This is a genomic window from Streptomyces sp. CNT372, assembly GCF_000377145.1.
The window spans coordinates 284712-398681 of the sequence record NZ_KB897783.1; the positions used below are offsets into that span (position 1 = coordinate 284712).

Here is a 113970-nt window from a genome sequence, read left to right on the forward strand (position 1 = left end):
ACCGGTGTCTCGGTCTTCGACCAGCAGCAGCGCGAGTTCGAGTTCAAACCCGGCGCGATCTTCGCCCAGATCGTGATCGGCGACGAGATCAACCGGGCCTCCCCCAAGACCCAGTCCGCGCTGCTGGAGTCCATGGAGGAGCGCCAGGTCACCATCGACGGGCACAGCTACGAGCTGCCCGACCCCTTCATGGTGGTGGCCACCCAGAACCCGGTCGAGATGGAGGGCACCTACCCGCTGCCCGAGGCCCAGCGGGACCGCTTCATGGCCCGGGTCTCCATCGGGTACCCGAGCGCGGGCGCCGAGCTCCGGATGCTCGACGTCCACGGCGGGGTGAACCCGCTGGACGACCTCCAGCCGGTGGCACACGCCCACGACGTCGTCAAACTGATCGAGGCCGTGCGCGAGGTCCACGTCGCCGAGTCCGTCCGCAAGTACGCGGTGGACCTGGTCTCCGCGACCCGCACGCACCCCGACCTCAGACTGGGCGCCTCCCCCCGCGCCACCCTGCACCTGGTGCGCGCCGCCAAGGCGTCCGCCGCCCTCAGCGGCCGCGAGTACGCCCTCCCCGACGACGTGCAGGCCCTGGCCGTGCCCGTCCTCGCCCACCGGCTGCTGCCCACCGCGCAGGCCCAGCTCGGCCGGCGCACCGCGGAGCAGGTCGTCCTCGACATCGTGCAGCGCACCCCCGTGCCCACCACCGGCAGCCCGGACGGCGCGTACGCACCCGGCGGCCGGCCGCAGGACCCGCTGTACGGCCGGCAGCCCGGCGCGCGGCGGCTGTGATGTCCGCCGCCCGGCCCGCCCCGGACGCGGGCCCGGAGGGCACGGACCGCGGCGGTGTGCGCGCCGCCCTCGCCGGTCTCACCACCCGGGGCCGCTCCTTCCTGGCGGCCGGGGTGGCCGCCGGGGCCTGCGCGTACGCCCTCGGCCAGACCGACCTGCTGCGGGTCGGGCTGCTCCTCGCCGTCCTGCCGCTGCTCTGCGTCGGCGTGCTGTACCGCACCCGCTACCGGGTCGCGGCCAGCCGGCGGCTGCACCCCGGGCGGGTGCCCGCGGGCTCCGAGGCCCGGGTCCATCTGCGGATCGACAACGTCTCCCGGATGCCCACCGGCCTGCTGATGCTCCAGGACCACGTCCCCTACGTGCTGGGCCCCCGGCCGCGCTTCGTGCTGGACCGGGTGGAGGCCGGCGGGCGGCGCGAGGTGTCCTACCGGGTCCGCTCCGACCTGCGCGGACGCTATCCCCTCGGCCCGCTCCAGCTCCGGCTGAGCGACCCCTTCGGCATGTGCGAGCTGAGCCGCTCCTTCAGCGCCTTCGACCTGCTCACGGTCGTGCCGCGCACCGAGCCCCTGCCCGCCCTGGGGCTGGCGGGCGAGGCGTCCGGGTACGGGGAGGGCCGCCGGCGCACCCTGGCGCTCGCCGGGGACGACGACATCATTCCGCGCGCCTACCGCCACGGCGACGATCTGCGCCGGGTCCACTGGCGTTCGACCGCCAAGTACGGCGAGCTGATGGTGCGCCGCGAGGAGCAGCCCCAGCGCGCCCGCTGCACGGTCCTGCTCGACACCCGCCGGATCGCCTACGAGGGCGGCGGCCCGGACTCGGCCTTCGAGTGGGCGGTCTCCGGCGCGGCCTCCGCGCTGGTGCACCTGCTGGAGCACGGCTACGCGACCCGGCTGTTGACGGACACCGGCACCTCGGTCCCCGGTGAGGGGGCGGACGGCTACGCGGGCTCCGGCCACTCGGGCCAGGAGTCCGCGGACTCCGCCGGACTGATGCTGGACACCCTGGCCGTCGTCGACCACTCGGACGGGGCGGGCATGTCCCGCGCCTCCGAGGCGCTGCGCGGCGGCAACGAGGGCCTGCTGATCGCGTTCCTGGGCGACCTGGACGCGGAGCAGGCCCGGCTGGCCGCCGGGATGCGCCGCCGGGCCGGTTCCGCGGTCGCCTTCGTGCTGGACAGCGGCACCTGGGTCACCGGCGGGGACGTGCCCGGTCCGCTGGAGGAACGGCTGCGCGGGCTGCGGGAGGCGGGCTGGACGGCGCTGCCCGTCCGGCCGGGCGACTCCCTCGCCGACCTGTGGCGGCAGGCGGGCCAGGAACAGAGCCGGTCGGCCGCGTCCGGCGAGACACACGGGTACTCGGGGGGTTGGTCATGAGCGGTCGCACCAGGCTCGCCCTGTGCTCCTACGCGGCCACGCTGCTGACGGCGGGGGCACTGCTGCCCCTGGTGGACGAGGCGGGCTGGCTGCTCCAGGTGGCCGTCCTGCTCGGTCTGCAGAACGGGGCGGGGGCGCTGGCCCGGCGGGTGCCGCTGGCCCGGCCGCTGACCCTGGCACTCCAGCTACTGGTCTCCCTGCTGACGCTCACCGTCCTGTTCGTGCGCGAGTCCGCGGTCGCCTGGCTGATCCCGGGCCCGGAGGCGATCGCCCACTTCGGGCAGTTGTTCGCCGCCGGGTACGACGACGTCAGCCGGTACGCCATCCCGGCGCCCGCGACGGACGGCATCCGGCTGATGCTGATCGGCGGGGTGCTGGCCATCGGCCTCGCGGTGGACGCCCTCGCGGTCACCTACCGGGCGGCGGCCCCCGCGGGCCTGCCGCTGCTGGCGCTCTACACGGTCGCGGCCGGGCTCTCCGACGGCGGCGCGGCCTGGCTGTGGTTCCTGCTCGCCGCGGCGGGCTATCTGCTGCTCCTGCTGGCCGAGGGCCGGGACCGGCTCTCCCGCTGGGGCCGGGTCTTCGGCGGCGCCCCACCCGCGGCGCGGCGCGGCGGGGCCCTCGACGGCGGCGGGGCGGCGCACGCCCCGGTCCGCACCGGGCGCCGGATCGGGGTGGTGGCCCTGGGTGTGGCCCTCGCCGTCCCCGCGGCCCTGCCCGCCCTGGACGGCGGGCTGCTGGACGGCACGGGCAGCGGTCCGGGCCGCGGCTCCGGGGGCGGCGGCACGATCTCGGCGGTCAGCCCGCTGGTCTCCCTCCAGGAGAACCTGAACCAGCCGCAGAACCGCGAGGTGCTGCGCTACCGCACCAACGCCCCCGACCCGCGCAGCCTGTATCTGCGGATCGTGGCGCTGGACCGGTTCGACGGCACGGCCTGGCGCTCCTCGCAGCGCAAGGTGGAGGACGTCCCGGAGCGGCTGCCGGAGCCGAGCGGGCTGAGCCCCGCGGTGGACGTCACCGAGGTGCGGACCAACCTGTCCGCGGCGGGCACCTACAAGCAGACCTGGCTCCCGATGCCGTACCCGGCGACCAAGGTGGGCATCGAGGGGCGCTGGCGGTTCGAGCCGGAGGGGCGGACCCTGGTCGGCGACCGGCAGACCACGGCCGGCGTCCAGTACTCGGTGAGCAGCCTGGTCGTGCAGCCGACCCGGGAGCAGCTGGCCGACGCGCCCGCCCCCAACTCGGAACTCAAGCGCGAGTACACGCAGGTGCCGGGCTCGCTGCCCGCCGAGGTGGCGGCGACGGCGCAGCGGATCACCAAGGGCGCGGCGAACGACTTCGCACGCGCGTCGAAGCTCCAGCAGTGGTTCGCGGAGGACGGCGGCTTCACCTACAGCACCCGGGTTCGTTCCGGCACGGGCGTGGCCGCGATCGGGCGCTTCCTGGAGGAGAAGCGGGGCTTCTGCGTCCACTTCTCCTTCTCGATGGCCGCGATGGCCCGGACGCTGGGCATCCCGGCGCGGGTCGCGGTGGGCTTCACCCCGGGCACCCCGCAGTCGGACGGCACGGTCTCGGTCGGCCTGCGGGACGCGCACGCCTGGCCCGAGCTGTACTTCGAGGGGGTCGGCTGGACCCGCTTCGAGCCCACCCCGAGCCGGGGCACCGTCCCGGAGTACGCACGGGAGGAGACGCCGTCGGCCGACCCGAGCGCGCCCGCGCAGCCGGAGACGGGTGAGTCGTCGGAGCCGTCCTCGGCCCCGGCCGCGCCGGACGCCTGCCCGGAGCACGAGCGCCGGCTCGGCGAGTGCGGGGCGGCTCAGCCGCAGGAGGTGGCCCAGGGCGCGGAGGGCGGCACCCCGTGGACCTCGGTGCTGTTCACGGCACTCGCCGCGGTCGGGGTGGTGGCGCTGCTGCTGCTTCCGCTGCTGTGGCGGGCCCTGACCCGCAGGCGGCGGCTGCGGGCCGGTTCAGGCGGCGCGGCCGGGCCTGCGTCCGGGCCGGCGGGCGCCGTCGTCACCGACGGTCCGGCGGGTGCCGTGACCGTGCCGGCCGAGGACCCGGCCGGCACCCTCGCGGTCTGGCAGGAGATCACGGACACCGCATGGGACCTGGGCATCGTGCCGGACGAGTCCCAGACCCCGCGCAAGGCGGCGGCCCGGATCGTCCGGCTCGGCAAGCTCACGGACGAGCCGGCGGCGGCGATGCACCGCACGGCCCGCGCGGTGGAGGAGGTCCTGTACGCGCCCGCCCCACGGCCCGCCACGGGCCTCGCGGAGGACGCCCGCCGCATCCGCTCCGGCCTCCGCGACGCGGCGGACACCCGCACCCGCCTGCGGGCCCTGCTCCTCCCCCGGTCGTCCGTCCGAGTGGTCTGGGCCCTCTCCGACCGCTGGGCGACCTGGAACACCCGCGTCTCGACCCGCGTCCGCAAGCCCCTGGACCGGGCCGCGGCCCTCCTGCCCCGCCTCTCCCGCGGCCGGGGCTGACCACGGGCCGCGGCCCCCGGTGCGGGGGCACGGCCCGTGGGCCGTGCCGGGGAGCGGTGCCGGGGGGCGCCCGACGGTGGGCGGCGCCGGGGGCGTCGGACGGTGGGCCGTGTCCGGGGCGCTCGGCCGTGGGCCGCGTTCGCGGCGCCCGGTGGTGGGCCGTGCCGGGGGCGCCCGGCCGTGGGCGGCGGCTGCGGCCTGGCTTCGCCGGGCAGGGCCCGTCCGCCCGGCTGCGGCTCCGCCCGGTGCCGACGGGCACACCGCGGTAATCGGCGCGCCCATGCCCGGCTGCGGCCTGGCTTTCGCCGTGCGCTCCGCCGGGGCGACGGCGGCCTGCGGGCGGTCTGTGGCCTGTGAGGGGCTTCCGGTACGTGGCCAGAGAGGGGGCTTCCGGTTCCCTGGGCCCGGCGGCCGCGCGTCTGCCCGGAGCGGACCGAGCGGACCGAGGGGGCCGGGGAGGCCGGGCCCCGGGGACGCCCGGTGCGGGTCCGGCCCGTGCCGGGGTGGCGAGCGGGCCGCCCGACCCCGCACAGCGCGGCCAAGGGCCCGGCGTGCGAGGGCCGACACGGTTCCCGCCACTCTGCCCCGTACGCGCCGGAGGGGCGACGCGTGCGCGTCGCCCCTCCGGGTCGGGTTCGGGCGTGAGCGACCGCCGTCGGGCGGCGGCCACCGGTCGCCTACTGGCCCTGCTGCTCGTCGCGGCGGCGGTGCCACCGCTGCTCGATGCGGTCCATCACGGACCGGCGCTGATGATGCTGTCGTCGGGTGGCATGACCACCGGGTTCCTGCTGCTGCTCACCCGGTTTGGGGGCCTTGCGCCAGCCGGTGACCGCCAGCACCGCGCAGCCGAGCATCACGAGGAAGCCCACCACGCTGATCCAGATCTGCTGCGCGACCATTCCGGCCATGAGGAGCGCGATACCCACAAGGAAGCCAGCGACTGCCTGGTAGACCCGTCGCCGGGTGTACGTACGCAGCCCGCTTCCCTCGAGCGCTGTAGCGAACTTGGGATCTTCGGCGTACAGCGCTCGCTCCATCTGCTCGAGCATGCGCTGCTCGTGCTCCGAGAGCGGCACGGAGTCCTCCTCGTCGTCGGTCGCGGGGGCGACCGGTATGCGGCCCTTTCAGGATAGGCAGGGATTCGCCCCCGTGAAACCCGCCCACTTCGCCTCACACCAGTCCGGGCCGCCATGCCCGATCGAAGTTACTGAGGCGTTGATTCCCCAACCTCCGATCCGTCATGCCGGACGTCGTCCCCCGATCATACGGGGCGCGGGCCGGTAACGGAGGGCCTGTGGCCTACTCCATGTGCGGCTGCGCCCCTGATCAACCCCGCTTCTCGCCCAGGACGTGCAGCTGCCCGGCGACGGAGTGGAACGCGGCGAGCTCGGCCGCCGCCGCCTCCAGCTTCAGCAGGGCCTCCAGGGCACCGGGCTCGGCGTCCACCAGGGCGCCGGGCACCAGATCCGCGAAGAGGCGCACGCCGTGCACGGCGGAGACCTCGGCGCCCGCCCCGGCGACCAGCCCGGTGAGCTGGTCGGCGGTGAACCGGCGCGGGACCGGGTCGCCGGCACCCCAGCGCCCGTCGGGGTCGCCGAGGGCCTGGCGGGCCTCCGTGAAGTGCCCGGCGAGGGCGCGGGCGAGGACCGCGCCGCCGAGCCCGGCGGCGAGGAGGCTGAGGGCGCCGCCCGGGCGCAGCGCGTCCACCGCGTTGCGCAGGCCCTCGGCCGGGTCGTCGACGTACTCCAGGACCCCGTGGCACAGGACGGCGTCGAAGCCGCCCCGGTCCACGACGTCGAACAGGCCGTGCACATCGCCCTGGACGCCGCGCACCCGCTCCGCCACCCCCGCCTCGGCGGCCCGGCGCTCCAGCGCGAAGAGCGCGTTGGGGCTGGGGTCGACGACGGTGACGCGGTGGCCGAGCCGGGCGAGCGGCACGGCGAAGTTGCCCGTGCCGCCGCCGGTGTCGAGGACGTCCAGCGCCTCGGTCCCGGCGGCCTTGGCCCGGCGGTCGATCGCGTCCTGGAGGACGTCCCAGACCACGGCGGTGCGGAGGGACGCGCGGGAGGGTCGCGGTGGGGTCTCCCCACCGGAGGCAGGAGAACGGTCCGACACGGCAGGTGGCTCCTCGGGCGATGTGCTGGCGGTGTGCTGGCGGTGTGCCGCCCACCCTATTGCCTCCCTCCGGCCGGACCCGGCGCGGACCGGTCCGCACGCGGCCGGGGCAGGGCGGGCTCCAGGACGAGGAGCCGTTCGACGATGCGCAGGAACATGCCCGCGTCCCGGATCAGGTCGTCCGCGTCCCGGGGGCGGGCGGCGCCCGCTATGCCGGCCTCGGCGCGGGCGCGGCGCTCGGCGCCCGAGGCGAAGAGCAGGCTCCACTCGGTGAGTTCGGGGGCGATCTCGGGCAGCACCTCCCAGGCGCTGCGGATGCGCTGCCGGCGCCGGGCGCCGGTCTCCGGCCGGCCGCGGGCGGCCAGGACGGCGGCCGCGGTGCGCAGGGCGGCCAGATGGGCCGTGGCGTAACGCTCGTTGGGGGTGGGAAGGGCTTCCGCCTCGTCGAGCCCGGCGCGGGCCTGGGCGAGCAGGTCGAGGGCGGCGGGCGGCGCCGAGGCGCGGCGCAGCACGGGGTGCACGTCGTGCGCGGGGCCGGTCGATGAGGGGGCAGGGCCGGTGGCGCGGCGCCGCGAAGCAGCGGCGGTGGAGCGGCTGGCCATGACGAGCCTCCTGTCGTCGTGTGACGGCGCTGTGGCCGTATGCATCCATCGTGAAGGCCCCCACTGACAATCACCCTGAACAGGAGTTTTCCCCCAACTGCCGCGCGCAGACCGCCTCGTTTTGCTTCGCCGGCCGCATCGGGGGTAGTTTCTGAACTGACCAGTCAGTTCAAAGAATGGGCAGCGGTGGGGAAGCAGGGGGTGGGTGCGATGGGCAGCCCGCACGGGGCGGCCGTGGAGGCGAGGGGCCTGGGCCTGAAGGGGCCGCGCGGCTGGGTGTTCCGCTCGGTCACGTTCACGGCGGAGCCCGGTTCACTGGTGGCGATCGAGGGGCCCTCGGGCACCGGGCGGACCTGTCTGCTGCTCGCGCTCAGCGGCCGGATGCGCGCCACGGAGGGGCGCGCATCCGTGGCCGGGCGGGAGCTGCCGCGCGCGATGGGCGCCGTGCGCCGGATCAGCGCACTGGGCCCGGTGCCGGGCGTCAGCGACCTCGACCCGGCGCTGACCGTCGCCGAGCACCTGCGTGAACGGGCTCTGCTCCAGCGGCGGTTCGGAGGTTCCCTGCGGGAGCTGCTGCGCCCCCGCCGGGAGCGGGCGGCCGCCGCCCGGGAGCGGCTGGACACCGCCCTGGCGGCCGCGGGCCTGGACACCGGCGCCCTCCCCAAGGGCGAGCGGACCGCCGTACGCGACCTGGAGCGGCTGGAGGCTCTGCGGCTCTCCGTCGCCCTCGCCCTGATCGGCCGCCCCGCACTGCTCGCGGTCGACGACACGGACCTCAAGCTCTCCGGCGCGGACCGGGACCGGGCATGGGAACTGCTGCGCTCCGTGGCCGCGTCCGGCACGACCGTCCTGGCCGTGTGCAGCGAGTCCCCCGGGGACGCGCTCACGGTCCGCACGACGGACGACCGCCCGGCACCCGCCCCCGCACCGGAGGAGGAACCGGAGACCGAGGCTGCCGGGGACGACCCGGCGAAGGTCCGCGAGTCCTTTGAGGACCGCGGCCCCGAGTCCCCCGGGGACTCGACGACCACCACCACCACGACCGAGGAGGGGGCGGCGGATGCGCTCGCCGAAGCTGGCCGCGCTTGAGCTGAAGCGTTTCGGCAGGGGAAGGCTGCCGCGCGCCGCGCTCGTCGCGGTCCTGCTGCTCCCGCTGCTCTACGGCGCGCTCTACCTCTGGTCGTTCTGGGACCCGTACGGCCGGCTCGACCGGATACCCGTCGCGCTCGTCAACGAGGACAAGGGCGCCACCGCCGACGGGCGGAGGATCACCGCGGGCGACGAGATCACCCGGAAGCTGCGCGACAGCCGGACCTTCGACTGGCACGAGGTCGACGACGAGACCGCGCGCAAGGGCGTCGAGGACGGCACGTACTACCTCTCCCTGACGATGCCCGAGGACTTCAGCCGGCGGATCGCCTCCAGTTCCGGGGACTCCCCCGAGACCGGCGCGCTGCGCGTGCGCACCAACGACGCCAACAACTACATCGTCGGGCAGATCTCCCGCACGGTCTTCTCCGAGGTGCGCACCGCCGCGTCCACCGACGCCTCGCGCACCTTCCTGGACCGGATCTTCATCTCCTTCTCCGACATCCACGACGCCACCGAGAAGGCCGCCAAGGGCGCCGACGACCTCAAGTCCGGTGTCGGGAAGGCCAAGAAGGGCTCCGAGGACCTCGCGGACGGTCTCGGTGAGGCACGCGACGGCAGCAAGGAGCTGTCCGGCGGCATCGGCAGGCTCCAGTCCGGCGCGGCCGAGCTGAAGACCGGCTCCCGCAAGGTGGCGGACGGCACCGGGCAGCTCGCGGGCAGGGTCAACGGCGTCGCCGACAAGGTGCGTCCGTATCTGCGCGAGTACAAGGAGCCGATCGGCGAGACCGCCCGGATGGTGGCCGACTCCTCCCGTGAGTTCCGCCGCGACCTGGACGACCTGGTGAAGCGCGCCCCGGGCGCGGCCGCCGAGGCGCACGCCTCCGCCGACGAGTTGACCGAGCTGTACCGCACCGCCTGCGAGGAGAACGTCCTCCCCGACCCGTCCGCCTGCCCCGCCCTCAAGCGCGCCAAGGACACGGCGGCCGACGTGGCCCGTGTCGCGGACGACGCCGGCACCCTGGCCAAGGACTCCAACGGCCGGCTGAAGACCATGACCGCCGACCTGAAGAAGCTGGAGAAGCAGGCCGACGCACTGGCGAAGCGGGCGCCCCGGCTCGACGAGGACCTGGAGTACGCCGTCGGCAAGATCAACGAGTTGAACTCCGGCGCGCAGAGGGTCGCCAAGGGCGCCGCGCAGATCCACTCGGGCCTGACCACCGCCAAGTCCGGCGCCACCGACCTGGACAGCGGCATCGGCCGGCTGAAGAAGGGCGCCGGCGATCTGGACGGCGGGCTCTACCGGCTCTCGGGCGGCTCCCAGGAGCTGGCCGACGGGCTGAACGACGGCGTCGAGAAGATCCCGGACTACGACAAGGACGCCCGCGAGCAGCGCACCGGGGTCATGGCCGACCCCGTCCAGCTCGCCGCGCAATCCCTGCACAAGGCGCCCAACTACGGCACCGGTTTCGCCCCGTACTTCATCCCGCTGTCCCTCTGGGTCGGCTCGATGGTGGCGTACATGATCGTCCAGCCGCTCAACCGGAGGGCACTGGCCGCCGGCGCCTCGGCCTGGCGGATCGCGCTCGCCGGCTGGCTGCCGGTCGCCTCGATCGGGCTGCTCCAGGTCGCCGCGCTGATGTCCGTCCTGCACTTCGGGCTCGGCCTGGAGGCGGCCCGCACCGTGGGCACGGTCGCCTTCCTCGCCCTGGTGACCTGCTGCTTCGCCGCGATCATCCAGTGGCTCAACGCCCGCTTCGGGGCCGCCGGCCGGATCCTGGTGCTCGCGGTGCTGATGCTCCAGCTCACCTCGGCGGGCGGCACCTATCCGGTGCAGACCTCCCCCGGGTTCTTCAACGCCATCCACCCCTTCCTGCCCATGACCTATGTGGTCGACGCGCTGCGCCGGCTGATCACGGGCGGCGGACTCGGCCCCGTGTGGCAGGCGGCGGCGGTCCTGACCGCCTTCACCCTCGGCGCGCTGGCGCTCACCGCGCTCTCCGCCCGGAGCAAGCAGGTCTGGACCCTGGACCGGCTCCACCCGGAGCTGACGCTGTGAAGGCCCGCCCCGCGAAGGCGGGCCCGGCGAAGACCGGCGGACCTGTGAGAATCACCGGCATGGACAGCAGCAGCACAAGACGGCAGGCGACGCGTGCCAAGCTCTACGAGGCGGCGGTGACCCTCATCGCCGAACAGGGCTTCTCCGCCACCACGGTGGACGAGATCGCGGAGCGGGCCGGGGTGGCCAAGGGCACGGTCTACTACAACTTCAAGAGCAAGACCGAGCTCTTCGAGGAGTTGCTCCGGCACGGCGTCGGGCTGCTGACGGCCTCCCTGCGCGCCGCCGCCGAGGAGACCGCGGAGCGCGGCGGCACCCGGATCGAGTCGCTGGACGCGATGATCCGCGCCGGTCTGGTGTTCATCGACCGCTACCCGGCCTTCACCCAGCTCTACGTCGCCGAGCTGTGGCGCACCAACCGGGCCTGGCAGTCCACCCTGCTCGTCGTCCGGCAGGAGGCGGTCGCGGTGGTGGAGACGGTGCTGCGCGAGGGCGTCGAGGCGGGCGAGCTGAGTGAGGAGATCGACATCCCGCTCACCGCGGCGGCCCTCGTGGGGATGGTCCTGGTGGCCGCCCTGGACTGGCAGGCGTTCCAGCGGGAACGGTCCCTGGACGATGTGCACGGCGCGCTGTCCCTGCTGCTGCACGGCCGGGTCAGCGGGCGCCGGGACTGACCCGGCTCGGCAACGCCGGGGACGGACCCGGGACGCCGGCGCGCCGGGACCCACCCGGGGTCGCGGACGCCGGGACCGGCCCCGGGGTCCGTCGGCGGCACCGCTCCCGGGGCCCGTCGGCGGGATACGACGCGGGGCCGGACCGGCTGCTGCCGGTCCGGCCCCGCGGTGCACCCCCGTGCACCCGCGCCGAAGAGTCCGTCCCCCGTCTCCCCCGTGGTCGTGGACTCCCCGGCCGTGCTCCCCGTCACGGCCGGGCGCCGCGCCGTTCCGACGCCCCGTGTCGCCGGTGCGGCGCCGCGCCCCTGCCGTGGTGACCACTCTTCCGTCCGGACCGGCGCCGGCCCATCCGCGCGCCTACTCATCTCCCCGGCTGAGTACGGATACTCAGCCCTGGGCCGGACACCCGGTCCGCGCCGGGAGCGGGCTGGCTACGATCGCGTCCGTGTCCGTACTCCCTCTCGTCTTCACCAGCGGCTGGGCCAGCGGGATCAACGCCTACGCGGTGGTCCTCCTGCTCGGCGTCTTCGGCGCCACGGGCGTCAGCGACGACGTCCCCCCAGCCCTCCAGCGCACCGACGTCCTGATCGTCGCGGGCGTGCTGTTCCTCTGCGAGGCGGTGGCGGACAAGATTCCGTACGTCGACTCCCTGTGGGACTCCGCGCACACGGTGATCCGCCCGCTCTCGGGCGCCGTGGTCGCCGCGCTGCTCGCGGGCCAGAGCGGCTCGCTGCCCGAGGTCGCGGCGGGCGCGGTCGGCGGCTCGACCGCGCTGGTCAGCCATCTCGTCAAGGCCGGCACCAGAATGGCCGTCAACACCTCACCGGAGCCGTTCAGCAACGTCCTGGTGAGCATCGCCGAGGACCTGGGCGTCGCCGGGATCGTCACCTTCGCCGTCTTCAACCCGGAGGCGGCGGCGGTCGTCGCGGCGGTGCTGCTGGTCCTGGGCATCGCGACGGTCCTCCTCCTCGTCTCCCGGATCCGCCGCTTCCTGCGCCGACGGGCCCAGCGGCGGGACGAGAAACGCCTGGCCGCGGCGGGTGCGGCGGACGGGCCGCCGTTCTGAGGGCGGGCGCCGCTCGATAAGGTCGGCGCATGGCACGGATTGCGGTGATCGGCGCCGGGACGGGCGCCATGGCGGCGGCCGCCCGGCTGGCCACGGCGGGCCACCGGGTGACGGTGTACGAACGCCGGGAGACCTACGGCGGTGCGCTGGGCCGCTTCGCACGGGACGGCTTCGCCTTCGACACCGGCCCCGCCCTGCTGCACCTCCCGGCGGTCTGGCGGGACCTGTTCCTCAAGACCGGAAGGGAGCCGCTGGAGAAGGCCGTGAGCCTCTCCCAGGTGGACCCGACCGCCCGGCACCTCTTCGCCGACGGCACCTCCGTGCTGCTGCCCGACGCCTCGCGCGGCGGCACGGTCGCGGCGCTGGACGCGGCCCTCGGCGGCGGCGCGGGCGAACGCTGGGGCGAGTTCCTGGGCCGGGCGCGGGTGGCATGGGAACGCAGCCGCCGCCCGCTGCTGGAGGAGCCGCTGCCCGCCGACGTCTCCGCCCTCGCCGCCCGGGACCCCTATCCCGCCCTGAAGCAGGGCCTGTTGCGCCGCCGGACGCGTACCCTCGCCGACATCGGCGCCCGCGAACTGCGCGATCCCCGCCTCGCCGCCCTCCTCGGCTCGTACGCCGTCTCCTACGGCCTGGATGCGCGGACCGCGCCCGCCGCGGCGGCCGTCCTGCCGTACATGGAGCAGACCTTCGGCACGTGGTACCCGGCCGGGGGGCTGCGGGCGCTCGCGGACGCGGTCCACGAACGCTGCCTGGCCCGCCGCGTGGAGTTCGTCTTCGGCGCGGAGGTCGAAGAGGTCACCGTCGCGGACGGGCGCGCCTCGGGCCTCGTGCTCGCGGGCGGCGAGCGGATCGCGGCCGACACCGTGGTCTCCGGCGCCCCTCTGCCCGCCCTCCACGGCGACCAGGTGGTGCCCTGGGAGCGCCAGGACGAGTGGCCCCGGTGGCAGTCGGCGGTGCACACCGGCCGGGTGCGGGTGCTCCTCGCGCTGCGCGGGGCCCGCCCGGCGGACGCCGTCCACCGCACGGTGGTGCACACGCCGGACCCGGACGCCGAGTGGTCCGCCGTCGCCGCCGGCCGGGCCCCCGAGCGGCCCACGGTCACCGTGCTGCGCCCGGACGACCCGCTGCTGCGCCCCGACGACGCACACGAGACGGTGACCCTGACCGCCACCGTCCCCGCCCGCCTCGCGGACGGCACCCCCTGGGCTCAGGCCGCGGAAGCCCTCGCGGACCGGATGACGGCGGCGGCCGGGACGGCCGTCCCCGGACTGCGCGGCCGGACCCTGTGGCGCGAGGTCCTCACCCCTGACGACACCCGCGCCGCGACCGGCACCCCGGTCGTGCCTCCGCCCGCCCTCCCGGGCGTCGCGGGCGCCCTGCTCCCGGCCTCCAACTCCGCCCCGCTGCCGGGTCTCTTCCTCGCGGGCGGCTGGTCCCACCCCGGCGGCGGCCTCGCCCACACGGGCATGTCCGGCGCCCTGGTCGCGGGCCTGGTCGTGGAGGGCGCGGACTTCCGCGGCTCACAGTGAGCCGCCCGGGCCGGCGCCCGTCCCGGTAGCGGTGCGCAGGCATCCGTCCCGGTAGCGGTGCGCGCCGGCGCCCGTCTCAGTAACGGTACTGCTGCTGCCCGTCGTAGCCGGTGTCGTAGCCGTACGACGAGGGCTGGGCCGGGGGTTCGGCGGGTGGCTCGTCGCTCTCGCGCTGCTGCGGGACCCACACTCCGCCGGCGGGGGTGTCGCCGTACTGCTGGGCGTAGGGGTCGGCGTAGGCGGCGGTCGAGTAGCCGGATCCGTCGGTGCCGTAGGCGTCGTACTGCTGGGCGCCGTAGGGGTCCTGGTAGCCGGTGTACTGGTACGAGGCGTCGGCGGTGTCGTAGGCGGGGTAGGCGGCCGTGTGGTCCGGCTGGGGGGCGGCCGGGTCGGCGTAGGCGTCGTACGCGCCGTAGCCCGTGTCGTACCGCGGCGTCCCGGAGTCGTCGTGGGCCGCGGTCCGGTTGCGGGAGGCCGCATAGGCGTCGTCGGAGTAGACGCCGTACTGGCCGGTGTCCTCCGGCAGCGGCTCCGGCTCGTAGACCTCGGGAGCGGGGCGGTCCTGCTCGTCGGCGGGCTCGTAGGAGAGGTCGGAGACCTCCAGGGTCGGCTCCCGCTCCGGCTCGGCGGCCGAGCGGCGGCGACGGCTCGCGCCCGGCTTGCCGCCGAGCGCCCAGCCGGTGGAGAAGCCCCGGCGGAAGGAGAGCGTCACATAGGTCTGGCCGACCGCGAAGGCCGTCGCGCCCACCGCGATCACCGGCACGGACGGCATCAGCACGCCGAGGACCACGCCCAGGAAGCCGACGAAGGCGAGCAGCCGCCAGCGCAGCCGCGCCTTGTACTGCAGCAGCACCTCACCGAGCAGCCACAGCGCGACGACGCCGAACGCGATGTAGAGGACCGTCCAGCCCATGCCCGCCCCTCTCCAGCGGCCGCCGCCCCTGCTCGGGGCGGGATACGGCCGGTCAGGACTGTTCGTGCAGTCCGAGATTCCCGTGGATCTCGAGTGTCGCGGTGGAGTTGTTGAGCGTGATGAAGTGCAGTCCGGGGACACCCTCGGCAAGCAGCCTCGCGCAGAACTCCGTCGCGAACTCGATGCCAATGGAGCGTACAGCGGCCGGATCGTCCTTGACCGAGAGGATCCTGTCTTTCAGCTCGGCGGGGATCTCGGCGTTGCTCAGCTCGGGGAACCGCTCCAGCTGCCGCACACTGGTCAGCGGCATGATCTCGGGGATGATCGGGGTCTCGCAGCCCGCCGCCGCGACCCGGTCGCGCAGGCGCAGATAGCTTTCGGGGCGGAAGAACATCTGCGTGATCGCGTAGTCCGCGCCCGCGCGGCACTTGTCCGTGAAGTACCGGATATCGCTGTCCCAGTCGGGTGAACGGGGGTGCATCTCGGGGAACGCGGCGACGCCGACACAGAAGTCCCCGGCCTCCTTGATGAGGGAGACCAGCTCGGCCGCGTAGGTCACGCCCTCGGGGTGCTTCTCCCAGTCGGCCATCGGGTCGCCGGGCGGGTCGCCGCGCAGGGCCAGGATGTTCCTGATCCCGGCGTCCGCATACTGGCCGATCATGTTCCGCAGTTCGGCCACCGAGTGGCCGACGGCGGTGAGGTGCGCGACGGGCGTGAGGGTCGAGTCGGCGGCGATCTTCTGGGTGGCCTTCACCGTGCCGCCGCGGGTGGAGCCCCCGGCGCCGTAGGTGACGGACACGAAGTCGGGGGCGACCGCCTCGACCCTCCGCAGGGCGTTCCACAGGCTGCGCTCGCCCTTGTCACTCCTGGGCGAGTAGAACTCGAAGGAGTACGTGGTCTCGCCGGTGGCGAGCATGTCGCGCACGGTGCGGGCGCGATCGGTCCGGGTGGAAGCAGTGCCGAGGGCCATACCGGCAGGTTAGCCAGGCGAACGGGGACACCCAACCGGATCAGGGCTTTTTGTCATGATTGGCCGGTCTCTTGTCCACCAGTCGGACAGCCGTGAGACGAGCGCGCCGCCATCCGGACGGCAGCGGGGCTCCGCCGGGACCCGGCCGCCGGGTGCAGGCGGAGCGGGTTTCAGGGCCCGGGTGCAGGCGGAGCGGGGTGCGGCCCCGGGTGCAGGCGGAGCGGGGTGCGGCCCGGGTCAGCCCAGCCGGGCCCGGATCCGCCCGGCCAGCTCGGCGGTGGCCGCCCCCGGGTCGTCCGCCTCGGTGATCGCCCGGACCACGACGACCCGGCGCGCGCCCGCGTCCAGCACCTCGTCCAGGTTGGCCGCGTCGATCCCGCCGATGGCGAACCAGGGCCGGTCCGTGCCGAGGGCGGCGGCGTTGCGGACGAGGCCGAGGCCGGGGGCGTGCCGGCCGGGCTTGGTCGGGGTGGGCCAGCAGGGCCCGGTGCAGAAGTAGTCGACGCCCGGCTGGACGGCCGCCGCCTCCACCTCGGCCTCGGCGTGCGTGGACCGCCCGATCAGGACCCCGTCGCCGAGGATCGCCCGCGCGGCCGGGACGGGGAGGTCGCCCTGCCCCAGGTGCAGCACGTCGGAGGCGGCGGCGTGGGCCACGTCCGCGCGGTCGTTGACCGCGAGGAGTCTGCCGTGGCGGCGGCAGGCGTCGGCGAACACCGCCAGGTGCTCCAGTTCCTCACCGGCTTCCATGCCCTTGTCGCGCAGCTGCACGATGTCGACTCCCGCGGCGAGCACGGTGTCGAGGAAGTCGGCCAGGTCGCCCTGGCGCCGGCGCGCGTCGGTGCAGAGATAGAGCCGCGCGTCGCCGAGCCGCTCGCGGGCGGACGGGCGCGCGGAGGCGGCGGCGGACGGGGACTCGGAGCCGGCGGTGGACATGGACATGGGTGGTTCCCCCCGGGGGTGTACGTGGTACGCCCGCCGGCCCGGAGCGGGCCGGCGGGCGGATGGTGCGGTGCGTCAGACGGCCAGCGCCTGGGCCCGGCGCTTCACCTCCGTGCCGCGGTTCTCACTCAGCGCCTGCGCCGGGGTGCCCGGCAGGCTCGGGTCCGGAGTGAACAGCCACTCCAGCATCTCCTCGTCGGTGAAGCCGTCGTCCCGCAGCAGGGTCAGGGTGCCGGAGAGGCCCTTGACCACCTTGGTGCCGTCGATGAAGGCGGCGGGCACCTGCAGTGTCCGGTTCTCACCACGGCGCACGGCGATGAGCTGGCCCTCCTTGACCAGCTGCCGCACCCGCGTCACCTCGACACCGAGCTTTTCCGCGATGTCCGGCAGGTGGAGCCAGGCGGGGACGAGAGCATCGGTCTTTGCGTCAATCTCGGTCACGGGTCCAAGCCTGCCATCCCCGGCGGACAGCCGGTAGCCGACGGCCTGCGGGCGGGCGCCCCGATCCGCCGGACAGCCCCCACCGGCCCTGATCCGCGGACACCCCTCAGCCCGGAACCGCCGTCTTCAGCTGGACCAGCGGGTCCGCCGCCCGGGCCGGGTCCAGCCGGGCCCCCGAGGCGATCAGCCGCCGCCCCTGAGCCAGATCGCGCGGCCGGTCCACGGCGAGGAGCGCCACCAGGGCGCCGTCGCGCAGCCAGAGCACCGACCACTGCGCGTCCCGCTCCGGGGCGCCGCGCCACAGCAGGGTGTCGGCGGCCGGATGGTGCCCTGCGTACTGGACGAAGCGGCCGAACTGCTCCGACCAGAAGTACGGCACCGGGTCGTACGCCTCGGGCTCCCCGCCGGTGACCGCGGCGGCCACGGTCCGGGGGCCCTGGAGGGCGTTGTCCCAGTGGTGCACGAGGAGCCGGTCGCCGTAGCGGGCGGACGGGTAGGAGGCGCAGTCGCCCACCGCGTAGACGTCGGGGGCCGAGGTGCGCAGATGACGGTCGGCGACCACCTCCCCGGCCGCCCCCAGCGCGATGCCGCTGCCGGCGAGGGCGGCGGTCGAGGGCCGGGCGCCGATGCCGACGACCACGGCCCCGGCCGGGATCCGGTGCCCGGACGCGAGGAGGACCGCGCCCTCCTCCACGGCCGCGACGCGTTCCCCGGTGAGGAGCCGGACGCCCGCCTCCGCGTACCAGCGGGCCATCGGCGCGGCGACCTCGGCGGGCAGGGACCCGGCGAGCGGCCGGTCCGCGGCCTCCACGACGGTGACCGCGCAGCCCGCCTCCCGGGCGGCGGTGGCGAACTCCGCGCCGATCCAGCCCGCCCCGACCACCACGATCTCGTGCCGGCGTTCCAGCACCGGGCGCAGGCGGTCGGCGTCGTCGAGGGTGCGCAGCAGATGGACGCCGGGGACGCCCTCGGCACCGGGCAGGGACACGGGTCCGGCGCCGGTCGCCAGGACCAGCACGTCGTAGCGGACGGGCCCGGCTTCGGTGTCGACCTCGTGGTCGGCGGGCCGGACGCCGGTGACCTCGCAGCCGAGGCGGAGGTCGACGCCGAGTTCGTCGAAGTCGATGTCGAAGGCGGAGCTCTCGGCGGTGCCCAGCAGGATCGCCTTGGACAGGGGCGGGCGGTCGTAGGGCTGGTGGGGTTCGGCGCCGATCAGGACGATCTCGCCCGCGAAACCGGCCTCGCGCAGGGCGACGGCGCTCTGCACACCGGCCATCCCGGCGCCGACGACGACCACCCGCCGCTCGTTCATCCGCTCCTCCACCGTCCGCTCGTCCACGCGCACACCCTAACGATCTGACGATCCGTCAGGAGAGCGGCTCCTCGACGACGCTGGTGCCGCCGCCCTCCTGGGACTCCCACTCCCAGCTCTCGTCCAGCCGCACCCGCCCGTCCGGCAGCTCGCTCGCGGTGGAGACGCAGTGCCCGGAGGAGGTCGTGCCGTCCGCCTTCAACTGCACGTAGCGGAAGTCGAGCCGGTCGCCCTCCCGGGTCCCGACGAGGTGGCCGCGCACCACGTCCCCGCCCGCGTACTCGGCCCAGACCCGCCCGCGCTCCTCGTGGTAGGTGAACCGGGTGCGGGTGCCGACCTGCCCGGGGGCCTGGTCGGCGACGGGGACGAGCACCAGCCCGTCGAGCGATCTCACCATGCGGTCGCGCCTCCTGTGCCGTGGTCCCGCGGCCCGGCCGCTCCCTTACCGGGGCCGGGGGCGGGGCGTTAGGGTGGCCACCGTAAGGCACTCGCGGGAGCCCGGACGCACCGGGCTGAGAGGGGGGCTGGCCGGCCCCCGACCGTACGAACCTGATCCGGGTCATGCCGGCGAAGGGAGGGGCTGGACACCCATGTCCCGTACAGCGGACACGGACACAGCAGACACAACGGGCACGGGCGCGGCGATCACGGCGGACGCGGTGGAGGCGGCGACCACGGTGGACGCCACCATCACCGCGGGTCCGGCGCGCGCGCCGGACGTCCTCGTCGTCGGCGGTGGCGTCATCGGGCTGGTGACCGCCTGGCGCACCGCGCAGCGCGGGCTCACCGTCACCGTCGTGGACCCCGAACCGGGCGGCGGGGCCGCCCAGGTCGCGGCGGGCATGCTGGCGGCCGTCACCGAACTCCACTACGGCGAGCAGACCCTGCTCGCGCTCAACCTCGAATCCGCCCGCCGCTACCCGGCGTTCGTCGCGGAGCTGGAGGAGGCGAGCGGCCGGGACACCGGCTACCGGTCGTGCGGGACCCTCGCGGTGGCCCTGGACGCGGACGACCGGGCGCATCTGCGGGAGCTGCACGCGCTCCAGACCCGCTCGGGTCTCACCTCCGCCTGGCTGACCGGGCGCGAGTGCCGGCGGCTGGAGCCCATGCTCGCACCCGGGGTGCGCGGCGGGCTGCGCGTCGACGGGGACCACCAGGTCGACCCCCGGCGGCTCACCGCCGCCCTGGTCACCGCCTGCCGCCGGGCGGGCGTGGGCTTCGTGCGCGGCTGGGCGGAGCGGCTGACGGTGGCGCACGACCGCGCCACGGGTGTGGTCCTCGCCGACGGGACCGCGCTGGCCGCGGGCCGGGTGGTGCTCGCGGGCGGCAGCCTCAGCGGCCGGCTCGGCGGGGTGCCGCCGCGGGCGCTGCCCCCGGTGCGCCCGGTCAAGGGCCAGGTGCTGCGGCTGGAGGTGCCCCGCGCGTACGCGCCGTTCCTCTCCCGGACGGTGCGGGCGATGGTGCGCGGCAGCCATGTGTACCTGGTGCCGCGCGAGTCCGGGGAGCTGGTCGTCGGAGCCACCAGCGAGGAGCTGGGCTGGGACACCACGGTCACGGCCGGCGGGGTCTACGAACTCCTCCGCGACGCCCATGAGCTGGTGCCCGGGATCACCGAACTGCCGCTGGTCGAGACCCGCGCCGGGCTGCGGCCCGGCTCCCCCGACAACGCCCCGATGCTGGGGCCGACCGCGCTGCCCGGACTGCTGCTGGCCACCGGCCACCACCGCAACGGCGTACTGCTCGCCCCGGTGACCGGCGATGTCCTCGCGAGCGTCCTCGCCGACGGCGAACTGCCCGCGCACGCCCGGCCGTTCGGCCCCGGCCGCTTCGCCCCCGTACGACAGGAACAGCCCGTATGAACACCTCCGAGAACCCTTCCGCCGCCGTGCCCCCGGCTCCCGCCCCGGGCGCGGCCGTGAACGGCCGCATGACCGTCGTGGTCAACGGCGAGGCCCGGGAGCTGGCCGCCGGGACCACCCTGGACGCGGTCGTCGCCACGCTGAGCGCCGCGCCCTCCGGGGTGGCGGCGGCGGTGAACGAGACCGTGGTGCCGCGTGGTGCCTGGGCGGCCACCCGGCTCGGCGCGGGCGACCGCGTCGAGGTCCTCACCGCGGTCCAGGGAGGCTGAGCGCCATGGCGGACGACCGGCTCGTCATCGGCGGCGAGTCCTTCGCCTCCCGGCTGATCATGGGTACCGGCGGAGCGCCCAGCCTGGAGATCCTGGAACACTCCCTGATCGCCAGCGGCACCGAGCTGACCACCGTCGCCATGCGGCGGCTGGACCCGACCGTGCAGGGCTCGGTGCTCTCCGTGCTCACCCGGCTCGGCATCCGGGTGCTGCCCAACACCGCGGGCTGCTTCACCGCGGGCGAGGCCGTGCTCACCGCGCGCCTCGCCCGGGAGGCGCTGGGCACCGACTGGATCAAGCTGGAGGTCGTCGCCGACGAACGGACCCTCCTCCCGGACGGCTCCGAACTGCTGGACGCGGCCGAGACCCTCGTCGACGACGGCTTCACCGTGCTGCCCTACACCAACGACGACCCCGTGCTGGCCCGCAGGCTGGAGGACGCGGGCTGTGCGGCGATCATGCCGCTCGGCTCGCCGATCGGCTCCGGGCTCGGCATCCGCAATCCGCACAACTTCCAGCTCATCGTCGAGCGGGCGGGCGTCCCGGTGATCCTGGACGCGGGCGCCGGGACGGCCTCGGACGCGGCCCTGGCGATGGAACTGGGCTGCGACGCGGTGATGCTGGCCTCGGCCGTGACCCGGGCGCAGGAACCGGCGCTGATGGCGGAGGCGATGCGGCACGCGGTGGAGGCGGGCCGGCTGGCCCGGCGGGCGGGGCGGATCCCCCGCCGGCACTTCGCGGAGGCGTCCTCGCCCACCGAGGGGCTCGCCGCGCTGGGCCACGACCCGGAGCGCCCGGCGTTCTGACCGCCCCGGGTCCGGGTCCGGACCGGACCCGGACCCTCCGCCGGGAGGGGCGTGCGTCACAGGTGCGCTGCAGGTGCGTACCGGAGCGGCGGGGGTGTCCTGACCGGCTCGTAGACTCTGGTGCGTGGACACGACCCTCCAGGACCCTCTCGTCGGGCAGGTGCTCGACGGCCGCTACCGCGTCGACGAGCGCATCGCCGTCGGCGGCATGGCCACGGTCTACCGGGCCGTCGACACCCGGCTCGACCGGGTGCTCGCGCTCAAGGTGATGCACCCGGACCTCGCGGCCGACGCGACCTTCGTCGAGCGCTTCATCCGCGAGGCCAAGTCCGTCGCGCACCTGGCCCACTCCAATGTCGTCGGTGTCTTCGACCAGGGCGCCGAGGGCGCGTACGTCTATCTCGCGATGGAGTACGTCGAGGGCTGCACCCTGCGCGATGTGCTGCGCGAGCGGGGCGCGCTGCCGCCGCGGGCCGCCCTGGACATCCTGGAGCCGGTCCTCGCCGCGCTGGGCGCGGCCCACCGGGCCGGGTTCGTGCACCGCGACATGAAGCCGGAGAACGTCCTGATAGGGGACGACGGCCGGGTGAAGGTGGCGGACTTCGGCCTGGTCCGGGCGGTCGGCTCGGTCACGAGCACCACCGGCTCGGTCCTCGGCACGGTCTCCTACCTGGCCCCCGAGCAGATCGAGTACGGCACCGCCGACACCCGGGCGGACGTCTACGCCTGCGGCGTGATGCTCTACGAGATGCTCACGGGCTCCAAGCCGCACGGCGGCGACACCGCCGCCCAGGTCCTCTATCTGCACCTCAACGAGGACGTGCCCGCCCCCTCCGCCCTGGTCCCGGGTCTCGCCGTGGACCTGGACGAGCTGGTCGCGGGCGCCACGGCCCGCAACCCCGACCTGCGCCCGTACGACGCGGTGGCCCTGCTGGCGGGCGCCCGCGAGGTCCGCGCGACCCTGTCCGAGGAGCAGCTCGACGCGGTCCCGCCGCAGGCCCGCTCCGGGCCGGGCACGGGCGCCCCGGGCGACGAGCGCACGGATGTGCTGCCCCGCACGGCGGGCCGGAGCGAGCGCACCGATGTGCTGCCGCGCACCGCCTCCGGCCCGGATCCGGCCGACGGGGTGCACCGCACGGCCCGCCTCGGCTCGGTCGCGCCGCCGGACACCCCGCCGCGCACCGGCCGCCGCCGGCCGGGCCCGCCGCGGCCCCGGCGGGGTCTGCCCGCCGTGGTCCTGATCGTCCTCGCCGTGCTGGGCGTGGGCGCCGGGGTCTGGTACATCAACTCGGGCCAGTTCACCCGCGTCCCGTCCCTCATCGGGACGACGGAGGCGGAGGCCCGCGCCAAGCTGGAGGAAGCCGGGCTGGACGCGGGGGCGGTGCAGCGCCGGTTCAGCGAGTCGGTGCCGCGCGGCTCGGTGCTGGGCACCGACCCGGCGGCGAACGAGCGCATCCGCGGCAACGGCTCCGTCGCCCTGATCCTGTCCCGGGGCCCCCGGATCGTGGAGGTCCCGGCCGTGGCGGGCAAGCCGCTCGCCGAGGCGCGGGAGGCGCTGCGCGAGGCGGGCCTGGCCCCGGGCGTCGTGACCCGCGAGTTCGACGAGACCGTCCAGCAGGGGTCGGTGATCCGCACCGACCCGGAGGCCGGCAGCAACCGCAGCCCGGACTCGGCGGTCTCCCTGGTGGTCAGCAAGGGCGCCCCGGTCGACGTCCCGGACGTCACCGGCGACACCGAGGCGCAGGCCCGCGCCGAGCTGGAGGCGGCCGGTCTGGAGGTGCGGATCGCCCCGGAGCGGGTGCACGCGCCGTCCGAGGCGGGTGCGGTCGCCCGGCAGTCCGCCCCGGCGGGCAAGCAGCTCGCGGCCGGTGACACGGTGACCCTGACCCTGTCCAAGGGCCCCCGCATGGTCCAGGTCCCGGACGTGGTCGGGGACACGCAGGAGGAGGCGACGGCGAAGCTGGAGGCGGCCGGCTTCACCGTGGACGTGAAGAAGTCCTTCCCGTTCCTCGGCGACACCGTCTCGGGGCAGTCCGCCGAGGGCGAGGCGCCCGAGGGCAGCACCGTCACCATCACGATCAAGGGACTCTAGGGGCATGCACAACCCCGTCGGAGGCCATGTCCCGGTCGCGGGCGGCCTGGTGCGGACCGGGCTGGCCTACGCGCGGGAGCTGGAGGCGGAGGCCGTGCAGGTCTTCGTCGCCAATCCGCGCGGCTGGGCCACCCCGGCCGGGGACCCGGCGCAGGACGAGCTGTTCCGGGCCGAGTGCGCGGCCGACGGGCTGTCCGTCTGGGTGCACGCCCCGTATCTGATCAACTTCGGCTCGCACACCGAGGCGACGGTGGAGCGCTCGGTCGTCTCGCTGCGGCACTCGCTGCGCCGGGCGCGGCGGATCGGAGCCGGTGGGGTGGTGGTGCACACCGGCTCGGCGACGGGCGGCCGGGAGCGTACGGTGGCCCTCGCCCAGGTCAGGGAGCATCTGCTGCCGCTGCTGGACGAGCTGACGCACGACGACGACCCGTTTCTGCTGCTGGAGTCGACGGCCGGCCAGGGGGCCTCGCTCTGCTTCCGGGCCGAGGACTTCGGGCCGTACTTCGCCGCTCTGGACGCCCATCCGAAGCTGGGCGTCTGCCTGGACACCTGCCACATCCACGCGGCGGGCCACGATCTGGCGGCCCCGGGCGGGGCGGCTCGCACCCTGGACGAGCTGGTGGCGACGGTGGGCGAGGGGCGGCTGAAGCTCGTCCACGCCAATGACTCGAAGGATGTGGCCGGGGCCCACAAGGACCGCCATGCGAACGTGGGCGCGGGGACCATAGGCGAGGAGCCGTTCCGCGCCCTGATGGCGCATCCCGCCATGACGGGCGTCCCCCTGGTGATCGAGACCCCGGGCGGCAAGGAAGGGCACGCGGCGGACATCGCGCGGCTGAAGAAGCTGCGCTGACGGCCGCGGCGCGGGGCGGCCGCTCCGCTCTCAGAGTTCGGGGCCGTCCCCGGGCTCCTCCTGGTAGGAGTAGCGCTGTTCCTTCCACGGGTCGCCCAGGTTGTGGTAGCCGCGCTCCTCCCAGAAGCCCCGGCGGTCCGCGGTCATGTACTCCACGCCCCGGACCCACTTGGGGCCCTTCCACGCGTAGAGCTGGGGGACGACCAGGCGCAGCGGGAAACCGTGCTCGGCGGTGAGGGGTTCGCCGTCCTTGTGGGTCGCGAAGACGGTGCGTTCCGCGGTGAAGTCGGCCAGCCGCAGGTTGGCGCTGAAGCCGTACTCGGCCCAGACCATGACATGGGTGACGGCCGGCGAGGGCGGGGCCAGTTCCACGATCGTACGGGCGCTCACCCCGCCCCATTCGGCCCCGAGCATGCTGAACTTCGTCACGCAGTGCAGATCGCCGACGACGGTGGTGAAGGGGAGGGCCGAGAACTCCTCGTGGTTCCAGCAGTGCTTCCCGCCGTCCGCGGTGGCGCCGAAGACCCTGAACTCCCAGCGGTCGGGCTTGAACTTGGGGACGGGTCCGTAGTGGGTGACCGGCCAGCCACGCTGCAGTCGCTGCCCCGGCGGAAGCTCGGACTCCTGTGGTGCGCGGTGATCCCGGCTCTCCGGCTGACCCATGCCTTCCATGGTGACAGACCGGGAGGGGTGGTCATGACCAGGTCTGGCCCGATTCGGGCAACTCCTACTAAGGAGGCACTTACTGGACGGTCCGATGACTCGGTGCGAGGATGCGCGAACCTGCCAGATCGATCTTACGCGCGGAAGGAGCCTCTGCGATGCAGGGCGACCCCGAGGTCATCGAGTTCCTCAACGAGCAGCTGACGGCCGAATTGACCGCGATCAACCAGTACTTCCTGCACGCCAAGATGCAGGAGAACTTCGGTTGGACGAAGCTCGCCAAGTACACCCGGGCCGAGTCGTTCGACGAGATGAAGCACGCCGAGGTGCTGACCGACCGCATCCTCTTCCTGGACGGCCTGCCGAACTACCAGCGGCTGTTCCATGTGCGGGTGGGCCAGACGGTCACCGAGATGTTCCAGGCGGACCGCCAGGTCGAGGTCGAGGCCATCGACCGGCTGAAGCGGGGCATCGAGATCATGCGCGCCAAGGGCGACATCACCTCGGCGAACATCTTCGAGTCGATCCTCGCGGACGAGGAGCACCACATCGACTACCTGGACACCCAGCTGGAACTGATCGAGAAGCTCGGCGAACCGCTCTACATCGCCCAGCTCATCGAGCAGCCGGAGGGCTAGGAGGCCGTCCGGCCCTGATCCGCTCGACCTCTCCCCGAGCCGCGCCGCGGCCTCCGGTTCAGGCTGCTTCGTCGAGGGCGGGTACGCCGGCCGTCTCCGCGGCGAGGACGCGGGCACCGGAGCCCTGGTCCAGCAGTTCGCGGCGCGGGCACGCCCCGCGGCCGAGGATTCCCTGGATACGGCGGACGCAGGACCCGCAGTCCGTGCCGGCCTTGGAGACCGAGGCGATCTGGCGGGGGGTGCAGGCACCGGCCTCCGCGTGCTCCTTGACCTGCTTCTCCGTAATGCCGAAGCACGAGCAGACGTACACGCGGTCCACCTCCCTGGGAGATCGTGCGGGAGGGGCCGAGCCGTCCCGGTTCGCCCCCCGATCCGTCGGTGAGGCTAACCTAACCTTACCCGTCCGGCGGGATCGGGAAAAGCCCGGTGAACGACAGTGGGGCGCGGATCACAAGGATCCGCGCCCCACTGGTTCGCCGGGGAAACTACTGGTCGCGGTACATCTCCGCCACCAGGAAGGCGAGGTCGAGCGACTGGCTGCGGTTCAGCCGGGGGTCGCAGGCCGTCTCGTAGCGCTGGTGCAGATCGTCGACGAAGATCTCGTCGCCGCCGCCCACGCACTCGGTGACGTCGTCACCGGTGAGCTCGACATGGATGCCGCCCGGGTGGGTGCCCAGCGCCTTGTGGACCTCGAAGAAGCCCTTGACCTCGTCGAGGACGTCGTCGAAGCGGCGGGTCTTGTGGCCGGAGGCCGCCTCGAAGGTGTTGCCGTGCATCGGGTCGGTCACCCAGGCGACGGTGGCGCCGGAGGCGGTCACCTTCTCCACCAGCTCGGGGAGCTTGTCGCGGACCTTGTCGGCGCCCATGCGGACGATGAAGGTCAGCCGGCCGGGCTCGCGCTCCGGGTCCAGGCGGTCGACGTACTGCAGGGCCTCGTCGACCGTGGTCGTGGGGCCGAGCTTGATCCCGATGGGGTTGCGGATCTTCGAGGCGAACTCGATGTGCGCGCCGTCGAGCTGCCGGGTCCGCTCGCCGATCCAGACCATGTGGCCGGAGACGTCGTACAGCCGGCCGGTGCGCGAGTCCACCCGGGTCAGGGCGGACTCGTAGTCCAGGAGCAGGGCCTCGTGGGACGAGAAGAACTCGACCGTGCGGAACTCCGCCGGGTCGGTGCCGCACGCCTTCATGAAGCTGAGCGCGTTGTCGATCTCGCGGGCGAGCTGCTCGTAGCGCTGGCCGGACGGGGAGGACTTCACGAAGTCCTGGTTCCAGGCGTGCACCTGGCGCAGGTCCGCGTAACCGCCGGTGGTGAAGGCGCGCACGAGGTTCAGCGTGGAGGCGGAGGCGTGGTACATCCGCTTCAGGCGCTCCGGGTCCGGGACCCGGGCCTCCTCGGTGAAGTCGAAGCCGTTGACGGAGTCGCCGCGGTAGGTCGGCAGGGTCACGCCGTCGCGGGTCTCGGTCGGCTTGGAGCGCGGCTTGGAGTACTGGCCGGCGATACGGCCGACCTTGACGACCGGCACCGAGGCCGCGTACGTGAGCACGGCGCCCATCTGGAGCAGCGTCTTCAGCTTGTTCCGGATGTGGTCGGCGGACACGGCGTCGAACGCCTCGGCGCAGTCACCGCCCTGGAGGAGGAACGCCTCGCCCCGGGCGACGGCTCCCATCCGGTCGCGCAGCATGTCGCACTCGCCCGCGAAGACGAGCGGCGGATACGACTCGAGGTCCGCGATCACATCGCGCAGAGCCTCGGCATCGGGGTACTCGGGCTGCTGCGCCGCGGGCAGGTGTCGCCAGGTGTTGCCACCGTCAGCGGTGGTCTTAGCGTTCACGGTCACACCGTCAACACTACGGGGTCCCGGAGGGTGTCCATGCCCGCGCCCATCAAATGAGACGACCGGCACGAAAGGGGCCGGTCGCCCGGTAGGGTCGCGGTGTGCTCGCACCGCAGATCCAGAACTGGTGGTGGCCCGCTCACCGGCGGCCCACCTCCTGATCGCGCGCACACGACCGATCGCGAAGGCCGCCCGAGGGGCGGCCTTCTTCCGTCGGTGCCGGGACCGGTGCCGGGATCCGCGGCCGTTCCTCCCTCCGGAAGGAACCCCGCATGACCACTCCCCCACCCGTCTCCACCGGCCCGGCGCACACCGGCGACGTCGCCAGCCCCGCCGTGCCGGCCGCTGACGCTCCCGCCCCGGCCGGGGACGCCGCCGCGCTGGTGGCCCGGCTGCTGGACCCGTCCTGCCCGCCGTTCGCCCTGCTCCGCCGGCGCACCCCCGGCCGGGACCACTCCCTCGTCGAGGTGCTGGTCGGCGAGGTCCGGGAGACCGGACGGCTCGCGGACCTGCCCGTCGGCGGGCGCCCCTCCCTCGCCCTGGTCCCGTTCCGCCAGATCGCCGAGCGCGGCTTCGCGGTCCGCGACGACGGCACCCCGCTGGCCGTGCTCACCGCCGACGAGCACCGCGAGCTGCCGCTCGACGCCCTCCTCGACGCCCTGCCCGCCCACCCGGTCGCGGTGACCGGCGGCGGCTTCGACACCGGCGACGAGGAGTACGCGGAGGTGGTCCGGCGGGTCGTCGAGGAGGAGATCGGGCGCGGCGAGGGGGCCAACTTCGTCATCCGTCGCACCTTCACCGGCACGGTCCCCGGCTTCGGCCGGGCGGACGCGCTGGCCCTGTTCCGGCGGCTGCTGACCGGTGAGCGGGGCGCGTACTGGACCTTCGTGGTGCACACCGGGGAACGGACCCTGGTGGGCGCGAGCCCGGAGGCGCACGTCCGGATGAGCGGCGGGACGGTCGTGATGAACCCGATCTCCGGGACCTTCCGCTACCCGCCCGGGGGGCCGGACGCCGAGGGGCTGCTCAGCTTCCTGGCCGACCGCAAGGAGCGCGAGGAGCTGTCGATGGTGGTCGACGAGGAGCTGAAGATGATGTGCACCGTCGGCGACCGGGGCGGGGTGGTGGTCGGCCCCCGGCTGAAGGAGATGGCCCATCTCGCGCACACCGAGTACGAGCTGCGGGGGCGCTCCTCACTGGACGTGCGGGAGGTGCTGAAGGAGACCCTCTTCGCGGCCACGGTCACCGGCTCACCGCTGGAGAACGCCTGCCGGGTCATCGAGCGCCACGAGCCCCCCGGCCCCGGCGGCTCGGGCCGCGGCTACTACGCGGGGGCGCTGGCGCTGCTGGGCACGGACGCGGGCGGGGCCCAGACCCTGGACTCGCCCATCCTGATCCGCACCGCCGACATCGACGCCTCCGGCGGGCTGCGGGTGGCGGTCGGCGCGACGCTGGTGCGCCACTCGGACCCGATGGGCGAGGTCGCCGAGACACACGCCAAGGCGGCCGGGGTGCTCGCCGCGCTGGGGGTGCGGCCCGCGCCGCCGGAGGACGGCCGACCGGCGCCCCGGCTCGCGGACGACCCCCGGGTGCGGGCGGCGCTGGACGCGCGGCGGGCCGGGCTGGCCCCGTTCTGGCTGCGGCTCCAGGACGGCGCCCCGCCCGTAGCGGGCCGGCTCACGGGCGAGTGCCTGGTGGTGGACGCGGAGGACACCTTCACGGCGATGCTCGCGCATCTGCTGCGCTCGACCGGGCTCGCGGTGTCGGTGGTCCGCCACGATGTGCCGGGGCTGCGGGAGCTGGCGCTCGGGCACGACGGGCCGGTGGTGCTGGGGCCCGGCCCGGGCGACCCCTCGGACCCGGCCGCCCCCCGGATGCGCTTCCTGCGCTCCCTCACCCGGGACCTGCTCGCCGGGCACCGGCACGGGCTGCTGGGTGTGTGCCTGGGGCACGAGCTGATCGCCGCCGAACTCGGCCTGGACCTCGTGCGCAAGGCCGAGCCGTTCCAGGGGGCGCAGGAGCGGATCGACTTCTTCGGCCGCCCGGAGACCGTCGGCTTCTACAACAGCTTCACCGCCCGCTGCGACGAGCGGACGGCGGCGGAACTGGCGATGCACCGGGTGGAGCTGTCCCGTGACGCGGCGAGCGGGGACGTGCACGCCCTGCGCGGCGAGGGCTTCGCCGGGGTGCAGTTCCACCCCGAGTCGGTGCTCACCCTGAACGGTGCGGAGCTGACGGCGAACCTGCTGGCGGGGGTGCTGGTGGGCTGAGACCGGCCCCGCCCGGGGCCGCCGGCGGGCCGGGACCGGCCCGGAGCGGGGGGCTGGTGGCGGGGATCAGCCGGCCGGGGCGGCGGGGACGAGGACGTTCTCGCTGCGCCGGCCGGCCGCGTAGTCCTCGATGTTGCGGGCCGTGGTCTCGGCGATCTGGTCGACGGCGTCCTCGGTGTAGTACGCCTGGTGCGAGGTGACGAGGACGTTGGGGAAGGTGACCAGCCGGGCGAGGGTGTCGTCGTCGATGCCCTCGACGGACTTGTCCAGGAAGAACAGCCCGGCCTCCGCCTCGTACACGTCGAGCCCGACGCCCAGGAAGCGGCCCTTGCGCAGTTCGCCGACGAGGGCGCCGCTGTCGATCAGCCCGCCCCGGCTGGAGTTCACCAGGATCGCGTCGTCCTTCATCGCGCGCAGTCCCGTGGCGTCCAGCAGGTGGTGGGTGTCGGGGACCAGGGGGACGTGCAGGCTGACCAGGTCGGCGGCGGCGAGCAGTTCGTCCTTGGCGACGTACTCCATGCCCAGGGCCGTACAGGCGGGGTTGGGCGCGAGGTCCCAGCCGAGCAGGCGCATGCCGAAGCCGTGGGCGATCCGGGTGAACGCCTCGCCGATCTTGCCGGTGCCGACCACGCCCGCCGTCCGGCCGCGCAGGTCCCGGCCCATCAGCCCGTCGAGCCGGAAGTCGAAGTCGCGGGTGCGGTTGGCGGCCCGGACGACGCGACGGTTGACCGCCATGGCGAGGGCCCAGGCGAACTCGGCCACGGAGTAGGGGGAGTAGTACGAGACCCGGGCCACGGTGAGGCCGAGGCGTTCGGCCACCGGGAGGTCGATGTTGTTGAAGCCCGTGGAGCGCTGGGCGATCATCGCGGTCCCGCCGACGGCGAGGGTCTGCAGGACGTCCGCGTCGAGGCGGGCGTTGACGCTGGTGGAGACGGCCTCGTAGCCGGCGGCCATCGGGGCGGTGTCCCGGGCGAGGAACACCTCAGTGCAGCGCACCTCGTGGCGGCCCGCGAACGCCTTCTCGATGAGCGGCTTCTCGTCCGCCTGGACGCCGAAGGCCAGTACTTCCACGGTGCTCTCCCCTGTCGTCCCGGTGCGGGTGCGTGCGGACCCGGGCGGCCGCCGTGCCGCCGATGGACGGCATCGTAGGACGCGGGGCCTGCCGTTTCCGCCCGCCGACGCCCGGCGGGGCGGAAACGGGCCGGCCGGTCCGGGGCCGGTGGGGTCAGGCGTCGTCCAGGCCCGCCTCGATCGCGTACCGGACCAGCTCGACCCGGTTGTGCAACTGGAGCTTGCCCAGGGTGTTCTGGACGTGGTTCTGCACGGTGCGGTGCGAGATGACCAGCCGCTCGGCGATCTGCTTGTACGACAGACCCTTGGCGACCAGCCGCAGCACCTCCGTCTCCCGGTCGGTGAGCCGGGGGGCCTTCGGCTCGTCGCCGCCGGCCGCCGGGGCGGGCTCGGAGGCGAGGCGCCGGTACTCGCCGAGCACCAGACCGGCGAGGCCGGGGGTGAAGACCGGGTCCCCGGCGGCGGTGCGGCGGACCGCGTCGGTCAGCTCGGCGGTGCTCGCGGACTTCACCAGATAGCCGGTGGCGCCCGACTTCACGGCCTCCAGGACGTCCGCGTGCTCACCGCTCGCGGACAGCACCAGGACCCGCAGTCCGGGCAGGGCCGCCACCACTTCCTTGCAGACCCGCACGCCCGGCAGTTCGGGCAGGTTGAGGTCGAGGACGAGGACGTCCGGGGCCACCGCCTTGGCCCGGCGGACCGCCTGGGCGCCGTCGCCGGCCGTGGCGACCACGTCGAAACCGGCCTCGGCGAGGTCGCGGGCGACCGCGTCCCGCCACATCGGGTGGTCGTCCACGACCATGACCGTGATCGGCCGTCCCTCGTCGCCGCCCTGCGCTGTCCCGCTCATCTCTCCGCCTTCCCCCGGGGAACCGTCAACTCGACCTCCGTGCCCTGTCCCGGCACCGAGATCACCTCGGCCCGGCCGCCGAGGTCACGCAGCCGGCCGCGGATGGACTGGGCCACACCGAGGCGGCCCTCACCCTCGGCCTGGGCGAGCCGGCCCTCGGCGATGCCGGGCCCGTCGTCCCGCACCGTCACGACCACCTCGCCCGGCCAGTCCTCGACCAGGATCCACGCCTGCGCATCATCGCCCGCGTGCCTGCGCACATTGTCCAGCGCCGCGCCGACGGCCGCCGCCAGCTCGCGTGCCGCCGGGCCCGGCAGCAGCACCGGGGCGCCCGGCTCGGACAGGGTCACCCGGGCGCCCGCGTGCGGGGTGAGCAGGGCCCGCAGGTCGACGGGGTCGTCCCCGGCCTCGTCCGCGTCGGGCTCGTCCACCAGCCGGACGACCGCGCCGCCGTCCCCGCCGGGGCCGACCCGGGAGGGGGGCAGCAGACCTCCGGCGACCAGGCTGCGCAGGGCGACCTCCTGTTCCCCGGCCATCCGGCCCAGCTCGGCGGCCTCGCCGCCCAGTGCGGTGCCGCGCCGCTGCACCATGGCGAGGACCTGGAGGACGCTGTCGTGGATGTCCCGGGCCAGCCGCTCCCGCTCCCGGGTCGCCGCCTCGATCTCCAGGGCGCGGGCGAGGGTGCGCTCGGAGGCGCGGGCGACCTCGACCACATAGCCGATGGCGATGGAGGCGACCCAGACCAGGAGGACGTTGTGGTAGGTGTCCGCGCTGGGCTCACCGCGTTCCACGATGTTGGCGACGGCCACGAGCGAGGAGGCGAAGGCCGCCCACCGCCAGCCGCCCTTCAGGGCGAAGGCCAGCACCGATCCGGCGGTCCAGATCGACGGCAGGGTGGGCCCGTCGTGGCTCTGCGCGTCGAAGTCGGCGAGCGGGGTGAGCAGGATGCCGGTGAGGGCGAGGGTGAGATCCGCGCCGAGGAACGGCCGGGTGCAGCGCGCGGCGGAGGACACCAGGGGCAGGGTGGCGAGCGTCCACACCACGAGCACGGCGAGGAAGACCACCGCGACGGCGGGCCGCTCGAACTTCTGCCGGGTGAACACGAACAGCAGGACCGCGTAGACCATGGTCAGGACGCGGTAGCCGGCGAGCGCGCGCCACAGCGGCACCTCGACCGACATCCGCACCACTCTCATCCGACGGGCCATCTCCCCCACCCTCCCGGCCGCCCGGCCCCGGGCCTCCCGGCACTAGGCGGCCTTCGCCGCGGCTCTCTCCGCCTTCTCGGCCTTCTCCGCCTCGGCGATGGCGCGCTTGGCGGCGGTGGCGTAGATGTCCACGTACTCCTGGCCGGACAGCTTCATGATCTCGTACATGACCTCGTCGGTCACCGAGCGGAGGATGAACCGGTCGCCGTCCATGCCCTGGTAGCGGCCGAAGTCCAGCGGGCGGCCGATCCGGATGCCCGGCCGCATCAGCTTGGGGACGACCTTGCCGGGCGGCTGGATCTTCTCCGTGTCGATCATCGCGACGGGGATCACCGGCGCGCCGGTGGCGAGCGCCACCCGGGCCAGGCCCCCGGGCTTGCCGCGGTAGAGGCGCCCGTCCGGAGAGCGGGTGCCCTCCGGGTAAATGCCGAACAGCCCGCCGGACTCGATGACCTCGACGCCCGCCCGGATCGCCGCCTCGCCCGCGCCGCGCGCCCCGGAGCGGTCCACGGGGAGCTGGCCGACGCCCTTGAAGAAGGCGGCCGTGAGCTTCCCCTTCACGCCGGGCGAGGTGAAGTACTCGGCCTTGGCGATGAAGGTGACCTTCCGGTCCAGCACGGCGGGCAGGAAGAAGGAGTCCGAGAAGGAGAGGTGGTTGCTGGCGAGGATCGCGGGACCCGAAGCCGGAATGTTCTCCAGGCCCTCCACCCAGGGCCTGAAGGCGAGCTTCAGCGATCCCCCGATGGAGAACTTCATGGCGCCGTAGATCAACTCGAAATCCTCCTGTGTGCTCTCGAACAGACCTTATCCCGTGCCCGGCCCCCGGCCCCCGGCCCGGTCGCGGCCCCGGGGCGTGACGGACCTGGTCGGTGTCGGTCCGGTCGCGTACCGTGAGGGGCACCCCTCCCTCACGTACGCCCGCGTACACCTCCACCTCACGAACAGGAGACCCCGGTGCCGGTCCTTCCCGGAGCCGAGCCCTACCGCCACGAAGGCGGCGAGGTCGGCGTCCTTCTCTGTCACGGATTCACCGGTTGCCCGCAGTCGCTGCGCCCCTGGGCCGAGTACCTGGCGAAGCAGGGGCTGACGGTGTCGCTCCCCCTGCTGCCCGGGCACGGCACCCGGTGGCAGGACATGCAGGTCACCGGCTGGCAGGACTGGTACGCGGAGGTCGACCGCGAGCTGGCCGGCCTGCGGGACCGCTGCTCGCGCGTCTTCGTCTTCGGCCTCTCCATGGGCGGCGCGCTGACCCTGCGGCTCGCCGCGAAGCACGGGGACGCGATCAGCGGGATCGTCCTGGTGAACCCGGCGAACAAGGTGCACGGGGCGATGGCCTCGCTGCTCCCCGTCGTCCGGCATCTGGTCCCGTCCACCAAGGGCCTGACCAGCGACATCGCCAAGCCGGGGGTGGAGGAGCTGGGGTACGACCGGGTGCCGCTGCACGCCGCGCACTCGGTCCGGCAGTTCTTCCGCCTGGTCGACGGCGAGCTGCCGCAGGTCACCCAGCCGCTGCTGCTCCTGCACAGCCCCGAGGACCACGTGGTGCCGCCCGCGGACTCGGCGCGCATCCTGAGCCGGGTGTCCTCCACGGACGTCACCGAGATCCTGCTGGAACAGAGCTACCACGTGGCGACGTTGGACCATGACGCGGAGCGGATCTTCGAGGAGAGTCTCGCGTTCGTCGGCCGGCTCGCTCCGGAGGCGGGGGCGGCGCCGTCCCCCGCGCCGGAGAACTCGGGAGGGAGTACCACCGGTGGCTGAGCAGCACGACGCGGACCGCGAGCCGCAGCCCATCGACGAGGAGGCCGCCTGGGCGGCGATCGTCGCCGGGTACGGGGAGGAGCCGGTGGACCCGCCCGGCGCGAAGCCCTTCAAGTCGGTCGAGGACCTGGCCCTGCTGGAGGCCGAGACCAACGACGCCTCCGAGGACCGGCCCCCGGAGGAGCCCGCCGGGAAGAGCCCGGAGGCGTCCCCGCTGGGCAGTTCGGTGACCTTCGCCCCCGGGGTGGCGGGCCCCCGCGACTACTCGGTGGCGGAGCCCGCCGAGGAGGATCTGGACGAGAGCGACGAGGGCCACTTCGTGCCCCCGGAGCCACCGCCGCTGCCGGAGGCGGACGTCACCGCGAAGTTCGCCTGGCTGGCGGTGATCGGCGGCCCGGTCCTGATGCTGATCGCGGTCCTGCTCCAGTGGGACATGACCTGGTGGCTGACCACGCTCTGCATCGGCGGGTTCCTCGGCGGGTTCGCCACGCTGGTGGCGCGGATGTCGTCGGGCGACGACGAGGACGACGACGACCCGGGCCGCGGCGCGGTCGTCTGACCGGCGGGTCCGGTGGTCGGGCCGGGCCGGGTGGTCGGGCCGGGCCAGCGGCCACGCCGGGCCGGTGGTCGGGTGGTCACACCGGTCAGGCGGTCAGGCCGGGCCGCGCGCCCGGCTCGTGGGACGTGGCCGCCGCCCGCGCGGCCCCGCCGTGGGGCCTTACGGCGGGGCCCCGGTGCCGGGCCGGGGCGTGCCACGCGACCGGGGCGCACGAGGCGCCCGGGCCGCGCCGGCAACGGCGGGCGTAGCCGCCGCCGCAGAGCTCGACACCGGACCGGCCCGCCCCGGCAGCCTCATGGCGCGTCCGCCATCTCCCGCCCGGGCGCGGAGCCACCCGGCACGCGAACCCGGTCCGGGCCGCCGTGCGGCCCCAGGGCGTGCGACGCGACCGGGCCGTGCCCGCTCCGGCAGCCCCACGGCGCGTCCGCCATCTCCCGCCCGGGCGCGGAGCCACCCGGCACGCGAACCCGGTCCGGGCCGCCGTGCGGCCCCAGGGCACACGAGGCGCCCGGGCCGTGTCCGCTCCGGCGGGCGTGGCCGCCGGAGGGTGCACACCGGCCGGCCCGCCCCGGCGGGGCCCGGCACGTCCGCCATCTCCTCCGCCCGCTGCACCGCCCGTCCCCGGAGCCACGGGGCACGCGACCCCGGTCCGGGTCTCGTCCGAACTCCCCGGCCCCGGCCCGGCCCCGCGGGGCGGGCGTCTGTCGGACCCCGCCGGGGTAACACGAATCCCGCCCCGGGCCGTGCAGTCCGGGGCCCGTCCCCGGCGGGGCGGGGCCCTTCCTTCGGGTCAGGCCGGGACGCGGAGGGCGGCCAGGACCGGGAGGTGGTCGGTCGCGGTGAGGAGGTCCGCGGCCGAGACGCCCGGGAGGCCGCGGGGCACCCCGCAGCCCAGGACCTCGACGCCCTTCGTGGCGAAGACCGCGTCGATGCGCTGCCGGGGGGCCGACTGCGGATGGGTGTCCGCGTCGCCCCAGGGCGCGACCGCGCCCGCGTCCTGGAGGTGGTCGGCGAGGAGGCGGAAGGCGCGGCCCTCCGGGCGCTCGTTGATGTCGCCCGCGACCACCGCGTGCGGGACGTCCAGCGCGGCGAGGTGGTCGAGGAGCATCCGGGCCTGGTCGTAGCGTTCGGCGGACTGGAGGCTCAGGTGGCAGCTCACGACGCCGAGCCGCGCCCCGCCGAAGCGGACCACCGCCGTGGCGAAGCCCCGCCGGTGCAGACCCGGGGTGCGGGGCAGCAGGATGTCCTCGGTGTGCTCGACGGTCGCCCGCAGCGAGCAGAGCAGCAGCGGCCCGGCGGCGGTCGCCCCGCCCGACAGCATCACCAGATCCGTCTTCGCGGCCAGCCGTGCCGCGTGCTTGCGCCAGCGGAAGAAGCGCGGCGCCTCCTGGGCGAGGACCAGGTCCGGACGGCAGGCCCGGACCACCCGGGCCAGCGCCTCCTCGTCGTCGCGCAGGGACCGGAGGTTGTACCCCAGGACCCGGACGACCGCCGAACCGTCCGGTTCGGTACGGGAGTTCGGCAGGGCGGGCAGCTCGCTGGTGGCCATGCGGATCAAGATACGACGGTGCCCGCCGCGTTCCGGTGAGGACGCGGCGGGCACCGGAGTGGCCGGTCGGGGCCGTGCGGGTGGCCCCGGGCCCGGGGAGCGGGCCTCAGCCCTGGCGTGCCAGGTCGGCCGCGCCCACCAGCCCAGCCCTGCCGCCGAGTTGGGCGGCGAGCACCTGCGCGTGGGGCCGCCAGTTGCCGCCGATGAGCCAGCGGCGGAAGGACTTGCGGATCGGGTCGAGGACGAGGTCGCCCTCGTCGGAGACCCCGCCGCCGACGATGAACGCCGACGGGTCGAAGAGCGAGGCCAGGTCGGCGAGCCCCGCCCCCGCCCAGCGGGCGAGTTCGCGGAAGGAGTCGACGGCGACCTTGTCGCCCTGCCGGGCGGCGGCGCTGATGTGCTTGCCCTGGATGCCGTCGATGGTGCCGTCGCCGAGGGAGAGCAGCACCTCCGCGTGCTCGGGGGTGGCGTTGGCGCGCTGCCTCGCGTACCGGACGAGGGCGCGCCCGGAGGCGTACTGCTCCCAGCAGCCCTGGCTGCCGCAGCCGCACAGCAGGCCGTCCGGGACGACCCGGATGTGGCCGAACTCGGCGGCCACGCCGAAGCGTCCGCGGCGCAGCTTGTTGCCGATGATGATGCCGCCGCCGAGGCCGGTGCCGAGGGTGATGCAGATGACGTCGTCGTGGCCCTGGCCGGCGCCGAAGCGGTACTCGCCCCACGCGGCGGCGTTGGCGTCGTTCTCGACCACGACGGGCAGGCCGACGCGCTGCTCGACCTTGTCCTTGAGCGGTTCGTGGCGCCAGTCGATGTTCGGTGCGAACAGGACGGTGGCGCGCTTGTCGTCGACGTAGCCGGCGGCGCCGATCCCGACGGCCTCGATGTCCTGGCCCTTGCCCGCCCCGGCGACCGCCGAGCAGATCGCGTCGACGATGCCTTCGGGAGTCGACGGGGTGGGCACGGTGTGCGTTTCGAGAATGGCGCCCTCTTCGTCGACCACTCCCGCCGCGATCTTCGTGCCGCCGATGTCGACGCCGATGGTGAGTCCCATGTGTCCCTCAGTATTCGGTCGAGCCCCGCTACGGCCAACCGTACCCGAGGGCGGGCACGCCCCGGTCAGTCCAGGTCGATGTGCTCGCCCGGTCCGGGGTCCTCGTCGCCCCGGTCACGGGGGTCGCGGGCCGGTCCGGGGCCGGCCGCGCCGCGGGTCCAGCGCCGTTCCTGGTTCTCCACCGCTGACCGGTACGCGGCCAGGAGTTCGCCGCCGGCGGCCGCGAGGTGGTCGAAGACCTGGGGGTTCCGTTCGATCACCGGCTCGACCGCGGCCTTCGCCTGGGTGACGAACTGCTGGACGGCGCTCTGCGCGGCCAGGCCGGGTACGGAGGTCTGGAACGCGGAGACCCGGTCGGCGACCACGTCGAGGAGCTTGCGCAGTTCCTCGGCGGCGGAACCGGGCGGGGTGCCGTGCTCGGCACGGCGGCGGGCCTGCTCGGCCCGCAGGTCCTCCTCGCACGCCGTGGCCCAGGCGTCGTCGTCGACATCGGGACGCTCGGTGGCATCGCTCATGGCGTACTCCTGGGGCGGCGTTCGGCGGTGTTCCGGCGGACGGAGGGCCGGGCCTGCCCGGCCTCCTACGCTCGACGGTACCCGAACGGCCGCACGGCGTTCACCGGCGTCACCGGCGCCTCGGCCAGAGGTCGGGGTCAGGAGTGAAGCGGACGGTGAGCGTCCCGTCACGCAGAGCCGCGCCGGAGACGGTGCAGCGGCGGAGCACCGGGGGCAGCGGAACGATCCTGCGGAACGGGCCCACGGTGAGCAGGAGTTCATCCCCGCGGCGGACCAGGGTGAGGTCCTCCTTGACGGCGCCGGGGAGGGGGAGGGCGAGCAGCAGGGCGCCGTCACCGGCCGCCGCGTCGCCGGGTTCCGCCCTGCGGACCGTCCAGGGGTCGGGGCGCCGGGTCTCCTCGCGGGCGCCCCCGCCGGGAGTGCCGTCCCGGAAGAACGCCTCGCCGGACAGGCCCTCGCCCGGGAACCCGCCGGCATGGTGGCCCTGGGACCCGCCGTCACCGAGGACCGGGGACCCGCCGGCACCCTCGCCCGGGAGCCCGCCGGCATCGTGCAGGGGTCCGCCCAGGAACCCGTCCGGCGGAAGCAGGTCGCCGCGTCCGCGCGGGTCCCGGCCCAGGTGGGCGGCCTCGTGCACCGGGACGGCCGGCTCCCACGCGTCCCGCCACTCCTCGACGCACTTGCGCTGCTGGGCGGCGAGGGAGGCGACCCATGGGTCCGGGGAGTGGGCGGGCACCATGCGGTTGGCGACGACCGCGGCGACCCGGTGGCCGTGCAGGGCCAGCCCGGTGGCCGCGGCGCGCAGCGCGTCGGCGGCGCCCGGTCCGGGCTCGGCGACCAGGGCGAGCGCGGTCCCGGAGGACTCCACCACACCCTGGACGCCGGCCAGTTCGGTGTCCCAGCGCTCGGCGGTGGCGTACAGCCACCGCGCGGGCATCGGCACCCCGGCGAGCTGGGCGAGGACCGGGCGCAGGGCCCGGGCGGCCTGCCGTTCCGGGGGGAGCAGCCGGCGCAGATAGCGGCGCAGCTGCTCGGGCAGGGCGAGGAGGGCGAGGGTCTCGCGGATCGGGGGCATGTCGACGACGAGGAGGTCCCAGTCGCCGCGCGAGGCGGCGGTGAGGGCGCGCAGCAGGGCGAACTGCTCGCTGCCGGGCAGCTCGGTCAGCTCCTCCGCGTCGAAGGGAACGGAGCCGAGCAGGTCGAGGCCGGCCGAGACGCGCCGCTGGAGGTCCAGGAACTCGGTCCGGAAGTCGCCGGCGGCGTCCAGGCGGGCGGCCCACAGCCCGTCCGCGACGACGGTGGGGGCCTCCGGGGTGCCGGGGACGGCGGTCTCCAGGACCCGTTCCGCGTCCGCCGTCAGCAGCAGGGTGCGCTCTCCGGCCGCCGCGGCGGCGAAGGCCGCGGCCGCCGCGACGGTGGTGCGGCCCGCGCCGCCCGGGCCGGTGACGAGGAGCCGGCGCATCAGGCCCCGGCGCCGCTCTCGACGCGCTTCTTCAGACCGGCGAGGGCGCGGTCGATGATGACCTTCTCCGCCTTGCGCTTGATCATCCCGAGCATGGGGATCTTGACGTCCACGGTGAGCTGGTAGGTGACCTCGGTGCGGTCGCCGCCGCCGACGGGCGTGAGGCGGTAGGAGCCGTCGATGGCGCGCAGCATCTGCGACTTGACCAGGGTCCAGCTGACCTCGTGGGCGCCGTGCCAGGTGTAGGCGAGGGTGTGGTCGTCCTTGATCGCACCCGCGTCGAGGACCAGGCGGACCTGCTCGGCGCGGCCCTGGTCGTCGGTGGCCAGCACCTCGGCCTCCTTCACCTCACCGGTCCACTCGGGATAGCGGGCGAAGTCGGAGATCACGCCCATGACATCGGCCGGAGCCGCGTCGATCGTGATGCTCGAACTGGTGTGTTCCGCCATCGCTGCGGCTCCTTGACAGTGCGGAGATGGGCCGATTCGACCGGGGGTCAGGTGACGCTGTGCAGGCTACCGCGCCGGTGCGGCCCTCCGGGCGCGGGCCCACGCCCCCGGCCGGCGGGGCTCTGGGGTCACCAGACCAGGGACCAGGGGCGCCCGGTGGACGCGAAGTGCCCCACGTTGACGCACTCGGTGGCGCCGATCCGCATGCGGCGCACCAGCGGCTGGTGGACGTGGCCGAAGAGGGCGTAGCGGGGGCGGGTCCGCCGGATCGCGGCGAGCAGGGCGGTGCTGCCGCGTTCGAAGCGGCGGGCGACGGTGTCGTAGGTCAGGTCGGGGACGTCCGGCGGGATGTGCGAGCAGAGGACGTCGACCTCGCCGAGGGCCTCCACCTTCGCCGCGTACTCCTCGTCGGAGATCTCGTACGGGGTGCGCATGGGGGTACTCAGGCCGCCGCCGACGAAGCCGAAGACCCGTCCGCCGATCTCGGCCCGCTCACCGTCCAGGACCGTGGTGCCGGGGCGGGCGAACTCCGGCCACAGGCGCGGGATGTCGACATTGCCGTAGGTGGCGTACGTCGGCGTCGGGAAGGCGTCGAAGAGTTCCGCGTACTGCTTGCGCACCGCGGCCTCGATAACGGTGAGGCGGTCGCCGTCCACGCCCGCCCAGAGGGAGCGGCCGAAGTCGCGGGCCTCGTCGAAGCGGCGGGCCGTGCGCAGGGCGACCAGCCGGCCGGCCGCCTCCGCGCCGAAGAGCTCGGGGAAGATGCCGCGCGAGTGGTCCGCGTAGTCGAGGAAGAGGACCAGGTCACCGAGGCAGACCAGGGCGTCCGCGCCCTCGCCGGCGGTGGCGAGATCCCGCGCGTTGCCGTGCACGTCGCTGACCACGTTGACTCGCATGGCAGCACCCTACGGTCCGGGGCGGGCGCCCGGACAGACGGTTTCCACCTGCGGTTACTCAGCCGGCATCCGGGGGTGGAATACTTCCCCCGGGGGCGGGCCACCCCCGTGTGACGCAGGGAACATTGGCCGGGAACCCCTATCGGGAACCGACTACCGATGGGTAACGTCCGGGCAGTCCAGTCGTGCTCACCCCCACTGAGCACCTGCCCGATCTTGGACCGCAGCCGGTGCACAACACAGAGCCGTGGCGCCGGAGCCCGATGAGGAGCAGCAGTCTTGCGCGAGTTCAGCCTTCCGGCCCTGTACGAGGTCCCCGCGGACGGCAATCTGACGGACCTGATCCGCCGCAATGCCGCGCAGCATCCGGACGTGGCCGTGATGAGCCGCAAGGTGGCGGGTGCGTGGGCCGACATCACGGCCGTGCGGTTCCTCGCCGAGGTGCGGGCCGCCGCCAAGGGGCTGATCGCCGCCGGGATCCGTCCGGGCGACCGGATCGGCCTGATCTCGCGGACCCGCTACGAGTGGGTCCTGCTGGACTTCGCGATCTGGAGCGCGGGCGCGGTCACCGTACCGGTGTACGAGACCAGCTCTGCCGAGCAGATCCAGTGGATACTCGGCGACTCGGGCGCCGTCGCCGTGATCGTCGAGGGCGACACGCACAGCGCCGCCGTCGAGTCGGTGCGGGCCGGTCTGCCGGAGCTGCGGCACCTGTGGCAGATCGACAAGGGCGCGGTCGACGAACTGAACGCGGCGGGCGCTGAGGTCTCCGAGGCCACCGTCGACGAGCGCAGCTCGGCGGCGAAGGCGGACGACCCGGCGACCATCGTCTACACCTCGGGCACCACCGGCCGCCCCAAGGGCTGTGTGCTCACGCACCGGGCGTTCTTCGCCGAGTGCGGCAACGTGGTCGAGCGGCTGCGGCCGCTGTTCCGCACGGGCGAGTGCTCGGTGCTGCTCTTCCTGCCGGCCGCGCACGTCTTCGGGCGGCTGGTCGAGGTCGCCTCCGTGATGGCGCCGATCAGGCTCGGCTGCGTCCCCGACATCAAGAACCTGACGGAGGAGCTGGCCTCGTTCCGGCCCACGCTGGTCCTCGGTGTCCCGCGCGTCTTCGAGAAGGTGTACAACTCGGCGCGGGCGAAGGCGCAGGCGGACGGCAAGGGCAAGATCTTCGACCGGGCGGCGCAGACGGCGATCGCGTACAGCCGCGCCCTGGCGGCCCCGTCCGGCCCCTCGATCGGGCTGAGGCTCAAGCACAAGGTCTTCGACAAGCTGGTCTACTCCAAGCTGCGCGCGGTCCTCGGCGGCCGGGTCGAGTACGCCATCTCCGGCGGCGCCCCGCTCGGCGAGCGCCTGGGCCACTTCTTCCGGGGCATCGGCTTCACGGTGCTGGAGGGCTACGGCCTCACCGAGTCCTGCGCGGCGACCGCGTTCAACCCCTGGGACCGGCAGAAGATCGGCACGGTGGGCCAGCCGCTGCCCGGCTCGGTGGTGCGGATCGCCGACGACGGCGAGGTCCTGCTCCACGGCGAGCACATCTTCTCGGGCTACTGGAACAACGAGTCCGCGACGGCGGAGGCGCTGGCGGACGGCTGGTTCCACACGGGCGACATCGGCACCCTCGACGAGGACGGCTATCTCGCCATCACCGGCCGCAAGAAGGAGATCCTGGTCACCGCGGGCGGCAAGAACGTCGCCCCGGCCGTGATCGAGGACCGCATCCGCGGGCACGCCCTGATCGCCGAGTGCATGGTGGTCGGCGACGGCCGCGCGTTCGTGGGCGCCCTGGTCACCCTGGACGAGGAGTTCCTCGCCCGCTGGGCCTTGGACCACGGCAAGCCCGCCGGCTCCACGGCGGCCTCCCTGCGGGAGGACGCGGACCTGCTGGCCGAGATCCAGAAGGCGGTGGACGACGGCAACGCGGCGGTCTCCAAGGCCGAGTCGGTGCGCAAGTTCCGTGTCCTGTCGGCCCAGTTCACGGAGGAGGCCGGGCACATCACGCCCTCGCTGAAGCTGAAGCGGAACGTGGTGGCGAAGGACTTCGCGGACGAGATCGAGTCGATCTACCGCGGCTGAGCGCCCACGGGCGAGATCGAGTCGGTCTACCGTGGGCCACGGGCGACGACGCGAAAGAGGGGCGGGCCCGGTGCGCACCGGGCCCGCCCCCCGCGCGTACCGGCGCTACAGGAGTTCCTTCAGGCGCTCCGCCAGCAGGTCCCAGCGCCAGCGCTCCTCGACCCAGGCGCGGCCCCGCTCGCCCATGCTGCGGCGCAACTCCGGGTCCTGGAGGAGGGCGACGATCCGCTCGGCCGACTCCTCGGGGACCCCACCGCGCACCACCCAGCCGGTCTCGCCGTCGAGCACCGCGTCCGGCGCGCCGCCCGAGTCGCCCGCCACCACCGGGAGTCCGGTGGCGGACGCCTCCAGATAGACGATGCCGAGCCCTTCGACGTCCAGCCCGCCCCGCCGGGTCCGGCACGGCATGGCGAACACGTCGCCCGCCCCGTAGTGCGCGGGCAGCTCCGGCCAGGGCACGGCGCCGGTGAAGCGCACCGAACCGGCCACGCCGGTCTCCTCGGCGAGCCGGTGCAGCTCCTTCTCGTACGGGCCGCCGCCCACGACCAGCAGCACCGCGTCCGGCACGGCGGCCAGGACCGCGGGCATCGCGCGGATCAGGGTGTCCTGGCCCTTGCGCGGAACCAGCCGGGAGACGCAGACGACCACGGGCCGCTCGCTCAGCCCGAGACGGGCGCGGACCTCGTCGCCGCCGGAGGCCGGGTGGAAGGTCTTCTCGTCGACGCCCGGCGGGAGCTGGACCATCCGCCCGGCGGCCCCGGGGGTGAGGGCGGCGGCGATCCGGGAGCGGGTGTACTCACCCAGATAGGTGATGGTGTCGGTGCCCTCGCCGATCCGGCGCAGCAGCTGCCGGGAGGCGGGCAGCTGCGCCCAGCCGGCCTCGTGCCCGTGCGTGGTGGCCACCAGCCGCCGCGCACCCGCCTTCCGCAGAGCAGGAGCCATCAGCCCGAGGGGGGCCGCCGCGCCGAACCAGACCGACTCGCACCCGTGCTCCCGCAACAGCGAGACGGCCCGGCGGGTGACCCGCGGGGTGGGCAGCAGCATGGTGGTGCGGTCGCGCACCACGGTGAACGGCTGCTCCGCGTCGAAGGCCGCCGTCGCCTCCGCACCCTCGCGTCCGCGCTTCCAGGTGGAGGCGTAGACGACCACCCGTTCGGGGTCCAGGCGCAGCGCCATGTTGTGCAGGAACGCCTGGATGCCGCCGGGGCGCGGCGGGAAGTCGTTCGTCACGATCAAGGTCTTGTGCATCGCCGCCGACAGTACCGAACGGCGCCTCCGCCCTCCGCGGGGCCCTGCCCGGCATGATGGGCGACCACAGAGGGACGAACCGCACGGAACGCCCGTGGAACGCGCACAACGGACGAGGCCGGCAGCGGCCGGCGGAGGGCTGACCCATGGCGACCGGCAGCAGGGGTACCGGCAGCAGAGATGCCGGCAGCAGAGATGCCGACACCAGGGGTACCGGCACCACGGCACCGGGGACCGCTCGGCGCGGCGCCCTGCCCGCCCGCACCGCCCTCCCGGCCGCGGTGTGGGCGGCGACGCGGGTCCTGCTGCTGCTCATGGTCCTCGGGGCCGTCACCCTGCGCGGCCCGGACGTGACCAGCGACGTCGAGGTGATCTACCGGGGCTGGTACGAGGTGCTGCGCACCGGCACCTACCCGCTGGCCGATGTGACCTGGCAGTACCCGCCCGGGGCCGCCCTCGCGATCCTCTCCCCCGCGCTGTTGCCCGGCCTGGACTACCCGGAGGCGTTCTTCGTCCTCGTCCTCCTCTGCGATCTGCTGGTGCTGGTCCTGCTGCGGTACGCGGAGCGGCGCGGCCGGAGCCGGCGCGGGACCTGGATGTGGGTCGCGGGGGTGCCGCTGCTGGGGCCGACGGTGTACGCGCGCTATGACCTGATGGTCACCGCCGTCGCCGTCGCGGCCCTGCTCACCCTGGCCCGTCGGCCCCGGCTGGCGGGCGCGCTGGCGGCCTTCGGGGCGCTGCTGAAGGTGTGGCCGGCGCTGGTGCTGCTGGGGACGGCGCGCGGGCGGTCCACCCGGCGGGCGTGGACGGCGGCCGGGGTGACGGCGGTGGGGCTCACGGCGGTCCTGGCGGCGGCGATGCCGGGGGCGCTGGCCTTCCTGACCTTCCAGCGGGACCGGGGCACCGAGATCGAGTCGGTCGGGGCCCTGGTCTTCCACCTCGCCCGGCACGCGGGCTGGGAGGGGGAGGTGCTGATGAACTACGGCTCGGTCGAGTTCATCGGCCCGTACGTGGGGCTGGTCAGCGCCCTCGCGGTGGCGCTGGCGGCGGCGGCCGGTCTGTGGCTGGTGGCCTGGCGGCTACGGGCGCGGACCTGGGGCCCGGGGACCCCGGCGGATGCGGCGTTCACGGCGGTGCTGCTGTTCACGGTGACCAGCCGGGTGATCAGTCCGCAGTACCTGGTGTGGCTCGTGGGACTGGCCGCGGTGTGCCTGGTGCGGCCGGGCACCCGGATGGCGCGGCCTGCGCTGCTGGTGGCGGCGGCCACGGCGGTGACCGCGCTGGAGTTCCCGGTCTGGTTCGACCATGTGGTGGCGAGCGACCCGCTGGGGATCTCGCTGCTGGTGGTCCGCAACGGGCTGCTGGTCGCGGCGGCGCTGCTGGCCTGCCGGGCGCTGTGGCGGGCGACGGTGCCGGTCCCGGCCGCCTCCTCTGCCGCCGCCGAGGAGACCGCCGACCAGCCCGCCGGCACCGGTCCGGACGCTCCCGACGACTCGGGCGGCACCGGCGGCACCGGCGGCACCGGCGGCTCGGGCGGCTCCGGGGGCTCCGGGGGCTCCGGGGGCTCCGGGGGCTCCGGGGGCACGGTCAGCCGAGACGCTCCTGCAGATAGTCCCGCCACGCCGCGGTGAACTCCTCCGCCGTGGTGCCCAGGACCTCGGCGAGCGCGTACTCCACCGAGCCGTCCCGGTGCTCACGGGCGCCGACCGCCCGGTAGAACTCGACCAGCCGCTCCTCGCCCCAGCGCTCGGCGACGAGCGCACAGGCCAGCCGTCCGCCCTCGTAGGCCCGGGCCAGGGTGTCCCCGTCCCCGCCGAAGGCGAAGTCCTCGTCGTCGGGGAGGGCCGCGGGCAGCTCCCCCGCGCGTACCGCGTCCCGCAGCTCGGGGGCTATCTCCGGGTCCGTGCGGCCGGTGTCCCGGTAGGCGACCCAGTCGGCGAAGCCCTCGGAGAGCCACATGGGCGTGGCGGCCGAGGTGTCGGCGCGGGTGGCGACATGGGTGGTCTCGTGCGCCAGGACCACGTCCCTGCCCACCTCCCCGAGCAGGCCGTACGCCTGCGGGTTGACGATCACCCGATCCGCGGGCGAGCCCTCCCCGCCGCCCGCCTCGCCGGTGGTGACCGCGGCGATCCCCCGGTACCCGGCCGCCGGGGCGCCGAGCAGGCGGCCCATGGACTCCACGGACGAGGGGACGAGGACGACGACCCGGCCCGCCCACTCGCCGGGCCAGCCGGCCCGCACGGTGGGCACCGCACGGTCGGTGGCGGCGGCCAGCTCCCGCAGCTCGCTCTCCTCCCGGCCGACGCCGAGGACCAGGCTGTGCTCGCCCCGCACCGCCCGGACCGCGCCCTGCTGCCACAGTTCCTGTGGCGCGCCGGTGCCGGGCCGCTCGGCGGTCACGTACCAGCGGTCGCCGCGTTCGGCCAGCTCGATGACGCGGGAGGAGCTGACGGGGGCGCTGTCGTAGCCCTCGATGCGGTAGCGCAGCTCGGTGTCGGCGACGGCCCGGCCGCCCTGGTGGCGCACGCCGGTGACGTGGTACTCCCAGGATTCGAGGGGGATGCCGGCGAGGTTGTCGAACTCCTCGCCCTGGGCCGCGCGCAGGGCGCCCTCCGCGGGGTCGAGGGCGGCCAGCCAGCCGGCCCGGTCCTGGCCGAGGACGGCGGTGGCCCGGTCGTCCAGGGTGTCCTGGATCTCTTCGGCGGTCGGGTCGAGCGGCGGCTCCTCCGCGCCGGTGCAGCCGGACAGCAGCAGACCGGCGAGCCCGAGCCCGGCCGTCCACCGCGCCACTGCCGTGCGCCCCTGACCTGCCACCCTGCCGATCGTACGGAACCCGGCGCGCCGGGGCCGCCCCTGGGGCCCGATCCGGCCGCCGGGGGCCGGGCACGAGGTCCACCGCCACGGACCGGGTACGCGGACCGGGCGGGGGTGCGCCACGGGCCGGGCCGGGCCGGTCCCGATCCGGCCGCAGCGGGTCCCCGGCCCGCAGTCCTGTGCGGCCCCGGGCCCCTTCCCCGGCCCTCTCGGGCCGGGACCGGCGCGCGCCCGGAGGCGCAGCCGAGCCCCGGCACGCAGGCCGTAGTCCCCCTCACGGGCACCGGGCCGCCCGGCCACGACGGGCCCACGGGTCCGGCCGTGACGGAACCGCCCCGGGCCCCGGGCACGCCGTCCGGCCGCAGCGGGTCCACGGCCGCCCGGCCGGACCGGCAGTCGCGGGCGAGCCCGGGCCGCAGCCCCGCGCAGCCGCGAAGGCGCAGCCGCGAAGGCGCAGCCGAGCCGCGGCACGCAGACGGGCCCTCGGGCCCGGCCACGACGGGTCCACGGGTCCGGCCGTGACGGAACCGCCCCGGGCCCCTTTTCCGGCCCTGCCGGGCCGGGACCGGCGCGCGCCCGGAGGCGCAGCCGAGCCCCGGCACGCAGGCAGGCTGCAGGCCGTAGTCCCCTCACGGGCACGCCGTCCGGCCGCAGCGGGCCCACAGCCGTCCGACCGGACCGGCGGTCGCGGGCGAGCCCCGGGCCGCAGCCCCGTGCGGCCCCGGAGGCGCAGCCGGGCCGCGGCACGCAGACGGGCCCGCGCTGTGGTCCCCCGCGGGCGCCGCGCCCGCCCGGGGCCCGGCCCCGTCGGACGCGGGGGCCGCGTGCCCCCGTCCCGTCAGACGCGGGTGACCGCGTGGAGCGGCATCATCCCCACCGGGTCGTAGCGCACCGCCGCCCCCGGGTAGGGGGCGTGGACGACCTGCCCGTTGCCCATGTACATCGCGACATGGCTGGCGTCGCTCCGGTAGGTGACGATGTCGCCGGGGCGGGCCTCGGCCAGGGAGACGCGGCGGCCCGCGTTCGCCTGGGCCTGGGAGGTGCGGGGCAGGGAGACGCCCGCCTGCGCGTAGGACCACTGCACCAGGCCCGAGCAGTCGAAGCCCGAGGGACCGTTGGCGCCCCAGACGTACGGCCGTCCGACGGCCCCCTGCGCGGCCGCCGCCGCGGCCGAGGCGTGCCGGGAGCCGGCCGCCGTGAGCGCGCCCATCGGCACGGCCCCGTCCCGGCCGGAGCGGGAGGCCCGGTCGTGTGCGGCGCGCTCCTCGTCCGGGAGGCGGTTCAGCAGCCGGCGGGCCTCGGCGAGCTTGCGTTCGACGGTGCGCTTGTGCCGGGCCACGGCCGCCCGGCTGCGCTCCAGTTCGGTCAGGTCGCGGGAGACCTCGGCCCGCTCCTGGGCCAGGTCGCGCTGTTCGCTCCGGAGCGCGGCCAGGGCGCCCGACTGGCGTTCCCCGACGCGGCCGAGGACCGAGGCGCGGTCCAGATAGCTGTCCGGGTCGGCGGAGAGGAAGAGCGCGAGGCCGTGGTCGATGCCGCCCGAGCGGTACTGCGCCCCGGCCACCGAACCGAGCGCGTCCCGCAGCTCGTTGATGCGCTCCTGCCCGCGGGCGACCCGGTCCTGTGCGTCGGCGACCCGCTCCCGCAGCCGGTCGGCCCGCTCCCCGGCGGCGTTGAACCGCTCGGTGGCGCGCTCGGCCTCCGTGTGCAGGCGGTCCACGTCCGCGCGGGTGGCCGTGGCCCGGTCGCCGCCCGGTTCGGCGACCGCGGGCGCCGTGCCGAGCGCCGCGGCCGCCGTCGCCGCCGCGGCGGTGAGCACGGTGGCACGGGCGCCGGAGGCGAGACCGGTCTGTGAGGGTCGGCGGTGGGACACCACGGGCCGCGCTCCCTTCGGCACGCGTCGCAGGACGCGGACGAGACGGTGATGTTGCGCGGCAGACAGTAGCGGTGCCCTCGGGCGGCGACCAACGACCGCCGTGCGCACGGACAGTGACGCCCCGCCGGAGACCACAGGTCACCGGCGGGGCGGAGCGTCAGCGGGGCGTGACGGATTTCCCCCGTTCGGACGGGTGTGGGCCCGCCGCGAACGATCCGTCAGATACGCACGCCGAACTGGAAGGGCATGTTGTTGATCGACTCGTAGCGCACGTTGGCTCCCGTGCGCGGCGCGTGCAGCACCTGGCCGTTGCCGGCGTAGAAGCCGACGTGGTGCAGGTCGCCGTAGAAGATGACCAGGTCGCCCTGCTTGAGCTGGCTCTGGGAGTAGATCCGCTGGCCGGCGTTGGCCTGCGCCTGCGAGGTGCGCGGGATGGAGACGCCGGCCTGGGCGAAGGCCCAGGAGGTGAGGCCCGAGCAGTCGAAGGAGTTGGGGCCGCTGGCGCCGTAGACGTAGGGCACGCCGATCTTGGACTGGGCGGCGGCGAAGGCTGCGGAGGCGCGCTGGGAGGCCGGGACGGACGGGCCGAGGTCGGCGCGGGCGCTGGCGCGGTTGGCGCGGGACTCGTCGGCGGCGAGGGAGGCGCGCTCGGCGGCGGTCAGGGAGTTCAGGAGCTTCTGCGCCTCGGCGAGCTTGCCCTGGACCTCCTTCTTCTTCTTGCCGAGCTCGGTGCGGGCCTCGTCAAGGTCCTTGAGCTTGCCCCGGGCCTCCTGGCGCTGCTGCGCGAGGGTGCGCTGCTTGGCCTGGATCTCCTGGATCGCCTCGGTCTGCTTGGCGCCGAGCTGGTCCAGCGCGGACGCCTTGTCGAGGTAGGTGTCCGGGTCGCCGGAGAGGAAGAGCTGGACGGAGGGATCGATGCCTCCGGAGCGGTACTGCGCGCTCGCGACCGAACCCAGGCCGTCCCGCAGGGTGTTGAGCTCCTCCTGACCGCGCGCCACCTTGTCCTGGAGGGCGTCGATCTGGTCGTCGAGCTTGTCCTGCTTCTCCTTGGCGCCGTTGTACTTCTCCGTCGCCTGCTCCGCCTCCTGGTAGAGCTTGTCGACCTTCTCCTTGACCTCGCTCTTGCTCGGCTTCGGGTCGGCCTGCGCGGTCTGGGCGGTCAGGGCGACGGCCGCGGCGGCGGTCGCGGTGAGCACGGTCACACGGGCGCGGCTCGGCTGCTTGGGACGACGGTGGGACGCCACGAAGGCGAGCTCCTTCTTCCTCGAGCCGCCTACCGGGCTGTGGGGCGTAAACCCCGGCGTCCGCACGTCGGGGCCCCGGGGGAAAGGGGGTCGAACTGCACGGACTCGGCGGTTCCTTCGCTGCCACCCCGGCTGGGTGATCAACCGCGCGAAGGTTCGAGGCCAGACCCTAGTGACCCAGCCGTGATCAGTTCAAATCCTGATCGGAAAAATCTCACGCGTGAAGCGCATTCTTTACTCACATCACACGCGTAGTAATGGCCACTTGACTCGCCGTCCCACCCTTCTCACCTCAATCCGGACATGAGGGAAGGGAGTTACGAGACGCGCGAAAGCCTCTTCAGGAGCATCGCGGACGCGACCGGGCGGGCCCCCGCCCGCGCCACCCCGTCGGCGACCTCGCGGTCCGTCGACACGACCACCACCGGCCGGCCCGGCGGCTCTGCCCGCACCAGCTGGCGGATCAGCTCGTCCGCGGTGACGCCCGGCTTGGAGAAGAGCACCCGCACCCCGCGCGGGGGCGCGAGCAGGACCGGGGCGGCCAGTTCGGCGCCGTCGAAGACGCAGGTGACCTCGGCGCCGGTCTGCGCGGCCAGCACCGAGAGCCCGCCGAGCAGCCGCAGCCGCTGCTTCTCCAGGGGCATCGTCGGATAGCCGGTCTTGGTGACGTTGTAGCCGTCGACGACCAGATGGGACTGAGGCAGTTCGAGGAGCTGGTCCAGCAGGGCCGGGTCGGTCTCGGAGAGCGCCCGGGCCGCGATGTCCTTCGGGGACATCCGCCCCGGCTCCACCGCGTCCACGGTGTCCGCGGGGTGCGTCCCGGCGGGCGGCAGGGCGAGTTCGCGGCGCAGGCCCTGGGCCGCGTCGAGCACGGTGTCCAGCAGCAGCCGCAGCCGCATGTCCTCCACCGAGCGCCCCTCTCGGGCCGCCCGGCGGCTCGCCTCCACCGCCGCCTCGGCCTCGCCGAGGCGCGCCTTCAGCCGCCGGGTCTCGCTCTCGGCGGCCGAGACCTGGGCGGCGGCCTGGGCGCGGACCGCGTCCGCGTCGGCGGCGGCCTTGCGCAGGGCGGCCTCGCCCCGCTTCACGTCCGCCTGGGCGCTGCGCAGCTTGCGGGCGAGGGACTCGCCCTCCTTGCGGGCGGCCTCCAGCTCCGTGCGGAGCCGCTCGGTCTCCGCCTTGATCTGCCCCCGGGCCTCGGCCAGCTCGGCGCGCAGCCGCTCCAGTTCGCGGCGGCTCTCCTCGTCGGCACGCTCGGCGTCGGCCCGTTCGACCTCCTCGCCGGCGGCGGCGACGAGCTTCACCCACCCGGCGGGGCGCAGGACGTACGCGGCGGCCGCCACGTCCACCGGGTCGGCCGCCGCGGGCGCCGCCCCGGCCTCCAGGGCGGCGGCGAGCTCCGGCTGACCCTTGGCGAGGCGGTCGGCGATCCGCTGCCGGAAGACCGGGTCGCCGTCGAGCGCGGCGGCCATCGCGTTGCCCGCGAACCGGGCCCGGCGGGTGGGGGCGAAACGGGCGTACTGCCGCAACTGGGGCGGAAGTTCGGAGACGGTCAGCCCGCCGAACGCGTCCGAGACCAGGGCCACGACCTTGCGCCGTACGCCGTCGGGCAGCGGCCGGTCGAGCGCCTCGGCGCCTGCGGCCGCGTCCGCCGCCTCAGCGCCGCCTCCAGGCTGCTCCACGATCCGTCACCCCTACCACCGTCGCGGGCCGCTCCTGTCAGGAGGCGGCGCCGGGCCTGTCCACCAGTTCGATCTGGTCCACCGCGTTGCACCAGCGGCAGCGGACCGACTCGATGGTCTCACTCACCACGTCACGCTCCTCGACGGTCGGCTCACCGGCGAGGTCCAGATGGACGTACTCGACGACCTTCGACGAACGGGTCACATCGAAGCGCGTGAGGTTGCCGCAGAGGGTGCAGCGCCACCTGGTCTCGGCGGTCGGCGAGGGAACCGTCGTCATCGTGCCGTCCTTTTCGTCGTGCGGATGCGGGTACCCGCGGTGCGCCGTCGAACTGCGGATGTACTGCGTGCAACCCTACGGCCTCACCGGTACCCGCGGTCACGGCGAGGCGTTCCCCGTCCGCCCCGGTCCGCTGCGCGATGCTCTGTCCATGATCAGTCGACGGGACCTGGCCCGGCGGGCGGTGCGCGGCGCCGCGCGGGGCTCATCGGTGACGTACGCCCTGATCGCGCTGTGCTGCCTGCTCTTCCTGATCAGCCCGGTCTCCGGGCTGAACCCGGCGTACGGCGTCGGGGACCAGGTGCTCTCCGCGCAGGCGGCGTACTTCGAACGCTGGGGAGTGGTCCCCGCCGAACTGATGTCCGGTGCGCCGGGCGCCCTGCTGACCCCGCTCACCGCCCTCTTCGTGCACGGGAGCTGGCTGCACCTGCTCGGCAACATGCTCTTCCTCTACGTCTTCGGCGCGATGACCGAGGAGCGCATGGGCCGCTTCGCCTTCGCGGTCTTCTACCTGGCAACGGGCTACGCCGCGCTGCTGGCGTACGCGGTGGCCAACGCGGACTCCGACCAGACGCTGGTAGGGGCGTCCGGGGCGATCTCGGCGGTGCTCGGCGCGTTCCTCCGGCTCTTCCCGCGCGCCCGGGTCACCAGCCTCTTCCCCTTCCTCTTCTTCCTCCCCCTGCGCTTCCCCGCCTGGGCGGTGCTGGTCTTCTGGTTCGTCCTCCAGTGGGTGGCCGCGCACAACGCGGGCAGCGGCCCGGGGGTGGCCTACCTGGCCCACCTGGCCGGGTTCACGGCGGGCTTCCTCTACGCCTGGGTGCGGTACCGGGGTGGGTCTAGAGTTGGGGCACCTGCAACAGCAGCGGCCAGCGAGGGAGACAGCAAGCCGTGATCACCGCGATCGTGCTCATCAAGACCAGCGTGGACCGGATCCCCGAGATCGCCGAGTCGATCGCCGCGCTGGACAGCGTCAGCGAGGTCTTCTCGGTGACCGGGACCTACGACCTGATCGCCATGGTGCGGGTCGCGAAGCACGACGACCTGGCGGACGTCATCCCCGGCCGCATCAGCAAGATCCCCGGGGTGGAGGGCACGGACACGCACGTCGCCTTCCGCACGTACTCGCAGCACGACCTGGAGGCGGCGTTCGCCATCGGCCTGGACGCCTGACCGCCCCGGCTCGCGGGGTCGCGGGTTGCGCACGGACCTGGGGGCACCCGCCCGGCCGCCTGACCCGGCACCCGCGGCGCGGCGCGGTGGCTCAGCCGCGGTCGGGCACGCAGCGCCCGTCCTCGGTGCGGTACCGCCAGCGGGCGCCGTCCCGCACCAGTTCCCTCACCGCGGCGACGAAGCGACGCACATGCTCGTCCGGCGTGCCCGCGCCGAAGCTGACCCGGATCGCGTTCAGGGACCTCTCCCCGGGGGCGGCCTCGGGGGAGCCGCACTCGCCGGTGTCCCCGGGCTCGCCGCCGAGCAGGGTGCGCACCAGGGGGTGCGCGCAGAACAGCCCGTCCCGCACCCCGATCCCGTACTCGGCGGAGAGCGCGGCCGCGAAGTGGGAGCTGTTCCAGCCGTCGACGACGAAGGAGATCACGCCGACCCGGGGCGCGTCGTCCCCGAAGAGGGAGAGCACCCGCACCTCGGGGACCTCGGCGAGCCCGGCCCGCACGGTGTCGATCAGGTGCCGCTCCCGCTCCACGAGGGTGCCGAACCCGGCCTCGGTGAGGGCCTTGCAGGCGGACGCGATCGCGTAGACGCCGATGACGTTGGGCGAACCGGCCTCGTGGCGGGCGGCGGTGGTGTGCCATGCGACGTCCACCCCGCCGTCCGGGCGCCGGGAGACCGTGCGCGAGGCGCCGCCGCCCGCGAGGTACGGCTCCGCCTCCCGGAGCCAGTCGGAGCGCCCGGCGAGGACACCGGAGCCGAAGGGCGCGTACAGCTTGTGCCCGGAGAACGCGACCCAGTCCACGTCCAGTTCGCGGACCGACACCGGGTGGTGGGGCGCGAGCTGGGCCGCGTCCAGGACGATACGGGCGCCGTGCGCGTGGGCGGCGGCGGCCAGCTCCTTCACCGGCCACAGCTCGCCCGTGACGTTGGACGCCCCGGTGACGCAGACCAGCGCGGGGCCGTAGGGGTCGCGGTCGGCGAGTGCGTGCTCCAGGGTCCGCACGGCCTCGCCGGGGGTGCGGGGCGCGTCCAGGAAGGTCACCCGGGCGTCCCGCCAGGGCAGCAGGGAGGCGTGGTGCTCGGTCTCGAAGACGAAGACCTGGCAGCCCTCGGGCAGGGCCCCTGCGAGGAGGTTGAGGGAGTCGGTGGTGGAACGGGTGAAGACGACCTGGTCCTCCTCCCGGCAGTCCAGGAACCCGGCGACCGTGGCGCGGCTGGTCTCGAACAGCTCGGTGGAGAGCTGCGAGAGGTAGCCGGCGCCCCGGTGCACGCTGCCGTAGTAGGGCGCGTACGCGGCGACGTCGTCCCAGACGCGCTGGAGGGCGGGGGCGCTCGCCGCGTAGTCCAGGGCCGCGTAGGGGGCCTCGCCACCGGTCACGAGCGGGACGGTGACGTCCCCGCCGAGGACGGGCAGCGGGGCCGCGCAGCAGGGCTCGGCCTCGGTGGCGGCGGCGGGCGCGGGCACAGCGGCGGGGGCGACAGCGGGCGCGGGCACAGCGGCGGGGGCAGCGGTCGGAGCGGCGGTGGCGACGGCGTCAGGGCGCACGGACATGGCGGATTCTCCCGGCAGTGAAAGGCGATACGGCTTCGACGGACCCGTGACGGAGGCACGGGGATTGCCTCGACGCACGGACCGGACCCGGAGGAAAGGCACCTCGTGCGGAGGGTGAAGAAGGGGCGGTGGACGCCCTAGCACATTCGCTTGCTCACGGAACAGCTCCTCGGGACCAGGACCCCAGAGCCGTGAAGGGGTCCGCGCTTGCCGCAGACCTCGCTGCCTGCGGCCTGGTCTTCACCCGGGGCACCCCGCCACGGACGGAGGGTTGCCGGACAGCGGGCCGGGGCCGTAGTCGCTGTCACTCATGACCTTGGCAAGCATCCTGCCACAGACCGCCCACCACGCAAGAGCGGGGTCCAGCATCCGGACCCCGCTCCCCGTACCGCTCCCGGCCACGGCCCAACGGCCGCGCCGCGCCTACGCGTTGCTCAGCGCCACCCAGCGCTCCAGGGCCGCCCGCGCCGCGCCCGAGTCGATGGACTGCGCGGCTCGCGCGACACCGGCCGCGAGCTGCTCGTTCAGACTGCCGTCCGTGGGCTCCAGGGCGGCCAGGGCCGCCGCGGAGTTGAGCAGCACCGCGTCGCGCACCGGGCCGGTCTCGCCGCCCAGTAGCCGGCGGGCCACATCCGCGTTGTAGGACGCGTCCGCGCCGCGCAGCGCCTCCACGGGCACCAGGTCGATGCCGATGTCCCGGGGGTCGAAGGTCTCCTCGCGCACGGCCCCGTCCCGGACGACCCACACCTTGGAGGTGGCGGTGGTGGTCAGCTCGTCCAGTCCGTCGTCGCCGCGGAAGACGAGCGCGGAGGAGCCGCGTTCGGCGAGGACCCCGGCGAGGATCGGCGCCATCCGGGCGTCGGCGACTCCGGTGGCCTGGGCCCGTACCCGGGCCGGGTTGGTCAGCGGGCCGAGGAAGTTGAAGACCGTGCGGATGCCCAGCTCCTTGCGGGCGGTGGCGACATGCCGCAGGGCGGGGTGGAACTTCACCGCGAAGCAGAAGGTGATCCCCGCCTCGTCGGCGACCTGCGCCACCCGGTGGGGGGTGAGATCGAGGTTGACCCCCAGCTTCTCCAGCACGTCGGAGGCCCCGCTCGCGGAGGAGGCGGCCCGGTTGCCGTGCTTGACCACCTTGGCGCCGGTGCCGGCCACCACGATCGCGGACATCGTGGAGATGTTGACCGTCTTCGCGCCGTCCCCGCCGGTCCCGACGATGTCGACGGTGGCCCCGGGCACGTCGATCAGATTGGCGTGCGCGTACATGGTCCGCACCAGGCCGGTGATCTCCTGGACCGTCTCGCCCTTGGCGCGCAGGGCGGTGGCGAATCCGGCGATCTGCGCGTCGCTGGCCTCGCCCCGCAGGATGCGGTCCATGGCCCAGGCGGTCGCGTCGGCGCTCTGGTCGCGGTTGTCGAGGAGGGCGTTCAGTACGGCGGGCCAGGAGAGGTCCGCCACGCTGTCGCCGCCGTCCGGGGTCGATGCGTTCATGGTCCGCTCCAGGGGGTCCGGGGGCCGGGGGCCGTCGGGAAAAGAGGTCTCCACCCTATCCAGGCGGCGGCAGCGCGAAGGGCCCCGTCCGGCGTACGGACGGGGCCCTCGCGGTGGCGACCTCCGGTCGGCGGAGGCTCGGGATCAGTGGTGGCCGTGGCCCTCCGTGATCTCCCGGTACTCCTCGGCCGTGGGCTTGGCGATCTGGTTGTTCTCGCCGTAGTAGCCCTTGCTGAGCTTCACGCGCAGCTTCTCCATCCGCCCGATCTTGCGGCGGACGCCGTTCTCGTCGACCTCGGGACCGAGTTCGGCCGGCTTGTACTGGTCGTGCGCGACCAGGGCGTACCGGGCCTCGGCCGACAGCGGCTCGTGGATCTCGACGAACTCACCGTGCGGCAGGCGCTTGATGATGCCGGACTCGCGCCCGTGCAGCACCTTCTCCCTGTCGCGGCGCTGCAGACCCAGGCAGATCCGCTTGGTGATGATGAACGCGAGGACCGGTCCGACGAAGTACGTGATCCGGACGAACCAGGTGATCGCGTTGATCGACATGTGGAAGTGCGTCGCGAAGATGTCGTTTCCGCCACCCAGCAGCATGATCACGTAGCCGACGACCCAGGCGACACCGAGGGCGGTGCGCGTCGGGGCGTTGCGCGGGCGGTCCAGGATGTGGTGCTCGCGCTTGTCGCCCGTGATCCAGGACTCGATGAACGGGTACACCGCGATCGCGCCGAGCACCACACCGAAGATCACCAGCGGGATGAACACACCCAGGACCAGGGTGTGGCCCCAGAGGTTGATCTCCCAGCCGGGCATCACACGGATCAGACCCTCGGCGAAGCCCATGTACCAGTCGGGCTGGGCGCCGGTGGACACCTGGTCCGGCCGGTAGGGGCCGAGCGCCCAGATCGGGTTGATCGTGAACAGCGCGGAGATGATCGCGATCAGACCGAAGACCAGGAAGAAGAAGCCTCCGGCCTTGGCCATGTAGACCGGCAGAAGCGGCATGCCGACGACGTTCTTGTTCGTCTTGCCGGGCCCGGGGAACTGCGTGTGCTTGTGGTAGAAGACCAGGATCAGGTGCGCCACCACGAGGCCGAGCATGATGCCCGGCAGCAGCAGGATGTGGATCGAGTAGAACCGGGCGATGATGTCGTGGCCCGGGAACTCCCCGCCGAACAGGAACATCGAGATGTAGGTGCCGACGATCGGCACCGACAGGATCGCGCCCTGCGTGAAGCGGACACCGGTGCCGGAGAGCAGGTCGTCCGGGAGCGAGTAGCCGGTGAAACCGGTGAACATGCCCAGGACGAACAGCAGGAAGCCGAACAGCCAGTTGATCTCACGCGGCTTGCGGAACGCGCCCGTGAAGAAGACGCGCATCATGTGCACGAACATGCCCGCGAGGAAGATCAGCGCGGCCCAGTGGTGGATCTGCCGGATGAGCAGACCACCGCGGACGTCGAAGCTGATGTCCAGGGTCGAGGCGTACGCCTCGGTCATGCGGATGCCCTGCATCGGCACGTACGAGCCGTGGTACTCGATCTCGTTCATGCTCGGGTGGAAGAACAGCGTCAGGTACACACCCGTGAGGATGATGATGATGAAGCTGTAGAGGCAGATCTCACCCAGCATGAAGGACCAGTGGTCCGGGAAGATCTTCCGCATGTTGGCCTTGGCCAGGGAGTAGATCCCGAGCCGGCCGTCGGCCCAGTCGGCGACCTTCTCGCCGGCGGGTGCCTTCTTGCGTGTGTCTGTCGCAGTGCTCATCCGCGCTCCCAGAAGGCAGGACCGACGGGCTCTTCGAAGTCGCCGAGCGCCTCGAGGTTGCCCTCGGCGTTCACACCGATCCGCAGCTGCGGAAGGGGGTGACCGGCCGGACCGAAGATGACGCGGGCGCCGTCGGAGAGGTCGAAGGTGGACTGGTGGCACGGGCAGAGGACGTGGTGCGTCTGCTGCTCGTACAGGCTGACCGGGCAGCCGACGTGGGTGCAGATCTTCGAGTAGGCGACGATGCCCTCGTACGACCACTCGAGCTCGCGCTTGTCCTTGATCTCCTCCGGCTGGATCCGGACGATCATCACGGCGGCCTTGGCGATCTCGTTGTTGAAGTCGTGGTTGGACTCCTCCAGACCCTCGGGCTTGACGAAGGTCAGGGAGCCGACGACCACGTCCTCGGGACGCAGCGGCTCATTGGTGTTCATGTTGATGAGCAGCTTGCCCCTGGCCCACAGGGTCTTGCGCAGCTTGTCCTCGGGCAGCGGGCCGAGCTCTCGCAGCAGCACCACACCGGAGAGCGGCACCATGGCCAGCGCGCCGAACATGGTGTTGCGGATCAGCTTGCGGCGGCCGAGGGCCGACTCGCGCGCGCCGTCCGCGAAGTCCGACAGGACCTTGGCCTTGACCTCGGGGGTGGCCTCGATCGGGTGACGGTCGTCCGCCACCTCGACGTCGGACATCAGGGTGCGCGCCCAGTGGACGGCGCCCGCGCCGATGAGGAAGAGCGCCAGGCCCAGCGTCAGGCCCAGCGACAGGTTCAGCGCGCTGACCAGGCCGATCGGCCAGACGTAGATGTTCTTGTCGATGGGGAAGATCACGAACGAGGCGATGAAGCCGATCGTGGCGAGCATCGACAGCGCGAACATCAGGGCCACGGTGCGCTCGGAGCGCTTGGCCGCCCGCTCGTCGATGTCCTGGATGCGCGGCTTGTGGGCCGGCAGTCCCGGATCGGCGAAGGGGTCCTCGCCGTGCTGCGCGACGGCGGTGCCGCCACCGTGAGCTGCTTCGTGCGCGGTGCCCTGCCCTGCCGGCAGGTTCTCTTCTGAATTCTCTTGGCTACTCATGACTTCTTGGCCTTAGCGGTGTGGGCCGCAACCCAGATGGCAACAGCGATCAGCGAGCCCAGACCGAAGACCCAGCCGAACAGACCCTCGGCCACCGGGCCGATACCACCGAGGCCGAAGCCGCCCGGGGAGGGGGTGTCCTCGCTGTTCACGGCCTTGACGTAGGCGATGATGTCGCGCTTCTCCTGCTCGGGCATGACCCCGTCGGGGAAGGACGGCATGTTCTGCGGGCCCGTCTGCATGGCCTCGTACAGGTGCTTCGGGCTGACGCCGTTCAGGTCCGGGGCGTACTTGCCCGTGGTGAGCGCGCCGCCCTTGCCGGTGAAGTTGTGGCACTGGGCGCAGTTGGTGCGGAACAGCTCACCGCCGTTGGCGATGTCCGCTCCGGACGGGTCGTACTGCTCCTTGGTCGGAGTGATCGGACCCGCTCCCAGGGAGGCGACGTAAGCGGCGAGCTGGTCGATCTCCTTCTGGGAGTAGATGTTCTTCTTCTTCGGCACCTGCGCGCCGGGCTGCTGGGCGGGCATACGGCCGGTGCCGACCTGAAAGTCGACCGCGGCGGAGCCCACGCCGACCAGGGAGGGACCGTCGCTGGTGCCCTGACCGCCGGTTCCGTGGCAGCTTGCGCAGCCCACGGTGTAGAGCTTCTGGCCCTCCTTGATGGCGAGGGACTGGGCGGTTTCATCGGCCTGCGCCTTGTCCGCGGGTGCGAACGCGGCGTACAGCCCCCCAGTGGCCGCCAGCGCGAGGAGTAGGACGACGACCGCCGCCAGCGGATGGCGTCGTCGTACGGAGAGCTTTTTCACGGATTACCCCGGTGTCAGGATCTTCTGCGTCGATGCTTCTGGACTGTGTCTGCTGCGGGCCGCCCGGCTCCGGGCCGGCGCGCCTCGCCGGATTACTTGATCAGGTAGATCGTGGCGAAGAGGCCGATCCAGACGACATCGACGAAGTGCCAGTAGTAGGACACGACGATGGCGGCGGTTGCCTGCTCGTGGGTGAATCTCCTGGCCGCGTACGTCCTGGCGAGCACCAGCAGGAAGGCGATGAGGCCACCCGTCACGTGCAGGCCGTGGAAGCCGGTGGTCAGGTAGAACACCGAGCCGTACGGGTCGGACGAGAGCGAGAGGCCCTCGTGCTTGACCAGCTCGGTGTACTCGAAGACCTGGCCTCCGATGAAGATCGCACCCATCACGAACGTGACGATGAACCACGTCCGGAGCTTCTTCACATCGCCCCGCTCGGCGGCGAAGACGCCGAGCTGGCAGGTGAGGGAGGAGAGCACCAGGATCGTGGTGTTGGTCGCCGAGAACGGGAGGTTGAGCGTGTCCGCCTTCTCGGACCAGAACTCGGGACCTGTCACCGATCGCAGGGTGAAGTACATCGCGAAGAGGGCCGCGAAGAACATCAGCTCGGAACTCAACCAGATGATGGTTCCGACGCTGGTGAGGTTCGGCCGATTGACCGACGGGTGCGCGTGCCCGGTTTCTACTGTCGTTGCTGTCGCCACGACCGACATTATGTCGGTCGCTTATCCCGCCCTCACTCCGGGGGGTGCCGTTCGGTGTGTCAGTGGCTCCCGTCCAGCCCGAACGGCCCATCGAAGGGGTTTCCGAACCGGTGTTGACAGGCAGTCGGGAGGAGTAGCATCCGCGCCACAAGCTCTGTTCGTACGAGGCGGAGGAACCATGCAGTCGAGCGCCACGGTCCTGGTCTACAGCGACGACGCGAACACCCGCGAACAGGTCCGGCTGGCGGCGGGTCGCAGGCCGGCGGCGGACGTCCCACCGGTGACCTTCGTCGAGTGCGCGACCCTGCCGGCCGTGCTGAAGGCCCTGGACGAGGGCGGGATCGACGTCTGCGTACTGGACGGCGAGACGGTCCCGGCGGGCGGTATGGGCGTGTGCCGGCAGATCAAGGACGAGATCTTCGACTGCCCGCCGGTGCTGCTGCTGATGGGCCGCCCGCAGGACGCCTGGCTGGCCACCTGGAGCCGGGCGGAGTCCGCGGTGACCCTCCCGGTCGACCCGGTCGAGTTCGCCGGCGCCCTGGCCGCCCTGCTCCGCACCCGGCTCTCCCTGGACGCGTAGGGCCGCTGCGCGGCCGCAAGCGGGCGGAGGGCGCCCGGCACCCCGGCGAGTGAGCCGAAGGGGCGCGACGGCGTCGAAAGGGAGAACGCGCACAGGCCGCGAGGTACGAGTGGCCGAGCACGATCGACCGTCGACGCCGTCCGAAAGCGCCCCGGAGGCGAACCGAGCCCCAGAAGGTCACAGCGCCACGGGCCGCAGGCGGGCGGTGGTGGACGGGGAGGCGTTCTCCTCGTTGCCGCCGCCGTTCAGGGCCGAGCCCTCGCGCCATTTGTCCCAGGACAGGTTCCAGTCGCCGAAGCCGTTGCCGAAGGGCGCCATCATGTCGCCGTAGCTGTTGACGACGGAGACGATGTCGCCCTGCCGCACGGTCTCGAAGAACCACTGGGCGTTCGCGGTGGACATCCCGGTGCAGCCGTGGCTGACGTTGGCCGAGCCCTGGGAGCCGACGGACCAGGGGGCCGCGTGGACGTACTCGCCGCTCCAGGTGACCCGGGTGGCCCAGTACACGGGCAGGTCGTAGGACTCGGAGCTGCCCTCGGCGATGCCGATGCTCGTCCCGCGCATCCGTACGAACTGTTCCTTCGCGAGGACGACCTTGACGCCGTTGCGGGTGTCGAAGCCCGGCTTGCCGGTGGTCACCGGAATGGTGTTGATCACTTCGCCGTTGCGCTTGACCACCATGGTGTGGGCCGCGGCGTCCGTGATCGCTTCTATGCGGTCGCCGATGGTCAGCTTCAGCGGCTTCGAGGGGCCCCCGTAGAGCTTCCCGGCGACCTTGACGCCCCGGAGGTTGCTGCTGGCGGTCACCGTCGCACCGGCGGGCCAGTACTCCTTCGGGCGGAAGTGCAGGGTCTTGTCGTCGACCCAGTACCAGGCACCCTCGACGGCGGGCTTGGAGTTCACCTTCAGGGCCCGCTCGACGACGCCCCGGCCCTTGGGGTCCTTGACGGCCATGCTGAGCTTGGCCGTGACCGGCTGGCCGACGCCGTAGGTGCCCGCCTCCGGGCCGAACTCGGCCGTCAGGAAGCGCTTGGCGGGCGTGGTCTCGAAGGTGAGGACGCGGACGCCGGGGGCCCCCTCCCCGTCCTCCGTGGAGACCCGCATCGTGTAGCGGGCACCGGCCGCCAGGGGGGCCGTGGAGCGCCAGCGGACGCCGTCGGCGGAGAGTTCGCCCGCGAGACGCCGGCCGGCGTCGTCGGTGACCGTCACGTCGGTGATGCGGATGTCGCCGCCCTTGGTGGTGACCTCGAGCGGCTTGTCCGGGTCCACCTTGCGGCTGCCGGTCTCCGTGTTGAAGGCGACGCGGTCGGCCGCGTCGTACGGCTGGGCGGACAGCGGGTGGGAGTCGGGTTCGCCGCACGCGGTCGCGACCGTCCCGAGGGTCACGACCAGCAGAACGAGGCTGACGGCGGTGCGGAAGCGAGGCGTGTGGTTCATGAGCACACGCTATGGACGCGTGTCAGCGGCGGCGCGCTGGATGACTCCAAACGAGGGGCCCGGATACACCCCCTCGGAGGTGTGTCCGGGCCCGATCGCCTTACTGCGGTGCGCGGTTGCTGCGGTTACTGGTTCTGGTTCTCACCGCGGTAGTACTCGAACACCCAGCCGAACAGTCCGACCAGGAGGAGCGGTAGCGAGAAGTAGAGCAGCCACCAGCCGATCGCGACGCCCAGGAAGGCGAGCGCGCCACCGACGGCCAGCGAGAGCGGCTGCCAGCTGTGCGGGGAGAAGAAGCCGACCTCGCCGGCCTCGTCCGCCACATCGGCTTCCTTGTCGTCCTGGGCCATGGCGTCCACACGCTTGGCCGTGAAGGCCAGGTAGTAGCCGATCATGACCGTCAGGCCGAAGGACAGGAAGAGCGCCGTGGTGCCGACCGGCTCCTTCGACCAGACGCCGTACAGGACGGCGACGGCCAGGATGAAGACGCTCAGCCAGAGGAACATCTTGCCCTGGATCTTCACTTGCTCTCCTCCTTGCCACCGGCCACGGCGGCCGCGGGAACACCGTTGTGCTCCAGCTGGTCCAGGGCCGCGATCTCCGGGTGGTGCAGGTCGAACGCCGGGGATTCACTGCGGATGCGGGGCAGGGTGAGGAAGTTGTGCCGCGGGGGCGGGCAGGAGGTCGCCCACTCCAGGGAGCGGCCGTAGCCCCACGGGTCGTCCACCGTGACGGGCTTGCCGTACTTGGCCGTCTTCCAGACGTTGTACATGAACGGCAGGATCGACAGGCCCAGCAGGAACGAGCTGATCGTGGAGATGGTGTTCAGCGCGGTGAAGCCGTCGGCCGCCAGGTAGTCCGCGTACCGGCGGGGCATGCCCTCGGCGCCCAGCCAGTGCTGGACGAGGAAGGTGCCGTGGAAGCCGATGAACAGGGTCCAGAAGGTGATCTTCCCGAGCCGTTCGTCGAGCATCTTGCCGGTGAACTTGGGCCACCAGAAGTGGAATCCGGCGAACATCGCGAACACGACCGTGCCGAAGACCACGTAGTGGAAGTGGGCCACCACGAAGTACGAGTCCGAGACGTGGAAGTCCAGCGGCGGCGACGCCAGCAGAACACCGGTCAGACCACCGAAGAGGAAGGTGACCAGGAAGCCGATCGTCCAGAGCATCGGCGTCTCGAAGGAGAGCGAGCCCTTCCACATCGTGCCGATCCAGTTGAAGAACTTCACACCGGTCGGCACCGCGATCAGGAACGTCATGAACGAGAAGAACGGCAGCAGCACACCGCCGGTGACGTACATGTGGTGCGCCCACACCGTCACCGACAGCCCCGCGATGGCGATGGTCGCACCGATCAGGCCGACGTAACCGAACAGCGGCTTACGGGAGAAGACCGGAATGACCTCCGAGACGATGCCGAAGAACGGCAGCGCGATGATGTACACCTCGGGGTGGCCGAAGAACCAGAACAGGTGCTGCCACAGCAGCGCCCCGCCGTTCGACGCGTCGAAGACATGCGAACCGAACTTCCGGTCCACCTCCAGCGCGAACAGCGCCGCGGCCAGCACCGGGAAGGCGAGCAGGACCAGGACACCGGTCAGCAGGACGTTCCAGGTGAAGATCGGCATCCGGAACATCGTCATGCCCGGGGCGCGCATGCAGATGATCGTGGTGATGAAGTTGACCGAACCGAGGATCGTGCCGAAGCCGGAGAAGGCCAGACCCATGATCCACATGTCGGCGCCCACACCCGGCGAGCGGACCGCGTCGTTCAGCGGCGCGTACGCGAACCAGCCGAAGTCCGCCGCACCCTGCGGGGTGAGGAAGCCGGCCACCGCGATCAGCGAACCGAAGAGGTACAGCCAGTACGCGAACATGTTCAGCCGCGGGAACGCCACGTCCGGCGCGCCGATCTGCAGCGGCATGATCCAGTTCGCGAAACCGGCGAACAGCGGCGTCGCGAACATCAGCAGCATGATCGTGCCGTGCATCGTGAACGCCTGGTTGAACTGCTCGTTCGACATGATCTGCGTGCCCGGACGGGCCAGCTCGGCGCGCATCACGAGCGCCATCAGACCGCCGATGCAGAAGAACGCGAACGACGTGACGAGGTAGAGCGTGCCGATCGTCTTGTGGTCGGTGGTCGTCAGCCACTTCACCACGACGCTTCCGGCCTGCTTGCGCCGCGGGGGCAGCTCGTTCTCGTAAGAGTCCTCAGCTGCTTCGGCGGCACCCTGGGGTTCGTTGAGGATGCTCACAGTTGGTTCTTCTCCGCGTTCCTGGCCGGGTCCGTCTGCTCGATGCCGGACGGGATGTAGCCGGTCTGCCCCTTCTCGGCCAGCTCCTTCAGGTGCTGCTGGTAGCGCTCCGGGGAGACGACCTTGACGTTGAAGAGCATCCGGGAGTGGTCGACGCCGCAGAGCTCGGCGCACTTGCCCAGGAAGGTGCCCTCGTCCTTCGGCGTCACCTCGAACACGTTGGTGTGGCCGGGGATGACGTCCTGCTTGAAGAGGAAGGGGACCACCCAGAAGGAGTGGATGACGTCACGGGAGGTCAGGACGAACCGGACCTTCTCGCCCTTCGGCAGCCAGAGCGTCGGCCCGGGGTTGCCCGTCTGCGGGTTCCGCGTGCCGGGGATGCCGGCGTCGTAGACGCCCTCGGCGCCCGCGGGGAACTGCTTCTGGTACTTGTCCGGGATGGCGTCGAGTTCCACCGGGATCTCGCTGCCGCTCGTGGCGTCGCCGTCCACGTCCTCGATGTAGTTGAAGCCCCAGCTCCACTGGTAGCCGACCACGTTGATGGTGTGGGCGGGCTTGTCCGAGAGGGCGAGGAGCTTCGACTCGTCACGCGCGGTGAAGTAGAAGAACACCGAGACGATGATGATCGGGACCACGGTGTACAGCGCCTCGATGGGCATGTTGTACCGGGTCTGCGGAGGGACCTCCACCTTGGTGCGGCTGCGCCGGTGGAAGAAGACACTCCACAGGATCAGACCCCACACCAGCACACCCGTGGCGAGCGCGGCCGCCCACGAGCCCTGCCAGAGGGAGAGGATGATGGGGGCCTCCTCCGTCACCGGAGTGGGCATGCCCAGGCGGGGGAAATCCTCCCAGTTGTATTCGCAACCGGAGGCGGTGGCCAGGATCAGGCCCGCAGTCAGCACCTGTGGCAGCTTCCGCCGCTTCGGGCGCCGCGGCATGGGGGTGCCTCCCACGCCCTGCGGGCCGTGGGGGAGGTCGGAGCCGTTGGGACTCACGTAGCGCCTTCCCGAGAGTCTCGGCCCGCGCGGCCGGGCTGCGGCCGTCTCGCTGGTCGGTCGCCGGCCCTGACGCGGGCAGGGGTTTGGATGTTTATGCGGACCAAACCCTACTGGACGCTATTTGGGGTCGCGCGGGGAGGGTGCCCAACGCGCCGTCCGACACCCCGAAGGGGTGGAATGCCCCGCTCCGGCCCCCATCTGACGCCCTCTCTCCTGCCTCGCGGGCCCCTCCCCCGAGGACGGCGCTAAGGCCTGTCTGACACATCCCGTCTGGGCTGCGGCGCCCTGCACGCACGCTCGCCGCGTTGTCGGTCGTCGGCGCAGCCCGCTGCGCTCTCTCCCCCTGCGCCTGGCGGCGCGGGAGGTGCCCCCACCCTCCGCCTTGCGATCGCACGCACCGGACACCGCAGCCCCGCCCTCCGGGCGAACGACGCCATGTGTCAGACAGGCCTTAGCGTGTCGGGGTGCCCTACTTCGACGCCGCGTCCTCCGCTCCCCTCCATCCCGTCGCACGTCAGGCCCTCCAGGCGGCGCTCGACGAGGGCTGGGCCGATCCGGCCCGCCTCTACCGGGAGGGGCGGCGCGCCCGGCTGCTCCTGGACGCGGCCCGGGAGGCCGCGGCGGAGGCCGCGGGGTGCCGTCCCGACGAGCTGGTCTTCACTCCTTCGGGGACACGCGCACTGCACTCGGGCATCTCGGGAGCGCTCGCGGGGCGTCGGCGTGTCGGGGACCGGCTGGTGGTGTCGGCCGTCGAGCACTCGGCGGTGCTGCACTCGGCGGCGGCCTGGGAGGCTGCCGGGCATCCGGTGACCGAGGTGGGGGTCGGCGGGGCGGGCGCGGTGGCCGCCGGGGACTTCGCCGGGGCGCTGGCCCCGGACACGGCACTGGCCTGCCTCCAGTCCGCCAACCACGAGACGGGCACCGAGCAGCCCCTCGCCGAGGTGGCGGAGGCGTGCCGGGCGGCGGGGGTGCCGCTGCTGGTGGACGCGGCGCAGTCGCTGGCCTGGGGGCCGGTGCCGGAGGGCTGGTCGCTGCTGGCGGCGAGTGCGCACAAGTGGGGCGGGCCGCCGGGGGTGGGGCTGCTCGCGGTGCGCAAGGGGGTCCGGTTCGCTCCCCAGGGGCCCGCGGACGAGCGCGAGTCGGGCCGGGCGCCGGGCTTCGAGAACGTTCCGGCCGTGGTGGCGGCGGCCGCATCGCTGCGGGCGGTCCGCGCGGAGGCGGCGGCGGAGGGGGCCCGGCTGCACGCCCTGGTGGACCGGATCCGGGGGCGGGTGCCGGAACTGGTGCCGGACGTGGAGGTGGTGGGCGACCCGGTGCGACGGCTGCCGCACATCGTCACCTTCTCCTGTCTCTATGTCGACGGGGAGACCCTGCTGCACGAGCTGGACCGGTCCGGTTTCTCCGTCTCGTCCGGTTCGTCCTGCACCAGCAGCACCCTGACGCCGAGCCATGTGCTGCGCGCCATGGGCGTCCTGTCGGAGGGAAACGTACGGGTGTCGCTGCCGCCGGGGACGACGGAGGCGGAGGTGGACCGGTTCCTGGAGGTGCTGCCGGGGGTGGTCGCCGCGGTGCGCGAGCGGCTGGGGGCGCCGTCGGGGGGTGAACCGGGCGGAGCATCCGTCACGGCGGGCGCGGGCGCCCCGGTCGCGGCGGCGGTGGAACGGGAGCCGGCCCTGGTGGTGGACGCGCTGGGGAAGCGGTGTCCGATCCCGGTGATCGAGCTGGCGAAGGTGATCGGCCAGGTCCCGGTGGGCGGCACGGTCACCGTCCTCTCCGACGACGAGGCCGCGCGGCTGGACATCCCGGCCTGGTGCGGGATGCGCGGCCAGGAGTACGCGGGCGAGCGGGCCGCCGAACGCGGCACCGCGTACACGGTGCGCCGGCTGGTCTGAGGCACCTGCCCCGGGGCGGGCCCGCGCCGGCGGGCCCCGCCTCAGGCAGCGGTCAGACCAGGTGGTCGTGGACCTCGGCGGCGGCCTCGTCGCCGTACGCCTTGGTGAAGCGCTCCATGAAGTTGGCGCGGCGCAGGGTGTACTCCTGGGTGCCGACCGTCTCGATCACCAGGGTCGCCAGCATGCAGCCGACCTGTGCCGCCCGCTCGTGGGTGACGCCCCAGGAAAGGCCGGACAGGAAGCCCGCGCGGAAGGCGTCGCCGACACCGGTCGGGTCGGCCTTCGTCTCCTCCTCGGGGCAGCCGACCTCGATCGGGGACTCGCCGGCCGACTCGATGCGCACGCCCCGGGAGCCGAGGGTGGTGACCCGGTGGCCGACCCGGCCGAGGATCTCCTCGTCGCTCCAGCCGGTCTTGGACTCGATGAGGCCCTTCTCGTACTCGTTGGAGAACAGGTACGCGGCGCCGTCCAGCAGTATGCGGATCTCGTCGCCGGACATCCGGGCGATCTGCTGGGAGAAGTCGGCGGCGAACGGGATGCCCCGGCTGCGGCACTCCTCGGTGTGGCGGAGCATCGCCTCGGGGTCGTCCGCGCCGATCAGGACGAGGTCGAGGCCGCCGACCCGGTCGGCGACCGACTTCAGTTCGATCTGCCGGGCCTCGCTCATCGCGCCGGTGTAGAAGGAGCCGATCTGGTTGTGGTCGGCGTCGGTGGTGCAGACGAACCGGGCGGTGTGCAGGACCTCGGAGATGCGGACGGAGGCGGTGTCGACGCCGTTGCGGTCGAGCCAGGCGCGGTACTCGTCGAAGTCCGAGCCGGCGGCTCCGACCAGGATCGGGCCGGTGCCGAGCTGCCCCATGCCGAAGCAGATGTTCGCCCCGACCCCGCCCCGGCGCACGTCCAGGGTGTCGACGAGGAACGAGAGGGAGACCGTGTGCAGTTGATCGGCGACCAGTTGGTCGGCGAAACGTCCGGGGAACGTCATGAGGTGGTCGGTGGCGATGGAGCCGGTGACTGCGATACGCACGGTGAGGCGCTCCTGTGGCGGGGCGGGCAGTGACGCTCCACGCTACCCGGTCCGATACGGCCCGCGGACGCGGAAACTACCCGATAGTAGGGCTTTTTTACGTCACCGCACCGTGCATACGGTGCGTGCATGACGAAGCAGATCATCGCGCACCGGTCCTCCGAATCGCTCGAGTCCGAGATGAGCCTGGCCCAGCTCCGCGGCGACTGCGCCCGCATGGCCCCGCACTGGGTGGTGCCCGCGGCGGACGTGCCCGCGCCGGTGCCGTTCTCCTCGATCCACGGTGTGGTCGTGCCGCCGGCCTCGGCGAAGCTGGTCGGGGCGATGTCGGTCTACAGCGACTGACCGGGTCCGGCCTGCGGGGACCGGCCGCGCCGGCCCCGGAGGGAACCGGCTGCTCCCCTGCTCCGTCCCATCCGTGTCGTCCGCCTCGACGGGAGGCGGGACGCGCAGGACACAGAGGAGCGATGCGGTGAGCAGCACGGAGAAGACGCAGGACACCACCCGCCGTCGGCGTTCCCCGCTCGTCGTCGCCTCGGTGGCGGCGGCGGTGCTGGTCGCGGGTGGCGGGACCGCGTATCTCGCCGCCGGGACCGGTGGTTCCGGCGGGGCCTCCGGTGCGGGGGACGGCTCCCCCGCCGCGGAGCCCGCCCCGCTGCTGGCCCTCGACGGGGCCGCGGAGGGGGCCGGGCCGGGCGGCGGCACGGGCGGGATCGCCCCCGGTGAGCCGGACCCGAACGGCGGCGACACCTACCGGGTCGAGGGGAGCCTCCCGGAGGGCCCCGGGCGCGCGGCCGTGCACCGGGCGTCGGGCACGGTGAGCGAGGCCGAGGTCGCCCGGCTGGCGAAGGCCCTCGGCGTCGACGGCACGCCCCGGCTGGTCGGGGAGGTGTGGAAGGCCGGCACCGAGAAGGACGGGCAGGGCCCGCTGCTGGAGGTCCGCAGGAACGCTCCCGGCACCTGGACCTTCGCCCGCTTCGGCCCGTCGCCGGGCGGTGACGACTGCAAGAAGGGGCCGTCCTGTCCCGCGGACCCCGGCCGGCCCGACGCCGACCCCGGCTCCGCGGTGAGCGAGGCGGTGGCGAAGAAGGCGGCCGCCCCGGTTCTGGAGGCGGCCGGTCAGGACGACGCCCGGCTGCGCGCGGGGCAGCTGATGGGCGCGGTGCGCGTGGTGAACGCGGACCCGGTCGTCGGCGGCCTGCCCACGTACGGCTGGTCCACCGGCGTACAGGTGGGGGCCGACGGCCAGGTGGTCGGCGGCAGCGGCCACCTCAAGGAGCCGGTGCGCGGGCACAGCTACCCCGTGGTCTCCGCCGCCGAGGCGGTGGCCGCGCTGAACGAGGAGGGCCGGGGCGGCGGTGTGGGCATCGGCGGCTGCGCCTCCCCCGTGCCGCACCGCGACGAGCCGGGCGGCGGCGGCGCGGAGCCGAAGCCGGACGCGCCGGAGCCCGCGGAGCCGAAGCCGGACACGCCCTGCGGGACCGCGCCGGAGAAGCCCGGCACCGGGCGGTCCGCGCCGGAGCCGATGGTGATCGAGAAGGCCGTGTTCGGGCTGGCCGCGCAGTCGGTCGACGGCGTGCGGGCGCTGGTGCCCGCCTGGTTGTTCCAGGTGCGGGGCGAGGAGCAGGGCGGCGAGCCGTTCACCGTCACCCGGACCGCGGTGGAGCCCGAGTACATCGAGGAGACCCGGCCGCCGGGGAAGGACCTGCCCCCGCCGGCCGAGCCGGGCGAGGTCCCGCCGGTCCCGGGCACCGCGTACGAGGCGGACGGCCGGACCCTGACCGTGCACTTCTGGGGCGGGACCTGCGACACCTACACGGCGCGCGCCACGGAGGGCCCGGAGACGGTGAAGGTCGTGATCACGGTGGTGGACCCGGACCCCGGCCGGGTGTGCATCGCGCTGGCGAAGGAGGCCACGGTGAAGGTCACCCTGGACGAGCCGCTGGGCGACCGCACGGTGCTGGACGGGTCGAACGGCGAGACGCTGCGCGAGCTGACGTAGCCCTCGCGGGACACGGAAGGGCGGCGACCCCGGTGGGGTCGCCGCCCTTCGCGCGTGTCGTCCGCCGTCCCGGCGCGCGGCCAGGAGGTGCGGGTGGACCCTGGCCGGACCTCTCCTAGCTGAAGGAGTCGCCGCAGGCGCAGGAGCCCGTCGCGTTCGGGTTGTCGATGGTGAAGCCCTGCTTCTCGATGGTGTCGACGAAGTCGATGGAGGCGCCGCCCAGGTACGGGGCGCTCATCCGGTCGGTGACGACCTTGACGCCGTCGAAGTCCTTCACCACGTCCCCGTCGAGCGAGCGCTCGTCGAAGAAGAGCTGGTAACGCAGGCCGGAGCAGCCGCCGGGCTGAACGGCGACGCGCAGCGCCAGGTCGTCGCGGCCTTCCTGGTCGAGCAGGGCCTTGACCTTGGCCGCGGCGGCGTCGGACAGGAGGATGCCGTCGCTGACTGTGGTCTTCTCGTCCGATACGGACATCTGCTTCTCTCCCGGGTTGTACGGAGACTGCTTGCCGACGGTTGCAACCGGCGAGGCCGCGGATTCATTCCGGGCCGGGGGCGTCATTTCTCTTTTCATGCTCGCACACCGGCCCAGCGCACGGCACCGCCGTGTCCAGGGGCGGTGCGTCACATCGACGCGATGGCCATCGTCAAAGTGACGTGAAGCGGTTATGATAGATAGCGTCAAATAGACGAGAAGTCTTCTGCCAGACGAAGAAAGGGTGCGTGTCGTGACCACCGCCCATATCGGTCCCGAGCTCGACGTCCAGCCGACGCCGCTCGCTCTCCTGCTGCTCGGCCGCGAGGCCGATCCCCGCAGCGAGCGCGGTGTCGAGTGCCCCGGCGACCTGCCCTCCCCCTCCGACCCGGACCTGGTGGAGCGCGCCCGGGCGGCCAAGGAGAAGCTCGGGAACAAGGTCTTCGTCCTCGGCCACCACTACCAGCGCGACGAGGTCATCCAGTTCGCGGACGTCACGGGCGACTCCTTCAAGCTGGCCCGGGACGCGGCGGCGCGGCCGGAGGCCGAGTACATCGTCTTCTGCGGCGTGCACTTCATGGCCGAGTCGGCGGACATCCTGACCTCCGACGACCAGAAGGTCGTGCTGCCGGACCTGGCCGCGGGCTGCTCGATGGCCGACATGGCCACGGCGGAGCAGGTCGCCGAGTGCTGGGACGTGCTGAGCGAGGCGGGGATCGCCGAGCAGGTCGTCCCCGTCTCGTACATGAACTCCTCGGCCGACATCAAGGCCTTCACCGGTAAGCACGGCGGCCTGATCTGCACCTCCTCCAACGCCAAGCGTGCGCTGGACTGGGCGTTCGAGCAGGGCGAGAAGGTCCTCTTCCTGCCGGACCAGCACCTGGGGCGGAACACGGCGGTCCGGGACATGGGCATGTCGCTGGACGACTGTGTCGTCTACAACCCGCACAAGCCGGGCGGCGGTCTGACCACCGAAGAGCTGCGCGCGGCGAAGATGATCCTGTGGCGCGGCCACTGCTCGGTGCACGGCCGCTTCTCGCTGGACTCGGTGAACGACGTCCGCGAGCGCATACCGGGCGTCAACGTCCTGGTGCACCCGGAGTGCAAGCACGAGGTCGTCGCGGCGGCGGACTACGTGGGCTCCACGGAGTACATCATCAAGGCGCTGGAGGCCGCGCCGGCGGGCTCGAAGTGGGCGATCGGCACGGAGCTGAACCTGGTCCGGCGCCTGGCGAATCGTTTCGCGCCCGAGGGCAAGGAGATCGTCTTCCTCGACAAGACGGTCTGCTTCTGCTCGACGATGAACCGCATCGACCTCCCGCACCTGGTGTGGGCCCTGGAGTCCCTCGCGGAGGGCACCCTCGTCAACCGCATCGAGGTCGACAAGGAGACGGAGAGCTTCGCGAAGCTGGCGCTGGAGCGGATGCTGGCGCTGCCGTAACGGGCCCGGGTGCTGCGTCGCCGGGCCCCCGCGACCGTCCGGGTCGCGGGGGTCCGGCGCTGCCGTAACGGGGGGCGGGGTGCGGGGGCCCGGTGCTGCCGTATCGGGGCCGGGTGCGCCGCCGGGGTCAGTCCACCCGGGGGCGCACCAGCCCGGACTCGTACGCGGTGACCACCAGCTGGGCCCGGTCGCGGGCGCCGAGCTTGGCCATCGCCCGGTTGACGTGCGTCTTCACAGTGAGCGGGCTGACCTCCAGCCGCCCGGCGATCTCGTCGTTGGAGTGGCCGCCCGCGACCAGCACCAGGACCTCGCGCTCACGGCCGGTGAGGGCGGCCAGCCGCTCGGAGCGTCCCGCGGGTCCCTCCCGGTCCGTGCCGCCGCCCTGGGCGAGGAAGCGTGCGATCAGGCCCTTGGTCGCGGCCGGGGAGAGCAGGGCCTCGCCGCCGGCGGCGATCCGGATGGCGTTCAGCAGTTCCCCGGGCTCGGCGCCCTTGCCGAGGAAGCCGGAGGCGCCGGCGCGCAGCGACTGGACGACGTACTCGTCCACCTCGAAGGTCGTCAGCATGACCACCCGCACATGGGCGAGGCCGGGGTCGGCGCTGATCATGCGGGTGGCGGCGAGGCCGTCGGTGCCGGGCATCCGGATGTCCATGAGGACCACGTCGGCCCGCTCGGAGCGGGTGAGGGCGACGGCCTGCGCGCCGTCGGCCGCCTCGCCGACCACCTCCATGTCCGGCTCGGAGTCGACCAGCACCCGGAAGGCGCTGCGCAGCAGCGTCTGGTCGTCGGCGAGCAGCACCCTGATCGTCACGCGTCCTCCGTGGTGGTCCGCACGGCGGTCCCGGCGGGGGCGGCCGGTACGGGTTCGGCGCCCGCCGTCAGCGGCAGTATCGCCTGCACCCGGAAGCCGCCGCCGAACCGGGGCCCTGCCGTCAGCGAGCCGCCCAGCGCGGTGACCCGCTCCCGCATGCCGATCAGCCCGTGCCCGCCGCCCTCGGCGGGCACCGGGGCCCGGTCCGCCCGGGCGGTGCCGTTGTCGAGGACGGTGACCTCCAGGGTGCGGCCCACGGGCACCACGCTGACCTCGGCCCGGGCGTCCGGCCCGGCGTGCTTGCGCACATTGGTCAGCGACTCCTGGATGATCCGGTACGCGGCCAGGTCCACGGCCGCGGGCGGTGTCGTGCCCTCGTCCGCCCGCGCCACCTCCACGGGCAGGCCCGCGTTGCGGAAGGAGTCGACCAGTCCGCTCAGCACGCCAAGCCCCGGGGCGGGCTCGGTGGGCGCCTCCGGGTCGCCGGACTGGCGCAGCAGACCGACGGTCGCCCGGAGTTCGTCCAGGGCCGACCGGCCGGCCTCCCGCACATGGGCGAGGGCCTCCTTGGCCTGGTCGGGCCGCTTGTCCATGACATGGGCCGCCACCCCCGCCTGCACGTTGACCAGGGCGATGTGGTGGGCGACGACATCGTGCAGATCGCGGGCGATCCGCAGCCGCTCCTCGGCGACCCGGCGCCCCGCCTCCTCCTCGCGGGTGCGTTCCGCCCGCTCGGCGCGCTCCCGGATCGCGTCCACGAAGGCGCGCCGGCTGCGCACCGCGTCTCCGGCGGCGGCCGCCATGCCCGTCCACGCGAAGAGACCCAGGTTCTCCTGGGCATACCAGGGCAGCGAGCCGAAGCACATGGCCGCGCCCGTCAGGGCCGCCATGGTGAGCAGCCCGACCCGCCAGGTGGTGGGCCGGTCGGTACGGGCCGCGACGGTGAAGAGGGCGATGACGGCGGCCATGGCGACGGGGGCGGCCGGGTCGCCCGCGACCAGTTCGGCCACCGCGAGAGCGGCGGTGACGACGAGGACGCGCCTGGGGGCGCGGCGGCGCGGTACGAGGGCGCAGGCGGCGGCCGCCATCAGCAGGACGCTGCGCGGGTCGGGGGCGCGGGTGCCGAAGGTGGGCCCGTGCGGGCCGTGCGCGTCGGCGAAGGAGGCGGTGACCATACAGAGGAGGACCCCGAGGGCGAGCCCCGCGTCGAAGGCCGTCGGGTGCGCGCGCAGCCAGTGCTTGGCACGGACGAGTCGGTCGGCGAGTGCGGTCACGAGGGGCAACGTTACGCGGCCGGGGCCCCGGCCCGGACGGTGTCACGGGTCCCGGACCCCGGCCGCGGAGTGCTGCGGGGCGCGGAGGCGGTCGGGGCCTGCCGTCCGGGTCAGGCGCCGGGGATGAGGCCGTCCTCGCCGAGGAGTTCGCGGACCTCCTCCAAGGTGGCGTCCGGCCCCGGGAGAATCAGCTCGGACGGTTCCAGGGAGTCGTCCGGAAGCGGTGTGCCCAGCTCGCGGACCTGGGCGAGCAGTGCGTGCAGGGTCCGGCGGAAGCCGGGTCCGTCACCGCTCTCCATCTCCGCGAGCAGGTCGTCGTCGAGTTTGTCGAGCTGGGCGAAGTGGCTGTCCGCCACGTCCACCTGGCCCTCCCCCATGATCCGCACGATCATGACGAGTCCTCACTGCCGAGGGGCTGCCGGTACCGGCCCGGGGCGGCCCCGGGCCGGGCGCTCACTGCTTGTCGAACTTCGGGGTGCCCTGCTGCTGGGACGAGGTGTCCTGGCCGTTGGCACCACCCTCGATGGCCTGCTGGGAGCTCGGGCCCCCGGCCAGCTCCGCCTTCATGCGCTGGAGCTCCAGCTCCACGTCGGTGCCGCCGGAGAGGCGGTCCAGCTCGGCCTGGATGTCGTCCTTGGCCAGCCCGGACTGGTCGTCCAGGGCGCCGGAGGCGAGGAGTTCGTCGATCGCGCCGGCCCGCGCCTGGAGCTGCGCGGTCTTGTCCTCGGCCCGCTGGATCGCGACGCCGACGTCGCTCATCTCCTCCGAGATGCCGGAGAAGGACTCCGCGATGCGGGTCTGCGCCTGCGCCGCCGTGTAGGTGGCCTTGATCGTCTCCTTCTTGGTGCGGAAGGCGTCGACCTTGGCCTGGAGGCGCTGTGCGGCGAGCGTCAGCTTCTCCTCCTCGCCCTGGAGGGTCTGGTGCTGCGTCTCAAGGTCCGTGACCTGCTGCTGGAGGGCGGCCCGGCGGGAGAGGGCCTCCCGCGCCAGGTCCTCCCGGCCGAGGGCCAGCGCCTTGCGGCCCTGGTCCTCCAGCTTCGAGGACTGGCCCTGGAGCTGGTTGAGCTGGAGCTCGAGGCGCTTGCGCGAGGTGGCCACGTCCGCCACGCCCCGGCGGACCTTCTGCAGCAGCTCCAGCTGCTTCTGGTAGGAGTAATCGAGGGTCTCGCGAGGGTCCTCGGCCCGGTCCAGGGCCTTGTTCGCCTTCGCGCGGAAGATCATCCCCATACGCTTCATGACACCGCTCATGGGCTTCGCGCGCCCCCTTCTGACGGACTCGTCTTCAGCACTCAGAACCCACAGTACGGGCCCTGCGTCCATTACCGCACTGTTCGAGCGCGGATGCGCTCCTCCCCAAGGACGACTGCGAACGGCCGCCATCGGGCCCAGGGAGTAGAAGGCCCTCAGGGATCCGCCGCGGTGCGTCCGCTGTGTGGTGGTTCCGTACAGTACGGACGTGTGCCGTTGCCGGATCGTTCCCCGCCGGCGTGGGGTCCATGCCCGGCACCCCGTACCCTTGGGTTTTGTGTTCCGTAGCCGTGCCAAGGACGAGAAGGCCCCCACCGACAAGGTGACGGCGGACCTCTCCAAGCAGCCCCGAGACCCCGAGGCCCCCAAGGGCCGCCCGACACCGAAGCGCAGCGAGGCCCAGGGCCAGCGCCGCGCCCGGGCGAACAGCGCTCCGCTGGACCGCAAGGCCGCCATGCGCCGCCAGCGCGAGGCCCGCCGTGCGGACCTCGCCAAGCAGCGCGAGGCGCTCGCCGGCGGTGACGAGCGCTATCTGCCCGCCCGCGACAAGGGTCCGGTGCGCCGCTTCGTCCGGGACTTCGTCGACTCCCGCTTCTGCATCGCCGAGTTCTTCCTGCCGCTGGCGGTCGTGATCCTCGTGCTCAGCATGATCCGGGTCCCGCAGCTCCAGAACATCGCGCTGCTGCTGTGGCTCGGTGTGATCGCGATGATCGTCATCGACTCGATCGGTCTGTCGATCCGGCTGAAGAAGCAGCTCCGCGAGCGCTTCCCGAACGAGCCGAAGCGCGGCGCCGTCGCGTACGGCCTGATGCGCACGCTCCAGATGCGCCGGCTGCGTCTGCCGAAGCCGCAGGTCAAGCGCGGAGAGCGGCCCTGAGCACCCAGTCCTTGCAGCCCTCGGGAATCACGGGGACGTCGTCCGGCGGTGAGCCGGAGGGCCCGGGCGGCACGCCCGGGGACACGGGCTCGGCGTCCGGGGCGGACTCCGCGCCCGGGGCGGCGGACGGTCTGCGGACCGTCGTCCGGCAGGAGCTGGTCGCCCGGCAGCTGGAGGAGCAGATCGCGGGGCGCTACCCCGTCGGTCGGCGCCTGCGGGTGCTGGACGTCGGCATGGGCCGGGGAGTGCAGGCCCTGCGCCTGGCCCGCGCCGGGCACACCGTCACCGGCCTGGAGTCCGACGCGGCGCTGCTCGCGGCCGCCCGGGAGGCGCTGGCCGGTGAGCCGGAGGGCATCCGGGAGCGGGTCCGGCTGGTCGAGGGGGACGGACGGGACACGGGCGTCCACTTCCTGCCGGGCAGCTTCGACGTGGTCCTCTGCCACGGCGTCCTGATGTACGTCGCCGAGGCCGACGCCCTGCTCGCGGGACTGGCCCGGATGCTGGCGCCCGGCGGGCTGCTCTCCCTGGTGGTGCGCAACGGGGACGCGCTCGCGATGCGGCCGGGCCTCGCCGGGGACTGGGCGGGCGCGCAGTCCGCGTTCACCTCGGACACGTACACCAACGAGGCGGGCGCGAGGGTGCGGGCGGACCGGCTGGAGGCACTGACGGCCACCCTGGAGGGCGGCAACGCGCCCCTGCACGCCTGGTACGGGGTGCGGGTCTTCACCGACGGCTTCACCGACGGCGCGGGCGCGGACGCCGTGCCGCCGCCGGCGGAGCTGGAGAGGCTGCTCGCGGCCGAGGAGCGGGCCGGGCGCACGGACCCGTACCGGCGGGTGGCCGGACTGCTGCACCTGTGCGGAGTGCGCCGGGGCTGAGTCCGCGGCCGGCTCGGCCGGGTCGTCCGGTGCCCCTGATCGGCCGTCCGTGGCGGGCACCCCCCGGAGGGCGAAGGCGATACTCCGGGCATGACCGCTCCTCCGCGCCGTCCTGTCCTCCGCCGGTTCCCGCTGCCCGGCGCGTCCGCCGCACTCGCCGCCGGGGCCGTCCTCGGCGTCCTGGCCGTCCTGCTGACGGGCGGCTGCTCGGCGGCCCCGCCGCCCGGGAGCGGACCGGCGTCCGCCTCGCCCACGCGCGCCGCGCGGGCCGCGGCTCCGGCGATCGCGAACGAGCTGGAGGACGACTACCAGGCCGTGATCCGCAGCGCCCTGCCGTCCGTCGTCCAGATCGAGGCGGGCGCCGCCATCGGCTCCGGGATCGTCTACGACGACCGGGGGCACATCGTCACCAACGCCCATGTCGTCGGTGCCGGCCGGACCTTCCGGGTCACCGTCGCGAGCGGCGCGCAGCCCCTGTCGGCGACCCTCGTCGCCGCCTACCCCGAGCAGGATCTCGCGGTGATCAAGCTGGACTCGCTGCCGGACGGCCTGCGGCCGGCCAGGTTCGGGGACTCGGCGACCGTGGAGGTCGGCCAGATCGTGCTGGCGATGGGATCCCCGCTCGGTCTCTCCAGCAGCGTCACCCAGGGAATCGTCTCCGCCACCGGCCGGACGGTCACCGCGGGCACGGACGGCCGCGGGACGGGCGCGACCATCCCGAACATGGTGCAGACCTCGGCGGCGATCAACCCGGGCAACAGCGGCGGCGCGCTGGTCGACCTGGACGGCGAGGTCATCGGCATCCCCACCCTCGCGGCGCGGGACCCCGGGCTCGGCGAGGGCGCGGCCCCCGGCATCGGGTTCGCCATCCCGGTCTCGATGGTGCGCACGGTCGCGGACCAGATCATCGAGTCCGGCCGGGTCACCGACTCGGGCCGCGCGGCCCTCGGCATCACCGGGCGCACCGTCCTGGACGACGACCTCAACCCGTCGGGGGTCGCCGTGGTCGAGGTGGTGGACGGCGGCCCGGCCCAGCGGGCGGGGCTGCGGGCGGGCGATGTGATCACCCGGGTCGGCGACGCCGAGATCACCACGATCACCTCCCTCGCGGAGGCCCTGGCGGTGCTGCGGCCCGGCGACGAGGTGCCGGTGGCGTACGAGAGGGGCGCGCAGCGGCGGACGGCGGAGGTCACCCTCGGCGAGGTGTGACGGGGGTACGGGCCGGCCTCGCGCCGGCCGGGGTACGGACACGGGTGTGGCCCGGGGCAAACCGCCCCGGGCCACACCCGTGTCGTCGTCCGTGACCGCCGGGGTCAGCTCTCCTCGGCGTGCAGGCTCATCGGGCCGTAGATCTTCGTCCCGTCCTCCGACAGCACGACCTGGTCCGCGCCGCCCTCCTGGAGGGCCTTCCAGTGCTCGCCGATCCAGGACTCCGCGTCGCCCTGCGTGGTGAACTCCTCCGGCTCCACCGCCGGCGGGACCTCCGTGCCGTCGGCCTTCTCGAACCGCCACGTCCATGCCATGTGCGCCTCCCCGGGTACCTGGCTCGTGCCGCTGATCACTTCGTGCTGCCCGCAGCGTAGCCGGGCGCGCACCCGTGGCGGCGGCACGGGAGGATCGGAGGCGTGGAACTGACTCTGCTCGGCACCGGCGCACCCGCCGGACTCCCCCTCCCCGACTGCCCGTGCGCCGTGTGCGCGACTGCCCGGGGCCCCGAGGCGCGGGCCGCGACCGCGCTGCTGGTGGACGGCGCGCTGCTGCTGGACCTCACCCCGGGGGCCGCCCTCTCCGCGGCCCGGGCGGGTCACTCGCTCGTGGGAGTGCGCCAGGTGCTGCTGACGCATCCGCACGACGGGCCCGCGGTGGACCTGCCCGCCGGACTGCCGACGCCGGGCCGCGTGCCGGACGGCCGGCAGCTGACCCTGATCAGCGGTCACCGGGTGCGGGCGGTGCCGGTCGACCACCCCGGCACCGGCTACGAGGTGACCTCCCCGGCCGGCGACCGGCTGCTCTACCTGCCCCCGGACGCGGCCCCGGCCGGGCTCGCGGAGGGGCTGGCCGCGTACGAGATGGTCGTCGCGGACGTGGTCGGCCGGCCGGACGCGATCGCCCGGCTGCGGGCCTCCGGGGCGATCGGGGCGACGACGGACGTGGTGGCCGTGCATCTCGGCCACGACGCCCCGGGCGGCCCGGAGCTGACCCGGCGGCTCGCGGCGGCGGGCGCCCGGGCGGTCCCGGACGGGACGACGCTGATCGTCGGCGAGTACCACGCGGTGCCGGACGTCCCGCGCCGCACCCTGGTCACCGGCGGCGCGCGGTCGGGCAAGTCCCTGGAGGCGGAACGGCGGCTGGAGGCGTTCCCCGAGGTCGTGTACGTGGCGACCGGGGGGCGGCGGGGCGGGGACAGCGAGTGGGCGGCGCGCGTCTCCCTCCACCGGGAGCGGCGCCCGGGGTCCTGGCGTACGGAGGAGACCTGCGAGCTGGCGCCCCTGCTGGCGGCCGAGGGCCCGCCGCTGCTGATCGACTGCCTGTCGCTGTGGCTGACCGACGCGATGGACCGGGCGGGGGCCTGGGACGACGAGCGCTGGGCCGCCGGCGGTGAGCAGGCCCTGCGGGAGCGGACGGCCGAACTGGTGGCGGCGGTGCGGCAGACGGGCCGGACGGTCGTGGCGGTGACCAACGAGGTGGGCTCGGGCGTCGTCCCGGCCACCGCGTCCGGGCGGCGCTTCCGGGACGAACTGGGCCGCCTGAACGCGGCGTTCGCGGCGGAGTGCGAGCACGTCCTGCTGGTGGTGGCGGGGCAGGTGCTGACCCTGCGGGGCTGACGGACCGGGTGGCGGACCGGCAGCGGGGGCGGACCGGCGGCGATGGCCGACCGGGGCGGTGGCCGGTGGTGTGCGGTACGGGGGCCGCCGCGCGGGCCGGGGTGGCCGGAAGACGGGACGAGGTCACCGGGCGGACGGACGCGGGCGGTACTGTTCCGCGAATGAGCAGGCTGAATCTCGACGACTTCTCCGATCTGATCGAGCGCCCCGACAGCGGTGTCCGGCGCGACGCCGAGGAACGGCGGGAGCGGCTGGTCGTGCCGCCCGGTGCGCTGGGCCGGCTGGACCAGCTCGCCGAGTGGCTGTCGGCCGCGCAGGCCGCCGTACCGGTCCGGGCGGTCGAGAACCCCCGGGTGGTGCTCTTCGCCGGTGACCACCGGATCGCCGAACTCGGCGTCTCCGTACGGGAGTACGGAACCGCGCACGAGCTGGTGCGGGCCGTGCTGGAGGGCGGGCGGCCGGTCTCGGTGCTCGCCCGGCGTGCGGGCGTCCCGGTGCGGATCGTGGACGCCGGCCTGGACTGCGACCCGGAGCTGCTGCCCGAGGACGTCGTCCGCCACCGGGTGCGCCGGGGCGCCGGGCGGATCGACAGCGAGGACGCGCTCACCCTGGAGGAGGCCGAGCGGGCCGCACGCCTGGGCATCGCCCTCGCCGACGAGGAGGCGGACTCGGGCACGGACCTCGTCGTCCTCGGTGACCTCAGCGTCGGCGGGACGACCGCCGCCGCGACCCTGATCGCCGCGCTCTGCGGGACGGACGCCTCGGTGGTCACCGGGCGCGGCGGGCAGCGGATCGACGACCTGGCCTGGATGCGCAAGTGCGCCGCGATCCGGGACTCCCTGCGGCGCGCCCGGCCGGTGCTGGGCGACCAGCTGGAGCTGCTGGCGGCGGTGGGCGGCGCGGACCTGGCCGCGATGACCGGGTTCCTGCTCCAGAGCGCGGTACGCCGGATGCCGGTGATCCTCGACGGAGTGGTCTCGGCGGCCTGCGGGCTGGTGGCCCAGCGGGCTGCGTTCCGTTCGCCGGACTGGTGGCTCGCGGGCCAGCTCACCGGGGAGCCCGCGCAGGCCAAGGCGCTCGACCGGCTGGCGCTCGAGCCGCTGCTGGACCACGGGGTGTCGGTGGGCGAGGGCGCGGGCGCGCTGCTCGCGCTGCCGCTGGTGCGGGCGGCGGCGGACCTGGCGGCGGACCTGGCGGCGGACCTGCCCGAGCGCACGGCGTCCGGGGAGACGGGCGCCGCCGGTCCGGACTCCGCCGAGAAGCAGCCGTCCGAGGAAGCGCCCGAGGAAGCGCCCGCCGCCCGGGACTGAGCCCCGCGCCCGCCGCTCCCCGGCGGGACCCGGCCCGGGCTCCCTCGCGATCCGGGCCGGGCGCGGGGCCCGCCCTGCCTGGCACACCCGGCGCGCCCCGGCGACGACCACTTATGCACCATATGATCCCTTTTCATGGGAGAAGACCGTTCCGCCGCCGACGCCCCCCGCTCCAGCACCGCCCGTGCGCGGCGCAGCGCCCTCTTCGCCATCTGGTACCTGCGCGCCGTCGCGTTCATCAACTTCCTGAGCGCCGTGTGGGTCTCCCTCGGGCAGGACCTCAGACGCCACAACACCGACGACTACTTCACGCCGTACCTGCTCACGGCGGGCTTCGCCTCCGGGGTGTTCGCCCTCTTCCTCGCCATCACCATGCGCCGGCGCAAGCGGGCCGCGTGGATCCTCAACACCGTGCTGTGCGGGCTGTTCCTCCTGCTGTTCGCCGTGGCGATGGTGTTCCCCGAGATCCGGCAGCACGCCCAGAACTGGATCTCCCTCGTGCTCACCGCGGCGTTCTTCGCCGCCCTGCTGCTGGGCCGCCGGGAGTTCTACGCGAAGGGCGACCGGTCCAACCCCAAGCTCGCGGCGGGGGTGGCGGCAGGCGGGCTGCTCGTCACCTCGCTGCTCGCGACCGGGCTGGTGGTGCTCACCAACACCTCCCCGCAGAGCTCGACCTTCCTCGACAAGTGGCGCTACGGCGCGATGCGGCTGGTCTCCGTCGCCGTGGACGACGACCGCTTCCCCGAGATCACCACCCCCGGCTGGGTCGACGTGGTGATCAACGTGCTGTCCACGCTGCTGCTGCTCGCCGTGCTGTACGCGGCCTTCCGCTCCCGCCGCGCGGTCGACGCGATCACCGAGGACGACGAGACGCGGCTGCGCGCCCTGCTGGACCGGCACGGCGAGCGCGACTCGCTGGGCTACTTCGCGCTGCGCCGGGACAAGAGCGTGGTGTGGTCGCCGACCGGCAAGGCGGCGATCGCGTACCGGGTGGTGGGCGGGGTGTCCCTGGCCTCCGGGGACCCGATCGGCGACCCCGAGGCGTGGCCGGGCGCGATCGAACCCTGGCTCGCCGAGGCCCGTGAGCACGGCTGGGCCCCCGCGGTCATGGGCGCGGGCGAGGAGGCGGGCACGGTCTACGCCCGGCACGGGCTGGACGCCCTGGAGCTGGGCGACGAGGCGATCGTGGAGACCGCCGAGTTCACCCTGGAGGGCCGGGCGATGCGCTCGGTGCGGCAGGCGTTCAACCGGGTGAAGCGGGCCGGGTACGAGGTGCGCATCCGCCGCCACGAGGACATCCCGGCCGAGGAGATGGCCGAGCTGCTGCGCCTCGCCGACGACTGGCGGGACGGTGCGACCGAGCGCGGCTTCTCCATGGCTCTCGGCCGTCTCGGCGACCCGGCGGACGGGCGCTGCGTGATGCTGGAGTGCACGGACGCGGACGGCGACCTCAAGGCGCTGCTCAGCTTCGTGCCGTGGGGTCCGCACGGGCTATCCCTCGATCTGATGCGCCGGGACCGGGACGCCGAGAACGGTCTGACGGAGTTCATGGTCATCGAACTCCTCCAGCGCGCACGGGAGATCGAGATCACTCAGGTCTCACTCAACTTCGCGATGTTCAGGTCGGTCTTCGAACGGGGCTCGAAACTCGGTGCGGGACCGGTGCTGAGGCTGTGGCGTTCGCTGCTCGGCTTCTTCTCCCGCTGGTGGCAGATCGAGTCCCTGTACCGGGCGAACGCCAAGTACCGACCGATCTGGGAGCCGCGTTTCATGCTCTTCGAGAAGAGCGCCGACCTGCCGCGCATCGGCATCGCCGCGGGCCGCGCCGAGGGATTCCTCCAGGCCCCGGCCCTGCCCGACTGGCTGCGCCGCCGCAGACAGCTGGCGGGCCGCCGGTGAACACCGCGTCCGCGTTCGCCCGCCGCGAGTGGGGGCCACTGTACGCGGTGGTCCGCGCGGGTCTGGTCGAACGGGGTTGGCGGGCGGTCCCGTTGTCCCTGTTCGCGGTCGCGCTGACGGCGACCTGCTACGCGCTGGAGCAGCACCCCGAGGGGTTGCGGCTGGTGGAGGCGGCGGGCTTCGTCCGGGCCGGGGACCCGCTGTGGCTCGCCCTGCTGCGCACCCCGCTCTCCCTGTTCGTCCCCGCGCCGGATCTGCCGGTGTGGGGCGCCCTGGCGCAGATCCTGCTGGTGTTCGGCATCGCGGAGATCGCGGTGGGGCGGCGCACGCTGCTGTGCGTCGCGTATCTGACGACGCTGGCCGGCACCACGTACGCCCGGATCGGGGTGGCCGTCGGTCCGGGCGGGCCGTTCGGGCTGCCCGCCTCGGACGCGCAGGTGGTGGACAGCGGGCCGTCGGCCGCCGTGGTGGGGGTGGCGGTCTTCGTCTGCTACCGGTACGGGGCGTGGCTGACCGCCGCGCTGGTAGTGGCGGCGATGGTCGCCGAGGTGGTGGTGAAACCGAACCTCGCGGGCAAGGAGCATCTGGCGGCGATCGCCGCGGCGGGGGTGCTGTGCGCGGGGGACGCGCTGCTGCGGCGCCGGCGTCACCGCTCGCGGGCGTCGGGCCCCGGGGCGTCCGGACCGGAGTCACCGGGGCCGGGGGCGTCCGGACCGGAGTCACCGGGGCCGGGGGCGTCCGGACCGGAGTCACCGGGGCCGGGGGCGTCCGGACCTGAGTCACCGGGGCCGGGGGTGTCTGGGCCCGAGGGACCCGGGGGGCCCGAGGGGTCGGGGCCGGCGGGCAGCGGAGGGGCGTCCGGCGCGCCGCCGATCAGGTTCTGGAACGCCCGCCGCGGCCGGTCCCAGCGCCGGTCGTGGCGGACCGCCCGCAACTGCGCCCGCGCCCTGGCCCTGGGCCGGTTCCGGTAGAAGCGGCGGGCCCACGGCGAGCCGGGCCGGCCCAGCCGCACGGCCGCGACCAGGGCGACCACCGGTACCAGCACCCCGATCAGCCCCAGCCGCGCCTTCCCCTTGAACATCGCGATGATCACGAAGAGGAAGTTGATCCCGACGGTGGTGATCAGCGCGGCGCGGTTCTGGCGTTCGTCCGGGGTGAGGCCGTCCACGCCGAGCGGGGAGGAGCCGCTGAGGACCAGCAGGGCGAGGGCGGCGGCGAGCACCACGACCTCCACGCTCTGCCGGCCCTCCTCGGTCCAGTAGACGTCGTCGAGGTGCAGGATCAGCGCGAACTCGTCGAGGACCAGGCCCACGCCCATCCCGAAGACCACCGCGCAGACCGCCGCGCCGACGCCGTGCCGCCCGCTGCCCACGGCACCGAAGCCGCCGACGACGGTGAGGATCACCCCGGGTACGACGTGGTGGATGTGCATGCCCCCGGGCGTGACATTGCGGAACGGGCCCCTCCCGGCGCGGATCATCCGGACGACGGCGCGGGTGATCAGGAAGGTCAGGACGAACGAGACCAGGGCGAGGAGCATCGGCAGCTTCCCCGGCTCCAGGATGTTGCGGTAGAACCAGTCACCCATCCGATTTCTCCCGTTCGGCACGCTTCGCGCAATCTACCGCCGGTCCCGGCCGGGGGCGGCTCGGCAGGGCCCGGCACGGCGGGCCGGACGTGCCGCGTCCTAAGCTCGCCGGGTGACTGCACTGCACGGCCTCCGTTTCGCCTTCGGCACCCTCACCGCCGTGCCCGTGCGGGTGACCCGCTGGGACCGGGAGGCCGCCCGCGCCGGAATGCTGTGCGCGCCGCTCGCCGGACTCGCGGTGGGCACCGCCGCCGGGGCGGCCGGGGCGCTGCTCGCCGTCGCGGGCTCGGGCCCGCTGATGGCGGCCGTCGCGGCGACGGCCGTACCGGCCGCGCTGACCCGCGGCCTCCACCTGGACGGCCTCGCCGACACCGCCGACGGCCTGGGCAGCGGCCGGCCCGCCGAGGACGCGCTGCGCATCATGAAGCAGTCCGACGTCGGTCCGTTCGGAGTGGTCACCCTCCTCCTGGTCCTGCTGGCCCAGGTCGCGGCGCTCGCCGGGCTCTACGCGCAGGGCTGGGCCCCGGGCGCGTGCGGCGCGGTCCTGGCCGGGGTCTCGGCGCGGCTCGCCCTGACCCTCGCCGCCCGCACGGGCGTCCCCCCGGCCCGCCCCGGGGGCCTGGGCGCGGCGGTCGCGGGGACCGTCCCGGCGGCGGGCGCGCTGCCGGCGGCCGGGGCTGCGACGGCGGGCGCGGCGGCTGCCGGGCTGGTCCTGCCCGGCGCGTACGGTCCCGTGTACGCGGTGGCGGCGGTGCTGCTGGGCCTCGCCGCCGCCGAGTGGCTGCTGCGCCGGTGCGTCCGGCGCCTGGGCGGGGTGACGGGCGATGTGTTCGGCGCCCTCGCGGAGACGGCGGCGACGGCGTGCCTGGTCGTGCTCACCCTGGGGTGAGCGGCCGGGGGCGTTGCGGTTCCGTTGTCGCGTGCCGGGCAACCGTGGGGCGGGCGCCCCGGCAGCGCGCCGTACTGGACCAGCGCGACCTGAACGCCGCCTGGTCGGGCATCCACGAGGCCATGCGGCCGGCCGATGCCGCGTGCGACCGGGCCGTACCGAAGGCACCCGCCGCCTGGCGGGCGGAGTCCGCCAAGAAGGACGCCCACTGGTACACGTGGGCCGGCGACGAATGGGACCGGAGCGGGGACGGCGCCGCCCGCGCCACCTGCTATGTCCTCACCCGCTGACGGCACGCCCGGCCCTCGCTGCACCGGGCACGGAGCCGGGGGCGGCCAGACGACCCGGGACACCACAGGCGCCGCCGCCGTGAGCGGGGCGGGGGACCACGCGTAGGCTCTTGCGCGGCATGGCGATGGGATCCATTCCCGTGCACAACAACCAGGGGTCTGTCTTCCGGTCCCGGGCAGCCGTTCCTCCAGGGCGGCACCGGGGCGCGGAACTCAAGGAAGCGAGATTTCACCACCGTGACTGCTCTCACTCTCAGCACCGCAGGCGCAGCGACGCTGCGCGCCGACGCCGTCGTCGTCGGTGTCGCCAAGGGCGCGAAGGGGCCGGTCGTCGCACCGGGCGCCGAAGCGGTGGACCAGGCGTTCGACGGCAGGCTGGCGACGGTCCTCGAAACCCTCGGCGCGAGCGGGGCCGAGGGCGAGGTCACCAAGCTGCCCTCGCCGGCCGGCCTCAAGGCCCCGGTCGTCCTGGCCGTCGGCCTCGGCCAGGAGCCCGGCGACGAGGACGCGTACGCCACCGAGGCGCTGCGCCGGGCCGCCGGTGTCGCGGCCCGTGCGCTGGCCGGCTCCAAGAAGGCCGCGTTCGCGCTGCCGATAGAGGAGGCGGAGGACGCCGGGGCGATCGCCGAGGGCGCGCTGCTCGGCGCGTACGCGTTCACCGCGTACCAGGAGAACGGCAAGAACGGGAAGAAGCCGCTCGCGGAGGTCGCCCTGCTGGGCGCCAGGCCGCGCGACAAGGCGTTCAAGGCCGCGGCCGAGCGGGCCCTCGCCCTCTCCGAGGAGATCAACCGCGCCCGCGACCTGGTCAACACCCCGCCGAACGACCTCACCCCCGAGGCGTTCGCGGCCGTGGCCACCGCCGCGGGCAAGGAGCACGGCATCAAGGTGCAGGTCCTCGACGAGAAGGCGCTGGCCAAGGGCGGCTACGGCGGCATCCTCGGCGTCGGCCAGGGCTCCCAGAACCCGCCGCGGCTGGTGAAGCTCTCCTACACGCACTCCAAGGACGCCAAGCACCTGGCGCTCGTCGGCAAGGGCATCACCTACGACTCGGGCGGCATCTCCCTCAAGCCGGCCGGCCACAACGAGACGATGAAGTGCGACATGAGCGGCGCCGCCGCCGTGTTCGCCGCCGTCGTCGCCGCCGCCCGGCTCGGCCTGGAGGTCAACGTGACCGGCTGGCTGGCGCTCGCCGAGAACATGCCCTCCGGCTCGGCCACCCGCCCCGGCGACGTGCTGCGCATGTACAGCGGCAAGACCGTCGAGGTGCTGAACACCGACGCCGAGGGCCGCCTGGTGCTGGCCGACGCGCTGACCCGTGCCTCGGAGGAGAACCCGGACGCGATCGTGGACGTGGCGACCCTGACCGGCGCGATGGTCCTGGCTCTGGGCAATCGCACCTTCGGGATCATGGCCAACGACGACGACTTCCGCGCCGCGATCCACGAGACCGCGGAGGAGGTCGGCGAGGCGTCCTGGCCGATGCCGCTCCCGGCGGACCTGCGCAAGGGCATGGACTCGCCGACGGCCGACATCGCGAACATGGGCGAGCGGATGGGCGGCGGCCTGGTCGCCGGCCTGTTCCTCAAGGAGTTCGTCGGCGAGGGGATCACCTGGGCCCACCTGGACATCGCCGGCCCCGCCTTCCACGAGGGCGCGCCCTACGGCTACACCCCCAAGGGCGGCACCGGCTCCTCGGTCCGCACCCTGGTGCGCCTCGCCGAGCGCACCGCCGCGGGCGAGCTGGGCTGACGTCCGCGTCCCGTCCGGGGCGGTGCCGTGCGGCACCGGCCCGGACGGGCAGGCGGCGCAGGACGCCCGCACGCAGCGGAGGACGCCGGTTCGTCCCGGTGTTCCTACGCGGGGGTAACCGCGGACGAGCCGAAGGTCACCGTCTCAAGACACATCCCCGCGTCCCGGCTTCGGCCGACAAGTGCGAAGATGGGTTCCCGGCAGGACAGGGCCCCCACCACAGGGCCGAAGACAAGCGGCCGAACACCAGCCGCGGCCCGGTCAGCGAGGACCGGGGCGGACGGCGCACATGCATGGAGGACGTGACGTGGCGAACGACGCCAGCACCGTTTTCGACCTAGTGATCCTCGGCGGCGGTAGCGGCGGTTACGCTGCGGCCCTTCGCGGAGCTCAGCTGGGCCTGGACGTCGCACTGATCGAGAAGAACAAGCTGGGCGGCACCTGCCTGCACAACGGCTGCATCCCCACCAAGGCCCTGCTGCACGCCGGTGAGATCGCCGACCAGGCCCGCGAGGCCGAGCAGTTCGGCGTGAAGACCTCCTTCGAGGGCATCGACATCGCGGGCGTCCACAAGTACAAGGACGACGTGATCTCGGGCCTGTACAAGGGTCTGCAGGGTCTGGTCGCCTCCCGCAAGGTGACCTACATCGAGGGCGAGGGCCGGCTGTCCTCCCCCACCTCCGTCGACGTGAACGGGCAGCGGGTCCAGGGCCGCCACGTCCTGCTGGCGACCGGCTCCGTGCCGAAGTCGCTGCCGGGCCTCGAGATCGACGGCAACCGGATCATCTCCTCCGACCACGCGCTGACCCTGGACCGCGTCCCGCAGTCCGCGATCATCCTCGGCGGCGGCGTGATCGGCGTCGAGTTCGCCTCCGCGTGGAAGTCCTTCGGCACCGAGGTCACCGTGATCGAGGGCTTGAAGCACCTCGTGCCGGTCGAGGACGAGAACAGCTCCAAGCTGCTGGAGCGCGCCTTCCGCAAGCGCGGTATCAAGTTCAACCTGGGCACCTTCTTCGAGAAGGCCGAGTACACCGAGAACGGTGTGCGGGTCACCCTCGCCGACGGCAAGACCTTCGAGGCCGAGATCCTGCTGGTGGCCATCGGCCGCGGCCCGGTCTCGCAGGGCCTCGGCTACGAGGAGCAGGGCGTCGCGATGGACCGCGGCTACGTCCTCGTCGACGAGTACATGCGCACCAACGTCCCGACGATCTCGGCGGTCGGCGACCTGGTCCCGACCCTCCAGCTCGCGCACGTCGGCTTCGCCGAGGGCATCCTGGTGGCGGAGCGGCTGGCCGGTCTGAAGACCGTCCCGATCGACTACGACGGCGTGCCGCGGGTGACGTACTGCCACCCCGAGGTCGCCTCCGTCGGCATCACCGAGGCCAAGGCCAAGGAGATCTACGGTGCGGACAAGGTCGTCGCCCTGAAGTACAACCTGGCGGGCAACGGCAAGAGCAAGATCCTGAAGACCGCGGGCGAGATCAAGCTCGTCCAGGTCAAGGACGGTGCCGTGGTCGGCGTCCACATGGTCGGTGACCGTATGGGCGAGCAGGTCGGCGAGGCGCAGCTCATCTACAACTGGGAGGCTCTGCCGGCCGAGGTCGCGCAGCTCATCCACGCGCACCCGACGCAGAACGAGGCCCTCGGCGAGGCGCACCTCGCCCTGGCGGGCAAGCCGCTGCACTCCCACGACTGACCGGTCCCGGGCGCGACAGACCACTACCGCACTTTTCGTAAGGAGCAACTGAAACCATGTCGGTTTCCGTAACCCTTCCGGCGCTCGGCGAGAGCGTCACCGAGGGCACTGTCACCCGCTGGCTGAAGGCCGAGGGCGAGCGCGTCGAGGCCGACGAGCCGCTGCTGGAGGTGTCCACCGACAAGGTGGACACCGAGATCCCGGCGCCGGCCTCCGGTGTGCTGGCCTCCATCAAGGTCGCCGAGGACGAGACGGTCGAGGTCGGCGCGGAGCTGGCCGTCATCGACGACGGCAGCGGCGCCCCGGCCGAGCAGGCCGCGCCGGCCGCCGCCGAGGAGTCCGCCCCCGCGCCCGCGCAGGAGGAGGCCCCGCAGGCCGCGCCGTCCACCGAGTCCGCCGAGCCGGCTCCCGCCCCCTCCGCCGAGGCGGCGTCGGGCGGCGGTTCGGCCGAGGGCACCGACGTGGTCCTGCCGGCGCTCGGCGAGAGCGTCACCGAGGGCACCGTCACCCGCTGGCTGAAGGAGGTCGGCGAGGAGGTCTCCGAGGACGAGCCGCTGCTGGAGGTGTCCACCGACAAGGTCGACACCGAGATCCCGGCGCCCGCCTCCGGTGTGCTGCTGGAGATCGTGGTCGGCGAGGACGAGACCGCCGAGGTCGGTGCCAAGCTGGCCGTCATCGGCGCGAAGGGCGCGGCCCCGGCCGCCGCCCCGGCGCCCGCCCAGGAGGCCCCCAAGCAGGAGGCCCCGAAGCAAGAGGCCCCGAAGCAGGAAGCTCCCAAGCAGGAAGCTCCCAAGCAGGAGGCCCCCGCCCCGGCGCCCGCGCCGGCCCAGGAGGCGCCCAAGCAGGAGGCTCCGGCCCCGGCCGCCGCTCCCGCGTCCGCCCCGGCCCCGCAGGCACCGGCCGCCCCGGCCGCGCCCGCCGCCGTGGAGTCGAGCGACGCCTATGTGACCCCGCTGGTGCGCAAGCTCGCCGCCGAGAACGGCGTCGACCTGGGCTCGGTCAAGGGCACCGGCGTCGGCGGCCGCATCCGCAAGCAGGACGTCGTCGCCGCCGCGGAGGCCGCCAAGGCCGCCGCCGCTCCGGCCCCCGCGGCCGCCGCGGCCCCGGCCGCGTCGAAGGCGCCCTCGCTGGAGGCGTCCCCGCTGCGCGGCCAGACGGTCAAGATGACCCGTATGCGCAAGGTCATCGGCGACAACATGATGAAGGCGCTGCACGGCCAGGCGCAGCTGTCCTCGGTCGTCGAGGTCGACATCACCAGGCTGATGAAGCTGCGTGAGGCGGCCAAGGCCGGCTTCGCCGCCCGCGAGGGCGTCAAGCTGTCCCCGATGCCGTTCTTCGTCAAGGCGGCGGCCCAGGCGCTGAAGGCCCACCCGGTCATCAACGCCCGGATCAACGAGGACGAGGGCACCATCACGTACTTCGACTCGGAGAACATCGGCATCGCCGTGGACTCCGAGAAGGGTCTGATGACGCCGGTCATCAAGAACGCGGGCGGCCTCAACCTGGCCGGTATCGCCAAGGCCACCGCGGAGCTCGCGGGCAAGGTCCGGGCGAGCAAGATCACGCCGGACGAGCTGTCGGGCGCGACCTTCACGATCAGCAACACCGGTTCGCGCGGTGCGCTGTTCGACACGATCATCGTGCCGCCGAACCAGGTCGCCATCCTGGGCATCGGCGCCACCGTGAAGCGCCCGGCCGTCATCGAGACCGCCGAGGGCACCGTGATCGGCGTCCGGGACATGACGTACCTGACGCTCTCCTACGACCACCGCCTGGTGGACGGCGCGGACGCCGCCCGCTACCTGACAGCGGTCAAGGCGATCCTGGAGGCGGGCGAGTTCGAGGTCGAGCTCGGCCTCTGAGCCGCCCGGCTGTAACCAGCCTCACCCACGGCGCCCCCGCCGGGAGTACATCCCGGCGGGGGCGCCGCCGTATTGTCTTGAGAACCGGTACGGCTCGTCCCGCGAGCCGGTACGGCCCGCGCGAGGGGCCGGCCCGGTCGACGCGTCCCCAAGGAGAGCGCCCCATGACCATCCCCGTCGTCCACTCGCTTCGCGACCAGATCCGCGAGCACATCGTGGAGGGGATCGTCAGCGGCCGCTGGAAGCCCGGAGAACGCATCGTGGAGCGCCGGATCGCGACCGAGCTGGAGGTCTCGCAGACCCCGGTGCGCGAGGCGCTGCGCGAGCTCGAGTCGCTGCGGCTGATCGAGTCGGCGCCCAACAAGGGTGTCCGGGTGCGGAATCTGACGGCGGCGGACCTGGAGGAGAGCTACCCGGTCCGGGCCGGTCTGGAGCAGATCGCCGCCGAGCTGGCGGCCGGGCGGCTGGCGGACGACTGCTCGGCGCTGGAGCCGCATGTGGCCGCCCTGTACGACGCGGACCGGCTGTCCGACGGGACGGCACAGGTGCGGCACACGGTGGCCTTCCACCGGGAGCTGGTGAAGGCGGCCGGGAACAAGGTGCTGCTGCACACCTGGGAGGGGCTGGGCATCGAGGTCTTCACCGCCCTGTCGATCCGCTGGCTGGGCACGGTGCAGAAGTCGTACGCGGAGGAGCACCAGGACCTGGTGGAGGCGTTCCGGCGGCGGGATCCGCAGATCGGGGCGCTGGTGAAGGCGCACGTGCTGGGCTGCGCGCCGCGCGCGTAGGCCCGGGCTCCCGGCCCGGGCCGGCGTGCCCGACGCGGACGCGTCCTTCCGGCCGTCCGGGGGCGCGCCGGCTCAGCGGACCGGGCGTGCTTTTCCAGCCCGTCCGGCGTGTGAGGGCACGACCGCAGGCCGTGCCGTGACCACACGGCCGCAGCCGGTCCGCCGGCGCAGCCCACCCCGGCGGGGCTCCGCCCCGCACCGCGCCTCTCACGACGGCGAGGCCGGGAACACGGGGCTGACGGCGCCCGCCCACACCCGCCGGCGGGCTGAGAACACGGGGCTGACGCCTCCCGCACGCGCCCGCACGCGCCGGCGAGGCGAACGCGAGGCTGACGTTGCCCCCGGGGGCCGGGCGGGCGTTACAACCCTCTTTGTCCCGGCACCCCGTGCCCACTTTTGCGGCACCGGATGCCAATTTCGCCCCAAGCTTTGATCGATCATCGATCAGCGTCTTACAGTCTCCCCGGGTCCACCGACCCGTTCGCCCTGTCCTGCCAGACACGGCACCCCCTTTTCTCCACCCCCCTCCAGTCCGGAAGGCGGCGATCATGACCGACCCCGTAGGCAAGCTTCCGAGCGAGCTCGACCAGCTCCCGGACCGCGACGCCGAGGAAACCGCCGAGTGGGCGGCGTCCCTCGACGCCGTCGCGGAACACGCGGGCCCGCACCGCGCCGCGTACCTGATGCGCCGCACCCTCCAGCACGCCGAGCAGGCCGGTGTGGCGCTGCCCCGGCTGCTGGAGACGGACTACGTCAACACCATCCCCACCTCCGCCGAGCCGGCGATCGACGGCGACGAGGAGATGGAGGCGCGCATCACCGCGTGGAACCGCTGGAACGCGGCCGCCATGGTGACCCGCGGCTCCCGCTTCGGCGTCGGCGGCCACATCGCCACCTTCGCCTCGGCCGCCTGGCTCTACGAGACCGGCTTCAACCACTTCTTCCGCGGCAAGGAGGGGGACGGCTCCGGCGACCAGCTCTACATCCAGGGTCACGCCTCCCCCGGCATCTACGCCCGCGCCTTCCTCGACGGCCGCCTCACGGAGGCGCACCTCGACAACTTCCGCCAGGAGTCCGGCGGGAACGGCCTGCCCTCCTATCCGCACCCGCGCCGGCTGCCCTGGCTGTGGGAGTTCCCCACCGTCTCCATGGGTCTCGGCCCGCTGTCCGCGATCTACCAGGCCCGGTTCAACCGCTACCTCCAGGGCCGCGGCATCAAGGACACCTCCGGCTCCCACGTCTGGGCCTTCCTCGGCGACGGCGAGATGGACGAGCCCGAGTCGACGGCCGCCCTGGCGCTGGCCTCCCGCGAGCGGCTGGACAACCTGACCTTCGTCATCAACTGCAACCTGCAGCGCCTCGACGGCCCGGTCCGCGCCAACTTCAAGATCGTGCAGGAGCTGGAGGCCCAGTTCCGCGGCGCCGGCTGGAACGTGGTGAAGACCCTGTGGGGCAGCGCCTGGGACGAGCTGTTCCAGCTCGACACCGCGGGCGCCCTGGTGCGCCGGCTGCGCGAGGTCCCGGACGCGCAGTTCCAGACGTACGCCACCCGCGACGTCGCCTACATCCGCGAGCACTTCTTCGGCGCCGAGCCCGCCCTCGCCGAGCTGGCGAAGCTGCTCACGGACGCCAGGATCGCCGAGTGCTTCCACACCTCCCGCGGCGGCCACGAGGCCCGCAAGGTGTACGCGGCGTACCGGGCGGCCCTCGCGCACAAGGGCGCCCCGACCGTGATCCTCGCGCAGACGGTGAAGGGCTTCACGCTCGGCAAGGGCTTCGAGTCCAAGAACGCCAACCACCAGATGAAGAAGCTGACGACCGACGAGTTCAAGGGCATGCGCGACCTGCTCGGGCTCCCGATCGCCGACTCCGCGTTCGCCGACGGCCTGGTCCCCTACGGCCACCCGGGCGCCGACTCCCCCGAGGTCCGCTACCTCGCCGAGCGCCGCGCCGCCCTGGGCGGCCCCGCCCCGGCCCGCCGCGTCCACCCGGTGCCCGCGCTGCCCGAGCCCGAGGAGCGCGCCTTCGCGGCCCTCAAGAAGGGGTCCGGCAAGCAGGAGATGGCCACCACCATGGCCTTCGTCCGCCTGGTCAAGGACCTGATGCGGGACAAGACCACCGGCAGGCGCTGGGTGCCGATCGTCCCCGACGAGGCGCGCACCTTCGGCATGGAGTCGCTGTTCCCGTCCGCGGGCATCTACTCGCCGCTGGGCCAGACCTACGAGCCGGTCGACCGCGACCAGCTGATGTACTACAAGGAGGCCGCCGACGGCCAGATCCTCAACGAGGGGATCACCGAGGCCGGCGCCATGGCCGACTTCATCGCCGCCGCCACGTCGTACTCGACGCACGGCGAGACGATGATCCCGTTCTACATCTTCTACTCGATGTTCGGCTGGCAGCGGACCGGCGACCAGATGTGGCAGCTCGCCGACCAGCTCGGCAAGGGCTTCATCGTCGGCGCCACCGCCGGCCGCACCACCCTGACCGGCGAGGGACTCCAGCACGCGGACGGCCACTCCCACCTGATCGCGGCCACCAACCCGGCCTCGCTCAACTACGACCCGGCCTTCGCGTACGAGATCGCGGTGATCGTCAAGGACGGTCTGCGCCGGATGTACGGCGAGAGTCCGGAGGACGTCTTCTACTACCTGACGGTCTACAACGAGCCCAAGCCGCAGCCCGCCATGCCGGAGGGTGTGGAGGAGGGCATCGTCAGGGGCCTGTACCGGTTCAGGGAGGGCGCGGCCGGCCCGGACGCGCCGCGCCTGCAGCTGCTGGCCTCCGGCACCGCCATCCACTGGGCCCTGGAGGCGCAGGAGCTGCTGGCGAACGACTGGAACGTGGCGGCCGACGTGTGGTCCGCGACCTCCTGGGGCGAGCTGCGCCGGGACGCCCTGGAGGCGGACGAGGCCCTGCTTCGCGGCGAGGAGCGCGTCCCGTACGTCACCCGGGTGCTGGAGGGAGCCCCGGGCCCGGTGCTGGCGGTCTCCGACTGGATGCGCCAGGTGCCGGACCAGATCAGCCAGTGGGTGGAGCAGGACTGGTCCTCCCTCGGCACGGACGGCTTCGGCCTGTCCGACACCCGCGAGGCGGCCCGCCGCCACTTCGGCGTCGACCCGCGGTCGATCACCGTGGCCGCGCTGGCGCAGCTCGCCAAGCGGGGCGAGGTGCCGGCCTCCGCGGTGAAGGAGGCGCGCGAGCGGTACGGCCTGTAGACGGCCTGTGGGCACAGCGAGAGAGGGGGCCGGGACCCGCCGTGCGGCGGGTCCCGGCCCCCTCTCTCGCGCTCACTCCGCCCGGTGGGTGCCCGGCGGCAGCGGCTCGGTCTCCTGGGGGTGGCTGCGCAGCCGCAGGATCGCGGCGACCAGCCCGCCCCAGACGATGACGATGGCGATGATCATCATGACGATGGCGCTGGCGGACATCAGACGTCCTTCCGGTCGGCGGGGGATTCCATGTCGAGGTCGATGTCCTCCCCGCCGGCGGGCCAGGGCACGAAGGTGAGGATCACACCGATCAGAAGGGCTCCGATGGCCACGCTCCAGCCCGCCGAGAGCAGGAAGGCGGTCGAGTAGCCCTCGTAGTTCTCGTCGAACTCGGCCCGCAGGCTGTCGACCATCATCCAGCCGAGGACGAGCGGGGTGATGACGCCCAGACAGATCCGCCACCAGTGCCCGAGCCGGATCGCGGAGGTGGCGTCCGCGTTCTGCTGCAGGGCCGGAAGCTTCCGCAGCACCCAGGCGATGACGATGAGCGCGACCAGGGAGGCGAGCGCGATGCCGTACTGGTTGATGAAGTGGTCGGAGGCGTCGAGCAGGAAGATGCCGGACTCGGTCGGGAAGAACAGGATCGACACGACGGCGACCAGACCGCCGATGCCGAGGACGGCCGGCATCCGGCGCATACCGGTACGGTCCTGCACGGCCGAGACGACCACCTGCACGATGGAGATCAGGGACGAGAGACCCGCGATCACCAGCGAGCAGAAGAACAGCACACCGAACAGCCCGCCGAGCGGCATCTCGGAGATCACCGCGGGGAAGGCGACGAACGCCAGGCCGATGCCCGCGCCCGCGACCTCGTCGACGCCGACACCGGCGGCCGTGGCGAGGTAGCCCAGGGTGGCGAAGACACCGATGCCGGCCAGGATCTCGAAGGAGCTGTTGGCGAACCCGGCCACCATCGCGGAGCCGGTCAGGTCGGCCCGGCGCCCCAGGTAGGAGGCGTAGGTGACCATGATGCCGAAGCCGATGGAGAGCGAGAAGAAGATCTGTCCGTAGGCGGCCACCCAGACACTGCCGTTGCCGAGCTCGGACCAGTCGGGCGAGAAGAGCGCGTCCAGGCCGGTCGCCGCGCCGTCGAGGGTCAGGGCGCGGATCACCAGCGCCACGAACAGCACCGCGAGCAGCGGGATGAACACCTTGTTGGCGCGCTCGATGCCGCGCCGGATGCCGAACGCCAGGATCACCAGGACGACGACCCAGACGGCGATCAGCGGCCACACGATCCCGGGAACGTACCCGTCCATGAAGCCGGGGGTGTCCGGTGCCCTGAGGAAGTCCCCGAAGAGGAACGCCTCGGGGTCGTCGCCCCACTGCTGCCCGAAGGAGAAGCCCACGTACCGGATCGCCCACGCGATGATGACGGCGTAGTACGTGGCGATCACGAAGGAGATCACCACCTGCCACCAGCCGATGGCCTCGGCGGGCCGGGCCATTTGCCGCAGGGCCGCCGGCGGGGACATGCGGTACTTGCGCCCGATGCTGTACTCCATGATCAGCAGCGGGATACCGGCGGTCAGCAGGGCGATCAGGTAGGGCAGCAGGAACGCTCCGCCGCCGTTCTCGTAGGCGATGGCAGGAAATCGCCAGATATTGCCGAGGCCCACGGCGGAGCCGATGGCTGCCAGCAGGAAGCCCGTCCGGGTGGACCACTGCTCGCGCGGCTGGTCGGTCATGTGCGCGCCTTCCCTCTCCTCGTCACCGGTCCGTGATGCCCCCGTCACGGACCTGCAGGGGCCGGGAAGGGGACGCACCCGCACGGACGGGTACGGAATGTCGCAGGTTGCGTACCAAACGTTAGCCCCGCCGGGGGCGGGCCACCGGGCAGCACGCTACGACGCGCGGGGCGGCGGGTGAACCGGGCACGGATGCTTGACCTTGACACCGTGTGAAGCCGTGCACTGGGAGACGCCATGTTCACCATCGGAGACTTCGCCAGGCACGGCCGCGTGTCGGCCCGGATGCTGCGCCACTACGACGCCATCGGGCTGCTGCGCCCCGAGCACACCGACCCTTCCACCGGCTACCGCCACTACTCCGCCGCCCAGCTCGACCGGCTCAACCGGATCGTCGCCCTCAAGGATCTCGGCTTCACGCTCCAGCAGGTGGGGCGGATCCTGGAGGACCGGCTCGGTCCGGGAGAGCTGCGCGGGATGCTGATGCTGCGACGGGCGGAGCTGGAGGAGTCGATGGCCGCGGCGGCCGCCCGGCTGGCGCAGGTCGAGGCGAGGCTCCGGTCCATCGAGAGCGAGGGACACATGCCCGGCCAGGACGTCATGATCAAAAGCATTCCGGCGGTGCGCGTCGCGGAGCTGTCCGCCACCGCCGCCAGTTACGACCCCCAGCACATCGGCCCGGTGATCGGGCCGCTGTACGAGCGGCTCTTCGGCCGGCTGTCGGCCGAGGGCGTCACCACGACCGGCCCCGGGATCGCGTACTACGAGGACGCACCCGGCGGTGACGGGTCGGTCCTGGTGCACGCGGGCTGCCAGGTCGCCCCGGACCAGGCGGCGGGCGACGGCTTCGCGGTCGCCGACCTCCCGGCCGTGGAACGCGCGGCCACCATCGTGCACCGCGGGTCGATGGACGGTGTCCTCGCCACCGAGCAGACCCTGGCCCGCTGGATCGACGCGGGCGGGGACCGCTCGGCGGGGTACGCCCGCGAGGTCTACCTGGAGGTCCCCGACGACAGGGAGCAGTGGGTGACCGAACTCCAGCAGCCGCTGGTCTGACGACCGGCCGGTGCGGGGTCCGGGGCGGCCCGGACCCTGCGCCAAGATGGGGGGATGCGCGCTGCCCGGCTGATCAAGATGGTCCTGCTGCTCCAGGCGAGGCCCGCCATGACCGGCGCCGAACTCGCCCGCGAGCTGGAGGTGTCCGAGCGGACCGTCACCCGGGACGCGGCCGCCCTGTCCGAGGCCGGTATCCCCGTCTACGCGGACCGGGGCCGGGCGGGCGGATACCGGCTCGTCGGCGGCTACCGCACCGGTCTGACGGGCCTGGGCAGGGACGAGGCGGAGGCCCTGTTCCTCTCCGGACTGCCGGGCGCGCTGCGGGACATGGGCCTCCAGGACGCGGCCTGTGCCGCCCGCCTCAAAGTGGCGGCCGCCCTGCTGCCCTCCCTGCGCGACGCCCCGGAGTCGGCGGCGCAGCGCTTCCATCTGGACGCGCCCGGCTGGTACCACGAGCCCCGCACCCCCGAAGCACTGCCGCCGGTCGCGGAGGCGGTGTGGGCCAACCGCCGGATCCGGGCCTGCTACCGCCGCCGGGACACCGACGTGGAACGGGAGCTGGAGCCGTACGGGCTCGTGCTGAAGGCCGGGGTCTGGTACCTGTGCGCCCGGGTGGAGGGCGTGTTCCGGGTGTACCGGATCGACCGGTTCACCCGGGTCGAGCCCGCCGGGACCGCGTTCGACCGCGACGGGACCTTCGATCTGCCCGCGTTCTGGGCGGAGCGCGCGGCCGGGTTCGCGCGCTCCCTGCTGCGGTCCGAGGTGGTGGTCCGGCTGACGGAGGCGGGCGCGGCCCGGCTGCCGTACGTCACGGACCGGGCGGCGGCCGAGGAGGCCCTGGCCGCCGCACCACCGCCGGACGCCGGGGGCCGGATGACCGTCGTGCTCCCGGTCGAGTCCCCGGACGTGGCGTACTCCCAGCTGCTGTCCCTCGGCCCGGAGGCGGAGGTCCTGGAACCGGCTGAGCTGCGGGAACGCTTCGCGGCGGCGGCTCGGGCCCTGCACGGCCGCTACGCCTGACCTCGTCGGGGCCGGGGCCGCATCGGGGTCGGGGCCGCGTCGGGGTCGGGGCCGCGTCGGGGTCGGCGGCCACGGCCGGCCCGCGCCCGCCGCGCGTCCGCGCCGTCCGGGCAGGGGCCGAGGCCGGGGCCGGTCCTACCGGTGGTCCTCGACGGACGGGGAGCCGCCCGCCCGCTCGGCCAGCATGTAGCCCCAGACGTCCGGGCGGCTGCCGTCCGCGTCCGTCACCCCGTACTCCCGCGCCAGCCGGCCGCTGTCCAGGGACAGGCCGTTCCAGCGGGCCCGCTCCGGGTCCGCGGCGAGGGCGGCCACCCCGCGCCCGAGGTAGACGGGCGACTCGGAGAGCGCCCAGTGCCGCTCCTTGTCGATACCGTCCCGCCAGTTCTCCTCGGTCAGCCCGAAGTGGTCGAGCATCTCCTCGGAGCGCAGGAATCCGGGGGTGACGGCGACGGCGGTCGCACCCACCGCCTTCAGCTCCTCGCCGAGGACGAAGGCCATCCGCAGCGGGGCGTTCTTGGCCAGGTCGTAGTAGAAGTTCTCGCGGTAGTCCCGGTTGGTCTCGGCCGTGCCGTCGGTGACCTCGACGACCAGTCCGCCCGGATTCCGCACCAGCAGGGGCAGGGCGATGCTGCTGGTGATGATGTGGGTGCGCACCCCGAGGTCGATCATCCGCAGTCCGCGGTCGAGGTCGACGTCCCACATCCGGGTGTCGAAGTCGAGCAGCGGGTTCCCGCCCCAGACGTCGTTGACCAGGATGTCGAGCCGGCCGTGGTCGCGGTCGATCCGCCCGACGAGGGACCGGACCTGCCCGGGCTCCAGATGGTCGGTGGGGACGGCGATGCCCTCCCCGCCCGCCGCGGTGACCAGCTCGGCGGTCTCCTCGATGGTCTCGGTGGGCCGGCCCAGTTCACTGGTGTGCTCACGGGTGGTGCGGCCGGTGGCGTAGACCGTCGCGCCGGCCGCGCCGAGTTGTACGGCGATGGCCCGCCCGGCGCCCCGGGTGGCACCGGCGACCAGGGCGATCCGCCCGGCGAGCGGGCGGCCGGCGGGGACGGGGGTGTCGTTCTCGTTCGTCGTCATAGTGCGAACGTGTCACGGAAACCGGACATCTTCTGTCGGCATTGCGGGGCGGTGCCGGGGACGACCGCACGGACGGCCGAACGGGCCGTGTCCCGCCGCAGCTCCGCGTGCGCGGCCACCCACCGGGGCCGATGCTTGTCCCGTGATGGACGAGACGGAGTTCTGGGAGATCGTGGACGCCACCCGCGAGGCCGCCGGCGGCGACCCCGAGGACCACGCCGACCTGCTCGCCGAGCGGCTGCTCCAGCTCGACCCGGACTCCGTGCTGGACTTCGCCCGCCACTTCGAGGCGCGCTGCAACCGCGCGTACACCTGGGACCTGCGGGCCGCCGCGGCCGTGCTGCTGGGCGGTGCGGAGAGCGCGTACGAGGAGGACTTCGACGGCTTCCGCTGCTGGCTCATCGGCCAGGGCCGGGAGGTCTTCGAGGGCGCCGTGCACGACGCCGACTCCCTCGCCGAACTGCTGGACGACTTCGACGAGGACGTGGACGGCGACGGCGAGGAGCTGGGCTACGCGGCGGACGACGCGTACGAGCGGCTGACCGGTCTGGACGCGCCGGACCTCGGCATCCCGGTGCAGCCGGGCGAGCCGGCGGGCACGCCGCTCGACCTCGCCGACGAGGAGGCCCTGGCCCGCCGGGTGCCCGCGCTGTACGAGCGCTTCGGGCCCGGCGGCACGGGCGGCGTCCCGCAGAACGACGACGGGGCCTGAGCCCGGCCGGGGCGGGCCGCGGGCCGCGGGCTCGGGCGGGGCGGGCCTCAGGACCCGGGCTCGGGCGGGGCGGGCCTCAGGACCCGGGCTCGGGCTCGGGCTCGGGCGGTCAGGGGGCCGTCAGGGGGCGGCCCATCAGCACGTCGTCCACGGGGCGCCCGTCGAGGACGAACTCCCCGGGGAGTACGCCCTCCACGCGGAAGCCCTCCTTCTCGTAGAGCGCGCGGGCCGGGGTGTTGTGGCCCAGCACGCGCAGGGTGATCCGGGTGGCGCCCTGCCGCCGTGCCTCCGCGCAGGCGGCCCGCAGCAGGGCCCCGCCGATCCCGTGCCCCCGGGCCCCAGCCGCGACCGCGAAACCCTGGATCTGGCGCACATGGCGGTTGCAGGCGAGCGGGGTGGGGCACACCAGGCGCACATAGCCGAGGACGGACCCGTCCGCGCCCTCCGCGACCAGATGGTCCTCGGGGCGGTGGGCCCCGTCGAAGAAGGGCGGGTACGGGGGCTCGGGGCGCGGGGTCACCGCGTGCAGCGGGGACCAGACCGCGCGGTCGAGCGCGGCCAGCGGCACGTCGTCGGAGAGGCGCGCGCCCCGGACGGTCACCCGGGGCGGCGCGGGGTGGGGCGCGTCACGCGGAGCCGGGGGCGGGGGTACCTGGGTGTCCCTGGGCCCGGGGACGGGCGGGGGCGCGGCGGCGCTCGCACGCCCGGGGACGGGACCGGTCGCGGGGCGGGAGCCGGGCCCGGGGCGGGGGGCGGGACTGGTCGCGGGGCGGGGTATCGCGGGGTCGCTGTCGTGGTGCGGCTCGGGCATGCCACCACTGTTGCACGGGGGACGAGCGGGCAGGATGGCGTCATGGAGAAGTCTCGAATCGCCGTGTCCGGCGCGTCCGGACTGGTGGGCACCGCCCTCGTCCGCTCCCTCCGCAAGGACGGCCACCAGGTGGTCCGGCTGGTACGCCGCCCCGCGCGGACCGGAGACGAGGTCACCTGGGACCCGAAGCGGCAGTACGTGGACGTGGCCGGGCTCAGCGGCTGCGACGCGGTGGTCCATCTCGCCGGGGCGGGCGTCGGGGACCACCGCTGGACGCCCGAGTACCGCCGGGAGATCCGCGACAGCCGGGTCCTCGGCACAACCGCCCTCGCGGAAGCCGTCGCCTCCCTCGACGTGCCGCCCCGGGTGTTCGTCAGCGGCAGCGCCGTCGGCTACTACGGGGACACCGGCGACCGGACGGTGGACGAGGACGCCCCGCCCGGGGAGGGCTTCCTGCCGGGGGTGTGCGTCGAGTGGGAGGAGGCCGCGGCCCCGGCCCGGGAGGCGGGGGTACGGACGGCGTACGCGCGCACCGGTCTGGTGGTGGCGCGCGAAGGGGGCGCGTGGGGGCGGATGTTCCCGTTGTTCAAGGCGGGCCTCGGGGGGCGGCTGGGCAGCGGCCGGCAGTACTGGAGCTTCATCGCGCTGCACGACGAGGTGGCGGCCCTGCGGCACATCCTGGACACGGACACCCTGTCCGGACCGGTCAACCTGACCGCGCCGGAGCCGGTGACGAACCGTGAGGTGACGGCCGCGATGGGGCGGGTGCTGCGGCGGCCCACCGCGTTCGCCGTGCCGACGGCGGTGCTGCGGACCGTCCTCGGCGAGATGGCCTCGGACGTGCTGAGCAGTCAACGGGCTCTGCCGGTGCGCCTGTTGGAGTCCGGTTTCTCGTTCGCGTTCCCCCGGATCGACGACGCGATCCGCGCGGCGCTGCGCTAGGGAGCGGCCGAACGTCGCGCCGTCGCCCGGAGGGTGCGAGCCGGGCGAGTCGTTCCGGACACGGGCCGGGGCGCGCACGGGGTGCCCGGCGGGCGGCGTGCGCGGTGGGCTGTGCGCCCCCGGCGCACCGGTGCCCCGCGGTGTGCGCGATCTCGGCACACGGCGGGGCTGCCTACCCTCGACCCGGACTCGGGTATTCCTCGGGCCCGTCGGGGGCATGAGCCCCCCAGCGGCCGCGCCGACCTCGGGGAGGGCACTGTGCTCAGCACCGCACGTGCAGCGGATCACTCACACCACGCCGACCACCCGGAGCACCCGGACCGGGCGGCGGACCAGGGCGGCGGGGGCGGGGCGGGGGCGCCCGCCGCGCCGCCCCCGGCGGGCGCCCCCGCCGGGGCCCGGGCCCAGGCCCCGGCCCCTGTTCCCGCCTCTGCCTCCGCCCCCGCTCCCGCTCACGCTCCCGCTCCAGCCTCCGCCTCCGCCGAACGGAGCGTGGACCACGCGGACGTCGTCGTCGTGGGCGCCGGGCTCGCCGGGCTGTCCGCGGCCCACCGGCTGACCGCGGCGGGCGTCACCGTCCGCGTCCTGGAGGCGGCCCCCGTCGTCGGCGGGCGGATGAGCACCGAGCACCTGGACGGCTTCCACCTGGACCGCGGCGGGCAGTTGCTCAGCAGCGCGCTGCCCGAACTGCGGCGGATACCGGCGCTTCGGGACGCGGAACTGCGCGCCTTCTCCCCCGGTGTCCTCGTGTACGACGGGGAGCAACTGCACCGGACCGGCGAGGTCGGCACCTCCCCGCACGCGCTGCGGCCGGCCGGCCGGGGCGCGGCGCACGGCCCCCGGGGCGTGGGGGTCGCATTCACGGTCGCGCGCGCCCTGGCGAGCGCCCCCCGGCCGCGCCAGCTCGACCAGGCGCGGTTGAGCGCGTCCCTGGTGCGACTGGGCGGCTCGCCGGTGCACCGGCTGCACGCGCTGCCGGAACTCCCGGCGGCGGACGCCCTGTACGGGCGCGGCCTGCCGACCCGCACGGTCCGGGGCTTTCTGCGCCCGCTGCTCGCGGCGCTGCTGCACGACCCGGACCTCGCCACGTCGAGCCGGGTGGCGGACCTGGTGCTGCGCGGGTACGCGCGCGGCCGGCTGTGCGTACCGGCGGGCGGGGCGGACGCCCTGCCCCGGCTGCTCGCGGCGACCCTGCCGGAGGGGACGGTGCGGACCGGGGTCCGGGTCACGGACGTGGCGGTGAACCGGGTGACGACCGCCGGGCACGGGGTCGTCTCCTGCCGCGCGGTCCTGGTGGCGACGGACGCCCGCTCGGCGGCGGAGCTGCTGCCGGGCCTGCGGGTGCCCGCGTTCCGCCCGGTGACGGTGGTGCACCACACGGCGCCCGAACCGCCGCTGCGGGACCCGGCGCTGGTGCTGGACGCCACGGGCGGCGGCCCGGTCGGATACACGGCGGTGATGAGCGAGGTCGACGCCTCCCGGGCCCCGGCGGGGCGGGCACTGATCTCCTCGACGGTCCTGGGCGCGCCGCCGGAGGACGCGGATCGCGCGGTGCGCCGACATCTGGCGGCCCTGTACGGGACGCCGACCGACGAGTGGGAGCTGCTGACGGTCCATCACGACCCGGAGGCGGTCGCCGCGATGCCCCCACCGCACGACCCACGCCGCCCGGTCCGCCTCCTCTCCGGCCTCTACGTCTGCGGCGCCCACCGCGACACGGCCACGGTCCAGGGCGCCCTCTTCTCGGGCCGCCGCGCGGCCCGCTGGGTCCTCACGGACTTCGGCATCCGCCCGGGGTACGCGACCTCGGCGGTCCCGGCGGCGGTGGCCTGAGGCAGGGGGCGCCGGGTGGGTACCCGGGGCGCGTCTCGGGGGTGGGCCGTCGCCGGGCCGGGGGTGGTTCCCGGGCGGGCCGCATCGGGGCGCGGGCCGGAGGCGACGGCCGGCCCGGCCGGGGTCCGGGCTGCGCGGCCCGGTCCCGGGGCGGGCCGCATCGGGGCCTGGCACGTGCGGGCACGTGCGGGCATGCGGAGCCGTCGCTCCGGGGCAAGTCGCCCCTCGCCCGGGGCACGTGCGGGCGCCGGAGCGGGTTGCCCCGGGTGGGGAGCCGCCGGGCCCACCCCGGAAGCAGGCGCTCCGGGGAAGGCCGCCGCAGCGCCCGGGGCACGTGCGGGCGGGCCGCAGGCAGAGCGCCGCGGGCCGTCGCCATGAGGGTGCCGCCCCGACCGGGACGGGGGTCCGGTCGGAGCGGCGGCGAGCCCGGGCCGCCCGGGCCGGGGGTTCAGCCCAGGGCCGCGACCCGGTCGCGATACGTGCGGACCGGGCCCGCGTCCCGGTAGGGCTCCAGGCGGCGTTCGAACTCGCGGACGTACTCCGTCGCGCGCACCGAGCGCATCTCGGACGCCTGGAGGGCCGCTTCCGCGCCCAGCGCGCACGCCTGCTCCAGTTCGCCGAGCCCGAGCCGGGCCGAGGCGAGCACCACCCGGCTGAAGAGGCGGCTGCGCGCGAACGCGGGGGCGCGGAGCTGGAGGGCGCGCTCGGCGTGCCGGATCGCCGAGCGGTACTGCTGGAGGTCGCGGTGGCAGTGCCCGATCTCGTCGGCGAGCTGGGCCTCGTCGTACGCGCGGGCCCAGTGCGGCACGTCGTCGCCGGGGCGGGCGGACTCCAGGGCGCGTTCGGCGCGGGCGAGGGCCGCGTTGCAGGCGCGGGCGTCGCCCAGCACCCCGTGCCCGCGCGCCTCGGCGGCGTGCAGCAGCGCCTGCACCAGCGGCGGCGCGGCCGACCCGACGCCCTGCTGGGCGACCCGGGTCAGCTGGACGGCCTCCCGCCCGTGCCCGAGGTAGACGGCCTGGCGGCTCATGGTGACGAGGACGTACGAGCCGTACGCCCGGTCGCCCGCGGCCTGCGCGAGCCGCAGGGCCTGCACGTAGTACCGCTGGGCGAGCCCGTGCGCCGCTATGTCGTAGGAGGTCCACCCGGCCAGCCGGGTCAGATCGGCGGCGGCGGCGAACAGGCGGCGGCCCAGGGTCTCGCCGTACGTCCCGCGCAACATCGGCTCGGCCTCGTGCTCCAGGTAGCGCACCAGGGCCTGGCGGGCGTGGCCGCCGCCGTAGGCGTGGTCGAGGGCGCGGAACAGCTCGCCGACCGAGCGCAGGGCGGCGACGTCGCCCCCCGAGACCTTCTGGCCGGGCCCGCGCTCGGCACCGCGCTGACGCGGGACCGCCGCGCGGGTGCCCTGGGCGGGGACGCGGCCGAGGGTGGCGGCGGGGGGCTCGCCGCGGCCGCGCTCCACGCCGCGCTCCCCCGGGCGCTCCTCGGCGCGGCCGACCCGCTCGTCGGCCCGCCCGATCAGCCAGTCCCGGCTGGGCACCACCAGGCCGGCCGGGGTGAAGGCGATCTTGCGCAGCTCCCCGTGGCTGCCGGAGTCCTTGCGCCACAGCCCGCTGACGATGTCCACGGCCTCCTCCGGGGTGGCCGCGAACTCCAGGCCCGCGTAGACCGGGGCGCAGGCGTCCAGCCCCAGGTCCTGGGCGGTGAGCCGGCGGCCGAGGCGGCGGGTGAAGACCTCGGCGATCAGCGCCGGGGTCGTCCCGCGCGGTTGCTGCCCGCGCAGCCAGCGGGTCACGGAGGTCTTGTCGTACCGGAGGTCCAGCCCGTGTTCCAGGCCGAGCTGGTCCACCCTGCGGGCGAGCCCCGCATGGGAGAAGCCCGCCTCCGCGATGAGCGCGGCGAGCTGCCGGTTGGGGGTGCGCTGTGGGGCTCGTTCCGTCATCTGCTGTCGGGTCTCCTGCCTTCCGGGCCGGGAGCAGCCCACGGGGGTACCTCCCGTGCGAAGCCCTGGGGGGAGGAACGGCGCGAATTTAGCGGCCCGACCATGCCTTTCCGCCGCCTTCGCCCCACATTCATCCGATCGTGTGAGGATCGGCCTCGCCGGTGAACGCGGAGCTGACGCACGGCCGGGCGCGGGGCCGGGACGGGACCGGCGCGTGCCCCCGGCCCGGGCGGGTCCGGCGGGCGCCCCGGGCGGGGCAGGTCCGGGGACGGACCGGCGGTGAACCGGCCGGTGGGCACCTGCCCGGTGGGCACCTCGGCCGCCGCCGTACAGTGGCATGGGCCCGGTTGACTGCTGGGCGATCGTGCGAGGGAGGCACCGCCGTGAGTGAGCCCGCCAGTGAGCTGCGGTTCGTCCGACTGGGATTCGGCGCGGACGCCGTCGAGTACCAGCAGGCATGGCAGAAGCAGCGCGAGGTCCACGCCGCCCGCTTCGCGGACGAGATCCCGGACACCTGTCTGCTGCTGGAGCACCCGCCCGTCTACACCGCCGGCCGGCGCACCGAGGACAGCGAGCGCCCCCTGGACGGCACCCCCGTCGTGGACGTCGACCGCGGCGGCAAGATCACCTGGCACGGCCCGGGCCAGCTCGTCGGCTACCCGATCCTGAAGCTGCCGCGCCCGGTGGACGTGATCGCGCACGTCCGCCGCCTGGAGGACGCGCTGATCCGCACCTGCGCGGAGTTCGGCGTGGAGACCAGCCGGGTGGAGGGCCGCAGCGGGGTGTGGGTCCTCGGCGACCCGGTCGAGCAGCGCCCGTCCCTCGGCGGCCTCTCCCTGGACTTCGACCCTCGGATCCAGGACCCTGAGTTCGACCCGAGGCTGAACGGCCCCGAGTACGCGCCGTCCAACGCGGGCCAGCGCCGGGAGGACCGCAAGCTCGCGGCCATCGGCATCCGGATCGCCAAGGGCGTCTCCATGCACGGCTTCGCCCTGAACGTGAACCCGGACAACACCTGGTTCGACCGGATCGTGCCCTGTGGCATCCGTGACGCGGGCGTCGCCTCGCTGGCGAACGAGCTGGGCCGGGACGTGACCATCGAGGAGGTGCTGCCCGTGCTGGAGCGCCAGTTGCGCGAGGTGCTGGAGAGCGCGGAGCCCAAGCCGCGCGAGATCGAGACCACGCCCGCCTGACGGGAGGCCGCCGCCGGGCGGGGCACGGGCCGCGCCGCACGGGCGGGGGCACGTACGGGGCCGGGAATGCGTACCCCGGGCCATGGGTTGGCCAAGCGTAAGGCCGCACTTTTAACGGGCGTACCCTGGTGTCCGCCGAAGAATCGAAGCTGTAGGGAGCCGGTCGTGTCCGCAGTCGCACCCGACGGACGCAAGATGCTGCGTCTGGAGGTCCGCAACGCCCAGACCCCCATCGAGCGCAAGCCCGAGTGGATCAAGACGCGGGCGAAGATGGGTCCCGAGTACACGAAGATGCAGAGCCTCGTGAAGAGCGAGGGCCTGCACACGGTGTGCCAGGAGGCCGGCTGTCCCAACATCTACGAGTGCTGGGAGGACCGCGAGGCGACCTTCCTCATCGGCGGCGACCAGTGCACCCGCCGCTGCGACTTCTGCCAGATCGACACCGGCAAGCCGCAGGCCCTGGACCGCGACGAGCCACGCCGCGTCGGTGAGTCCGTGGTCACGATGGACCTGAACTACGCCACCATCACCGGCGTCGCCCGCGACGACCTGGAGGACGGCGGCGCGTGGCTGTACGCGGAGACCGTCCGGCAGATCCACACGATGACGACGGAGCGCGAGGGCGGCCACACCAAGGTCGAGCTGCTCATCCCCGACTTCAACGCGGTGCCCGAGCAGCTCGCGGAGGTCTTCTCGTCCCGCCCCGAGGTGCTGGCGCACAACGTGGAGACCGTGCCGCGGATCTTCAAGCGCATCCGCCCCGGTTTCCGTTACGAGCGCTCGCTGGAGGTCATCACCCGGGCCCGCGAGGCCGGTCTGGTGACCAAGTCGAACCTGATCCTCGGCATGGGCGAGACCCGCGAGGAGGTCAGCGAGGCGCTGCGGCAGCTGCACGACGCGGGCTGCGAGCTGATCACGATCACCCAGTACCTGCGCCCCTCGGTGCGCCACCACCCCGTGGAGCGCTGGGTGAAGCCGCAGGAGTTCGTCGAGCTGAAGGACGAGGCGGACGCGATCGGCTTCTCCGGCGTGATGTCGGGCCCGCTGGTCCGGTCGTCGTACCGGGCGGGTCGCCTCTTCCAGCAGGCCATGGAGCGGCGGAGCCGAGCGGCAGCGTAGGTTGCGGGTCCGCCCGAGGGACGAGGGCGGGCACGCGGCCGCAGCGGACGCGAGGCGCAGCGCGACCACGGACACAGCACGGCGGAGCCGAGCGGCAGCGTAGGTTGCGGCGCGGGCGCGACTGTGTGAAGTCACGCACAAGCTATTACTCGCCAGTAGTGGCGAGGGGGCGCGGCCCGCGCCCTCCCCCGCAGGTCGGGGGCGGGGACGGGCCGCGTTCGCCGTTCCCGGCACCCCGCACACTCCCGGCCAAACGTTTCATCGCGGTTTGACCGGCCAGTCATGCCCTGGTAACACCAATCAGTGACGCTGAATGCACGCACAGCTCCCATCCCTCCGACCCCGCCACGAGGGGAAGACCCGCCATGCAGGCCGCTCCGGCACGTCCCGTGACATCCGTGACTCCCGTGACCGCAACCGCCCTTCCGTCCGTCACCGGCGCCCTGCGCGCCGTCGAAGCGCTGCTGCTCGGCTCCGGCCAGCGCACCGCCCGCCGCAACGCGTGGACCGCCGTGCTGGAGGACCGCCGCCGGGCCAAGGACCGGGTGGAGACGCTGCACGTACTGGAGGCCGCGGCTGACCGCACTTCCCGGGCCACGTAAACTTCGGGGTATGGCGAGGAAGGCAAACTCAGACAGCAGTGACGCTGCTGCGAATCCAGGGCGACTGAAGCAGATCGCCCTGACGTACAAGATGACCCGAAAGGCCGACCCGAAGGTCGGTCTCATCGTCGCGGCTGTGGGAATCGTCACCTTCGGTGTCTTCCTCGGGATCGGTTTCCTGATCGGCCACCCCATCTACCTGGGCATCCTGGGCTTCCTGCTCGCCTTCCTCGCGATGGCGATCATCTTCGGGCGGCGGGCCGAGACGGCCGCGTTCGGCCAGATGGAGGGTCAGCCCGGCGCGGCGGCGGCGGTTCTGCAGAACGTCGGGCGCGGGTGGACCTCCACCCCGGCGGTGGCGATGAACCGCAACCAGGACGTGGTGCACCGCGCCGTCGGCAAGGCCGGCATCGTGCTGGTGGCCGAGGGCAACCCGAACCGGCTGAAGACCCTGATCGCGGCCGAGAAGAAGAAGATGAACCGCATCGTGGTGGACGTGCCCGTGCACGACATCCTGGTGGGCAACGGCGAGGGCCAGGTCCCGCTGAAGAAGGTGCGCACCACCATGCTGAAGCTCCCCCGCGTGCTCACCGGCCCGCAGGTGACGACCACCAACGACCGGCTCCGCGCCATGGGCGACCTGATGAGCAACATGCCGCTGCCGAAGGGTCCGATGCCGAAGGGCATGCGGATGCCGCGCGGCGGGAAGATGCGCTGAGCCTCCTCGCCACCGGCTGACGGACGCGCACGACGAACGAGGGCCGGCCGGGACACATCGTCCCGGCCGGCCCTCGTTCGTCGTGTGCCGCGTCCCGCGGGACGGCTCTCAGATCCGGACCTGGACGGCGCGGCCCAGACGGTCGTGGAGCCCGCGGCCGTCGCGGTCCCAGACCAGCGCCGGGAGCGCGAGGCAGAGCAGGACACTGCGCACCACGACCCGGCCGAAGCCGAGCCGGCCCCCGTTCTCGGAGATGACCCGGAGGCCGAAGAGGCGCTTGCCGGGCGTGCTGCCGACCGTTCCCACGGTGAGCACGGTGGTGATGAAGAAGATCAGCAGCGCGCGGTTGCCCGTGGCCTGCTGACTACTCCCCGCGAAGAGCCCGTATGCGATCAGGAAGCACAGTCCCCAGTCCAGGAACAGTGCCCCGAAGCGGCGTCCCAGGGGCGCGACGGAGCCGGGGCCGCTTTCCGGCAGACCCAGCCGCTCCCCCCGGTAACCGAAGTCGACGCCCATCTCCTCGGCCGCCGCGCGGGGCCCGGAGAGCCACGATCCGATTGCTTGCCTGTTGTCCACGCGACCACGGTACTGTGCCCGCTTTCGATCACTTCGGCCCGGGTGCCCGGCCGCCCGGCCGCCGGGCGCCTTCCGCCCGCCTCCGGGCGCGGGGCCGCCCTCGACCGCGCCGCAGCCGCCGTGCCCGCCGCCGCGCCGGTTAACTTCTCCGAAACAAATGGGTCATGCTTGAGAAATCCGGTCTGCCTATGGTCGGGTCCTGCGTGTGCCACCGCACTGGCCGCACGGACGAGCTGCAACCCCACCCCTCCCCCGGGTGGGAGTAGGAGGAGTTGGATGTTCCAGAACGCCGACGAGGCCAAGAAGTACATCGCCGACAACGACGTGAAGATGATCGACGTCCGGTTCTGCGACCTTCCGGGCGTCATGCAGCACTTCACGATCCCGGCGACGGCCTTCGACCCGGCGGACGAGCTGGCCTTCGACGGCTCCTCGATCCGTGGCTTCCAGGCGATCCACGAGTCCGACATGGCGCTGCGCGCCGACCTGTCGACCGCGCGTCTGGACCCGTTCCGCCGTGACAAGACGCTGAACATCAACTTCTTCATCCACGACCCGATCACGGGCGAGCAGTACAGCCGCGACCCGCGCAACATCGCCAAGAAGGCCGAGGCGTACCTGGCCTCGACCGGCATCGCGGACACGGCGTACTTCGGTCCCGAGGCCGAGTTCTACGTCTTCGACTCGGTGCGGTTCAACACCTCCGCCAACGAGGGCTTCTACCACATCGACTCCGAGGCCGGCGCGTGGAACACGGGCGCGGTCGAGGACAACCGCGGCTACAAGGTCCGTTACAAGGGCGGCTACTTCCCGGCTCCGCCGGTCGACCACTTCGCCGACCTGCGCGCCGAGATCTCCCTGGAGCTGGAGAACGTCGGCCTCCAGGTCGAGCGCCAGCACCACGAGGTCGGCACCGCCGGCCAGGCGGAGATCAACTACAAGTTCAACACGCTGCTCGCCGCGGCCGACGACCTGATGCTCTTCAAGTACATCGTGAAGAACGTCGCCTGGCGCAACGGCAAGACCGCGACCTTCATGCCGAAGCCGATCTTCGGTGACAACGGCTCCGGTATGCACGTCCACCAGTCGCTGTGGCAGGGCGGCTCCCCCCTCTTCTACGACGAGCAGGGCTACGCGGGCCTCTCGGACACCGCCCGCTACTACATCGGCGGCATCCTCAAGCACGCGCCGTCGCTGCTGGCCTTCACCAACCCGACGGTGAACTCGTACCACCGCCTGGTCCCCGGCTTCGAGGCCCCGGTCAACCTGGTCTACTCGCAGCGCAACCGCTCCGCGGCCATGCGCATCCCGATCACGGGCTCCAACCCGAAGGCCAAGCGCGTCGAGTTCCGCGCCCCGGACCCGTCCTCCAACCCGTACCTGGCGTTCTCCGCGCTGCTCCTGGCGGGCCTGGACGGCGTCAAGAACAAGATCGAGCCGGCCGAGCCGATCGACAAGGACCTCTACGAGCTCGCCCCCGACGAGCACGCGGGCGTCCCCCAGGTCCCGACCTCCCTCCCGGCGGTCCTCGACGCCCTGGAGGCGGACAACGAGTACCTCCAGGCCGGCGGTGTCTTCACCTCCGACCTGATCGAGACCTGGATCGACTACAAGCGCACGAACGAGATCGCCCCGATCCAGCTCCGCCCGCACCCGCACGAGTTCGAGCTCTACTTCGACATCTAGGACGCGGCTCCGCCCCCACCGGGCGGGACACCGGTCAGCACGGCCAAGGCCGCCACTTCCCTGCCGGGGGTGGCGGCCTTCGCCGTGCGACCCGGAAGGCACCGCGCGCGGAAGGCGCCGGCCACGGCACACCGCGCGGAGGGCACCGCGGCCGCTACGCCGGTGAGCCGGAGCGCCCCGTCGTCGAAGCCCTGGGGTTGAGGGTCCAGGGGTGGTGGCGGGTGGTGTCCGGGGAGGTGCGGGAGGTCAGGACGGCGTGGAGGAGGTCGGCGCAGGCGCGGCCGTAGGCAGCCGGGTGGAGGTCGACGGCGGTGACCGGGGGTTCGCCGGTGCGGGGGGCCGTGCCGTCGACGCAGGCGGCCACCAGGAGGTCGGCGCCGACCGTGCGGCCCGCGTCAGCGGCGGCCCGGAGGACGCCGGGGGAGGTGCCGTCCGGGGCGCAGAGCACGGCGTCGGTGTCCGGGGCCTCGTCGAGGAGGGCCCGGGTCGCCGCTGACGCCTCGGCCGCCGTCGCGGCGAAGGGGACGGTACGGACGAGGACGCCGGTGCCGGTGTCCCGGCCCCACTCCGCCGCCGCCGACCGCAGCGCCGCCGCCCACGCCGAGTCGCCCCCGGGCGCCAGGAGCGCCGGGCGGCGGGCGCCGCGTTCGCGGACGTGGTCCAGCAGGGCGCGCAGCGAGGCCGCGTTGTCGCAGACCACGGCCGCGGTGGGGGCGGAGGTGCGGCCGGGGTAGCGCTCGCCTGTGACCACGGGGACGCCCGCGTCCATCAGCGCCCGCACCTCCGGGTCGGCCGCCTCGGGGTCGATGACCAGGAGGCCGTCCACCCGGGAGGCCAGAGGGC

Annotated in this window: 102 protein-coding genes, 2 pseudogenes and 2 riboswitches (2 of these 106 running past the window's edge); of the genes and pseudogenes, 51 read left to right on the top strand and 53 right to left on the bottom strand. The window is 73.7% G+C overall.

The window, feature by feature from the left end; translation table 11 throughout:
* The 3 genes in view from C593_RS0118340 to C593_RS0118350 are tightly spaced (each overlapping or abutting the next) and all read left to right on the top strand, a layout consistent with a single transcriptional unit that may run on beyond the window.
* Positions 1-786 carry the 3' portion of an AAA family ATPase gene (locus C593_RS0118340; protein WP_018848764.1) on the top strand. The gene continues 261 nt to the left of window position 1, outside the view, so the window shows 786 of its 1047 coding nt (coding positions 262-1047); its start codon lies off the left edge, out of view; its stop codon occupies positions 784-786.
* Complete coding sequence (locus C593_RS0118345) at positions 786-2162, top strand: DUF58 domain-containing protein (protein WP_018848765.1); 1377 nt, start codon at positions 786-788, stop codon at positions 2160-2162. Before C593_RS0118340 ends, C593_RS0118345 begins: the two co-directional genes overlap by 1 nt.
* The gene (locus C593_RS0118350; RefSeq protein WP_018848766.1) at positions 2159-4648 is read left to right on the top strand and encodes a transglutaminase TgpA family protein; all 2490 of its coding nucleotides are present in this window, start codon (positions 2159-2161) and stop codon (positions 4646-4648) included. The genes C593_RS0118345 and C593_RS0118350 overlap by 4 nt, the downstream gene beginning before the upstream one ends.
* Before the next feature lie 677 nt (positions 4649-5325).
* Here C593_RS0118350 and C593_RS0118355 read toward each other — a convergent pair.
* The 3 genes from C593_RS0118355 to C593_RS0118365 form a co-directional block, all read right to left on the bottom strand.
* The gene (locus C593_RS0118355) at positions 5326-5724 is read right to left on the bottom strand and encodes a DUF3040 domain-containing protein (RefSeq protein WP_018848767.1); all 399 of its coding nucleotides are present in this window, start codon (positions 5722-5724) and stop codon (positions 5326-5328) included.
* A gap of 250 nt (positions 5725-5974) precedes the next feature.
* Positions 5975-6763 carry a methyltransferase gene (locus C593_RS0118360; protein WP_078521644.1) on the bottom strand — a complete coding sequence of 263 codons (789 nt, stop codon included), beginning with the start codon at positions 6761-6763 and terminating at the stop codon, positions 5975-5977.
* Between the two features lie 56 nt (positions 6764-6819).
* The gene (locus tag C593_RS0118365; protein ID WP_018848769.1) at positions 6820-7365 is read right to left on the bottom strand and encodes an SAV_6107 family HEPN domain-containing protein; all 546 of its coding nucleotides are present in this window, start codon (positions 7363-7365) and stop codon (positions 6820-6822) included.
* Between the two features lie 210 nt (positions 7366-7575).
* Between C593_RS0118365 and C593_RS0118370 the strand changes: the two genes are divergently transcribed.
* The 5 genes from C593_RS0118370 (at position 7576) to C593_RS0118390 (ending at position 13782) form a co-directional block, all read left to right on the top strand.
* The gene (locus C593_RS0118370) at positions 7576-8454 is read left to right on the top strand and encodes an ATP-binding cassette domain-containing protein (RefSeq protein WP_018848770.1); all 879 of its coding nucleotides are present in this window, start codon (positions 7576-7578) and stop codon (positions 8452-8454) included.
* Positions 8426-10513, top strand: coding sequence for a YhgE/Pip domain-containing protein (locus C593_RS0118375; protein ID WP_018848771.1), 2088 nt, complete (start codon positions 8426-8428; stop codon positions 10511-10513). Before C593_RS0118370 ends, C593_RS0118375 begins: the two co-directional genes overlap by 29 nt.
* A gap of 59 nt (positions 10514-10572) precedes the next feature.
* On the top strand, positions 10573-11187 hold the full coding sequence (locus C593_RS0118380) for a TetR/AcrR family transcriptional regulator (protein ID WP_026277815.1): 615 nt from the start codon (positions 10573-10575) through the stop codon (positions 11185-11187).
* Positions 11188-11632: 445 nt separating this feature from the next.
* Positions 11633-12253, top strand: coding sequence for a DUF4126 domain-containing protein (locus C593_RS0118385; protein ID WP_018848773.1), 621 nt, complete (start codon positions 11633-11635; stop codon positions 12251-12253).
* A 29-nt stretch (positions 12254-12282) separates the two neighbouring features.
* Entirely contained in the window at positions 12283-13782 is a 1500-nt protein-coding gene (locus C593_RS0118390) for a phytoene desaturase family protein (RefSeq protein ID WP_199790056.1), read from the top strand.
* 76 nt (positions 13783-13858) lie between these two features.
* Here C593_RS0118390 and C593_RS0118395 read toward each other — a convergent pair whose 3' ends face one another.
* The 6 genes from C593_RS0118395 to C593_RS0118420 all read right to left on the bottom strand — a co-directional run bounded on the left by C593_RS0118395 (position 13859) and on the right by C593_RS0118420 (position 18754).
* Positions 13859-14695: a hypothetical protein gene (locus C593_RS0118395; protein WP_018848775.1), complete on the bottom strand. Its 837-nt coding sequence runs from the start codon at positions 14693-14695 to the stop codon at positions 13859-13861.
* 52 nt (positions 14696-14747) lie between these two features.
* Positions 14748-15665, bottom strand: coding sequence for a methylenetetrahydrofolate reductase [NAD(P)H] (gene metF / locus C593_RS0118400; protein WP_018848776.1), 918 nt, complete (start codon positions 15663-15665; stop codon positions 14748-14750).
* A 237-nt stretch (positions 15666-15902) separates the two neighbouring features.
* A complete protein-coding gene (thiE, locus tag C593_RS0118405) occupies positions 15903-16598 on the bottom strand; it encodes a thiamine phosphate synthase (RefSeq protein WP_026277816.1) in 696 nt (231 codons plus the stop codon).
* An 81-nt stretch (positions 16599-16679) separates the two neighbouring features.
* Positions 16680-17045, bottom strand: a complete 366-nt coding sequence (locus tag C593_RS0118410; RefSeq protein WP_018848778.1) for an Rv2175c family DNA-binding protein — start codon at positions 17043-17045, stop codon at positions 16680-16682.
* A gap of 106 nt (positions 17046-17151) precedes the next feature.
* Entirely contained in the window at positions 17152-18357 is a 1206-nt protein-coding gene (locus tag C593_RS0118415) for an FAD-dependent oxidoreductase (RefSeq protein WP_106434698.1), read from the bottom strand.
* A gap of 55 nt (positions 18358-18412) precedes the next feature.
* A complete protein-coding gene (locus C593_RS0118420) occupies positions 18413-18754 on the bottom strand; it encodes an avidin-fold protein (RefSeq protein ID WP_018848780.1) in 342 nt (113 codons plus the stop codon).
* A gap of 83 nt (positions 18755-18837) precedes the next feature.
* Positions 18838-18950, top strand: a riboswitch (TPP riboswitch).
* Here C593_RS0118420 and thiO point away from each other — a divergent pair.
* From thiO to C593_RS0118445, 5 genes are all read left to right on the top strand, one after another.
* The gene (thiO, locus tag C593_RS0118425) at positions 18948-20216 is read left to right on the top strand and encodes a glycine oxidase ThiO (RefSeq protein WP_018848781.1); all 1269 of its coding nucleotides are present in this window, start codon (positions 18948-18950) and stop codon (positions 20214-20216) included. It overlaps the preceding riboswitch by 3 nt.
* A gap of 68 nt (positions 20217-20284) precedes the next feature.
* Positions 20285-20485 (top strand): sulfur carrier protein ThiS, encoded by a 201-nt coding sequence (thiS, locus tag C593_RS0118430; protein ID WP_051093726.1) that lies wholly within the window; start codon positions 20285-20287, stop codon positions 20483-20485.
* Between the two features lie 5 nt (positions 20486-20490).
* Positions 20491-21291, top strand: a complete 801-nt coding sequence (locus C593_RS0118435) for a thiazole synthase (protein WP_018848783.1) — start codon at positions 20491-20493, stop codon at positions 21289-21291.
* Positions 21292-21415: 124 nt separating this feature from the next.
* Positions 21416-23383, top strand: a complete 1968-nt coding sequence (pknB, locus tag C593_RS0118440) for a Stk1 family PASTA domain-containing Ser/Thr kinase (RefSeq protein WP_018848784.1) — start codon at positions 21416-21418, stop codon at positions 23381-23383.
* 4 nt (positions 23384-23387) lie between these two features.
* Positions 23388-24236: a deoxyribonuclease IV gene (locus C593_RS0118445; RefSeq protein WP_018848785.1), complete on the top strand. Its 849-nt coding sequence runs from the start codon at positions 23388-23390 to the stop codon at positions 24234-24236.
* 30 nt (positions 24237-24266) lie between these two features.
* Here C593_RS0118445 and C593_RS0118450 read toward each other — a convergent pair whose 3' ends face one another.
* Entirely contained in the window at positions 24267-24899 is a 633-nt protein-coding gene (locus C593_RS0118450; protein WP_018848786.1) for a sulfite oxidase-like oxidoreductase, read from the bottom strand.
* Between the two features lie 158 nt (positions 24900-25057).
* On the opposite strand from C593_RS0118450, the gene bfr reads away from it, so the two are divergent.
* Positions 25058-25537 carry a bacterioferritin gene (bfr, locus tag C593_RS0118455; RefSeq protein ID WP_018848787.1) on the top strand — a complete coding sequence of 160 codons (480 nt, stop codon included), beginning with the start codon at positions 25058-25060 and terminating at the stop codon, positions 25535-25537.
* 58 nt (positions 25538-25595) lie between these two features.
* Here the strand turns inward: bfr and C593_RS0118460 are convergent, their stop codons facing one another.
* Both C593_RS0118460 and C593_RS0118465 read right to left on the bottom strand, forming a co-directional pair.
* Positions 25596-25856, bottom strand: a complete 261-nt coding sequence (locus C593_RS0118460; protein WP_018848788.1) for a (2Fe-2S)-binding protein — start codon at positions 25854-25856, stop codon at positions 25596-25598.
* Between the two features lie 166 nt (positions 25857-26022).
* On the bottom strand, positions 26023-27375 hold the full coding sequence (locus C593_RS0118465; protein WP_018848789.1) for a class II 3-deoxy-7-phosphoheptulonate synthase: 1353 nt from the start codon (positions 27373-27375) through the stop codon (positions 26023-26025).
* Between the two features lie 98 nt (positions 27376-27473).
* On the opposite strand from C593_RS0118465, the gene C593_RS32580 reads away from it, so the two are divergent.
* Together C593_RS32580 and C593_RS0118470 are read left to right on the top strand one after the other, a co-directional pair.
* Positions 27474-27533, top strand: a complete 60-nt coding sequence (locus C593_RS32580) for a trp operon leader peptide (RefSeq protein WP_106434699.1) — start codon at positions 27474-27476, stop codon at positions 27531-27533.
* Positions 27534-27644: 111 nt separating this feature from the next.
* Complete coding sequence (locus C593_RS0118470; RefSeq protein ID WP_018848790.1) at positions 27645-29642, top strand: anthranilate synthase family protein; 1998 nt, start codon at positions 27645-27647, stop codon at positions 29640-29642.
* A gap of 66 nt (positions 29643-29708) precedes the next feature.
* Here C593_RS0118470 and C593_RS0118475 read toward each other — a convergent pair whose 3' ends face one another.
* The 4 genes from C593_RS0118475 to C593_RS0118490 all read right to left on the bottom strand — a co-directional run bounded on the left by C593_RS0118475 (position 29709) and on the right by C593_RS0118490 (position 33542).
* Positions 29709-30713 (bottom strand): 2-hydroxyacid dehydrogenase, encoded by a 1005-nt coding sequence (locus C593_RS0118475; protein WP_018848791.1) that lies wholly within the window; start codon positions 30711-30713, stop codon positions 29709-29711.
* Positions 30714-30867: 154 nt separating this feature from the next.
* Complete coding sequence (locus tag C593_RS0118480; RefSeq protein ID WP_018848792.1) at positions 30868-31563, bottom strand: response regulator transcription factor; 696 nt, start codon at positions 31561-31563, stop codon at positions 30868-30870.
* Positions 31560-32771: a MacS family sensor histidine kinase gene (macS, locus tag C593_RS0118485; RefSeq protein ID WP_026277821.1), complete on the bottom strand. Its 1212-nt coding sequence runs from the start codon at positions 32769-32771 to the stop codon at positions 31560-31562. The genes C593_RS0118480 and macS overlap by 4 nt, the downstream gene beginning before the upstream one ends.
* A gap of 42 nt (positions 32772-32813) precedes the next feature.
* Positions 32814-33542, bottom strand: a complete 729-nt coding sequence (locus C593_RS0118490) for a lysophospholipid acyltransferase family protein (protein WP_018848794.1) — start codon at positions 33540-33542, stop codon at positions 32814-32816.
* Positions 33543-33725: 183 nt separating this feature from the next.
* On the opposite strand from C593_RS0118490, the gene C593_RS0118495 reads away from it, so the two are divergent.
* Both C593_RS0118495 and C593_RS0118500 read left to right on the top strand, forming a co-directional pair.
* Positions 33726-34532, top strand: coding sequence for an alpha/beta fold hydrolase (locus tag C593_RS0118495; RefSeq protein WP_018848795.1), 807 nt, complete (start codon positions 33726-33728; stop codon positions 34530-34532).
* Positions 34525-35091, top strand: a complete 567-nt coding sequence (locus C593_RS0118500; protein WP_018848796.1) for a hypothetical protein — start codon at positions 34525-34527, stop codon at positions 35089-35091. Before C593_RS0118495 ends, C593_RS0118500 begins: the two co-directional genes overlap by 8 nt.
* A 790-nt stretch (positions 35092-35881) precedes the next feature.
* Here the strand turns inward: C593_RS0118500 and C593_RS0118505 are convergent.
* From C593_RS0118505 to C593_RS0118530, 6 genes are all read right to left on the bottom strand, one after another.
* Positions 35882-36640: an endonuclease/exonuclease/phosphatase family protein gene (locus C593_RS0118505; protein ID WP_018848797.1), complete on the bottom strand. Its 759-nt coding sequence runs from the start codon at positions 36638-36640 to the stop codon at positions 35882-35884.
* 106 nt (positions 36641-36746) lie between these two features.
* A complete protein-coding gene (locus C593_RS0118510) occupies positions 36747-37688 on the bottom strand; it encodes an ROK family glucokinase (protein WP_018848798.1) in 942 nt (313 codons plus the stop codon).
* A 65-nt stretch (positions 37689-37753) separates the two neighbouring features.
* Positions 37754-38203 carry a DUF5304 domain-containing protein gene (locus C593_RS0118515; RefSeq protein WP_018848799.1) on the bottom strand — a complete coding sequence of 150 codons (450 nt, stop codon included), beginning with the start codon at positions 38201-38203 and terminating at the stop codon, positions 37754-37756.
* A gap of 109 nt (positions 38204-38312) precedes the next feature.
* Positions 38313-39665, bottom strand: coding sequence for an ArsA-related P-loop ATPase (locus tag C593_RS0118520; RefSeq protein ID WP_018848800.1), 1353 nt, complete (start codon positions 39663-39665; stop codon positions 38313-38315).
* Complete coding sequence (locus tag C593_RS0118525) at positions 39665-40114, bottom strand: SRPBCC family protein (RefSeq protein ID WP_018848801.1); 450 nt, start codon at positions 40112-40114, stop codon at positions 39665-39667. The genes C593_RS0118520 and C593_RS0118525 overlap by 1 nt, the downstream gene beginning before the upstream one ends.
* Positions 40115-40242: 128 nt before the next feature.
* Positions 40243-41010 (bottom strand): metallophosphoesterase family protein, encoded by a 768-nt coding sequence (locus C593_RS0118530; protein WP_018848802.1) that lies wholly within the window; start codon positions 41008-41010, stop codon positions 40243-40245.
* A gap of 279 nt (positions 41011-41289) precedes the next feature.
* On the opposite strand from C593_RS0118530, the gene C593_RS0118535 reads away from it, so the two are divergent.
* Entirely contained in the window at positions 41290-43086 is a 1797-nt protein-coding gene (locus tag C593_RS0118535) for a long-chain fatty acid--CoA ligase (RefSeq protein WP_018848803.1), read from the top strand.
* A 105-nt stretch (positions 43087-43191) separates the two neighbouring features.
* Here the strand turns inward: C593_RS0118535 and C593_RS0118540 are convergent, their stop codons facing one another.
* A complete protein-coding gene (locus C593_RS0118540) occupies positions 43192-44334 on the bottom strand; it encodes a glycosyltransferase family 4 protein (RefSeq protein WP_018848804.1) in 1143 nt (380 codons plus the stop codon).
* A 146-nt stretch (positions 44335-44480) separates the two neighbouring features.
* Here C593_RS0118540 and C593_RS29980 point away from each other — a divergent pair, with 146 nt between their 5' ends.
* Positions 44481-45965, top strand: a complete 1485-nt coding sequence (locus C593_RS29980; protein WP_018848805.1) for a glycosyltransferase family 87 protein — start codon at positions 44481-44483, stop codon at positions 45963-45965.
* Here the strand turns inward: C593_RS29980 and C593_RS0118550 are convergent.
* The 5 genes from C593_RS0118550 to C593_RS0118570 form a co-directional block, all read right to left on the bottom strand.
* Positions 45922-47148 (bottom strand): hypothetical protein, encoded by a 1227-nt coding sequence (locus C593_RS0118550; RefSeq protein ID WP_106434686.1) that lies wholly within the window; start codon positions 47146-47148, stop codon positions 45922-45924. The two genes, C593_RS29980 and C593_RS0118550, sit on opposite strands and share 44 nt — an antisense overlap.
* A gap of 838 nt (positions 47149-47986) precedes the next feature.
* A complete protein-coding gene (locus C593_RS0118555; RefSeq protein ID WP_018848807.1) occupies positions 47987-49021 on the bottom strand; it encodes a C40 family peptidase in 1035 nt (344 codons plus the stop codon).
* 218 nt (positions 49022-49239) lie between these two features.
* On the bottom strand, positions 49240-50265 hold the full coding sequence (locus C593_RS0118560; protein WP_018848808.1) for a C40 family peptidase: 1026 nt from the start codon (positions 50263-50265) through the stop codon (positions 49240-49242).
* Positions 50266-50582: 317 nt separating this feature from the next.
* The gene (locus tag C593_RS0118565; protein ID WP_018848809.1) at positions 50583-51944 is read right to left on the bottom strand and encodes an NYN domain-containing protein; all 1362 of its coding nucleotides are present in this window, start codon (positions 51942-51944) and stop codon (positions 50583-50585) included.
* A gap of 37 nt (positions 51945-51981) precedes the next feature.
* Positions 51982-52224, bottom strand: coding sequence for a hypothetical protein (locus C593_RS0118570; protein WP_018848810.1), 243 nt, complete (start codon positions 52222-52224; stop codon positions 51982-51984).
* Between the two features lie 151 nt (positions 52225-52375).
* On the opposite strand from C593_RS0118570, the gene C593_RS0118575 reads away from it, so the two are divergent.
* Complete coding sequence (locus C593_RS0118575; RefSeq protein ID WP_026277822.1) at positions 52376-53116, top strand: rhomboid family intramembrane serine protease; 741 nt, start codon at positions 52376-52378, stop codon at positions 53114-53116.
* Entirely contained in the window at positions 53113-53394 is a 282-nt protein-coding gene (locus tag C593_RS0118580; protein WP_005318592.1) for an Lrp/AsnC family transcriptional regulator, read from the top strand. The genes C593_RS0118575 and C593_RS0118580 overlap by 4 nt, the downstream gene beginning before the upstream one ends.
* Positions 53395-53485: 91 nt before the next feature.
* On the opposite strand, the gene C593_RS0118585 is transcribed toward C593_RS0118580, so the two are convergent.
* The 6 genes from C593_RS0118585 to ctaE form a co-directional block, all read right to left on the bottom strand.
* Positions 53486-54943: an aminotransferase class V-fold PLP-dependent enzyme gene (locus C593_RS0118585; RefSeq protein ID WP_018848812.1), complete on the bottom strand. Its 1458-nt coding sequence runs from the start codon at positions 54941-54943 to the stop codon at positions 53486-53488.
* A gap of 198 nt (positions 54944-55141) precedes the next feature.
* Positions 55142-55259, bottom strand: a riboswitch (SAM riboswitch).
* A gap of 107 nt (positions 55260-55366) precedes the next feature.
* Positions 55367-56431 (bottom strand): anthranilate phosphoribosyltransferase, encoded by a 1065-nt coding sequence (gene trpD, locus C593_RS0118590; RefSeq protein WP_018848813.1) that lies wholly within the window; start codon positions 56429-56431, stop codon positions 55367-55369.
* Positions 56432-56575: 144 nt separating this feature from the next.
* Complete coding sequence (qcrB, locus tag C593_RS0118595) at positions 56576-58201, bottom strand: cytochrome bc1 complex cytochrome b subunit (RefSeq protein WP_018848814.1); 1626 nt, start codon at positions 58199-58201, stop codon at positions 56576-56578.
* On the bottom strand, positions 58198-59274 hold the full coding sequence (gene qcrA, locus C593_RS0118600) for a cytochrome bc1 complex Rieske iron-sulfur subunit (protein ID WP_018848815.1): 1077 nt from the start codon (positions 59272-59274) through the stop codon (positions 58198-58200). Before qcrA ends, qcrB begins: the two co-directional genes overlap by 4 nt.
* A complete protein-coding gene (gene qcrC, locus C593_RS0118605) occupies positions 59271-60080 on the bottom strand; it encodes a cytochrome bc1 complex diheme cytochrome c subunit (protein ID WP_018848816.1) in 810 nt (269 codons plus the stop codon). The genes qcrA and qcrC overlap by 4 nt, the downstream gene beginning before the upstream one ends.
* A gap of 92 nt (positions 60081-60172) precedes the next feature.
* Positions 60173-60793 (bottom strand): aa3-type cytochrome oxidase subunit III, encoded by a 621-nt coding sequence (gene ctaE / locus C593_RS0118610; RefSeq protein WP_026277823.1) that lies wholly within the window; start codon positions 60791-60793, stop codon positions 60173-60175.
* A gap of 169 nt (positions 60794-60962) precedes the next feature.
* Here ctaE and C593_RS0118615 point away from each other — a divergent pair, with 169 nt between their 5' ends.
* Complete coding sequence (locus tag C593_RS0118615) at positions 60963-61364, top strand: hypothetical protein (RefSeq protein WP_018848818.1); 402 nt, start codon at positions 60963-60965, stop codon at positions 61362-61364.
* A gap of 177 nt (positions 61365-61541) precedes the next feature.
* Here C593_RS0118615 and C593_RS0118620 read toward each other — a convergent pair whose 3' ends face one another.
* From C593_RS0118620 to ctaC, 4 genes are all read right to left on the bottom strand, one after another.
* Positions 61542-62801 (bottom strand): Ig-like domain-containing protein, encoded by a 1260-nt coding sequence (locus tag C593_RS0118620; protein WP_018848819.1) that lies wholly within the window; start codon positions 62799-62801, stop codon positions 61542-61544.
* 125 nt (positions 62802-62926) lie between these two features.
* The gene (locus tag C593_RS0118625; RefSeq protein WP_018848820.1) at positions 62927-63325 is read right to left on the bottom strand and encodes a cytochrome c oxidase subunit 4; all 399 of its coding nucleotides are present in this window, start codon (positions 63323-63325) and stop codon (positions 62927-62929) included.
* The gene (gene ctaD / locus C593_RS0118630; protein ID WP_018848821.1) at positions 63322-65061 is read right to left on the bottom strand and encodes an aa3-type cytochrome oxidase subunit I; all 1740 of its coding nucleotides are present in this window, start codon (positions 65059-65061) and stop codon (positions 63322-63324) included. The genes C593_RS0118625 and ctaD overlap by 4 nt, the downstream gene beginning before the upstream one ends.
* The gene (ctaC, locus tag C593_RS0118635; RefSeq protein ID WP_018848822.1) at positions 65058-66059 is read right to left on the bottom strand and encodes an aa3-type cytochrome oxidase subunit II; all 1002 of its coding nucleotides are present in this window, start codon (positions 66057-66059) and stop codon (positions 65058-65060) included. The genes ctaD and ctaC overlap by 4 nt, the downstream gene beginning before the upstream one ends.
* 467 nt (positions 66060-66526) lie before the next feature.
* On the opposite strand from ctaC, the gene C593_RS0118640 reads away from it, so the two are divergent.
* Complete coding sequence (locus tag C593_RS0118640; protein WP_018848823.1) at positions 66527-67954, top strand: cysteine desulfurase/sulfurtransferase TusA family protein; 1428 nt, start codon at positions 66527-66529, stop codon at positions 67952-67954.
* A 52-nt stretch (positions 67955-68006) separates the two neighbouring features.
* Here C593_RS0118640 and C593_RS0118645 read toward each other — a convergent pair whose 3' ends face one another.
* Entirely contained in the window at positions 68007-68981 is a 975-nt protein-coding gene (locus C593_RS0118645; RefSeq protein ID WP_018848824.1) for a carbohydrate kinase family protein, read from the bottom strand.
* 129 nt (positions 68982-69110) lie between these two features.
* On the opposite strand from C593_RS0118645, the gene C593_RS0118650 reads away from it, so the two are divergent.
* Positions 69111-69326, top strand: a complete 216-nt coding sequence (locus tag C593_RS0118650; protein ID WP_018848825.1) for a hypothetical protein — start codon at positions 69111-69113, stop codon at positions 69324-69326.
* 127 nt (positions 69327-69453) lie between these two features.
* Positions 69454-70983, top strand: a complete 1530-nt coding sequence (locus C593_RS0118655; protein WP_018848826.1) for a hypothetical protein — start codon at positions 69454-69456, stop codon at positions 70981-70983.
* A 115-nt stretch (positions 70984-71098) separates the two neighbouring features.
* Here the strand turns inward: C593_RS0118655 and C593_RS0118660 are convergent, their stop codons facing one another.
* Positions 71099-71455, bottom strand: a complete 357-nt coding sequence (locus tag C593_RS0118660) for a HesB/IscA family protein (RefSeq protein ID WP_018848827.1) — start codon at positions 71453-71455, stop codon at positions 71099-71101.
* Positions 71456-71708: 253 nt separating this feature from the next.
* On the opposite strand from C593_RS0118660, the gene nadA reads away from it, so the two are divergent.
* A complete protein-coding gene (gene nadA, locus C593_RS0118665) occupies positions 71709-72896 on the top strand; it encodes a quinolinate synthase NadA (protein WP_486591149.1) in 1188 nt (395 codons plus the stop codon).
* A 127-nt stretch (positions 72897-73023) separates the two neighbouring features.
* Here the strand turns inward: nadA and C593_RS0118670 are convergent, their stop codons facing one another.
* The 4 genes from C593_RS0118670 to C593_RS0118685 form a co-directional block, all read right to left on the bottom strand.
* Positions 73024-73707, bottom strand: coding sequence for a response regulator transcription factor (locus tag C593_RS0118670; protein WP_018848829.1), 684 nt, complete (start codon positions 73705-73707; stop codon positions 73024-73026).
* Entirely contained in the window at positions 73704-74981 is a 1278-nt protein-coding gene (locus C593_RS0118675; protein WP_018848830.1) for a sensor histidine kinase, read from the bottom strand. Before C593_RS0118675 ends, C593_RS0118670 begins: the two co-directional genes overlap by 4 nt.
* Before the next feature lie 110 nt (positions 74982-75091).
* Positions 75092-75373, bottom strand: a complete 282-nt coding sequence (pspAA, locus tag C593_RS0118680; RefSeq protein ID WP_018848831.1) for a PspA-associated protein PspAA — start codon at positions 75371-75373, stop codon at positions 75092-75094.
* 61 nt (positions 75374-75434) lie between these two features.
* Positions 75435-76229, bottom strand: coding sequence for a PspA/IM30 family protein (locus tag C593_RS0118685; RefSeq protein WP_026277826.1), 795 nt, complete (start codon positions 76227-76229; stop codon positions 75435-75437).
* 277 nt (positions 76230-76506) lie between these two features.
* On the opposite strand from C593_RS0118685, the gene C593_RS0118690 reads away from it, so the two are divergent.
* The 3 genes from C593_RS0118690 to C593_RS0118700 all read left to right on the top strand — a co-directional run bounded on the left by C593_RS0118690 (position 76507) and on the right by C593_RS0118700 (position 79193).
* Positions 76507-77106 carry a DUF3043 domain-containing protein gene (locus C593_RS0118690; RefSeq protein WP_018848833.1) on the top strand — a complete coding sequence of 200 codons (600 nt, stop codon included), beginning with the start codon at positions 76507-76509 and terminating at the stop codon, positions 77104-77106.
* A 131-nt stretch (positions 77107-77237) separates the two neighbouring features.
* On the top strand, positions 77238-77984 hold the full coding sequence (locus C593_RS0118695) for a methyltransferase domain-containing protein (protein ID WP_026277827.1): 747 nt from the start codon (positions 77238-77240) through the stop codon (positions 77982-77984).
* A 90-nt stretch (positions 77985-78074) separates the two neighbouring features.
* Positions 78075-79193: a trypsin-like peptidase domain-containing protein gene (locus tag C593_RS0118700; protein ID WP_018848835.1), complete on the top strand. Its 1119-nt coding sequence runs from the start codon at positions 78075-78077 to the stop codon at positions 79191-79193.
* 104 nt (positions 79194-79297) lie between these two features.
* Here the strand turns inward: C593_RS0118700 and C593_RS0118705 are convergent, their stop codons facing one another.
* Complete coding sequence (locus C593_RS0118705) at positions 79298-79507, bottom strand: hypothetical protein (protein ID WP_018848836.1); 210 nt, start codon at positions 79505-79507, stop codon at positions 79298-79300.
* 102 nt (positions 79508-79609) lie between these two features.
* Between C593_RS0118705 and C593_RS0118710 the strand changes: the two genes are divergently transcribed.
* The 4 genes and pseudogenes from C593_RS0118710 to C593_RS33860 form a co-directional block, all read left to right on the top strand.
* Positions 79610-80809 carry a bifunctional adenosylcobinamide kinase/adenosylcobinamide-phosphate guanylyltransferase gene (locus C593_RS0118710; protein ID WP_018848837.1) on the top strand — a complete coding sequence of 400 codons (1200 nt, stop codon included), beginning with the start codon at positions 79610-79612 and terminating at the stop codon, positions 80807-80809.
* 161 nt (positions 80810-80970) lie between these two features.
* A complete protein-coding gene (cobT, locus tag C593_RS0118715; RefSeq protein ID WP_018848838.1) occupies positions 80971-82119 on the top strand; it encodes a nicotinate-nucleotide--dimethylbenzimidazole phosphoribosyltransferase in 1149 nt (382 codons plus the stop codon).
* A 135-nt stretch (positions 82120-82254) separates the two neighbouring features.
* On the top strand, positions 82255-84018 hold the full coding sequence (locus C593_RS0118720; RefSeq protein ID WP_018848839.1) for a phosphatidylglycerol lysyltransferase domain-containing protein: 1764 nt from the start codon (positions 82255-82257) through the stop codon (positions 84016-84018).
* Positions 84015-84713: pseudogene (locus C593_RS33860) on the top strand (hypothetical protein); the annotation flags it as partial. The gene C593_RS0118720 and the pseudogene C593_RS33860, both read left to right, overlap by 4 nt.
* A 146-nt stretch (positions 84714-84859) precedes the next feature.
* On the opposite strand, the pseudogene C593_RS29985 reads toward C593_RS33860, so the two are convergent.
* A pseudogene (locus C593_RS29985) lies at positions 84860-85606 on the bottom strand (hypothetical protein); the annotation flags it as partial.
* Positions 85607-85718: 112 nt separating this feature from the next.
* On the opposite strand from C593_RS29985, the gene C593_RS0118730 reads away from it, so the two are divergent.
* From C593_RS0118730 to aceE, 7 genes are all read left to right on the top strand, one after another.
* Complete coding sequence (locus C593_RS0118730) at positions 85719-86495, top strand: adenosylcobinamide-GDP ribazoletransferase (protein ID WP_018848841.1); 777 nt, start codon at positions 85719-85721, stop codon at positions 86493-86495.
* A 44-nt stretch (positions 86496-86539) separates the two neighbouring features.
* Entirely contained in the window at positions 86540-86785 is a 246-nt protein-coding gene (locus C593_RS0118735) for a hypothetical protein (RefSeq protein ID WP_018848842.1), read from the top strand.
* 237 nt (positions 86786-87022) lie between these two features.
* Positions 87023-88534 carry a leucyl aminopeptidase gene (locus C593_RS0118740; RefSeq protein ID WP_018848843.1) on the top strand — a complete coding sequence of 504 codons (1512 nt, stop codon included), beginning with the start codon at positions 87023-87025 and terminating at the stop codon, positions 88532-88534.
* 307 nt (positions 88535-88841) lie between these two features.
* Positions 88842-90230, top strand: a complete 1389-nt coding sequence (gene lpdA, locus C593_RS0118745; RefSeq protein ID WP_018848844.1) for a dihydrolipoyl dehydrogenase — start codon at positions 88842-88844, stop codon at positions 90228-90230.
* Between the two features lie 56 nt (positions 90231-90286).
* Positions 90287-92092 carry a 2-oxoglutarate dehydrogenase, E2 component, dihydrolipoamide succinyltransferase gene (gene sucB, locus C593_RS0118750; protein WP_018848845.1) on the top strand — a complete coding sequence of 602 codons (1806 nt, stop codon included), beginning with the start codon at positions 90287-90289 and terminating at the stop codon, positions 92090-92092.
* A 164-nt stretch (positions 92093-92256) separates the two neighbouring features.
* A complete protein-coding gene (locus C593_RS0118755) occupies positions 92257-92880 on the top strand; it encodes a GntR family transcriptional regulator (RefSeq protein WP_018848846.1) in 624 nt (207 codons plus the stop codon).
* Between the two features lie 548 nt (positions 92881-93428).
* Positions 93429-96098, top strand: coding sequence for a pyruvate dehydrogenase (acetyl-transferring), homodimeric type (gene aceE, locus C593_RS0118760; protein ID WP_018848847.1), 2670 nt, complete (start codon positions 93429-93431; stop codon positions 96096-96098).
* A 72-nt stretch (positions 96099-96170) separates the two neighbouring features.
* Here aceE and C593_RS31845 read toward each other — a convergent pair whose 3' ends face one another.
* Together C593_RS31845 and C593_RS0118770 are read right to left on the bottom strand one after the other, a co-directional pair.
* Positions 96171-96308 carry a methionine/alanine import family NSS transporter small subunit gene (locus C593_RS31845; RefSeq protein WP_018848848.1) on the bottom strand — a complete coding sequence of 46 codons (138 nt, stop codon included), beginning with the start codon at positions 96306-96308 and terminating at the stop codon, positions 96171-96173.
* A complete protein-coding gene (locus C593_RS0118770; protein WP_018848849.1) occupies positions 96308-97840 on the bottom strand; it encodes a sodium-dependent transporter in 1533 nt (510 codons plus the stop codon). Before C593_RS0118770 ends, C593_RS31845 begins: the two co-directional genes overlap by 1 nt.
* Before the next feature lie 237 nt (positions 97841-98077).
* Here C593_RS0118770 and C593_RS0118775 point away from each other — a divergent pair, with 237 nt between their 5' ends.
* A complete protein-coding gene (locus tag C593_RS0118775) occupies positions 98078-98896 on the top strand; it encodes a MerR family transcriptional regulator (RefSeq protein ID WP_018848850.1) in 819 nt (272 codons plus the stop codon).
* Between the two features lie 54 nt (positions 98897-98950).
* Entirely contained in the window at positions 98951-99916 is a 966-nt protein-coding gene (locus C593_RS0118780) for a WCX domain-containing protein (RefSeq protein WP_018848851.1), read from the top strand.
* Between the two features lie 135 nt (positions 99917-100051).
* Here the strand turns inward: C593_RS0118780 and C593_RS0118785 are convergent, their stop codons facing one another.
* Positions 100052-100996 carry an SDR family oxidoreductase gene (locus tag C593_RS0118785; RefSeq protein ID WP_018848852.1) on the bottom strand — a complete coding sequence of 315 codons (945 nt, stop codon included), beginning with the start codon at positions 100994-100996 and terminating at the stop codon, positions 100052-100054.
* Between the two features lie 145 nt (positions 100997-101141).
* On the opposite strand from C593_RS0118785, the gene C593_RS29990 reads away from it, so the two are divergent.
* Complete coding sequence (locus C593_RS29990; protein ID WP_018848853.1) at positions 101142-101708, top strand: DUF4240 domain-containing protein; 567 nt, start codon at positions 101142-101144, stop codon at positions 101706-101708.
* Between the two features lie 109 nt (positions 101709-101817).
* On the opposite strand, the gene C593_RS0118795 is transcribed toward C593_RS29990, so the two are convergent.
* Positions 101818-102309 (bottom strand): GNAT family N-acetyltransferase, encoded by a 492-nt coding sequence (locus C593_RS0118795; RefSeq protein WP_018848854.1) that lies wholly within the window; start codon positions 102307-102309, stop codon positions 101818-101820.
* Positions 102310-102561: 252 nt separating this feature from the next.
* Here C593_RS0118795 and C593_RS0118800 point away from each other — a divergent pair, with 252 nt between their 5' ends.
* Both C593_RS0118800 and C593_RS0118805 read left to right on the top strand, forming a co-directional pair.
* Entirely contained in the window at positions 102562-103461 is a 900-nt protein-coding gene (locus C593_RS0118800) for a TIGR01777 family oxidoreductase (RefSeq protein ID WP_018848855.1), read from the top strand.
* Positions 103462-103953: 492 nt separating this feature from the next.
* The gene (locus C593_RS0118805) at positions 103954-105294 is read left to right on the top strand and encodes an NAD(P)/FAD-dependent oxidoreductase (protein ID WP_018848856.1); all 1341 of its coding nucleotides are present in this window, start codon (positions 103954-103956) and stop codon (positions 105292-105294) included.
* A 448-nt stretch (positions 105295-105742) separates the two neighbouring features.
* Here the strand turns inward: C593_RS0118805 and C593_RS0118810 are convergent, their stop codons facing one another.
* Positions 105743-107233: an NsdA family TPR-like regulatory protein gene (locus C593_RS0118810; RefSeq protein WP_018848857.1), complete on the bottom strand. Its 1491-nt coding sequence runs from the start codon at positions 107231-107233 to the stop codon at positions 105743-105745.
* Between the two features lie 383 nt (positions 107234-107616).
* Between C593_RS0118810 and lipB the strand changes: the two genes are divergently transcribed.
* From lipB to C593_RS0118830, 4 genes are all read left to right on the top strand, one after another.
* The gene (gene lipB / locus C593_RS0118815) at positions 107617-108426 is read left to right on the top strand and encodes a lipoyl(octanoyl) transferase LipB (protein WP_018848858.1); all 810 of its coding nucleotides are present in this window, start codon (positions 107617-107619) and stop codon (positions 108424-108426) included.
* Positions 108427-108591: 165 nt separating this feature from the next.
* The gene (gene lipA, locus C593_RS0118820) at positions 108592-109545 is read left to right on the top strand and encodes a lipoyl synthase (protein WP_018848859.1); all 954 of its coding nucleotides are present in this window, start codon (positions 108592-108594) and stop codon (positions 109543-109545) included.
* A 365-nt stretch (positions 109546-109910) separates the two neighbouring features.
* On the top strand, positions 109911-110147 hold the full coding sequence (locus C593_RS0118825) for an SCO2195 family GlnR-regulated protein (protein WP_026277828.1): 237 nt from the start codon (positions 109911-109913) through the stop codon (positions 110145-110147).
* Positions 110148-110157: 10 nt separating this feature from the next.
* Positions 110158-110865, top strand: a complete 708-nt coding sequence (locus C593_RS0118830) for a DUF4191 domain-containing protein (protein ID WP_026277829.1) — start codon at positions 110158-110160, stop codon at positions 110863-110865.
* Between the two features lie 108 nt (positions 110866-110973).
* Here the strand turns inward: C593_RS0118830 and C593_RS0118835 are convergent, their stop codons facing one another.
* Positions 110974-111441 carry an RDD family protein gene (locus C593_RS0118835; RefSeq protein ID WP_037746231.1) on the bottom strand — a complete coding sequence of 156 codons (468 nt, stop codon included), beginning with the start codon at positions 111439-111441 and terminating at the stop codon, positions 110974-110976.
* A gap of 276 nt (positions 111442-111717) precedes the next feature.
* Between C593_RS0118835 and glnA the strand changes: the two genes are divergently transcribed.
* Complete coding sequence (gene glnA, locus C593_RS0118840) at positions 111718-113127, top strand: type I glutamate--ammonia ligase (protein WP_018848863.1); 1410 nt, start codon at positions 111718-111720, stop codon at positions 113125-113127.
* 154 nt (positions 113128-113281) lie between these two features.
* Here the strand turns inward: glnA and C593_RS0118845 are convergent, their stop codons facing one another.
* Positions 113282-113970 carry the 3' portion of a LacI family DNA-binding transcriptional regulator gene (locus tag C593_RS0118845; protein WP_018848864.1) on the bottom strand. Its footprint extends 328 nt past the window's final position, so the window shows 689 of its 1017 coding nt (coding positions 329-1017); the start codon falls outside the window, past its right edge; its stop codon occupies positions 113282-113284.

Excerpts from the sequence above, each read along its gene's own strand:
- C593_RS0118345 (WP_018848765.1), top strand. The coding sequence starts at position 786 with ATGTCCGCCGCCCGGCCCGCCCCGGACGCGGGCCCGGAGGGCACGGAC.
- C593_RS0118350 (WP_018848766.1), top strand. The coding sequence starts at position 2,159 with ATGAGCGGTCGCACCAGGCTCGCCCTGTGCTCCTACGCGGCCACGCTG.
- C593_RS0118365 (WP_018848769.1), bottom strand. The coding sequence starts at position 7,365 with ATGGCCAGCCGCTCCACCGCCGCTGCTTCGCGGCGCCGCGCCACCGGC.
- C593_RS0118370 (WP_018848770.1), top strand. The coding sequence starts at position 7,576 with ATGGGCAGCCCGCACGGGGCGGCCGTGGAGGCGAGGGGCCTGGGCCTG.
- C593_RS0118375 (WP_018848771.1), top strand. The coding sequence starts at position 8,426 with ATGCGCTCGCCGAAGCTGGCCGCGCTTGAGCTGAAGCGTTTCGGCAGG.
- C593_RS0118380 (WP_026277815.1), top strand. The coding sequence starts at position 10,573 with ATGGACAGCAGCAGCACAAGACGGCAGGCGACGCGTGCCAAGCTCTAC.
- C593_RS0118390 (WP_199790056.1), top strand. The coding sequence starts at position 12,283 with ATGGCACGGATTGCGGTGATCGGCGCCGGGACGGGCGCCATGGCGGCG.
- C593_RS0118395 (WP_018848775.1), bottom strand. The coding sequence starts at position 14,695 with ATGGGCTGGACGGTCCTCTACATCGCGTTCGGCGTCGTCGCGCTGTGG.
- metF (WP_018848776.1), bottom strand. The coding sequence starts at position 15,665 with ATGGCCCTCGGCACTGCTTCCACCCGGACCGATCGCGCCCGCACCGTG.
- thiE (WP_026277816.1), bottom strand. The coding sequence starts at position 16,598 with ATGTCCACCGCCGGCTCCGAGTCCCCGTCCGCCGCCGCCTCCGCGCGC.
- C593_RS0118415 (WP_106434698.1), bottom strand. The coding sequence starts at position 18,357 with ATGAACGAGCGGCGGGTGGTCGTCGTCGGCGCCGGGATGGCCGGTGTG.
- C593_RS0118420 (WP_018848780.1), bottom strand. The coding sequence starts at position 18,754 with ATGGTGAGATCGCTCGACGGGCTGGTGCTCGTCCCCGTCGCCGACCAG.
- thiO (WP_018848781.1), top strand. The coding sequence starts at position 18,948 with ATGTCCCGTACAGCGGACACGGACACAGCAGACACAACGGGCACGGGC.
- thiS (WP_051093726.1), top strand. The coding sequence starts at position 20,285 with ATGACCGTCGTGGTCAACGGCGAGGCCCGGGAGCTGGCCGCCGGGACC.
- C593_RS0118435 (WP_018848783.1), top strand. The coding sequence starts at position 20,491 with ATGGCGGACGACCGGCTCGTCATCGGCGGCGAGTCCTTCGCCTCCCGG.
- C593_RS0118445 (WP_018848785.1), top strand. The coding sequence starts at position 23,388 with ATGCACAACCCCGTCGGAGGCCATGTCCCGGTCGCGGGCGGCCTGGTG.
- C593_RS0118450 (WP_018848786.1), bottom strand. The coding sequence starts at position 24,899 with ATGGGTCAGCCGGAGAGCCGGGATCACCGCGCACCACAGGAGTCCGAG.
- bfr (WP_018848787.1), top strand. The coding sequence starts at position 25,058 with ATGCAGGGCGACCCCGAGGTCATCGAGTTCCTCAACGAGCAGCTGACG.
- C593_RS0118470 (WP_018848790.1), top strand. The coding sequence starts at position 27,645 with ATGACCACTCCCCCACCCGTCTCCACCGGCCCGGCGCACACCGGCGAC.
- C593_RS0118480 (WP_018848792.1), bottom strand. The coding sequence starts at position 31,563 with ATGAGCGGGACAGCGCAGGGCGGCGACGAGGGACGGCCGATCACGGTC.
- macS (WP_026277821.1), bottom strand. The coding sequence starts at position 32,771 with ATGGCCCGTCGGATGAGAGTGGTGCGGATGTCGGTCGAGGTGCCGCTG.
- C593_RS0118505 (WP_018848797.1), bottom strand. The coding sequence starts at position 36,640 with ATGGCCACCAGCGAGCTGCCCGCCCTGCCGAACTCCCGTACCGAACCG.
- C593_RS0118510 (WP_018848798.1), bottom strand. The coding sequence starts at position 37,688 with ATGGGACTCACCATCGGCGTCGACATCGGCGGCACGAAGATCGCGGCG.
- C593_RS0118515 (WP_018848799.1), bottom strand. The coding sequence starts at position 38,203 with ATGAGCGATGCCACCGAGCGTCCCGATGTCGACGACGACGCCTGGGCC.
- C593_RS0118520 (WP_018848800.1), bottom strand. The coding sequence starts at position 39,665 with ATGCGCCGGCTCCTCGTCACCGGCCCGGGCGGCGCGGGCCGCACCACC.
- C593_RS0118525 (WP_018848801.1), bottom strand. The coding sequence starts at position 40,114 with ATGGCGGAACACACCAGTTCGAGCATCACGATCGACGCGGCTCCGGCC.
- C593_RS0118530 (WP_018848802.1), bottom strand. The coding sequence starts at position 41,010 with ATGCGAGTCAACGTGGTCAGCGACGTGCACGGCAACGCGCGGGATCTC.
- C593_RS0118540 (WP_018848804.1), bottom strand. The coding sequence starts at position 44,334 with ATGCACAAGACCTTGATCGTGACGAACGACTTCCCGCCGCGCCCCGGC.
- C593_RS29980 (WP_018848805.1), top strand. The coding sequence starts at position 44,481 with ATGGCGACCGGCAGCAGGGGTACCGGCAGCAGAGATGCCGGCAGCAGA.
- C593_RS0118570 (WP_018848810.1), bottom strand. The coding sequence starts at position 52,224 with ATGACGACGGTTCCCTCGCCGACCGCCGAGACCAGGTGGCGCTGCACC.
- C593_RS0118575 (WP_026277822.1), top strand. The coding sequence starts at position 52,376 with ATGATCAGTCGACGGGACCTGGCCCGGCGGGCGGTGCGCGGCGCCGCG.
- C593_RS0118585 (WP_018848812.1), bottom strand. The coding sequence starts at position 54,943 with ATGTCCGTGCGCCCTGACGCCGTCGCCACCGCCGCTCCGACCGCTGCC.
- trpD (WP_018848813.1), bottom strand. The coding sequence starts at position 56,431 with ATGAACGCATCGACCCCGGACGGCGGCGACAGCGTGGCGGACCTCTCC.
- qcrB (WP_018848814.1), bottom strand. The coding sequence starts at position 58,201 with ATGAGCACTGCGACAGACACACGCAAGAAGGCACCCGCCGGCGAGAAG.
- qcrA (WP_018848815.1), bottom strand. The coding sequence starts at position 59,274 with ATGAGTAGCCAAGAGAATTCAGAAGAGAACCTGCCGGCAGGGCAGGGC.
- ctaE (WP_026277823.1), bottom strand. The coding sequence starts at position 60,793 with ATGTCGGTCGTGGCGACAGCAACGACAGTAGAAACCGGGCACGCGCAC.
- C593_RS0118615 (WP_018848818.1), top strand. The coding sequence starts at position 60,963 with ATGCAGTCGAGCGCCACGGTCCTGGTCTACAGCGACGACGCGAACACC.
- C593_RS0118620 (WP_018848819.1), bottom strand. The coding sequence starts at position 62,801 with ATGAACCACACGCCTCGCTTCCGCACCGCCGTCAGCCTCGTTCTGCTG.
- C593_RS0118650 (WP_018848825.1), top strand. The coding sequence starts at position 69,111 with ATGACGAAGCAGATCATCGCGCACCGGTCCTCCGAATCGCTCGAGTCC.
- C593_RS0118660 (WP_018848827.1), bottom strand. The coding sequence starts at position 71,455 with ATGTCCGTATCGGACGAGAAGACCACAGTCAGCGACGGCATCCTCCTG.
- pspAA (WP_018848831.1), bottom strand. The coding sequence starts at position 75,373 with ATGATCGTGCGGATCATGGGGGAGGGCCAGGTGGACGTGGCGGACAGC.
- C593_RS0118685 (WP_026277826.1), bottom strand. The coding sequence starts at position 76,229 with ATGAGCGGTGTCATGAAGCGTATGGGGATGATCTTCCGCGCGAAGGCG.
- C593_RS0118700 (WP_018848835.1), top strand. The coding sequence starts at position 78,075 with ATGACCGCTCCTCCGCGCCGTCCTGTCCTCCGCCGGTTCCCGCTGCCC.
- C593_RS0118705 (WP_018848836.1), bottom strand. The coding sequence starts at position 79,507 with ATGGCATGGACGTGGCGGTTCGAGAAGGCCGACGGCACGGAGGTCCCG.
- cobT (WP_018848838.1), top strand. The coding sequence starts at position 80,971 with ATGAGCAGGCTGAATCTCGACGACTTCTCCGATCTGATCGAGCGCCCC.
- C593_RS0118720 (WP_018848839.1), top strand. The coding sequence starts at position 82,255 with ATGGGAGAAGACCGTTCCGCCGCCGACGCCCCCCGCTCCAGCACCGCC.
- sucB (WP_018848845.1), top strand. The coding sequence starts at position 90,287 with ATGTCGGTTTCCGTAACCCTTCCGGCGCTCGGCGAGAGCGTCACCGAG.
- C593_RS0118755 (WP_018848846.1), top strand. The coding sequence starts at position 92,257 with ATGACCATCCCCGTCGTCCACTCGCTTCGCGACCAGATCCGCGAGCAC.
- aceE (WP_018848847.1), top strand. The coding sequence starts at position 93,429 with ATGACCGACCCCGTAGGCAAGCTTCCGAGCGAGCTCGACCAGCTCCCG.
- C593_RS31845 (WP_018848848.1), bottom strand. The coding sequence starts at position 96,308 with ATGTCCGCCAGCGCCATCGTCATGATGATCATCGCCATCGTCATCGTC.
- C593_RS0118770 (WP_018848849.1), bottom strand. The coding sequence starts at position 97,840 with ATGACCGACCAGCCGCGCGAGCAGTGGTCCACCCGGACGGGCTTCCTG.
- C593_RS0118775 (WP_018848850.1), top strand. The coding sequence starts at position 98,078 with ATGTTCACCATCGGAGACTTCGCCAGGCACGGCCGCGTGTCGGCCCGG.
- C593_RS0118780 (WP_018848851.1), top strand. The coding sequence starts at position 98,951 with ATGCGCGCTGCCCGGCTGATCAAGATGGTCCTGCTGCTCCAGGCGAGG.
- C593_RS0118785 (WP_018848852.1), bottom strand. The coding sequence starts at position 100,996 with ATGACGACGAACGAGAACGACACCCCCGTCCCCGCCGGCCGCCCGCTC.
- C593_RS29990 (WP_018848853.1), top strand. The coding sequence starts at position 101,142 with ATGGACGAGACGGAGTTCTGGGAGATCGTGGACGCCACCCGCGAGGCC.
- C593_RS0118800 (WP_018848855.1), top strand. The coding sequence starts at position 102,562 with ATGGAGAAGTCTCGAATCGCCGTGTCCGGCGCGTCCGGACTGGTGGGC.
- C593_RS0118810 (WP_018848857.1), bottom strand. The coding sequence starts at position 107,233 with ATGACGGAACGAGCCCCACAGCGCACCCCCAACCGGCAGCTCGCCGCG.
- C593_RS0118825 (WP_026277828.1), top strand. The coding sequence starts at position 109,911 with ATGCAGGCCGCTCCGGCACGTCCCGTGACATCCGTGACTCCCGTGACC.
- C593_RS0118830 (WP_026277829.1), top strand. The coding sequence starts at position 110,158 with ATGGCGAGGAAGGCAAACTCAGACAGCAGTGACGCTGCTGCGAATCCA.
- glnA (WP_018848863.1), top strand. The coding sequence starts at position 111,718 with ATGTTCCAGAACGCCGACGAGGCCAAGAAGTACATCGCCGACAACGAC.